At 69.8% G+C, this 115343-nt stretch carries 92 protein-coding genes and 10 pseudogenes (2 of these 102 running past the window's edge); 51 read left to right on the top strand and 51 right to left on the bottom strand.

Annotated features, from left to right (window positions below; all coding sequences use genetic code 11):
- Nucleotides 1–1644: the 3' portion of an ATP-binding protein gene (locus tag OG747_RS12665; RefSeq protein WP_405879419.1), read on the top strand. The gene continues 687 nt to the left of window position 1, outside the view; only the last 1644 of its 2331 coding nucleotides appear in the window; the start codon falls outside the window, past its left edge; its stop codon occupies nucleotides 1642–1644.
- 667 nt (nucleotides 1645–2311) lie between these two features.
- Here the strand turns inward: OG747_RS12665 and OG747_RS12660 are convergent.
- The 3 genes and pseudogenes from OG747_RS12660 to OG747_RS12650 form a co-directional block, all read right to left on the bottom strand.
- A pseudogene (locus OG747_RS12660) lies at nucleotides 2312–3556 on the bottom strand (N-acetylmuramoyl-L-alanine amidase); the annotation flags it as partial.
- A 209-nt stretch (nucleotides 3557–3765) separates the two neighbouring features.
- Nucleotides 3766–4233, bottom strand: a complete 468-nt coding sequence (locus tag OG747_RS12655) for a DUF4232 domain-containing protein (protein WP_405879418.1) — start codon at nucleotides 4231–4233, stop codon at nucleotides 3766–3768.
- The gene (locus OG747_RS12650; protein WP_405879417.1) at nucleotides 4161–4733 is read right to left on the bottom strand and encodes a winged helix-turn-helix domain-containing protein; all 573 of its coding nucleotides are present in this window, start codon (nucleotides 4731–4733) and stop codon (nucleotides 4161–4163) included. Before OG747_RS12650 ends, OG747_RS12655 begins: the two co-directional genes overlap by 73 nt.
- Before the next feature lie 239 nt (nucleotides 4734–4972).
- Here OG747_RS12650 and OG747_RS12645 point away from each other — a divergent pair, with 239 nt between their 5' ends.
- From OG747_RS12645 to OG747_RS12635, 3 genes are all read left to right on the top strand, one after another.
- Nucleotides 4973–5239, top strand: a complete 267-nt coding sequence (locus OG747_RS12645) for a hypothetical protein (RefSeq protein WP_405879416.1) — start codon at nucleotides 4973–4975, stop codon at nucleotides 5237–5239.
- Nucleotides 5240–5713: 474 nt separating this feature from the next.
- A complete protein-coding gene (locus OG747_RS12640; protein WP_405879415.1) occupies nucleotides 5714–5938 on the top strand; it encodes a hypothetical protein in 225 nt (74 codons plus the stop codon).
- A 22-nt stretch (nucleotides 5939–5960) separates the two neighbouring features.
- Complete coding sequence (locus tag OG747_RS12635) at nucleotides 5961–7499, top strand: long-chain-fatty-acid--CoA ligase (RefSeq protein WP_405879414.1); 1539 nt, start codon at nucleotides 5961–5963, stop codon at nucleotides 7497–7499.
- An 8-nt stretch (nucleotides 7500–7507) separates the two neighbouring features.
- Here OG747_RS12635 and OG747_RS12630 read toward each other — a convergent pair whose 3' ends face one another.
- Nucleotides 7508–8767, bottom strand: a complete 1260-nt coding sequence (locus tag OG747_RS12630; protein WP_405879413.1) for a PucR family transcriptional regulator — start codon at nucleotides 8765–8767, stop codon at nucleotides 7508–7510.
- A 307-nt stretch (nucleotides 8768–9074) separates the two neighbouring features.
- Between OG747_RS12630 and OG747_RS12625 the strand changes: the two genes are divergently transcribed.
- The 9 genes from OG747_RS12625 (at nucleotide 9075) to OG747_RS12585 (ending at nucleotide 22578) form a co-directional block, all read left to right on the top strand.
- Nucleotides 9075–10352 (top strand): acyl-CoA dehydrogenase family protein, encoded by a 1278-nt coding sequence (locus OG747_RS12625; RefSeq protein WP_405879412.1) that lies wholly within the window; start codon nucleotides 9075–9077, stop codon nucleotides 10350–10352.
- Between the two features lie 37 nt (nucleotides 10353–10389).
- Nucleotides 10390–11613 carry a CaiB/BaiF CoA transferase family protein gene (locus OG747_RS12620; protein ID WP_405879411.1) on the top strand — a complete coding sequence of 408 codons (1224 nt, stop codon included), beginning with the start codon at nucleotides 10390–10392 and terminating at the stop codon, nucleotides 11611–11613.
- Between the two features lie 90 nt (nucleotides 11614–11703).
- Complete coding sequence (locus tag OG747_RS12615) at nucleotides 11704–12489, top strand: crotonase/enoyl-CoA hydratase family protein (protein WP_405879410.1); 786 nt, start codon at nucleotides 11704–11706, stop codon at nucleotides 12487–12489.
- Nucleotides 12490–12742: 253 nt separating this feature from the next.
- Complete coding sequence (locus OG747_RS12610; protein ID WP_405879409.1) at nucleotides 12743–14350, top strand: TIGR02677 family protein; 1608 nt, start codon at nucleotides 12743–12745, stop codon at nucleotides 14348–14350.
- Complete coding sequence (locus OG747_RS12605; protein WP_405879408.1) at nucleotides 14350–15798, top strand: TIGR02678 family protein; 1449 nt, start codon at nucleotides 14350–14352, stop codon at nucleotides 15796–15798. The genes OG747_RS12610 and OG747_RS12605 overlap by 1 nt, the downstream gene beginning before the upstream one ends.
- Complete coding sequence (locus tag OG747_RS12600; protein WP_405879407.1) at nucleotides 15795–20015, top strand: TIGR02680 family protein; 4221 nt, start codon at nucleotides 15795–15797, stop codon at nucleotides 20013–20015. The genes OG747_RS12605 and OG747_RS12600 overlap by 4 nt, the downstream gene beginning before the upstream one ends.
- Nucleotides 20012–21322: a TIGR02679 family protein gene (locus tag OG747_RS12595; RefSeq protein WP_405879405.1), complete on the top strand. Its 1311-nt coding sequence runs from the start codon at nucleotides 20012–20014 to the stop codon at nucleotides 21320–21322. Before OG747_RS12600 ends, OG747_RS12595 begins: the two co-directional genes overlap by 4 nt.
- Before the next feature lie 189 nt (nucleotides 21323–21511).
- Nucleotides 21512–22387 carry a helix-turn-helix domain-containing protein gene (locus OG747_RS12590; protein WP_405879404.1) on the top strand — a complete coding sequence of 292 codons (876 nt, stop codon included), beginning with the start codon at nucleotides 21512–21514 and terminating at the stop codon, nucleotides 22385–22387.
- The gene (locus OG747_RS12585; RefSeq protein WP_405879403.1) at nucleotides 22384–22578 is read left to right on the top strand and encodes a DUF397 domain-containing protein; all 195 of its coding nucleotides are present in this window, start codon (nucleotides 22384–22386) and stop codon (nucleotides 22576–22578) included. The genes OG747_RS12590 and OG747_RS12585 overlap by 4 nt, the downstream gene beginning before the upstream one ends.
- Here the strand turns inward: OG747_RS12585 and OG747_RS12580 are convergent.
- Entirely contained in the window at nucleotides 22569–23045 is a 477-nt protein-coding gene (locus tag OG747_RS12580; protein WP_405879402.1) for a hypothetical protein, read from the bottom strand. The genes OG747_RS12585 and OG747_RS12580 overlap by 10 nt on opposite strands.
- A gap of 376 nt (nucleotides 23046–23421) precedes the next feature.
- Between OG747_RS12580 and OG747_RS12575 the strand changes: the two genes are divergently transcribed.
- The 3 genes and pseudogenes from OG747_RS12575 to OG747_RS12565 form a co-directional block, all read left to right on the top strand.
- Entirely contained in the window at nucleotides 23422–23550 is a 129-nt protein-coding gene (locus OG747_RS12575; RefSeq protein WP_405885521.1) for a hypothetical protein, read from the top strand.
- Nucleotides 23551–23650: 100 nt separating this feature from the next.
- A pseudogene (locus OG747_RS12570) lies at nucleotides 23651–24838 on the top strand (DUF11 domain-containing protein); the annotation flags it as partial.
- Nucleotides 24839–24874: 36 nt separating this feature from the next.
- A pseudogene (locus OG747_RS12565) lies at nucleotides 24875–25012 on the top strand (chaplin); the annotation flags it as partial.
- A gap of 143 nt (nucleotides 25013–25155) precedes the next feature.
- Here the strand turns inward: OG747_RS12565 and OG747_RS12560 are convergent.
- Together OG747_RS12560 and OG747_RS12555 are read right to left on the bottom strand one after the other, a co-directional pair.
- On the bottom strand, nucleotides 25156–25422 hold the full coding sequence (locus OG747_RS12560; protein ID WP_405879401.1) for a Txe/YoeB family addiction module toxin: 267 nt from the start codon (nucleotides 25420–25422) through the stop codon (nucleotides 25156–25158).
- Nucleotides 25419–25691, bottom strand: a complete 273-nt coding sequence (locus OG747_RS12555) for a type II toxin-antitoxin system Phd/YefM family antitoxin (protein WP_405879400.1) — start codon at nucleotides 25689–25691, stop codon at nucleotides 25419–25421. Before OG747_RS12555 ends, OG747_RS12560 begins: the two co-directional genes overlap by 4 nt.
- Before the next feature lie 294 nt (nucleotides 25692–25985).
- Between OG747_RS12555 and OG747_RS12550 the strand changes: the two genes are divergently transcribed.
- Nucleotides 25986–26207, top strand: coding sequence for a hypothetical protein (locus OG747_RS12550; RefSeq protein ID WP_405879399.1), 222 nt, complete (start codon nucleotides 25986–25988; stop codon nucleotides 26205–26207).
- Nucleotides 26147–26443: pseudogene (locus OG747_RS12545) on the top strand (ATP-binding protein); the annotation flags it as partial. The gene OG747_RS12550 and the pseudogene OG747_RS12545, both read left to right, overlap by 61 nt.
- 87 nt (nucleotides 26444–26530) lie before the next feature.
- On the opposite strand, the gene OG747_RS12540 reads toward OG747_RS12545, so the two are convergent.
- The 3 genes from OG747_RS12540 to OG747_RS12530 are packed head-to-tail and all read right to left on the bottom strand — an operon-like array spanning nucleotide 26531 to nucleotide 28449.
- Entirely contained in the window at nucleotides 26531–26728 is a 198-nt protein-coding gene (locus tag OG747_RS12540) for a hypothetical protein (protein ID WP_405879398.1), read from the bottom strand.
- Nucleotides 26729–26767: 39 nt separating this feature from the next.
- Entirely contained in the window at nucleotides 26768–27559 is a 792-nt protein-coding gene (locus OG747_RS12535) for a hypothetical protein (RefSeq protein ID WP_405879397.1), read from the bottom strand.
- Nucleotides 27556–28449 (bottom strand): ABC transporter ATP-binding protein, encoded by an 894-nt coding sequence (locus tag OG747_RS12530; protein ID WP_405879396.1) that lies wholly within the window; start codon nucleotides 28447–28449, stop codon nucleotides 27556–27558. The genes OG747_RS12535 and OG747_RS12530 overlap by 4 nt, the downstream gene beginning before the upstream one ends.
- A gap of 217 nt (nucleotides 28450–28666) precedes the next feature.
- On the opposite strand from OG747_RS12530, the gene OG747_RS12525 reads away from it, so the two are divergent.
- Together OG747_RS12525 and OG747_RS12520 are read left to right on the top strand one after the other, a co-directional pair.
- Entirely contained in the window at nucleotides 28667–29059 is a 393-nt protein-coding gene (locus OG747_RS12525) for a GntR family transcriptional regulator (protein ID WP_405879395.1), read from the top strand.
- Nucleotides 29056–30168, top strand: a complete 1113-nt coding sequence (locus OG747_RS12520) for a DUF1648 domain-containing protein (RefSeq protein ID WP_405879394.1) — start codon at nucleotides 29056–29058, stop codon at nucleotides 30166–30168. The genes OG747_RS12525 and OG747_RS12520 overlap by 4 nt, the downstream gene beginning before the upstream one ends.
- Nucleotides 30169–30238: 70 nt before the next feature.
- Here OG747_RS12520 and OG747_RS12515 read toward each other — a convergent pair whose 3' ends face one another.
- Nucleotides 30239–31243, bottom strand: coding sequence for a Gfo/Idh/MocA family oxidoreductase (locus OG747_RS12515; RefSeq protein ID WP_405879393.1), 1005 nt, complete (start codon nucleotides 31241–31243; stop codon nucleotides 30239–30241).
- Nucleotides 31244–31299: 56 nt separating this feature from the next.
- A pseudogene (locus tag OG747_RS12510) lies at nucleotides 31300–32102 on the bottom strand (SDR family oxidoreductase).
- Between the two features lie 233 nt (nucleotides 32103–32335).
- Between OG747_RS12510 and OG747_RS12505 the strand changes: the two are divergent.
- Nucleotides 32336–33358 (top strand): LacI family DNA-binding transcriptional regulator, encoded by a 1023-nt coding sequence (locus OG747_RS12505; protein ID WP_405879392.1) that lies wholly within the window; start codon nucleotides 32336–32338, stop codon nucleotides 33356–33358.
- Between the two features lie 31 nt (nucleotides 33359–33389).
- On the opposite strand, the gene OG747_RS12500 is transcribed toward OG747_RS12505, so the two are convergent.
- The 4 genes and pseudogenes from OG747_RS12500 to OG747_RS12485 all read right to left on the bottom strand — a co-directional run bounded on the left by OG747_RS12500 (nucleotide 33390) and on the right by OG747_RS12485 (nucleotide 36530).
- Nucleotides 33390–34055, bottom strand: a complete 666-nt coding sequence (locus tag OG747_RS12500) for a histidine phosphatase family protein (protein WP_405879391.1) — start codon at nucleotides 34053–34055, stop codon at nucleotides 33390–33392.
- Between the two features lie 48 nt (nucleotides 34056–34103).
- Nucleotides 34104–35425 (bottom strand): annotated as a pseudogene (locus OG747_RS12495) (hypothetical protein).
- A gap of 175 nt (nucleotides 35426–35600) precedes the next feature.
- A complete protein-coding gene (locus OG747_RS12490) occupies nucleotides 35601–35933 on the bottom strand; it encodes a MazG-like family protein (protein WP_405879390.1) in 333 nt (110 codons plus the stop codon).
- 51 nt (nucleotides 35934–35984) lie between these two features.
- Entirely contained in the window at nucleotides 35985–36530 is a 546-nt protein-coding gene (locus OG747_RS12485) for a DoxX family protein (protein WP_405879389.1), read from the bottom strand.
- Between the two features lie 156 nt (nucleotides 36531–36686).
- On the opposite strand from OG747_RS12485, the gene OG747_RS12480 reads away from it, so the two are divergent.
- Complete coding sequence (locus tag OG747_RS12480; RefSeq protein ID WP_405879388.1) at nucleotides 36687–37013, top strand: nuclear transport factor 2 family protein; 327 nt, start codon at nucleotides 36687–36689, stop codon at nucleotides 37011–37013.
- Nucleotides 37014–37089: 76 nt separating this feature from the next.
- Here the strand turns inward: OG747_RS12480 and OG747_RS12475 are convergent, their stop codons facing one another.
- Nucleotides 37090–37809 (bottom strand): ABC transporter ATP-binding protein, encoded by a 720-nt coding sequence (locus OG747_RS12475; RefSeq protein WP_405879387.1) that lies wholly within the window; start codon nucleotides 37807–37809, stop codon nucleotides 37090–37092.
- 88 nt (nucleotides 37810–37897) lie between these two features.
- A pseudogene (locus OG747_RS12470) lies at nucleotides 37898–38617 on the bottom strand (FtsX-like permease family protein); the annotation flags it as partial.
- A gap of 171 nt (nucleotides 38618–38788) precedes the next feature.
- Here OG747_RS12470 and OG747_RS12465 point away from each other — a divergent pair.
- Nucleotides 38789–39589 carry a transposase family protein gene (locus OG747_RS12465; RefSeq protein ID WP_405885520.1) on the top strand — a complete coding sequence of 267 codons (801 nt, stop codon included), beginning with the start codon at nucleotides 38789–38791 and terminating at the stop codon, nucleotides 39587–39589.
- 40 nt (nucleotides 39590–39629) lie between these two features.
- Here OG747_RS12465 and OG747_RS12460 read toward each other — a convergent pair.
- Nucleotides 39630–40406 (bottom strand): annotated as a pseudogene (locus OG747_RS12460) (ABC transporter permease); the annotation flags it as partial.
- A 337-nt stretch (nucleotides 40407–40743) separates the two neighbouring features.
- Between OG747_RS12460 and OG747_RS12455 the strand changes: the two are divergent.
- Nucleotides 40744–41952, top strand: a complete 1209-nt coding sequence (locus OG747_RS12455) for a D-alanyl-D-alanine carboxypeptidase family protein (RefSeq protein ID WP_405879386.1) — start codon at nucleotides 40744–40746, stop codon at nucleotides 41950–41952.
- A gap of 314 nt (nucleotides 41953–42266) precedes the next feature.
- Here OG747_RS12455 and OG747_RS12450 read toward each other — a convergent pair whose 3' ends face one another.
- Together OG747_RS12450 and OG747_RS12445 are read right to left on the bottom strand one after the other, a co-directional pair.
- Nucleotides 42267–43052 (bottom strand): SDR family oxidoreductase, encoded by a 786-nt coding sequence (locus OG747_RS12450; protein ID WP_405879385.1) that lies wholly within the window; start codon nucleotides 43050–43052, stop codon nucleotides 42267–42269.
- Nucleotides 43053–43178: 126 nt separating this feature from the next.
- Nucleotides 43179–44186, bottom strand: a complete 1008-nt coding sequence (locus OG747_RS12445; RefSeq protein WP_405879384.1) for a Gfo/Idh/MocA family protein — start codon at nucleotides 44184–44186, stop codon at nucleotides 43179–43181.
- 88 nt (nucleotides 44187–44274) lie between these two features.
- On the opposite strand from OG747_RS12445, the gene OG747_RS12440 reads away from it, so the two are divergent.
- The 5 genes from OG747_RS12440 (at nucleotide 44275) to OG747_RS12420 (ending at nucleotide 49611) form a co-directional block, all read left to right on the top strand.
- A complete protein-coding gene (locus tag OG747_RS12440) occupies nucleotides 44275–45651 on the top strand; it encodes a multidrug effflux MFS transporter (RefSeq protein WP_405879383.1) in 1377 nt (458 codons plus the stop codon).
- Complete coding sequence (locus tag OG747_RS12435; protein ID WP_405885519.1) at nucleotides 45606–46778, top strand: serine hydrolase domain-containing protein; 1173 nt, start codon at nucleotides 45606–45608, stop codon at nucleotides 46776–46778. The genes OG747_RS12440 and OG747_RS12435 overlap by 46 nt, the downstream gene beginning before the upstream one ends.
- Before the next feature lie 107 nt (nucleotides 46779–46885).
- Nucleotides 46886–47875 carry a small ribosomal subunit Rsm22 family protein gene (locus OG747_RS12430; protein WP_405879382.1) on the top strand — a complete coding sequence of 330 codons (990 nt, stop codon included), beginning with the start codon at nucleotides 46886–46888 and terminating at the stop codon, nucleotides 47873–47875.
- Between the two features lie 126 nt (nucleotides 47876–48001).
- Nucleotides 48002–48658, top strand: a complete 657-nt coding sequence (locus OG747_RS12425) for a TetR/AcrR family transcriptional regulator (protein WP_405879381.1) — start codon at nucleotides 48002–48004, stop codon at nucleotides 48656–48658.
- A 218-nt stretch (nucleotides 48659–48876) separates the two neighbouring features.
- Nucleotides 48877–49611: a bifunctional DNA primase/polymerase gene (locus OG747_RS12420; protein ID WP_405879380.1), complete on the top strand. Its 735-nt coding sequence runs from the start codon at nucleotides 48877–48879 to the stop codon at nucleotides 49609–49611.
- Between the two features lie 25 nt (nucleotides 49612–49636).
- On the opposite strand, the gene OG747_RS12415 is transcribed toward OG747_RS12420, so the two are convergent.
- Nucleotides 49637–50698 (bottom strand): hypothetical protein, encoded by a 1062-nt coding sequence (locus OG747_RS12415; protein WP_405879379.1) that lies wholly within the window; start codon nucleotides 50696–50698, stop codon nucleotides 49637–49639.
- Nucleotides 50646–50834 (bottom strand): annotated as a pseudogene (locus OG747_RS12410) (iron transporter); the annotation flags it as partial. The pseudogene OG747_RS12410 and the gene OG747_RS12415, both read right to left, overlap by 53 nt.
- A gap of 135 nt (nucleotides 50835–50969) precedes the next feature.
- On the opposite strand from OG747_RS12410, the gene OG747_RS12405 reads away from it, so the two are divergent.
- Entirely contained in the window at nucleotides 50970–51617 is a 648-nt protein-coding gene (locus OG747_RS12405; RefSeq protein ID WP_405879378.1) for a PhzF family phenazine biosynthesis protein, read from the top strand.
- An 86-nt stretch (nucleotides 51618–51703) separates the two neighbouring features.
- On the opposite strand, the gene map is transcribed toward OG747_RS12405, so the two are convergent.
- Complete coding sequence (gene map, locus OG747_RS12400) at nucleotides 51704–52561, bottom strand: type I methionyl aminopeptidase (RefSeq protein ID WP_405879377.1); 858 nt, start codon at nucleotides 52559–52561, stop codon at nucleotides 51704–51706.
- Nucleotides 52562–52619: 58 nt separating this feature from the next.
- On the opposite strand from map, the gene OG747_RS12395 reads away from it, so the two are divergent.
- On the top strand, nucleotides 52620–52853 hold the full coding sequence (locus OG747_RS12395) for a hypothetical protein (protein WP_405879376.1): 234 nt from the start codon (nucleotides 52620–52622) through the stop codon (nucleotides 52851–52853).
- A gap of 108 nt (nucleotides 52854–52961) precedes the next feature.
- Here OG747_RS12395 and OG747_RS12390 read toward each other — a convergent pair whose 3' ends face one another.
- Nucleotides 52962–54323: an MFS transporter gene (locus OG747_RS12390; protein ID WP_405879375.1), complete on the bottom strand. Its 1362-nt coding sequence runs from the start codon at nucleotides 54321–54323 to the stop codon at nucleotides 52962–52964.
- A gap of 89 nt (nucleotides 54324–54412) precedes the next feature.
- Nucleotides 54413–55015, bottom strand: coding sequence for a hypothetical protein (locus tag OG747_RS12385; RefSeq protein ID WP_405879374.1), 603 nt, complete (start codon nucleotides 55013–55015; stop codon nucleotides 54413–54415).
- 257 nt (nucleotides 55016–55272) lie between these two features.
- Here OG747_RS12385 and npdG point away from each other — a divergent pair, with 257 nt between their 5' ends.
- Nucleotides 55273–55977 (top strand): NADPH-dependent F420 reductase, encoded by a 705-nt coding sequence (npdG, locus tag OG747_RS12380; RefSeq protein WP_405879373.1) that lies wholly within the window; start codon nucleotides 55273–55275, stop codon nucleotides 55975–55977.
- Nucleotides 55978–56056: 79 nt separating this feature from the next.
- A complete protein-coding gene (locus OG747_RS12375; protein ID WP_405879372.1) occupies nucleotides 56057–56224 on the top strand; it encodes a hypothetical protein in 168 nt (55 codons plus the stop codon).
- Here OG747_RS12375 and OG747_RS12370 read toward each other — a convergent pair.
- Complete coding sequence (locus OG747_RS12370) at nucleotides 56217–57014, bottom strand: site-2 protease family protein (RefSeq protein ID WP_405879370.1); 798 nt, start codon at nucleotides 57012–57014, stop codon at nucleotides 56217–56219. The genes OG747_RS12375 and OG747_RS12370 overlap by 8 nt on opposite strands.
- Before the next feature lie 176 nt (nucleotides 57015–57190).
- Here OG747_RS12370 and OG747_RS12365 point away from each other — a divergent pair, with 176 nt between their 5' ends.
- A complete protein-coding gene (locus OG747_RS12365; RefSeq protein ID WP_405879369.1) occupies nucleotides 57191–60544 on the top strand; it encodes an AfsR/SARP family transcriptional regulator in 3354 nt (1117 codons plus the stop codon).
- A gap of 37 nt (nucleotides 60545–60581) precedes the next feature.
- Here the strand turns inward: OG747_RS12365 and OG747_RS12360 are convergent, their stop codons facing one another.
- The 3 genes from OG747_RS12360 to panB form a co-directional block, all read right to left on the bottom strand.
- Complete coding sequence (locus OG747_RS12360) at nucleotides 60582–61460, bottom strand: ABC transporter permease (RefSeq protein ID WP_405879368.1); 879 nt, start codon at nucleotides 61458–61460, stop codon at nucleotides 60582–60584.
- A complete protein-coding gene (locus OG747_RS12355) occupies nucleotides 61457–62488 on the bottom strand; it encodes an ATP-binding cassette domain-containing protein (protein ID WP_405879367.1) in 1032 nt (343 codons plus the stop codon). The genes OG747_RS12360 and OG747_RS12355 overlap by 4 nt, the downstream gene beginning before the upstream one ends.
- A 236-nt stretch (nucleotides 62489–62724) precedes the next feature.
- Entirely contained in the window at nucleotides 62725–63612 is an 888-nt protein-coding gene (gene panB / locus OG747_RS12350) for a 3-methyl-2-oxobutanoate hydroxymethyltransferase (RefSeq protein WP_405879366.1), read from the bottom strand.
- A gap of 308 nt (nucleotides 63613–63920) precedes the next feature.
- Between panB and OG747_RS12345 the strand changes: the two genes are divergently transcribed.
- The 5 genes from OG747_RS12345 (at nucleotide 63921) to OG747_RS12325 (ending at nucleotide 71041) form a co-directional block, all read left to right on the top strand.
- On the top strand, nucleotides 63921–65516 hold the full coding sequence (locus OG747_RS12345) for an MFS transporter (RefSeq protein WP_405879365.1): 1596 nt from the start codon (nucleotides 63921–63923) through the stop codon (nucleotides 65514–65516).
- Nucleotides 65517–65634: 118 nt separating this feature from the next.
- Complete coding sequence (locus OG747_RS12340) at nucleotides 65635–66255, top strand: TetR/AcrR family transcriptional regulator (RefSeq protein ID WP_405879364.1); 621 nt, start codon at nucleotides 65635–65637, stop codon at nucleotides 66253–66255.
- A gap of 242 nt (nucleotides 66256–66497) precedes the next feature.
- The gene (locus tag OG747_RS12335; protein ID WP_405879363.1) at nucleotides 66498–67556 is read left to right on the top strand and encodes an endonuclease/exonuclease/phosphatase family protein; all 1059 of its coding nucleotides are present in this window, start codon (nucleotides 66498–66500) and stop codon (nucleotides 67554–67556) included.
- A 153-nt stretch (nucleotides 67557–67709) separates the two neighbouring features.
- Nucleotides 67710–68933 (top strand): MFS transporter, encoded by a 1224-nt coding sequence (locus tag OG747_RS12330; protein WP_405879362.1) that lies wholly within the window; start codon nucleotides 67710–67712, stop codon nucleotides 68931–68933.
- Nucleotides 68934–69286: 353 nt separating this feature from the next.
- Nucleotides 69287–71041 (top strand): NAD+ synthase, encoded by a 1755-nt coding sequence (locus tag OG747_RS12325; RefSeq protein WP_405879361.1) that lies wholly within the window; start codon nucleotides 69287–69289, stop codon nucleotides 71039–71041.
- A gap of 61 nt (nucleotides 71042–71102) precedes the next feature.
- Here the strand turns inward: OG747_RS12325 and OG747_RS12320 are convergent, their stop codons facing one another.
- The 3 genes from OG747_RS12320 to OG747_RS12310 all read right to left on the bottom strand — a co-directional run bounded on the left by OG747_RS12320 (nucleotide 71103) and on the right by OG747_RS12310 (nucleotide 74853).
- Nucleotides 71103–73013 (bottom strand): protease pro-enzyme activation domain-containing protein, encoded by a 1911-nt coding sequence (locus OG747_RS12320; RefSeq protein WP_405879360.1) that lies wholly within the window; start codon nucleotides 73011–73013, stop codon nucleotides 71103–71105.
- A gap of 533 nt (nucleotides 73014–73546) precedes the next feature.
- Nucleotides 73547–74179: a DUF305 domain-containing protein gene (locus OG747_RS12315; RefSeq protein WP_405885518.1), complete on the bottom strand. Its 633-nt coding sequence runs from the start codon at nucleotides 74177–74179 to the stop codon at nucleotides 73547–73549.
- A gap of 5 nt (nucleotides 74180–74184) precedes the next feature.
- Nucleotides 74185–74853 carry a DUF3105 domain-containing protein gene (locus OG747_RS12310; protein WP_405879359.1) on the bottom strand — a complete coding sequence of 223 codons (669 nt, stop codon included), beginning with the start codon at nucleotides 74851–74853 and terminating at the stop codon, nucleotides 74185–74187.
- A 170-nt stretch (nucleotides 74854–75023) separates the two neighbouring features.
- Here OG747_RS12310 and OG747_RS12305 point away from each other — a divergent pair, with 170 nt between their 5' ends.
- Nucleotides 75024–75485, top strand: a complete 462-nt coding sequence (locus OG747_RS12305) for an RrF2 family transcriptional regulator (protein ID WP_405879358.1) — start codon at nucleotides 75024–75026, stop codon at nucleotides 75483–75485.
- A gap of 109 nt (nucleotides 75486–75594) precedes the next feature.
- Here OG747_RS12305 and OG747_RS12300 read toward each other — a convergent pair whose 3' ends face one another.
- Nucleotides 75595–76779 carry a globin domain-containing protein gene (locus OG747_RS12300; RefSeq protein WP_405879357.1) on the bottom strand — a complete coding sequence of 395 codons (1185 nt, stop codon included), beginning with the start codon at nucleotides 76777–76779 and terminating at the stop codon, nucleotides 75595–75597.
- Between the two features lie 328 nt (nucleotides 76780–77107).
- Here OG747_RS12300 and glnA point away from each other — a divergent pair, with 328 nt between their 5' ends.
- Complete coding sequence (gene glnA / locus OG747_RS12295; RefSeq protein WP_405879356.1) at nucleotides 77108–78469, top strand: type I glutamate--ammonia ligase; 1362 nt, start codon at nucleotides 77108–77110, stop codon at nucleotides 78467–78469.
- Between the two features lie 385 nt (nucleotides 78470–78854).
- Entirely contained in the window at nucleotides 78855–80477 is a 1623-nt protein-coding gene (locus tag OG747_RS12290; RefSeq protein WP_405879355.1) for an MFS transporter, read from the top strand.
- Nucleotides 80478–80587: 110 nt separating this feature from the next.
- Here the strand turns inward: OG747_RS12290 and OG747_RS12285 are convergent, their stop codons facing one another.
- The 3 genes from OG747_RS12285 to OG747_RS12275 are packed head-to-tail and all read right to left on the bottom strand — an operon-like array spanning nucleotide 80588 to nucleotide 83920.
- On the bottom strand, nucleotides 80588–81613 hold the full coding sequence (locus OG747_RS12285) for a TolB family protein (RefSeq protein ID WP_405879354.1): 1026 nt from the start codon (nucleotides 81611–81613) through the stop codon (nucleotides 80588–80590).
- Nucleotides 81610–83028, bottom strand: coding sequence for an MFS transporter (locus OG747_RS12280; protein WP_405879353.1), 1419 nt, complete (start codon nucleotides 83026–83028; stop codon nucleotides 81610–81612). The genes OG747_RS12285 and OG747_RS12280 overlap by 4 nt, the downstream gene beginning before the upstream one ends.
- A gap of 1 nt (nucleotide 83029) precedes the next feature.
- Nucleotides 83030–83920, bottom strand: a complete 891-nt coding sequence (locus OG747_RS12275) for an alkaline phosphatase family protein (protein WP_405879352.1) — start codon at nucleotides 83918–83920, stop codon at nucleotides 83030–83032.
- Nucleotides 83921–84254: 334 nt separating this feature from the next.
- Here OG747_RS12275 and OG747_RS12270 point away from each other — a divergent pair, with 334 nt between their 5' ends.
- Complete coding sequence (locus tag OG747_RS12270) at nucleotides 84255–87251, top strand: bifunctional [glutamine synthetase] adenylyltransferase/[glutamine synthetase]-adenylyl-L-tyrosine phosphorylase (RefSeq protein ID WP_405879351.1); 2997 nt, start codon at nucleotides 84255–84257, stop codon at nucleotides 87249–87251.
- 285 nt (nucleotides 87252–87536) lie between these two features.
- Here OG747_RS12270 and OG747_RS12265 read toward each other — a convergent pair whose 3' ends face one another.
- Nucleotides 87537–88010 (bottom strand): MarR family winged helix-turn-helix transcriptional regulator, encoded by a 474-nt coding sequence (locus OG747_RS12265; RefSeq protein ID WP_405879350.1) that lies wholly within the window; start codon nucleotides 88008–88010, stop codon nucleotides 87537–87539.
- 255 nt (nucleotides 88011–88265) lie between these two features.
- Between OG747_RS12265 and OG747_RS12260 the strand changes: the two genes are divergently transcribed.
- Genes OG747_RS12260 through OG747_RS12250 form a run of 3 tightly spaced genes read left to right on the top strand, consistent with a single transcriptional unit; the run spans nucleotide 88266 to nucleotide 90481 of the window.
- Nucleotides 88266–88718, top strand: coding sequence for an LLM class flavin-dependent oxidoreductase (locus OG747_RS12260; protein WP_405879349.1), 453 nt, complete (start codon nucleotides 88266–88268; stop codon nucleotides 88716–88718).
- On the top strand, nucleotides 88711–89742 hold the full coding sequence (locus OG747_RS12255) for an LLM class flavin-dependent oxidoreductase (RefSeq protein ID WP_405879348.1): 1032 nt from the start codon (nucleotides 88711–88713) through the stop codon (nucleotides 89740–89742). Before OG747_RS12260 ends, OG747_RS12255 begins: the two co-directional genes overlap by 8 nt.
- Before the next feature lie 19 nt (nucleotides 89743–89761).
- On the top strand, nucleotides 89762–90481 hold the full coding sequence (locus OG747_RS12250; protein WP_405879347.1) for an NADPH-dependent F420 reductase: 720 nt from the start codon (nucleotides 89762–89764) through the stop codon (nucleotides 90479–90481).
- 177 nt (nucleotides 90482–90658) lie between these two features.
- On the opposite strand, the gene OG747_RS12245 is transcribed toward OG747_RS12250, so the two are convergent.
- The 7 genes from OG747_RS12245 to OG747_RS12215 all read right to left on the bottom strand — a co-directional run bounded on the left by OG747_RS12245 (nucleotide 90659) and on the right by OG747_RS12215 (nucleotide 99436).
- The gene (locus tag OG747_RS12245) at nucleotides 90659–91519 is read right to left on the bottom strand and encodes a phosphatase PAP2 family protein (protein WP_405879346.1); all 861 of its coding nucleotides are present in this window, start codon (nucleotides 91517–91519) and stop codon (nucleotides 90659–90661) included.
- A gap of 110 nt (nucleotides 91520–91629) precedes the next feature.
- Nucleotides 91630–92664, bottom strand: a complete 1035-nt coding sequence (locus OG747_RS12240; RefSeq protein ID WP_405879345.1) for a LacI family DNA-binding transcriptional regulator — start codon at nucleotides 92662–92664, stop codon at nucleotides 91630–91632.
- A 25-nt stretch (nucleotides 92665–92689) separates the two neighbouring features.
- Nucleotides 92690–94339: a glycoside hydrolase family 13 protein gene (locus tag OG747_RS12235; protein WP_405879344.1), complete on the bottom strand. Its 1650-nt coding sequence runs from the start codon at nucleotides 94337–94339 to the stop codon at nucleotides 92690–92692.
- A gap of 77 nt (nucleotides 94340–94416) precedes the next feature.
- A complete protein-coding gene (locus tag OG747_RS12230; protein WP_405879343.1) occupies nucleotides 94417–95322 on the bottom strand; it encodes a sugar ABC transporter permease in 906 nt (301 codons plus the stop codon).
- Between the two features lie 12 nt (nucleotides 95323–95334).
- The gene (locus OG747_RS12225) at nucleotides 95335–96339 is read right to left on the bottom strand and encodes a carbohydrate ABC transporter permease (RefSeq protein WP_405879342.1); all 1005 of its coding nucleotides are present in this window, start codon (nucleotides 96337–96339) and stop codon (nucleotides 95335–95337) included.
- Nucleotides 96340–96466: 127 nt separating this feature from the next.
- Nucleotides 96467–97756 (bottom strand): extracellular solute-binding protein, encoded by a 1290-nt coding sequence (locus OG747_RS12220; protein WP_405879341.1) that lies wholly within the window; start codon nucleotides 97754–97756, stop codon nucleotides 96467–96469.
- Nucleotides 97757–98053: 297 nt separating this feature from the next.
- Nucleotides 98054–99436 carry an alpha-amylase family protein gene (locus tag OG747_RS12215; protein WP_405885517.1) on the bottom strand — a complete coding sequence of 461 codons (1383 nt, stop codon included), beginning with the start codon at nucleotides 99434–99436 and terminating at the stop codon, nucleotides 98054–98056.
- A 269-nt stretch (nucleotides 99437–99705) separates the two neighbouring features.
- On the opposite strand from OG747_RS12215, the gene OG747_RS12210 reads away from it, so the two are divergent.
- The 4 genes from OG747_RS12210 (at nucleotide 99706) to OG747_RS12195 (ending at nucleotide 109416) form a co-directional block, all read left to right on the top strand.
- The gene (locus OG747_RS12210; RefSeq protein ID WP_405879340.1) at nucleotides 99706–101757 is read left to right on the top strand and encodes a carbohydrate-binding module family 20 domain-containing protein; all 2052 of its coding nucleotides are present in this window, start codon (nucleotides 99706–99708) and stop codon (nucleotides 101755–101757) included.
- Nucleotides 101758–101932: 175 nt separating this feature from the next.
- Nucleotides 101933–107338, top strand: a complete 5406-nt coding sequence (gene pulA / locus OG747_RS12205; protein WP_405885516.1) for a pullulanase-type alpha-1,6-glucosidase — start codon at nucleotides 101933–101935, stop codon at nucleotides 107336–107338.
- Between the two features lie 70 nt (nucleotides 107339–107408).
- Nucleotides 107409–109049 (top strand): SpoIIE family protein phosphatase, encoded by a 1641-nt coding sequence (locus OG747_RS12200; protein WP_405879339.1) that lies wholly within the window; start codon nucleotides 107409–107411, stop codon nucleotides 109047–109049.
- Nucleotides 109050–109062: 13 nt separating this feature from the next.
- Entirely contained in the window at nucleotides 109063–109416 is a 354-nt protein-coding gene (locus OG747_RS12195; protein ID WP_405879338.1) for a 5-carboxymethyl-2-hydroxymuconate Delta-isomerase, read from the top strand.
- A 3-nt stretch (nucleotides 109417–109419) separates the two neighbouring features.
- Here OG747_RS12195 and OG747_RS12190 read toward each other — a convergent pair whose 3' ends face one another.
- From OG747_RS12190 to OG747_RS12175, 4 genes and pseudogenes are all read right to left on the bottom strand, one after another.
- Nucleotides 109420–110124: a TetR/AcrR family transcriptional regulator gene (locus OG747_RS12190; RefSeq protein WP_405879337.1), complete on the bottom strand. Its 705-nt coding sequence runs from the start codon at nucleotides 110122–110124 to the stop codon at nucleotides 109420–109422.
- 56 nt (nucleotides 110125–110180) lie between these two features.
- Nucleotides 110181–110384 (bottom strand): annotated as a pseudogene (locus OG747_RS12185) (2Fe-2S iron-sulfur cluster-binding protein); the annotation flags it as partial.
- 21 nt (nucleotides 110385–110405) lie between these two features.
- Nucleotides 110406–112322: a hypothetical protein gene (locus OG747_RS12180; protein WP_405879336.1), complete on the bottom strand. Its 1917-nt coding sequence runs from the start codon at nucleotides 112320–112322 to the stop codon at nucleotides 110406–110408.
- 30 nt (nucleotides 112323–112352) lie between these two features.
- Entirely contained in the window at nucleotides 112353–112487 is a 135-nt protein-coding gene (locus OG747_RS12175) for a hypothetical protein (RefSeq protein WP_405879335.1), read from the bottom strand.
- Nucleotides 112488–112657: 170 nt separating this feature from the next.
- On the opposite strand from OG747_RS12175, the gene OG747_RS12170 reads away from it, so the two are divergent.
- Entirely contained in the window at nucleotides 112658–113101 is a 444-nt protein-coding gene (locus OG747_RS12170; protein WP_405879334.1) for a hypothetical protein, read from the top strand.
- A gap of 85 nt (nucleotides 113102–113186) precedes the next feature.
- Here the strand turns inward: OG747_RS12170 and OG747_RS12165 are convergent, their stop codons facing one another.
- Both OG747_RS12165 and OG747_RS12160 read right to left on the bottom strand, forming a co-directional pair.
- Complete coding sequence (locus tag OG747_RS12165) at nucleotides 113187–114704, bottom strand: DUF1996 domain-containing protein (RefSeq protein ID WP_405879333.1); 1518 nt, start codon at nucleotides 114702–114704, stop codon at nucleotides 113187–113189.
- Nucleotides 114705–114950: 246 nt separating this feature from the next.
- A protein-coding gene (locus tag OG747_RS12160) for a LuxR C-terminal-related transcriptional regulator (protein WP_405879332.1) crosses the window boundary here: on the bottom strand, nucleotides 114951–115343 show its 3' portion. It continues 264 nt past the right edge of the window; only the last 393 of its 657 coding nucleotides appear in the window; its start codon lies beyond the right edge, outside the window — the gene reads right to left on this strand; the stop codon is at nucleotides 114951–114953.

Here is a 115343-nt window from a genome sequence, read left to right as displayed (position 1 = left end):
GCCCGCGAGGCGGAGCAGGTGCGCCCGCTACTGCCGGGCTCGGACCGCTGCCTGGTGCTCGTCACCAGCAGAAACCGGCTCTCCGGCCTGATCGCCCTGGACGGCGCCGTTCCGCTCCCCCTCGACGTGCTTTCCCGTGAGGAGGCGCGCGAGTTGCTCTGCCGTCGGCTTGGCCCCGAGCCCGTCCTGGGCCATCCGGACGCGGCCGACGAGCTGATCGAGCTGTGCGCCCGGCTGCCGCTGGCCCTGAACATCGCTGCCGCACGCGCCTGCGACCACCCCGGCATCCCGTTGAGCGTCTGGGCGGACGAACTGCGCGACACCCGCGCCCGTCTGGACCTGCTCGCGGCCGGCGACGGCTACGCCGATGTCCGGGCCGTGCTCTCCTGGTCCTACGGCGCCCTGGCCCCGGAGGCCGCCCGGCTGTTCCGGCTCCTCGGTCTGCACCCCGGGCCGGATATCAGTGCCGCCGCGGCGGCTAGCCTCGCGGGTCTGCCGCTGCCCCGGACCCGGGCCCTCCTGGACGACCTCCACCGCGCCCATCTGGTCACCAGGCAGGGCCGTGAGCGGTACAGCTTCCACGACCTGCTGCGCGCGTACGCCATCGAGCAGGTCGACGCGCACGACTCCACCGGCGTGCAGGCGGAGTCGACGCTGCGGATGCTCGACCACTATCTCCACACCGCGTACCGGGCGGGTTCCCTCGCCTACGCGGACGAAGCCTCCTGGCCGCCTTTGGACCTCGCGGAACGGTCCGTCGGGGTGACGCCCGAGGTCCTGACCGATCGTCAGCAGGCCCTGACGTGGTACCGGGACGAGCAGACGGTGCTCGACCAGACCGTCGCCCGGGCCCGGCAGGAGGGGTTCGACGATCACGCCTGGCAGCTCGCCGGAACGCAGGTCTCCTACCTGCTCAAGTCGGGACTGTGGCAGCAGTGGCAGCAGGTCAGCGAAATCGCGCTGGCCGCCGCCGAGCGAACCGGGGAACTCGACCGGCAGGCCCATGCCCACCGCTGGCTCGGCCAGGTACACCGCTCCCAGGGCCGCCAGCCCGAAGCCCATGTCGAACTGCGGCGCGCCTTCGACCTCTTCGGCCAGGTCGGCGACCGCACGCGCCAGGGCAGGACCCAGATTGACATCGCCATCGCCTACGGCGAGGAACACGCCTACGCCGAGGCCATCGCCGAGGCACGCTTGGCGCTGGAGCTGTTCGAGGCTGTCGACGACCCCTCCGGACAAGCCACCGCCCTCAACAGCATCGGCTGGTACCTCACCCTCCGCGGTGAACCCCGGAAAGCGCTCCCGTACTGCCGCCGGGCGCTGGAACTGTCCCGCGCCTGCGGAAACCTGCCCGCCCAGTCGTCCACCCTGGACAGCATCGGCTTCATCCACCATCACCTGGGCGAGTACCACGAGGCGCTCCCCCCGTACCTCGAGTCCCTGCACCTGCGTCAGGCGATCGGCGACTACTTCCTCCAGGCCGAGATCCACACCCACATCGGCGACACCTATCTCGCGCTCGGCGACACCCTCGCAGCCCGCCGCTCCTGGAGGGCAAGCCTCGACATCCTGGACGACCTTCAGCACCGCGACGCCGACGCAGTCCGCGCCCGCCTGGACAGGCACCAGGACAAGAGCAGCTGACGGGTTGTACGGACTTCGGCGTAACATCCCTTTGCAGGAGGTGCATTTGAAGAACAATGTGATGGCCTCGGCGGACGCCGCGGGCCAGCCGATGGTGGCTGCCGATCCCTCCGCGGCGGTGCCGGACGAGGGCTTGATCGGTCAGTTGGTCGAACCGGCGGGTGCCCGTTTGTGCAGCTGGGGGCCCGGGCCAGGACCGGCTGCGTGCCACAACGACGCGACTCTCTCAAGGGTGCGGAAAGCACGATCATCGAGTGAAGCGTCCATTGTGTATCGCCGCAATGCTGCTGCTGTGCGGCACCGGGTCAGCATGTGCAAGCTCAGGCTCGTCCCCTGCCTCAACTGAAACATCCTGACGGCCGTTCAGAACGCGTCAGCCCTGCTGGCGGCCGTTGCCTCAGCCGACCCGCAGCATCCGTGCCCGGCACATCTCCTGACGTGCCGGGCACGGAATCGTTCGTCAGCCGCCCAAAGAGTCGGTGGAGGCCCTTCGGCTGCGGGCGGTGGCCGCGCGGAGAGCGGGTCGGACTCGCGAGGATGTCGCGGCGGTGTTTCAGGTCTCACTCTCTGCGGGAAGCCCAGCCCCGGATCGCGAAAGAGGTGGGCCCGGTCATCGCGTGTGGATGACCGGGCCCGTGGGAGGGGGTACGAGGGAGACCTGGGGCGGTTACTTCATGTAGACGAGCCCGTCGGTGGTGATGGTCGGGCGCCCGGAAGTGCCCACGACGACGATCTTGATGGTGTGGGCGGAACTGGTGGACCAGTTCTTGGTCCACGCCACGTCCCGGTACTTGGTAGCGGTGGACTCCAGGTCGACGGTGGCCGTCTTGATGCCGTCGACGTAGACGTATGCCTGTCCGGAACTGCTGGCACGCGAGACTACCCAGGCTGCTGAGCGGCCGGTGAACTTCCAGGTGAGCGAGGCGTTCTTGGAACCGGAGGCGTAGGACTTGCCGCCCAGGTAACTGCTGGAGGACTTGGTGGTCCAGGTGCCGGTCTGGCTGGCCGAGGTCTCTTGGAGGATGACCGGGGTGGCCGTGGTGGTCGCGGTGGTGGTGTTACCGGCCTGGTCGCGGGCCGTCATCGACCAGGTGGTGGCGGTGCCGGAGTTCGAGGTCAGTGCAGTCGTGTAGGTGGCCGGGCCGTAGGTGTGCGCGGACGGCACCGTCAGGCGCACCTCCTTCAGCGCTGCGGTGTCGGTTGCCTTCCAGCCCAGGGCGACGGGAACGGCGGCGGGGTTGACGGTGCCGGTGTTCAGGGACACCGAGGGCTTGGTGGTGAAAGTAGGTGCGGTGGTGTCGGCAATGACAGTGGCGTCGGGTGTCACCGCGGTGCGGCCCGAGACGTGTACCGCTCGCACGGCGACGGTGTGGGGGCCCGCCCCCAGGGTCACAGGGGCGGAGGTGGCGGTCGGGCCGGCGGTGGCTGCGACCTTGCCGTCGACGAGCACCTCGTAGCGCTTGACAAGTGATGCTGGTGAGGTGATGGCCCAGTTCACCGTGAGTGGGCCCTTGGTGTAGGCGGTGGTGCCGACGACGCCGGCTTGACCGAAGGGCTTGAGTGCGAGTCCGGTGACAGGGCCGCCGGCGAGGGTGCGGATGCCGGGCAGGGAGGCGTAGAGCTTGTCGCCGGGGCACTCGGTGGAGTAACCGTCACGGTGCCCGGAGATCCGGTAGAAGCTGGCCGTCTGCCCGAGCTTGAACTTGCCGTTGTCCAGACCGGCCGTCAGATCGACCTCAGAGGCGGGGTCGTAGCCGTACTGGCCGAGCTTCCAGGCGGCCAGGCGTGCCACGGAGGCTTTGGCTGCAGAGGATGCGTCGATCGAGGAGTACTCACCCAGGACCGCGATGCCGGCGGTGTTGGTGTTGAAGCCCGGGGTGTGGGCGCCGATCACCGGCCGGTCCACACCACCCCCATGCGTTCCCCCGTGCCGCCCGTGAGGCGGCATCCAGTCGACCGTGGTCAGCGGTCGCCGTTGCCATGATCGCACAATCCTCGAACATATGTACGTCTATATGTCCGGGCGTGGGATGACAGCCGTACGGCGGGCCCTCCCCACTGGCTCGGCACCGACCAACCGACGAACGCAATGCCGGGGTGGGGCGCTGTACCGTGCGCCGTCTACCGCAGTCGGGGTGCGCCGAGGTGAACGGTGTCGCAGAACACCGGGGTCACATTCCGGCCGTGTGGGTCGGTGATCTGCACGGTAGCGCCATAGTCGGTGGGCGCGGGGTGCGGCGGCACCACCTCGATGCGTGGGTCGTCGTCGACCGGTATGGAGCAGGAACCGTCAGGGGCAGGGGACGCAGGGTAGAAGAGCGGGAAGTCGACCACGTTGCCGGGGCCCAGCATCAGGCGGACCGGCGCCTTCGCTTTCGGCTCCGACCAGACGGCCGGCCCTTTGCCCGCGTAAGCGTGAAGCTCCGGATAGCCGTTGAAGGCGCAGGACGCGGTGCTGGTGTTGGTCGCGCTCAGCAGGGCCGTCGGCGCCTTGCTCGACTTGTCGGAGAGGCGGGTCAGTGTCCATCGCAGCTGCTTGGTGCCGCATGCGGCACCTGGTCGGACGTCTGCCGAGGTCGAGGGCGACACGGTCGTCTGTGACGGTTCGACGGTCGGCGCCGTCGTCCGTGACGGCCCGGTGGTCGGCTGCGCGGCAACACGGTGTTCTGGACCGCAGGCTGCAGCAGCCACAACCACCCCCAGGCTGATCGCGCAGACTGCCGCTGTTCGCCGTGCCATGAGTACATCCGCCTGGTGGAGGCACCCCTGCAAAGGCCGTGTGCCCCCGCTTCTGACTCCCGGACAGGGAGATGCGCACGCCTCCTGGAAGGTTCCCAAGGCTGATTCCCCACGCCCATGCCTGAGCCATCTTCCGACCACCACGGCCCCCATGACAGGGCAGTGCCCGCAAGAAGCGCTCCCGCATCGCACAATGACTTGGGGATTCGCGCAATAGCGGCCAGACCTCCCGGCCGAGTGAGCCCGGCCAGGGTGTACTCGACGCCGAACCGGCGGCGCACGATCTCGGCGATCCGGGCTGGCGTCCAGCACTGGTCACTCCAGCCGAAGGCGGCCGGACCGGCATCCAACGCCGTGTCCAGAACGCGCAGTTGTCCCGGATCGAGCTTGCAGCGGGCACCGCCAGGCCCCTTGGAGGCCAGAACCTGCCGACCACCGGACCAGACGTGTTCGCGTACTTCGGCCCGGGCGGTGCGGACCGCCGGCCAACCTACTGCGCCACCGCCGGCGGGCCCGCGCCGAGGACCGCATCCGCGCCGTCCAGAACGCGACCTTCAGGGACCTGCGCCACTTCGCCGACGCCGTACTGGTGGCGTCGGGTCTGGAGCCGCGCAAGGTACAGGCGCGGATGCGGCACGCGCGGCTCGCCGAGACCTTGGACACCTACGGGTACCTGGTCTGGGAGGTGGACTGGGAGAAGGCCCCAGCCTCCTTTGGGGAGTTGTATGGCATCGCGGCACCGCCCGGTCTGCCGGAAGCTGCCCACACACCACGAGCCGATCGGGTGCCCCTGGGCCCAATCGCGCCCGGGCACGCGGGACGGCCGCAGCCCGGCATCCGCACCGACACCCGGTGACGGTGACGGTGACGGTGACGGATGATGCCGGTCCCAGCCGCAGCCGACTCCACGTTCCAGGCGCGCGCAACAACGATGTAGCCGACCGCGCGCGGCCGTGCACGCGTTGTGCACCGCGGTCCTCCCGGCTCGGCATATGCGCAGGTGAGCGGAGTCATCGACAGAGCGCTCGATAGTGCCCGGCGTACAGCCCGACTGGTCTGCCGCCGTCTGCGACTTTGCCTCGGAAGGGCCTTTGACCTGCGTCGGAGGCCCTTTCCGATCTTTCGGAGGCTTGCCCCGTCAGGCGGCGAAAAGTTCCTCGGAAGTCCCTCGGAGGTCCCTCGGAAGTCCCTCAGGCCATGACTGCCGCAAGTCGGCCCGTGCCCAAGGGCGGTGCGCCCCGAGATGCACCAGGTGAACAAGCGCCGCACCCTGGAAGGAAGGCAAAAGAGGGCATAGGAGCCAGTCGAACGGCCGCCGGAGGGGGCCCCGGTGGCCTGCCCCACTTCCTTCAGCATCTGGGCCCCGGCCTGGAAACCCTCTGGCAGCAACTGGGCAAGCCCCTCCCTCGACGCCGCCACCGTCGAACTGCTCATCCACCAGGCTCAGGAGGCCTTCGGGGACCGCCCGGTCGACACCCTCGCCGCCGAGCGCGACCGCGCCCAGATCGCTGTGCTGAAGGCCCTTGGCGAATCCCCGACGGCAGACGGCGCCTGATGTGTTCAAGAGTGGATCTGCCATGAATCTCGCATCGAACTTCGTACGCAGCGCCCGCGCTCACGCTGATCGCGCCGCGCTGCGTCTCGGGGACGACACCGTCTCGTATCGCACGCTCGACCAGGACAGCGCCCGCATGGCGGCACTGCTCCACGACCGCGGCGTGAAACCCGGCGACCGAGTCGCGATCATGCTGCCCAACACCCCGGAGTTCGCCATCGCCTACTTCGGCGCGCTCCGGGTCGGCGGCATCGTCGTTCCGATGAACCCCCTGCTCAAGTCCCGGGAGGTCGCCTACTACCTCGGCGACTCGGGTGCCCGGCTGTTGTTCGCCTGGCACGCCTTCGCCGACGAGGCGCGGACCGGTGCGCGGCAGGCCGGGGCCGACGCGGTCGTCGTCGATCCCAGCGGATTCGACGAGCTGCTCGCGTCCGGCCCATCGGCCGAGGACGTGATCGACCGGCACGAGGACGACACCGCGGTGATCCTCTACACCTCGGGGACGACCGGACAGCCGAAGGGTGCCGAACTGACCCACGCCAACCTCACCCGCAACAGCGACATCGTGGCCACCGAGCTGCTCCGGCTCACCGCCGACGACGTGATGTTCGGTGGGCTGCCCCTGTTCCACGCGTTCGGGCAGAGTTGCACGCTCAACGCCGCCGTAGCCTCCGGCGCGTGTCTGACGCTGATGCCGCGCTTCGACGCCGGGCAGGCGTTGCGGATCCTCGCCGCGCACCGGGTGACCGTCTTCGCCGGGGTGCCGACGGTATTCAGCAGGCTGTTGCAGCCGCCGGACCGGGACGCCTACGACGTCTCCCGGCTGCGGGTGTCCGTCTCCGGCGGCGCGGCGATGCCGGTCCAGGTTCTGCGTGACTTCGAGGCCGCGTTCGACTGCGTCGTGCTCGAAGGGTACGGGCTGTCGGAGACCTCACCGGTCGCCTCGTTCAGCCGCCTGGACGCCGAACGCAGGCCCGGCTCGATCGGCACCCCGATCCCGGGCGTTCGGATGCGGGTGGTCGACAGCAAGGGCCATGAGGTACCGCACGGCGAGACCGGCGAGATCGTGATCCGCGGGCACAACGTGATGAAGCGGTACTGGCAGCGCCCCGAGGCCACCGCCGAGGCGATCCGGGACGGTTGGCTCCACACCGGCGACCTCGGCCGGGTCGACCAGGACGGATACTTCTGGATCGTCGGCCGGGAGAAGGACGTGATCATTCGTGGCGGGTACAACGTGTACCCGCGGGAGATCGAAGACGTGCTGGACGAGCATCCCGCGGTGGCCGAGGCCGCGGTCGTCGGCCTGCCCCATCCTGATCTCGGTGAGGAGGTCGGCGCGGCGGTCGTTCTCAAGCGGGGTGCCTCCACCACGGCGGAGGAACTGCGTGCCTACGTCAAGCGCCAGGTTGCCGCGTACAAGTATCCGCGGAAGGTATGGATCGTGGACACGCTGCCGAAAGGGGCCACCGGCAAGATCCTCAAGCGGGAGATCGTCCCGCCTGCCGAGCCTGCCGAGCCTGCCGAGCGATCAGGCGACCGCGCCGGTCGGGATCGCTGAGGCGGCGGTCAAAGGGGGGTTCGCAGGAGAGGTGAGCCGAGGTACTGAACGGCCAGCAGCGCCACCTCCAGGTCGGGGCGCCGTTCGTGCAGTGGCCGCCCCAGGCTTTCCTCGGCCTTTCGGATGCGGTACTGCACGGTGTTCTTGTGCAGGATCTGACGGCTGGCGGTGGCGGTGTAGCTGCAGCCGGTGGAAAGGAAGGTCTGCAAGGTCTCCCGGAGTCGTGCGCAGTGCTCGTCGTCGACCGCCAGGGCGCCGAGCACGCTCCATACCCAGGCACGTATGTCGTCGATGTTCGTGCACATCAAGGCGATAGGAGCGACCTGGGCGTACGCGGTGACCCGGGCGCCCGGACTCGCGGCCATGGCCAGCTCCTGTGCGCGCAGAGCCTGGCGATGCGTGCGACGGAAACCTTCGACGCCGCCTTCCACGTCCCCCGCGGCCACCCGCGCGGTGGGGTCGCCGTCCTCGACCGCGCTCGACAGCGCGTCCCAGGAGACCTCGCGGTGCGAGCCGAAGGGTAGCCAGGCCCAGGACAGGGTCTCGTCCCGGGCGGCGAACAGCGGCCTGGCACCACAGTCGAGTTCTTCGGCGATCGCGCCGGCGAGCCGGTCGAGCCGGGCGAGTCCTTCGCCGCCAAGAGGCCGCTCGGGCAGCCAGAGAACCATCCCTACGTGGTGTTGACGCAGCCGGTAGCCGAGGGCTGATTCCGCCAGGTCGGGGTCCACCTGCTTCTCGGTGAGGATCTCTCGCACGCGTCCGGCGCGTACGGCGGTCCGGCTCAGCAACCAACGGTCCCGTTCGAGCTGGTAGATCTCGATGACTCGTTCGCTGACACGGTCGATGTATCCGAAGCTCACCTCCAGCATGCGCTGCGCGGTCGCCGTGGAGATGTCCTCGGTGGTGCCTTGACGGCGGAGCTCGTCAAGGCACCACCGCAGGAAACGGCAGTGACCGATCCGGTACGCCCTGATGAGCGCGCTGATGGGAACATTGCGCTGAGCCAGCCGTCGTGCATAATCCAATGCCGAGGCAGGCCCCTCAACATTCTCCAGCGGCGTGTCATTCTCAAAAACATGCAGCATTGTGGCGATGTTTTCCTCGACACTCGCTTTCAGAATGTTGAGGATTATTTCATCGCCCCTCAGTTGTGGGATTTCGGCAATCAGAAGCTCCCACACATCTCGGCTGACTTCCGAGGAGTGCATCGCCACGTTCGACGCCACGACCGACAGGTTCCTCGTGACAATGAGGCTGCTCGTGGCCATGGAATCACCTTACAGCGGTGGCGCCGACCGCTGCCATCCGGCACTTCCGGGCAAGATTTTCAGTCGGCGCCCAGTGCGCCGGCAGCGGCATGTCGCACATCGTCAGGGGGGAGTGGCCCTCCACTCTCGTTGCCCCACGCTTTTCTGTGCCCGACTGGTCACCGCGCGTGTATTGGGCCGTGGGCACCAGTTCCTTCGGAAAGTTCGTGTTCTGCGTCCGATGGCTGCTTCTCAGCTTTCTCCTAGCCTTATGCCGAGGGGGCTCCAGAGGGGTACGGAGGGGAATCCGGAAAGGAGCATCGGACGGATGAACGCGATACGCCAGGACACGATAACGCCCGTCGACCTCACCACGGTCGGCCCAGGGAACGGGCATCCGGTCGTCCAGCCCCCCGTGCTGGGCGGGTCGGAGCACACGGACTACTACCTGTTGAACGACCTGCTGGACGAGGAGCAGCAGGCTCTCCGCCAGAAGGTACGCGACTTCATGGACCAGGAGGTCATCCCGATCATCAACCCCTACTGGGAGCGCGCGGAATTCCCGCACGGGCTGGTCCCCAAGCTGGCGCAGCTTGGCATCGCCGGTTTGCAGATCCCGGGCTACGGGTGTCCGGGGATGAGCAATGTGACCGCCGGGGTGGTGATCCTCGAGCTCGCCCGTGGCGACCTGAGCATCTCCACCTTCACCGGTGTGCACTCGGCGCTGGCCATGATGTCGATCGCGCTGCTGGGGTCGGAGGAGCAGAAGCAACGCTTCCTGCCGCCCATGGCGCGCCTGGAGAAGATCGGCGCCTTCGGTCTGACCGAGCCCGCCCACGGCACGGACGTGGTCAAGCTGGAGACGATCGCGCGCAGGGACGGCGACGCGTACGTCCTCAACGGCCACAAGCGGTGGATCGGCAACGCGACCTTCGCCGACTACGTGATCATCTGGGCCCGCGGCGACGACGGCCACGTCGGCGGTTACGTCGTCGAGAAGGGCACCCCGGGGTTCGAGGCCGAGGTCATCACCGGCAAGACGGCGCTGCGCTGCGTGCAGAACGCGCAGATCTCCCTCACCGACGTCCGCGTGCCCGCCGAGAACCGGCTGGCGAACGTCCACACCTTCCGGGACACCGAGAAGGTCCTGCTGGCCTCGCGCTTCTGCGTGGCCTGGGAGTCGATCGGTGCCGCCGTCGCCGGTTACGAGACCGCGCTGGCCTACGCCAAGGAGCGCAAGCAGTTCGGGGTACCGCTGGCGTCCTTCCAGCTTGTCCAGTACCGGCTGGCGCGGATGCTGGCGGACGTCACCGACATGGTGTGCATGCAGTACCGGCTCAGCCAGCTCATGGACGAGGGCAAGTATTCGATGCCGCGGGTCGCGCTGGCCAAGATGCACTACACGGAACGCGCAAGCGCCATTCTCTCCGACGCCCGCGACATGCTCGGCGGCAACGGCATCCTGCTCGACTACAACGTGGCCCGGCATCTGTGCGACATCGAGGCCATCGACACCTACGAGGGCACCGACACGGTGCAGGCGCTGATCGTCGGCCGCGACATCACCGGATACAACGCCTTCGTGCCCATGTCCCCCGACCACTAGTGCCCAGGCCGGACACGCGGCGGAAGAGGAACCAGCTATGGAGAACACGCCCTTGCTGGAGGGACTGCACGTCGTCGATCTCGCCAGCTTCATCGCCGGGCCGGCCGCGGCCACGGTGCTCGGTGACTTCGGGGCCGATGTCGTCAAGGTGGAACCGCCGCACATCGGCGACACCTACCGTGCCCTCAGCCGAGTACCCCCCAACCCCCACGTCGAAGGGGTCAACTACCCCTGGCAACTGGACAACCGCAACAAGCGCAGCATCGAGCTCAACCTGAAATCGCCCGACGCCCAGTCCGTACTCGAGCGACTGGTGCGCTGGGCCGACGTCCTGATCACCAACTTCCCGCCCCACACCCGCGCCAAGCTCGGCCTGGAATACGACGCTCTGGCCCCCCTCAATCCCCGGCTGATCTACGCCGACGTCACCGGCTTCGGCGAGCAAGGCCCCGACGCGCACCTGCCCGGCTTCGACGTCACGGCATTCTGGGCGCGCAGCGGCCTGATGGACTTCACACACCAACGCGACGCGGCCCCAGCCATCAACGCGTTCGGCTCCGGTGACCACCCCACCGCGATCACCTTGTTCGCCGGGATCATGACCGCCCTGTACCGGCGCGAGAAGACCGGCCAGGGCGCACGTGTCAGCGCGTCCCTGCTCGCTGAAGGCGCTTGGGCGGCCGGGATGTGGCTGCAGGCCGTCCTGCTCGGTGGGAAAGCCCCCCGCCCCATCGATCGATCCGACCCACCCAACGCCCTGGCCAACGTGTACCGCACCGCGGACAACCGCTGGATCCTGCTCGCCTTCGCCAACGAGGACAAGCAAGTCCCCCTCTTCCTCGAGGCCATCGGCCACCCCGAGGCCGCCGAAGACCCTCGCTTCCGGGACACCCCCAGCCGCCGCGCCCACGCCTCCGACATCGTCGCCCTGCTGGACAAGCGGTTCGCCACCCGCCCCCTGGCCGAATGGCGCGACGTACTCGACGCCGCCGGCCTCACCTACGGAGTCGTCCAGACACTCCAAGAATGCGCCCACGACCCCCAACTCCTCGCCAACCAGATCCTCGTGCCGATCGACGACGGCAGCAGCGAGCCACATCTGACCCTCAACAGCCCCGTGCACCTGGACCAGGAGCAGAAGGTGCCCCCGCGTCCGGCCCCCGACCTCGGCGAACACACCGAAGCCGTCCTCGCCGAACTCGGCTTCGACGCCGACGGCATCGAGTCCCTGCGGGCCGCCGGAGCGATCCCGGGCCAGTGATCCGAACCGGCCAGTGACCCGAACCGTCCAGTGATCCGAACCGTCCAGTGATCCGAACCGTCCAGTGATCCGAACCAAGGAAGCGCCACCATGACCCCCACACCCAGCACCGACGCCCCCACCGTGCGTACCGAAGAACGCGACGGCGTCTTCGTGATCACCATTGACCGGCCTCAGGCACGCAACGCCGTCGACGGCGCCACCGCGCGGGCGCTGACCGACGCCTTCGACCAACTCGACGCCCGCGACGACCTGGTGGTCGGTGTGCTCACCGGTGCCGGCGGCACCTTCAGCGCGGGGATGGACCTCAAGGCGTACGCGAGGGGAGACACCCCGGTCATACCCGGACGGGGCTTCGCGGGCCTCACCCGCTCCCACCTCCACACCCCGCTCATCGCGGCCGTCGAGGGCTGGGCACTGGGCGGCGGCACCGAGATGGCACTCGCCTGCGACCTGATCGTGGCCGCCCAGGACGCCACCTTCGGCCTCACCGAGGTCACCTTCGGACTGGTTCCCCCCGAAGGGGGCATCGTGCGTCTGCCCGAGCGCATCCCCCGGAACATCGCTCTGGAAATCCTTCTCACCGGTGACCCCCTGCCCGCCGAACGGGCTCAGCAGCTCGGCCTCGTCAACCACCTCACCCCACCCGGCGAGACGCTCGACAAGGCCCTGGAACTGGCCCACCGCATCGCGCGCAACGCCCCGCTGTCCATCGCGGCCGTCAAACGCGCGGTCACCGAGCGGACCGCATACGGCGACCAGGACGCCTTCCGCCAGCAGGACCAGCTCGTCGCACCGGTCCTCGCGTCCCACGACGCGCAGGAAGGAGCCCACGCGTTCGCCGAAAAGCGCTCACCCCACTGGGAAGGCCGCTGACCGCGACGAGAGGAGAACTGCGCTCCGATCTTGGCCCCCGTGGCCGACCCGCCCGTCCCGCCTGTCCCGCCTGTCCTGGAAAATCCCCTCTGCCCGCCACGTCCTCACCGACCTGACCCTCGCACCCGCCGAAGTCGTTCACGACTGCCTCAGCCGCTGAACACCGCCCCAGGGGCCTGTCCTCTCCTCGGTGTTCGGCCGGTTTTCCGCGACTTCCTCCGCAGTGTCAGTGGCGGTCCGTACGCTCGGCGGTATGGAGGGGGACAAAGTGCACGAAGAACGGCCCGCTGAGGGGAGCGGCACCGAGGCCTGGCAGCGGCTGAGCGCGTACGCCTATCTCAGCGCACCTGAGCGCCTGGAGTACGTCGCGGTGATGAGGGTGTTCTGCGGCACCCTGCTCGCGGACCTGGCCGTGCCCGACGTGCTCGCCAAGCTGGCACAGGCGAGCGGCCCGGGGGCGGCGTTCGACGCGGAGACACTCACGGCCCGGCTCGAACAGCTGGTGCGCTGGGGCAATCTGCTGCGCAGCACGCACACCGTCAGAGCGACCAGCATCGCCGAGTACCAGCGCTCCCGGTCCCGCTACCAGCTGTCCAAGCTGGGAGAGCGCGTGCAGCGCGGCGCGGACGAGGTGCTCGCCGGAGCGGACGCCGCGCGCGAGGTCAGCAGCGAGCTGTTGACGCTTGTCGACCGGGGCCTGCGCGAGCTCGCCGCCACGGTCGCCGCGCCGGGCGGCGCGGACCCGCGGCAGGCGCTGGAGCGGATCAGCACGCTGTTCGTGCAGTTCGCCGAATTCGCCGAGTCCGTACGGGACTTCTACGCCTATCTCGGCCAGGTACTCGCCCGCTACGACCTCGACGGAGCCGAGTACCAGGGCTTCAAGGAGCTGCTGCTCGACTACGTGCAGGCGATCACCGAGGACGTGTCCTTCCGCGCCCCGCGCATCGCCGCACACCTGCGGACGATCTGGCCCCACCTGCCCACGCTGCTGAGCAGCATCGACGCCCACACGGCGGGCCTCGGAGCGCTCTCCGACGCGCTGCCCGAGACACGGGTCCAGCGCAGCCGGGGACGGGACCTGGCGGACTGGGAGGGGCTGCGCGACTGGTTCGCCGACAGTGAGGGGCACGGCAGCCAGGTGGACCAGCTCCGGGACGCGACCCTGCGCGCCCTGCAGTCGCTGCTCGCCAACGCCAAACGGATGCTGCGCTCGGCGTCCGGGGAGATGTCCCGCCGCAAGGACCTGCTCAGGCTCGCGGCCTGGTTCGACGCCGCGGAGCCCGAGGAAGCCCACGACATCGCGGTCGCCGCCTTCGGGCTGTACGGAGCACGGCATCTGGGGGTGGCACCGGATCCCGACCTGTCCGTACCGGCGTACGTGAGCTGGTGGACCGGACCCGTGGTCGATGTACCGGTGGCGTTGCGCGAACGTGGCAGCCGGGCCCCGCGCGGGCGGACCGCGGCGGTGGAGGACCACGGCGAGCAGAAGCGCCGCCTCATGGAACAGGCACGCGAGCAGGCCGCCGCCCGCGAAGCCGCGGCCGCCGAACTGCGCAGCGCCTCCGGCCGGTTCGACCAGGTCAGGATCGGCTCCGCGGCCATGCGACTGCTGCTGGAACTCCTCACCGCCGCCCTCGGCAACGCCCAGCTGCACAAGGACGCGGGTGACGAGGATCCAGGTGACTTCCTGCTCGACGGCGCACAGGCGAGCGACGCGGACCTGGGTATCAGGCTGACGGTGTGGCGCACTCCGGGCCGGCACACACTCCTGCGCTCCGTGGACGGCGACCTGACGACGGACGACCTCACCCTGGCCGTCGAGAGCGCCGCGGCGCCCGCCGCCGAGGAGGCGAGCGCCTGATGGCTCTGCCCTCCGCGTACGACGTGGCACTCGCCGCCGAACGCCGCACCGCCGCCCGCCTGCTGCTGGCCCACCCCCTGGTCACCCACAACGGCCCGTACAACGACACCTTTCCGCTGATCCGGCGCCACGCCGACTGGCTCGCCCAGCGCTTCCAGCAGGTGTTCGGCTACCGACTCCTCGTCGAGGCCTCGTACGCCCGCCTGTTCAAGGCGGGCCTCGGCCCCGGCTCCGGTCACCGCCTGGAACGACCGTCCACCGGCACACCGTTCACTCCACGGACGTACGCCTGCCTGGCCCTCGCTCTCTCCGTCCTCGTCACCGCCCCGGAGCAGCTCCTGCTCTCCCAGCTCGTCGCCGACCTGAGGGCCGCGGCCGTGGACGCCGGCATCGAGATCAGCGACACCGGGCGGCAGGCGGAGCGGCGCACACTCGCCGCCGCGCTGCGGCAACTCGTCGACTGGGGCGTCCTGGCGGAGACCGAGGGCCATGTCTCGGCCGTCGCCGAGGACCGGGGCGGCGAGGCGCTGCTGACCGTGGACCGCGAGATCGCCCGCGCGGTCGTCGCCGGCCCGCTGGCCCAGAGCCGCGACGGGGCCGATCTCGTACGCCGCGCCGCCGACCCCGGCTTCGGCGGCCCGCGCACATACGTCCGCAGGCGCCTCGTCGAGACGCCCGTCGTCCACCTCGACGACCTCACCGGCGCCGAGCGCGAATGGCTGCGGACCCGGCAGCGGCGCGAGTCCCAGGCCTTCTCCGAACTGCTCGGCCTGGAGGCGGAGATCCGCGCCGAGGGAATCGCCCTCGTCGACCCGGACGACGAACTCACCGACCTGCACCTGCCCGGCACCGGGACGGTGGCTCAGGCCGCGCTGCTCCTTGTGGAGCGGCTGGTCGACCGGCTGCGCCCGGAGGATCCGGGCCACCCCGCGGTCGGCGGGCGGCTGGTCATCGGCGTACCCGTCCCGGACGGGCTGCTGCCGGAACTGCTCGACGGGCTGATCGAGGAGTACGGCCGGCGCGGCAACTGGCAGCGCGGCCTCCTGGAGGACCGGGACGGGATGCTCGCCGCCGTCCTCGATCTCCTGGTCCGCATGCGCCTGGTGGCGCCCGCCGGCCCGGTACGCGCGGACGGCCGGGGCCTGCCCGAGGGGTACGAGGACGCCGCGCCGGACCGTCGGTCCGTCACGGACGTCTCCGGCGCCCGCGGGCAGGACCGTACGGGCGGTTGGGTGCTGCTCGCCGCGGCCGCCCGGTTCGCCACCACGGTGGCCGTCAAGTCCCGTACCGAACAGTCCACGTCACAGTCCACGTCCCGTACCGAACCGTCCACAGTGGACAACGCCGATAACGTCAATAACACCTATAACACCTATAACACCTATAGCACCTATAGCACCGACAATGCCGATAATGCTGACAACGTCACTGAGGAGCCGCCCCGGTGAACCGCCTCCCGTCCTCGCACCGTTACCGCCTGCACCGCGCCGGTATCCGGAACGTCTGGCAGTACGACGAGCAGGAGTTCTCCTTCGGCGACGGCCGCCTGCTGCTGCGCGGCAAGAACGGCGCGGGCAAGTCCAAGGCCCTGGAGATGTTGCTGCCGTACCTCCTCGACGGGGATGCCCGCGCCCTGGACGCCACCGGAACGGGCAGGACCACGCTCCAGTGGCTGATGCTCGACGGCTTCGCGCAGACCAATCGGCTGGGCTACCTGTGGGTGGAGTTCGTGCGGACGGACGAGGAGGGGAACGACCACCACCTCACCCTCGGCGCCGCCATCCGCGCCTCCCAGTCGACCAAGACAGCCAAGCCGTTCTTCTTCGTCACCCCGCTGCGGGTGGGCGAGGACCTGCAGCTGGCGCCCGCTGCCCAGCCGCTCCCCGTCGACCAGCTCAAGTCGCTCGTCGGCGCGGAGAACGTCACCGACCGCGCCGTGGAGCACCGGGTCCGGGTCGCCCGCCAACTGTTCGGCCTCACCGACCCGGCGCGCTACCGCAACCTGCTCCACCTGCTGCACCGCCTGCGCCGCCCCACCATCGGTGACCGCATCGACTCCGGCGGCCTGATCTCCGTCCTCGCGGAGACACTGCCCGCGCTCGACGACGAGATCGTGGAGAAGGTGGCCCGCAACCTCGACGATCTGGACGCGGTACGGACCGACCTCGGTCGTCTGGAGCGGACCGACGAGGCGCTGCGGACCTTCCTCACCGGTTACCGCGGCTACTTGCACGGGGCGCTGCGCCGCCGGACCGATCAATTGAGCGGCGAGCTGGAACGGCTGGCGGAGCACCGACGGACAGCGGGCGGAGCGGCGAAGAGGGCGGCGGAGCTCCGCACGCGCGAGGACGAACTCGCCGCTCGCCTCGATGTCCTCAGGGCGGAGTCGGAGGCAGCAGAGACGGACCTCGCCGCCCTGCACGACAGTGCCGCCTACCGCAGCCTCCAGGAACTGGCGGAGAAGCGCGCCACCGTGACCGCCCTGCACAGTGCCGCGGCGACCGCCTTCAAAGCCCTCCGCCAGGCCCACAGCAGCCAGGAAGAGGCAGGACGGCGTCTCACCGACGAAGCCGGAAGGCTCGGCGGAGAATTGGTCGAACTCGGCACTGTGCACGGCGAGTTGCTGCGGGAGGCCGAGCGGTCCGGGCTCGACCCCGCGCACCTGGGAGAGCCCGCGGCGGTCCCCGTCACCCCGGTCGCGGCCGCGGCGGCGGCCGAACTGACGGCCCCGGACGGCACCTTCCACCTCGTCCGCCACAGCGAGGTGCTGGCCGTCGACACGGAGGCCTGCGAGGGTGCCCTGCAGGTCTGGGACACCCAACTGGACGCCGCGGGGCCGGTGATCAGGAACCGCGCCCGGGCCGTGACCGAACTGCTCGCGCTCATGGAGAAGTCGCGCCAGGCCCAACGAGACGCGCACGAGGCCGATGCCGCCCGGGAACGCCTGGAGGAGCAGGCGGAAGAGGCACGTTCGCGGGCCGGACGCCGCCGGGAGGAGACAGCACGCGAGTCAGCGGCGTACTCCGACGCCGTCCGGACCTGGACCGAGCGACTGCAGAGCCTCACCGGTATCTCCCTCGACGCCGTACGCACGTTGACCGATCACGATCCGGCGGAGAGCCCGCTGCCCGCACACGCCCCCGACGAGGTGGCCGACAGCGCCCGGTCGGCCGTTGACCCGTGGCTGGCGGAACTGGGCGAACAGCGCGACGTGCGCGCCGTGGCGATCCGCGAACTGGCCGCCGAACAGGACCGTCTGCGGCGTCAGCGGGACGACTGGGAACGCCGCACCGACCCCGCGCCCGCGCCCCCGCCACACCGCGCGGCGCTCCGCACGCCCGGCACCGGCGCACCCCTGTACCGGCTCGTGGATTTCACCGAGGACCTGGCACCGGCGGCCCGGACAGGCCTGGAAGCCGCACTCGAAGCGAGCGGCCTGCTCGACGCCTGGGTGTGTGCCGACGGCACGGTCCTGGACCCGGCCACGCGGGACATCGTCCTCGTCCCCGGCACCTCGCCCGCCGGACCCACGCTCGCCGAGGTGCTGCGCCCGGTCGCGGCGCCGGACAGCGGGGTGACGGACGGGCAGGTCGAGAGCGTGCTGCGGGCGGTGGCCCTGGTCGCGGAGGGGACCGTGGGCATGGAGGGGGCCGTGGGCGCGGAGGCGGACTCCGCGATCGGCACCGACGGCTCCTGGAGGCTGGGCGTCGCCCGCGGTCGTCACACCAAGCAGACCGCCGAGTACGTCGGGGCGGAGGTGCGCGCCGAGACCCGCCGCCGGGCCCTGGCCGAACTGGACCGACAACTTACGGCCCTGCATGAGAAGTCGACCGAGCAGGAGAGAAGCCTGCGGGCCCTGACGGAGCACCGCAAACAGGTGGCCGACACCCTGAGCCGCCCGCCCGCGGCACGTGGGCTGACCGACGCATGGGCCCGTGCCGCCGAGGCCGAGCGCACCGCACAGGCGCTGGCCGGCAAGGCGTCCGCCGCCGCCCGGGAGGCGGAGCAGACGCGCGCTCGCGCGGTCGCCGCCCGGCGTGAGACCGAGGCGACCGCGAGCGCGAGCGACCTCCCGGTCGACCCGAGCGCACTCGACTCCGTACGCCTCGCCCTGGACCGCCTCGGCACGGGCACGGAACGACTGCGCCGACGGCTGCGCGCGGTTGCCGCCTCCGCCGACGGTCATCGCCAGGGCCGCGAGGGCCATGAGCGCTCTCTGACGTCCTGCCGGGAAGCGCAGTCGGACTACGCCGAGTCGCTCGCCCGCCTGGAGGGCGCCCGCCGCACGATCCGGGGCCTGGAGGAGGCCCTGGGGGCGTCGGAGCAGGAGATCCTCGCCCGCGAGGACGAGGCGAAGCGCCGCCTGGAGGCGGTAGGGCGCCAACTGCCCGGCGTTCACCGGGACATGAGCGCCGCACACGACGAACGCGTGCGCGCGGAGGAGGACGAGAGGGTACGACGCGAGGGGCTTGCCACACAGGAGGGCGAGGTGATCGCGAGCGGCAGACGACTGCGTACGGCGCTGTCCTTGCCGGGCGTGAGCAGGGGTGCGGCCCTCGATGTTCCGTCGGAGCGCGAGGGGGACCACACGGACTCCACGGACTCCACGGACTCCAAGGACTCCACGGCGGACGACGCACGCGACCGCACAAAGGCCCTGCGCCGCCTGCTGGAGACCGTACGGAGCCGCCTGGACGCGGAGCGACGCGACATCTCCGACACCACCCTCCTCAACCGTCACACGGAGCTGCGCGACCAGCTCTCCGGAGGCTACGACGCCACGATCGAGGAACACCACGGCATCAAGGTCTGCAGCCTCATCGACGACCACGGCCCGCACGACATCGCCGTCGTGGGCGCCCGCATCGCCGCCCAGGCGGCCGAGGCCCGCGAGCGGCTGACGGAACGCGAGCGCGAGGTGTTCCAGCGATTCCTGACGGGAGAGCTGGGCGACCACCTGTCCTCCCAGGTCCTGGCCGCGGGCGCCCTGGTGGCCGCCTTGAACGCCACCCTGTCCACGGTCCGCACCTCACACGGCCTGGGCGTGGCGCTCGACTGGAAGCTCACCGACGGTGTGGAGGCCGACGTCAAGGCGGCCGTGGACCTCCTGCGCAGCCCCTCGGGGCTGCGCACCCGCGAACAGTCCGAGCAGCTCCGAGACGTACTCCAGCGCCGCATCGAGGACGCCCGCCGCGCCGACCCGGGCGCGGGCTACGCGGCCCACCTGCGCGCCGCCCTCGACTACCGCGACTGGTTCACCTTCACCCCCTGGGTGGTGAACGACGCCGCCCCCGGCAGCCGCCGCAAACTCTCCGGCCGCACGGGCCTCAGCCAGGGCGAGCAACGAGTCCTCTCCTACCTGGTCCTCTTCGCCGCCGCGGCCGCCCACTTCACGAGTCTCGCGGAAACGGCCCCGCACGCGCCTCGGTTGATCCTGCTGGACGACGCCTTCGCCAAGGTCGACGAGCCCACCCACGCCCGCCTCGGCCGCATCCTGGTCGACCTGGACCTGGACTTCGTCCTCACCAGCGAACGCCTGATCGGCAACTGGCCCGACGTGCCGTCGCTGCACATCTACGAGTGCCTGCGCGACCCACACGTACGAGGCGTGGCGACCCTCCACTACCTGTGGAACGGACGGCAGAGGCGCCTGATGCCGGTATGACGGACTTCCGTACGACGGACTCTCGTACGACGCAGCAGCCACCCGCCGCCGACGCCCTGGCGTTCCTCACCCGCCCGGGTCTCACTCGCCTCTGGACGGCCGTACGCGCACGCCTGGAACGCAACGGCCTGGAGCCGACCGGCACGGTCAGACTCCAGAACCTGGACGCGCAGGAGCGCGAGGCCCTGTCCCTCCTCCTGGCGAAACCGCTCACCGCCCCTACCGCCTCGGTCCGCCTGACGGACCTGGACACTCGTCTGCGCTCCAGCGCGGTCGGCCGAGGGCTGACGGAGACACTTCAGCTTCTGGGCCCGCCCCTCACCGACCGTCGTGCGGCCCGGGACGCGACGGCTGCGGAGCGGGCTCGGCTGTGGTCCACGGCGGAGGCGTCCCTGGCTGGTACACGGCTGTCGGCTCAGCCGTGGGCGGCCCAGTGGCTGGAGGAGATACGCCGTGGCGGCGCGATCGCCCGCCAGGAACCGGGCCTGGCGGCGACGATCGTCACCCAGGCCGTTCAGACGCTGGCCACGCTCTTTCCCGGAGTGAGTACGGAGCCCGCCCCTGCCTCCTGGGGCCGCGGTGAACTGGCCACCCGCACCACCGGCTCGGCCCACGGCCTGGACGACGGCACCCTGCTCTCCCGCCTGGTCCTGCGCGGCATCGCACTCGCGCGAGGCGTGGACTTCCCCGCCGATGCGCCGGGCCGCAGGTCACTGTGGCGCATGGCCGCGGTCACGCCCGACGAGGTCTCCAGCACGGTGCTCACGTACGGCCTCCGGCCGGTCGGCGACACCTGGGGCGAGAGGGCCCTGCACGAGCGCGCCGACCACCACCTGGAGACGCACCTGACGCTGCGCGAACTACGGGGCCTGTACCTCGACCTGCCCCCGCGTACGCGCATCCACGTCTGCGAGAACCCCCGCGTGGTGGAGGCCGCGGCGGACGCCGGCTGTACGGCGCCGCTGATCTGCACGTCGGGGAGTGCGACGACGGTGGTGCTGACGCTCCTGGACACGTTGGCGGCGGCCGACTGCACTTTCGCCTACCACGGGGACTTCGACTGGCCGGGCATCGCCCTGGCGAACCGGGTCATGCATCGTTACGGGGCGGAGCCGTGGCGTATGGGGGTGACTGACTACGAGTACCTGGCGACCGGGGCGCGACTGCGTGGGACACCGCTGCTGGCTCTCGCGGGTACCTCGGTCGACGCCGTTTGGGATGCCGAACTCTCTTCGGCCATGGAGGTGTTGGGGATCGCTTTGCATGAAGAGTCGGCGATTGATCTCCTGTTGGAGGACCTCACGTGACTTCTCTTACCGCCGTACGAAACGTACAACAGGGAGTTGTCCACGCCGTGTGCCCGTCTGCGGACGCACTGTTTCGCATGTTCCACCCCCGGGTGGAGATTTCTGACTTTGCGTCACGGAGCGTGTTCGAGCGGTTCTACTCTGAATTCGGCGTGGGGATCCTTCGGACGGGAGAGTGAGGGGTCGCGGGTGACCGTGTCGGAGCAGACGGAGGGCGTGGAGGCCGAGGAGGCCTACGACGAAGTCGAGCAGCTGAACGACCTGAACAGCGCGGTCGGCAAACAGATGAGATTGCTCAGGGAGCGGGCGGGACTCATGCAACGGGATGTGGGTGACCGGCTCGGATACGGCCCGGATCTCATCTCCGCGCTGGAGAGGGGCGTACGGACGCCTCAGCGGGAGTTCCTGGAGGCGGCGGACGAACTGTTCGGTGCGGGTGGGTTGTTGAAGGCGCTGATCGAGGATGTGGAGAGGGCCAAGTCGAAGGCTCGGGTTCGGCATCCGGCTTGGTTCAAGGATTATGCGCGGCTGGAGAAGAGTGCGGTCGAGATCAACGACTACAGCTGCCATGACATCCCAGGGCTGTTCCAGACGGAGCGCCGGATCCGGGCGCTCTACGAGATGCGGAAGCCCCTGTTGGACGAGGAGACCATCGAGCAACGGGTGGCTTCGCGACTGGCACGACAGGAGATCCTGACACGCTGGCCGATGACCCTGATCAGCGCAGTCATCGACGAGTCCGTGCTCCGGCGCCCGCTTGGGGGACTGGAAGTCCACAAGGAGCAGTTGGGTCAGCTGATCCGCCTGTCCGCGCTGCGCAACGTGGAACTTCAAGTGATGCCGATGGACCGCACCGAGCACGCGGGTATGGGTGGTGCCTTCATTCTGCTGACTCCCAAGGGGAAACAGCAGGTGGGATACACCGAGATGCAGGATTCCGCACGCCTGTCCACGGACCCCGAGGCGGTACGTATCCTGGCCGCAAGGTACGGAAGCATCAGGGCGCAGGCGCTCACCATGCAAGAGTCCCTCGACCTGATCAAGAGCATGCTGGGAGAACGATGAGCACTCCGGAACCCGCGCGCCTCGCCTGGTTCAAGAGCAGCTACAGCGGCAACGAGGGCGGCGCATGCTTGGAGGTGGCCGAGGCGCCCGGCACGATCCACGTCCGCGACTCCAAGGCTCCCACCCGCGCCCAACTGGCCTTCCGCTCCTCGGAGTGGGCCGTGTTCGTTCGGTACGCGGCTCAGGTCTGACGGTATGCGTCGTACGCCCGTGCCGGCTCCCGCTTGCGGAGCGGCTCGACCATCGTGGGGGACATCCCGCGTGACCAGCCGAGGCCCGCGAGGACTTCGCCAAAGTGGTGGCACGGGCCGTCGCTCTTGTTCTTGACCATGGAGGCGAGGACAGGTTTGCCCTGGGCTCTGGGGGCGTCGATGGTCACCAGGAGGCATACCCGGGTCTCCAAGGGGAATGGCAGCCCGGTTCGCCGCCACCTCCTGGCGATGGTCTTCCAGTTCGGACGTTTTCCATTGCGTGCCGCGTCCATCAGGGACTTGCGCAAGGATTCCACGAACTCCGCCTCGGTCAGGGGCTCGGTGACGTCGGCCGTGACAACGGTGTGCTCGACGACGGGGGGCGCCTCTGTCGGCCGGAGGGCGGCCAAGTCCTTCCACTTGTCCCCGGTCTCGTCGGCGAGTTCGAGGACGCCCGCAGCGACCACGAGCCACTCCGCCCCATACTCTTCGGGCTCGGCGACCGGTCGAGCCGTACTTCACCCCGATCTACGCCTCCTGGGCCAACCCGATCGAGGCCCACTTCGCCCCGCTGCGGCAGTTCACCCCCGGGCTGCTGCCCCGCGATCGCAACAAGACGCTGACGAACTGATCAACACCCTCGGCAGCGGCAGACCTCTTGATCTCTACTGCCTGGTCTAACAAACCACCGCTAGTGCCTGTATCGAAAGTGGATCGTGGCAGTGAGATTGTCTCGGTTCGTGGCGCGCGGAGATCTGACAGACGAGCAATGGGCCGTGCTGGAGCCGCTGCTGCCGAAGGGCAAGAAGCCCGGCCGGCCACCAACATGGACCCCGGCGGCAGCTGATCGACGGCATACGTTTCCGGGTCCGCACCGACATCTCGTGGCGGGACATGCCCGAGCAGTACGGGCCGTGGGCCGGGCGTACGACCTGTTCCGCCGCTGGCAGCGCAACGGCGCCTGGTCGTTGACAAGTCATCTCGCAGCTGTAACCGCTGACCCTCTGCATCGTTAACCGGCCCGTATGGGGAGCGGAATGTTCCGCCCTGTCCCTTGGTTTAAGGAGCTGGTATGTCCGTACACGGACGTTGGGCCGGTGCCGCAGTACTCGCCGTCACCCCGACCACGAAGCATCATCTCTCGCGTCGTTCACCCGCAACCATGCTCATGGTCGGTGGCGCGGCAGCCGCCGCGCTCGGGGTGTTCGGCGCCCCTCAAAGCGCAGTGGCAGCCGCTCCGGACAGCTTCTCGTGCAATGGCCAGATCTTCTACGTGGCCACGAGCACCGCTACAAACCAACTCCAGCTCGGTGTCGCCGGACCGGGCACCGTCTCCTTCTCTCCCCTCGGCCCGGCCGTGCCGGCATACAACGCGATGGGCGTGGATCCGGCCACCCACTACGTTTTCGCCCTGCGCGTCCGCGACGCTCACCTCCTGCGGATTGACAAGGCGGGCCATACCACCGATGTCGGGGCGATTGCCGGCCTACCGGGCGCGGGATACTTCATCGGAGGATTCGACGCCGCGGGAAACTATTACGTTTCCGGCCCTGACCCTTCCGCCCTGTACAAGATCAACGTGCGCATGCGGAGGGTGACCGGCGTTGTCCACCTGAAGTCTCGCCTGCAGGGAGCCGACATTACGTACTCGGCGGGGTACTTCTGGGCGGCGACGAACGACGGAGGTATCCAGCGTATCAACCTTGGGACGGGAGCCGTCGTCAAGTTCGCCTCGCCCCTGCCGGCCGTCAAGCCCGGCTACGGCGGTGCCTTCACCTACGGCAACGGTGACCTGGGCTTCTTCAACAACAGTGGATTTCTGGCCCGCGTTCACGTCGCGGACCCGGACAGCGCCAGGCCCGTCTTCCATCTCCTGTCCAGGCAGAGCACGCGGCCCGGCGGCAACGTCGACGCGACCTCGTGCTTCGTGGCGCGCGCGGACCTGTCGGTGACTAAGACCGGGCCCGCCTCGGTCAAGGCCGGCGACCGGGTCACTTACCAGATCACGGTGACCAACCACGGCCCCTCCGACTCCTCGGGCTGGACCGTCAACGACGTCCTCCCCGCGGGCCTGCTCAACCCCAGCAGCCCCACCCCGGGCTGCACCATCAGCGTTGACAAGCTCTCCTGCACCGGCGGAAGGCTGGCCGTCGGCGCCAGCCACACCATCACCGTCACCGCCGGCTCCGGCGGCACCACGTTGACCAACACCGCCACCGTCTTCGGCAACGACCCCGATCCCAACCCAGGCAACAACACCTCCTCGGTCCACACCGCCGTCGGCGTCCCGCGCGGCGCGATCGGCTCCCCGGGCATCCTCTCAGGCAACGCCGTCCAGATCCCGATCCACGTCCCCGTCAACCTGTGTGGGAACACGATCGACATCATCGGCGTGCTCAATCCTGCGTTCGGCAACACCTGCGCCAACACCTGACGCAGGCGGTCGGCCCCGCTCCCCTCCCCTCCCCTTCGCTCCGATGCTGTTGGTTAATTCGGGGCCTTGCGTGACGTCGGCCTTCACGACCCGGTTGTGGTCTTGAAGGCCGACGTTGTCGTATGGAGCAACCTAACGGAGTACTACTGGTCGGTGTAGTGGTAACGAGCCTTGAGGATCTTGACCTCTTTGTCGTCGGCTCGGTAGACGAGGCGGTGTTCGTCGTCGATGCGTCGCGACCAGTAGCCGGACAGGTCTCCCTTGAGCGGTTCGGGCTTGCCGATGCCGTTGAACGGATCGCGCTGGATCTCGCCGATGAGGCGAACGATGCGGCGCACCATCTTGCGATCGGTGCCCAGCCAGTGCTGGAAATCCTCCCAGGCGCCTGGGTCGAAGTTGACGTCCCTCACTCGTCACCGGCCAGTTCTTGGAGCTCCTCCAGGGGCTTGGTGACCCCCGTCTGGCCCGCACGGTCTCGGGCGACGGCTTCCATGAGACGGCGGGCGTTGGCCGGCGAGCGCAGGAGGTAGATGGTCTCCTGCCAGGCGTCGTAGTCCTCTGCGGACATGAGGATGGCGTCGCCGTTCTTGGAGTGGATGCGTACCGGCGCGTGGTCGTCGTTAACCTTCTTGATCAAGGGGAAAAGATCCTTGCGCGCCTCGCTGGCAGTGAGGGCCATGGCAGCACACATCCTCTCGAGGGCTGGTACTTAATATCGTACCGGACTGGTACGGAAATACGTACTACTTTGGTGGGTGGTCTGCGGATGGCGGGCGCTCCTGGGGGCGCTGGACCACTCTGTAGCTCCACGGCCTCGTCCGGGATCATTCGGGCTCGTTCCGAACGGGTTTGCCGCAGTCACGGGAGGCGTCCAACGGAAGGACGGATTGGAGGGCCCGGATGAGATGCCTCAGTGCGAAGCCGGGTTCCCGGTGGCCCCGGAACTGTTGCGCGGCGTACCTACGCTCGCCGTATGGATAACTGGTCCGAAATCTGCGCTGTCCGCGAGGTTCCGGTGCTCGGGCCCGAGGACCTGTCCTTCGAGGACATGGCGCGGATCATGTTCGAGGCGATGGTGCAGGGCATGGCCGACATGATGACGGCCATGGACCGGGGTCTCGACAACGCTGAGCCGCGAACGCCGTACGGCACGGCCATGTCCCGGGCCGGGACTTCCATCTGCACCTTGAGGTGATCCCGGAGGCGGGGATCGCCAGGGTCGAGGTCACCGACACCCGCGGCGAACGGGTGCCCCGCCCGGCCGCCCTGCGCACCCCGGGCGCGGAGGACACCGGTGGCCGGGGCCTGCTTCTCGTCGCCGGGCTCGCCGCGCGCCGGGACTGGCATCTGCGGGCCGACGGTCCGGGTAAGACGGTGTGGGCCGAGTGCGAGGTCCCGGGGTGTGCCTCTCGGGCGAGGGGGGCGCGGTAATCCCGTGTGCCACATGAAGATGAGCGCGTGTGAGTTCATCCGGGATGCCTCGAAAAGAGAGGGGGCGGTGTCCGTCGCCGGGCGCCCTCAGCTGCCGTACAGCTCCGCGTGCTGCTCGGGCGTCAGGTTCTTCGTGTCCGCCCTGCGCAGCATCGCCACGTGCCGGCCTGCCGGGCACCAGCCGATGCGGCGGGGGCCGACGCGGATCGTGGTGACGGAGACACCGGCCGTCCAATTACCCCAGAAAACATGGCCTTTGGCGCACATCACCGGCGTATCGGGCATCTCTGCTCCTGTCGTAAGGCGAAGGGGGACGGTCATGAGTCAGTCGAGGAGGCGTTCGCCCGCGAACAGGGCGACGAGCACGGCGAGCAGGGCCAGGGACGCGCCGGCGCACCCGGCCACGTACGACCAGGAGAAGAGCCGGTACGAGCCGGGCCGCGCGGTGAGCGTGATCACCGCGGCGAGCGCCGGGGCCAGGGCCGCGAGGCGTACCGGGCCGCCGTTCAGGCCCGCTGTGACCCTCAACCACGCCGGATGGAGGAACGCCACGAAGGTCAGCAGCGAGGTGGCCCACAGCATCGAGGCGAGCGGGATGAGCAGCACCGTCGCACCGTACTCACCCGTCATGGCGACCGAACTGCCGCCGAGCGCCACGGCCGCGGTGGCGAGGCCCAGGAACGCCCCGGCGAGCACCGCCCAGGCGAGCAGCGACAGCGCGTATGTCGCCGTGACGTAGCCGAGGAAGATCGTGCGGGGGCGCAGTGACGTGGCGAGCAGCCCCTCCGCCATGCCGCCCGAGACGTCCGGGCCGAGGATCGAGCGGCTCACCGTCAGGCTCATCAACGAGGCGGCCACGGCCAGGAGTTCGGGCGCCGTGAGTAGCGCCGTCGCCATCGCCGCGTCGGTGAGGCTCGGATGCGCCGAGGTGATGCGTACGGGGCCGGAGGCGGGCGGCATCAGGTCGCCGTGCAGGGCGCCGGGGATCAGCCGGGGCGCGACGAGCAGGAGCACCACGATCGCGGCGGCGACCGCCGCGGGTAGGGCGAGCGCCTGGCGACCCTGCTGCACCCAGGCCCGCCGCAGCAGGGCGCGGGCCAGCCGTCGGTACGTCATCGCGCGTCCTCCAGGAACTCCCGCAGCACCGCGTCCGCGTCGACGGGCACGCGGTCCACACCGAGTACCGGCACACCGAGCGCGACGGCCCGCGCGATCAGGTCGCCGATGGTCTCTGCGGGTGGTACGTCGATGCGTACGCGTCCGTCGTCCAGCGCCGTCGCCGGGGCGACGGCCTCCAGGGCGGCGGGCCAACTCCCCTTGCAGCGAAGGACATAAGTGTCGCGCTCGGTGTCGCCCACCAGGTCGTTGCGGACGGTGAGCGTGCCGTCCTTGAGGACGAGCACGTCCGTGGCGACGCTCAGCGCCTCGGGCAGGTTGTGCGTCGAGTACAGGACCGTGCGGGTGCGCGCCCAGGAGCGGATCAGGTCGCGCACGAGGGCGGACGTCACCGGGTCGAGCCCGGTCAACGGCTCGTCCAGGAGCAGCACTTGGGGCGCACCGAGCAGGGCGCGGGCGAGGTCGACGCGCTGCAGCTGCCCCCGGCTGAGCCGTTCCGTGCGACGCTCCCACAGCGGGCCCAGCGTGAACGTCTCGCGTACCTCGTGAAGCCGGTCCGCCCGTAGGGCGGGATCGGCATGGCGTAACGCCGCCCAGAACTCCAGGTTGTGACGTACCGTCAAGTCCGGTGAGAGTGCCGCTCGGTGGCCGAGGTAGGCGACCGCGTCCTTCTGTCCGGGGTGGTTCGCGACATCCGCGCCGCCGACCAGGACGCGGCCCGCGAGCGGCGAGAGGATGCCCGCCATGACCCGCATCAGGGTCGTCTTGCCTGCGCCGTTGCGGCCCAGGAGGGCGTGCACGCCGGTCGTCAGCGTGGCGTCGACGGGGCCGAGCGTCTCGGTGCCCCGGTATCCGGCGCGAACGCCCTCGAGGACGAGCGGAGCGGGCATCTGGCCTGCCTCCCTGTACTAGCTGTTATATGAAACATAGAACAGCTGCCTCGGTCGGTCCACCGGATTCGCGTAAAGGTCCCCTTTGCCGAGGGGGCGGGCCGCCTCCTGGGTGATTGGCCCTGTCTCACCCCGTGTTCTATGTTTCCTAGAACACTTGGCAGTTGACACAGCGGCCCGGATCCGGCCGCGGGGCACGGGGGAACAGGAGGCAGCCATGCTCATCGCGCTCGCGCTCAGCAGCGACGTACCGATCTACCAGCAGATTCGCGACCGCGTCGTCGAGGGCATCGCCTCCGGAGCGCTGCCCGTCGGCACCTCGCTGCCCTCCACCCGGGGCCTTGCCGCCGACTGCGGCATCAACTTCCACACGGTCAACAAGGCCTACGACCTGCTGCGCCAGGAAGGCCTCATCCAGCTCACCCGCAAGCACGGGGCCGTCGTCGTCCGCGACCACGACACCGGGCCCCCGCCACCGGGATTCGTCGACGACTGGAAGGCGCGCGCCCGTACCCTCCTCGCCGAAGCCGTCACACAAGGTCTCGACGCCGACGCCATCCAGGAGCTGTGCGCCGAACTCCTCACCAGAGGAAGGGAATCCGCCACATGACCGCGCTCCTCCTCCAGGCGGCGGCCCTGCTGCTGTTCACCGCCATGACATGGGCGATGCCGTCGCTCGCGCAGGCCACCCTGCCCTTCGGCGTCCGCGTCCCACGAGAGCGCACCGGCGAACCTGCCGTCACCGCAGCCGTACGCCCCTACCGCCGCCGGGTCATGACCGCAGGAGCCGCCGTCACCGCCTCCGCCACCGCCGTCCTTCTGCTCGCCGGGCGCACCACCGTCGCGTACGCGATCACGCCCCCGTGCGCGGCGGTGCTCCTCGCCGGGCTCGACTGGGCCGCGTACTACCGCGCCCACCGTGCGGTCGCCGCCGCGAAGGCCGAGGGCGGCTGGTACGACGACGTGCGGCAGGGCGTCGCCGTCGACACCTCTATCCGTACCGACCCCGAGCGCTTTCCCTGGCTGTGGGCGCTGCCCTCACTCCTGGTCACCGCCACGACCGCGATCGCCGGAGCGCTGCGCTATCCGTCGCTGCCCGCGACGCTCACCACCCACTGGAACGCGGCGGGCCACGCCGACGGGCACGCCCGCACCACCGTCGCTGTCGCCTTCACACCCGTGTTCCTGCAGATCGCGTCGAGCGCGCTGATCGTCGGCACGGCCGTGTTCGCACTGCGCAGCCGGCAGTCGCTCGACGCCGAACGGCCGCGCACCTCCGCCGCACAGCACCGGGCGTTCGTACGCTGGACGACGCGCGGCCTGCTCGCGCTGGCCGCCTGCGTGGACCTGTCGCTCCTCGGCACGGCCCTGATGACGTGGGAGATGTCCGGGAACAGGGCGGTGGGAGCGGTGGTGATCGGCCTCCCGCTCCTGGCGGGTGTCGCGTTCGTCTTCGCCGTGGCCGTCCGTACGGGCGCGCAGGGCAGCCGCCTGCCCGTCGGCGTCGGCGAGGCGGGCGGGGCCCGGGTCGTCAACCGCGACGACGACCGCTACTGGAAGGGCGGCCTCATCTACGTGAACCGGGACGACAGCTCGGTGTTCGTGCCCAAGCGGTTCGGCATCGGCTGGACCGTCAACTTCGGCCGTCCCGCAGGCATTCTCGCCCTTCTGGCCCTCACCGCCGTGCCGGTGGCTCTGGCGGTGGGGCTCACCCACTGAGAGCAGAGCAGGGGGCCGGACGGCGCGCCCGAACCTTCGGGCGCGCCGTCCGGCCCCGTGCACCCCGGGGTCAGCCCCGGCGTACCTCCTCCAGTCGTACGGGCCGGTGCTCGTGCAGGGAGAGGGTGCAGGCCTCGGCGATCCAGCCGGCCTCGAGGGCGTCGGAGACCGTGCACGGGGAGGTGGCGCGGCCCGCGACGACCTCCGTGAAGGCGGTGAGTTCGGCGCGGTAGGCGGGGGCGAAGCGGTCCATGAAGAACTCGTGCGGCGTGCCCGCCGGGAAGGTCGCGCCCGGCTCGACGGAACGCAGCGGCAGCTTGTCCTCCAGGCCCACGGCGATGCTGTCCCGCATGCCGTGCAGCTCCAGGCGGACGTCGTAACCGCGGGCGTTGTGGCGGGAGTTGGAGACCAGGGCGATGGTGCCGTCGTCGAGGGTGAGGATCGCCGACGCGGTGTCGACGTCACCCGCCTCGGCGATGTACTCGGCACCCCGGTTGCCACCGACCGCGTACACCTCGACCACCTCACGGCCCGTCACCCAGCGCACGATGTCGAAGTCGTGCACGCTGCAGTCGCGGAAGATGCCGCCGGAGACCGCCACGTACGCGGCGGGCGGCGGCGCCGGGTCCAGCGTGGTGGACCGTACGGTGTGCAGCTTGCCGAGTTCGCCGCTCACCACGGCCTTACGGGCGGCCACACAGCCCGCGTCGAAGCGCCGGTTGTAGCCGATCTGCACCTCGATGCCGCTGTCCTGGACCGCGCGCAGCACGTCGAGGCTCTCCTCGACGGTGCGTGCCACCGGCTTCTCGCAGAACACCGGGATGCCCGCCTTGACGGCGGCGAGGATGAGCGCGGGGTGCGCGTCGGTGGCGGCCGCGACGACGATGCCGTCGACCCCGGCGGCGAGCACCGCCTCGGGGGAGTCCACCGCCGTCGCCCCGAAACCCTCCACCGCCGCCGCGGTGGCCGCCGCCACCGGGTCGCTGACCACCAGGGTGTCCACCGCGTCGAGCCCGGCGAGGGTCGCCGCGTGGAAGGCGCCGATCCGGCCCAGCCCCAAGATGCCGATACGCATGAGAGTTGCTCCTTAAAGCCCAGTCGGGGGAGTCGTGGGAAAACCAGCCGGGTGCGTCAGTCGAGTCCGCCGAAGACGATCTGGTCCCAGTCGACGACCGAGCCCGTGACCACCCCACTGCGGTCGGAGAGCAGGAAGACGACGAAGTCGGCGATCTCGTCGACCTGGCCCAGCTTGCCCATCGGCCGGGTCTTCGCCGCCTTCTCGCGCCAGTCGTCGCCCGCCCCGTGGAACGTGCGCTGAATCTCCTCCTCGCCCTCGGTGTCCGTCCAGCCGATGTTGAGGCCGTTGATCCGGACCCGGTCCCAGCGGTGCGCGTGGGCGGCGATGGGGGTCCCCCCCGCGCGAGCGAAGCCGAGCGTGGGGGAGGGGTCAGGCCCATGAGTCCGGCCTTGGCGGCGACGTACGGGGCGAGGAAGGGCTGCCCGCCGTGCGCGGAGGAGGTGATGATGTTGACGACGGTGCCCGGCGCCCCGCGGTCCACCAGGTGCTGGACGGCGGCCTGCATCGCGAAGAACGGCGCCCGCAGGTTGATCGCGATGTGCGCGTCGAACAGTTCCGGCGTGGTGTCGAGCAGTGTGCCGCGTGTCGTCAGCCCGGCCGCGTTGACCAGGCAGTCGATCCGCCCGAGAGCGGCCACGGCCTGCTCGACGCTGCCGCGTGCCTGCGCCGGATCAGCCAGATCGGCCCGTACGAAGGTGGCGCCGGTCTCCGCGGCGAACTTCTCACCGACCTCGGCACGGCGCCCGGTGAAGGCGACCGTCGCGCCCTCGCGCAGCGTCGCCCGTACGATGCCCGCGCCGACGCCCTGACTGCCGCCGTTGACGAGGACGACTTTGTCCTTGAGTAGTTGGTTCATGAGTGTGATGCCCGTCCTTTTCAGCTCCGGCGGCGCCGCGCAGCCGCTGGCTGTCGTACACGAGGACGTTCTGTACGACCCCGTCGGCCGTCGGGTAGTCACCTGCGTTGCGTCGGTCCGGCGCGGTTACATTTCTGCCAGTCTCATGACACCGGGACCATCATTCAATCCGCAGAGAACCATCAAAAACCCCTCATTCATCCGCTCGATCACGGGACGCGGCAAGGGACCACATGGGACATCCGTATACGATCCGCGAGATCGCCCGGCAGGCCGGCCTGAGCGAGGCCACGGTCGACCGGGTCCTCAACCACCGCGGTGGCGTGCGCGAGAGCACCGCGCGGGAAGTGCAGCAGGCCATCAAGGACCTGGACCGGCAGCGCGCCCAGGTCCGGATCGGCGGCCGTACCTTCATGATCGACATCGTGATGCAGACACCGGAGCGGTTCTCCTCCGCGGTGCGGGACGCTCTGGAGGCCGAACTGCCGTCCCTGCACCCGGCGGTGGTGCGCTCACGGTTCCACTTCCGCGAGACGGACCCCGCGGCGGAACTGGTGAAGGACCTGGACAAGATCGCCGCGCGCGGTTCGCAGGGAGTGATCCTCAAGGCCCCGGAGGTACCCGAGGTCACCGCCGCGGTCGGCCGGCTGGTGGCGGCCGGCATCCCGGTGGTCACGCTGGTGACGGACCTGCCCAGCAGCCCGCGCCTGGCGTACGTCGGCATCGACAACCGGGCCGCCGGAGCCACCGCCGCCTACCTGATACGGCAGTGGCTCGGTGACCGCCCCGGCCATGTGCTCATCACCATCAGCCGGGGCTCCTTCCGCAACGAGGAGGAGCGCGAGATGGGTTTCCGCAGCGAGATGCGTGCCGGTGGGCCCGCGCGCAGGCTGGTCGAGGTGACCGACAGCGACGGACTCGACTCCACCCAGCGGGCCCTGGTCCTGGCGGCCCTGGAGCGGAATCCGGAGATCAACGCCGTCTACTCCATCGGCGGCGGCAACACCGCGACCATCGACGCCTTCACGGCGCTCGGCCGGGAGGTGCAGGCCTTCGTCGCGCACGACCTGGACCACGACAACACCCGGCTGCTGGCGGAGGGGCGGCTGTCCGCGGTGCTCCACCACGACCTGCGCCAGGACATGCGGCGCGCCTGCCAGACCATCATGCGGGCCCACCAGGCCCTGCCGGACGAGGGCCCGTCCCTCCCGTCGGCGATCCAGGTGGTGACGCCGTACAACATGCCACCGGGGTGAGGGCAGGGGCCCGCCGTCGGCGGGGACGTGGCTACCGGGCCGGGCCCAACGGCTGTCCCGCGGGTCCGCTCTCCCGCCCGGGCGCCGCGACCCCGACGTCCGCGCCCGCCCAGGACAGCGCCGCCCAGCCCTCCTCGGGGGACCCCTCCAGGATCACCGTGGTCGTGTTGTCCAGCGGGTGGGCGGTGGCGAAGGGCACGTCGACGTTGCGCGCCCGGGCGGCCGTCCACACCCGGATCGCGGCGCCGTGGCTGACCATGGCGACGGTGCCGGCACCGGTCGCCGCGGCCTCCGCGACCACCGTGTCGAACCGGCCCAGCGCCTCCGCGCCGCTCTCCCCGCCCGGCATCCGCAGCGCGGTCTCCCCGGCCGCCCAGGCGAACGCCGTGGTGAGGTACACCTCGGCCGCTTCGGTGTCGCCGCGCTGCATCTCCAGGTCCCCGGCCTCCAGTTCGCGGATGCCCTCCCTTACGACCACCTCCAGCCCGCGGGCGGCCGCCAGCGGGGCGGCGGTGAGCTGGGTGCGGATCAGCGTGGAGGCGTACAGCACGTCTATTTCCTCGTCCGCGAGCGTCTGGGGCAGCGCGGCGGCCTGCTTCTCGCCGAGGGCGGTGAGACCCGGTCCGGGGACGGCGGTGTCCAGGAGGAACGCCACGTTGGACGGGGTCTGGCCATGGCGGACGAGGATCAGGCGCATACGGTCACCTTCTCAGACGGCGGTACGCCCACGGGGACCCAGGTCGCTTCAGCCGCCGACCGTGAACCAGGTCGCCCGGGACTTCTTCCACTCCGGGTGGGTGAGGTCCTTGGCCTCCGTGCCGTCGCCGTACAGGTCGGCCGAGCCGTCGTCGGTGATCAGCTGGGCGCGGGCGCCGGGGGTGGTGAGGTCCGGGACGTCGACGACGGCTTCCCAGCCGCCCGGGTCCGAGGTGGGCAGGTCGAGCCGCTTGACCGGGGCGTGGGCCGGGTCGCCGTCCCAGGAGTAGAGGGCGTACGGGTCGCTGTTTTCGTCGGCGGCCCAGGAACCCGCGACGATCAGGTACTGGTTCGCGGCGTTCTTGCGGAGGTCGCGGACGGAGAGGCCGCCGAGGTCCAGCTCGATGGGGGTGCCGAAGGCGGCGGAGGCGCCGCTGCCGACGACCTTGTCGATGTTCGTGACGGGCACGAGGAGTGCCTTGCCGCCCGCCACCGCCGGAGCGAGGGGCGCGCGGAAGCCGACGTACGCGGTCGTCGTCGACCCCGGAGCGAACTCCAGACCCTCCACATTGAAGCCGTCGATCTGCTTGGGGACCTGGCCGTCCGCGGTGCCCGCCGCGAAACCGTAGCGGTCGCCGTGCGCCTCGTCCCAGGCGACGAGGTCGTCACGGAGCTTCCCGTACGAGCCGCCGTACGACAGGGCGGTCGCCGCGCCGGAACCGGTGACCTTGGTGGTGAAGACCGTGTTGCGGGCGGACTTGTACGCGCCGTCCTTGTTGTTGCCCAGCGAGCCCGTCCAGTAGATCGTGTCGCCGACGCGGGCGCCGCCCTCGATGTCGATCTCCTTCGAGACGCCGATGTTCGAGCTGAAGTCCCAGGTCTTCACGGGCGCGCCGGAGGCCGAACGGTCGTACAGGCGCAGGGTGTTGGACTCGTCGTCCGCCACCACCACGTACCCGCCGCCGACGTCGACGGCGGCGGAGGCGTCGCTGGAACCCGTGAAGTACCTGCTGTCCGTGGCCTGTTGGACGGCGGCGGACGCGGCGTAGTGCAGCGTCTTGGTGGCACTCTGCCCGTCCACGCCGGTGACCTTCACCGTCAGGTCGGTGTAGCCCCGGCCGCGCGCGGCGACGGCGACCTGGCGGGTGGCGCCGGTTCCGGAGACCGTGACGTCGGAGGCGGTGGCCACGGAGGTCTTGCTGCTCTTGGTCACCGTGACGGCGAGCGCCCCGGCGTCGGCACCGCTCTGCCCGACCGTCACCTTCACGACCGGATCCCCGCTCGCCCCACCGCGCCGGACAGATAGGCCGCCGACAGCGACAGCGTCGGCGTCCCGTAACTCGCCGCCCGCGCCTGGCTTCCCAGCCCCATGACGGCGAGCGCGAGCACTCCGCCGGTGACGGCAACTGCCTTGCGGGCGTTCAAGGAAACGTAGTCCTGCACGGGGACCCTCTCGTCGGCGTGATGTCGACGAGAAGGCTCGGCCGAGCCCACCAACTGCGGACGGCCCGCACGCGTCCACGGGGTGAACAAGTGCGGGCGCTGTTCACGGAGTTGGGTTCGTCCCGAGCGACCGCTCCGTGACGCCTGCCAAGTGGGTCATGAAGACCTCGCGTGCGTCCGGTGTCAGTGTGCGCAGGGCGACCAGGGCCGTGATGACGACGTCGCAGAGCTCGGACCGGACGTCGTCCCACGTGTGGCTCGTGCCCTTGCGCGGGTTCTGGCCGGTCGCGCCGATGACCGCCTGGGCGACCTCGCCGACCTCCTCCGACAGCTTGAGGATGCGCAGGAGGAGGCCCTCCTGGCCGTCGTGCGCCCGGTTGGCGTCCAGCCAGGTGTGCAGGCGGTCGATGGATTCCCAGACGTCGTCATCAGCCATGGGACCAGCTTCCCCGCGGGCCGCGTGCCCGACGCCTCCCGGTCGAACCGGCTACTCGTCGAACAGCGTCTCCTGCTCGCCCTCGGCCGCCCGCCGCACCCTCTTGTTCCGTGCCCCCACCACGGCCAGCGTGACCGCCGCCGTGACGCCGAGCGCCGCGGGGACCATCCAGCCGCGGTTGACGGCGTGGCCGAGCGCGTGGTCCAGCGAGAGGCGGCCGGGCCCCGCCACCGCGAGGCCCGCCGCCGTCAGGGCCAGCGACGCCGCGTACTCGTAGCCGCCGTTCATCGCGAAGAACCCGTTGGGCAGATGCACCGCGGCCGCGCCCACCATCGCCCCGGCCGCCGCCGCGCCCGCCGCCGGGGTCGCGAGGCCCAGCGCCAGCAGGGTGCCGCCGCCGGCCTCGGCCAGCCCCGCCGCCGTCGCGCTCGCCTTCCCGGGCGTGTAGCCCATGGCCTCCATGGCCGCGCCGGTCCCTTCCAGCCCGCCCCCGCCGAACCAGCCGAACAGTTTCTGCGTTCCGTGCGCGGCCAGCACTCCGCCCGTGCCCAGACGGAGCAGCAGCAGTCCCAGATCGCTTCGGTGGTAACAGGTCACGGTGGCTCCCAGCGCAGACGGACAGCGGCAACGGTCAATGGTCGATGGTCAACGGCCCCTCCCGTGTGTCCACCGTCGCACCGATCACGCGTGCCCAACGTGTTCGGGGTGCCGTTCGGGTGGCAGGTGCCCGGGACCGGTGTGAGTCTGGCTCCCATGACGATTCAGGTAGCGAAACTCAGCGACCCGGCGGTCCGGGCCTTCGTCACCGCGGTGAACGCCCATGACCGGGACGCCTTTCAGGCCGTCCTCGCGCCCGGTGCGACCATGTCCGACGACGGTTCCGACCGCGACCTCGCCGACTGGACCGAGCGGGAGATCTTCTCCTCCCGCGGCCACATGGACGTCGACAACGAGTCGAAGGGCGGCCGCTCCCTCATCGCCCGCTACAGCAACGACACCTGGGGCGAGATGAAGACGAAGTGGAGCTTCACCGTCGACGGCGGCGGCAAGATCTCCCGCTTCGAGACCGGCCAGGCGTAACCGCCGGACAACCGCCGCACGAACGGCCGACGGCGGCCGGGGGATTCCCCGGCCGCCGTACGAACCGCCGTCGCCGCTACCGCTGGACGAAGTGCTGAGCCGAGGCGCTGCGCAGACCACCGCCCTGCTCGGTCAGCGTGATCTGTCCGGCCTTGATGGTCGCGAGGCGCGGTGCCCGGCGGGCGATCGACGAGTCGTGGGTGACCATGACGAAGGTCAGCCCGTACTCGTGCCAGAGCCCTTCGAGCAGGCCCATGATGTCGTCGCGGGTTCCCTCGTCGAGGTTGCCGGTCGGCTCGTCGGCGAGCAGTACCTTCGGCTTCTTGACCAGGGCGCGGGCGATGGCGACCCGCTGCTGCTGACCGCCCGACAGCTCGGACGGCGCATGGGTCAGCCGCTCGCCGAGACCGACCGAGCGCAGCGCCTCGGCGGCCCGCTCGCGCCGCTCCGCGGGCTTCACCCCGAGCGGTACGAGCGCGGTCTCGACGTTCTCCTGCGCGGTCAGCGTCGGGATGAGGTTGAACGACTGGAAGATGATGCCGATCTTCTCGGCGCGCAGCCGGGTCAGCTTGGCCTCGCTGATGGAGGCGAGGTCGACGCCGTCCAGCTCGACGCTGCCGTCGGAGGGGCGGTCCAGGCCGCCGATCATCTGGAGCAGGGTGGACTTGCCGCCGCCCGTGGGGCCCTGGATGACGAGCTGGTCGCCGTCCTCGATGGTGAGGTCGATGCCACGCAGCGCCTCCACCGTCTCCTTGCCCCGCGTGTAGCGCTTGGTGACGCCGGTGAGCTTGTACATGAGGTTCTCCGAGGATGAAGAAGATGCAGAAGATGCAGAGGATGCAGAAGAGGAAGGGGGCGGGGCGCGAAGGGATCGCCCGAAGGGACTAGGAGACGCTGCGCAGCGCGTCCGCCGGGCGCATCCGGGAGGCGCGCCAGCCGCCCATCGCACCGGCGATCAGGCCGCCCGCGATGGCCAGGCCCGCGGCGAGCGCGATGGTGGTCACCGAGACCGGCGCGGAGAGCGCGATCTCCATGGTGTTCTTGACCGCCTGCTGGCCGGGGCCGCCACCGCCGGGGCCGCCGCCCATGCCGCCACCGCCACCGGTGCTGCCGAGCTCCGCGGTCAGCTTCGGGCTGATCGCCGTCACCGCGTACGCCGCGCCGAGGCCGATGGCGATGCCGAGCGCGCCGCCGATCAGACCGTTCACGATGGACTCGCCGACGACCTGCCGGGTGACCTTGCGGGAGGGCCATCCGAGCGCCTTGAGGGTGCCGAACTCACGCACCCGGCGGGACACCGCGGAGGAGGTCAGCAGCGCCGCCACCAGGAACGCGGCCACGAGCACCGCGATGGACAGCCACTTGCCGACGCTGGTCGCCAGGTTCGAGGCGGTCGACAGCGAGCCGGAGACGGTGGAGGCGAGGTCGGCGGAGGTGGTGACCGTCGTACCCGAGATGTTCTTCTGGATGGTCGTCTTGACCGTGTTGATCTGCTTGGAGTCGGTCGCCTTGACGTAGATCGTGGTGACCTTGTTCTTCGAGTCGCCCAGCGTCTGTGCCTGCTTCAGCGGCAGGTAGACGTCGACCGTCGACTCACTGAGGTCTTCTCGGCAACGTGACGGTTGCGGTACGTGACTGTGCGCGGGGCGGTTCGATGTCGCACGGGGTGACCTGGCGTCAGACATGAGCGAAGCCCCTGGTAGGAACGGGTCTGCGAAGATCAAGTTCCGTACAGCCAGAGGCTTCACACGTTGACCAGTATCACCTACACCGCTGTGCTCGATGTCGGCAGGGAGACCGCCGAGACCCTGGCCCGGCTCCTGCGCGAGCACCGCGAACGGCTCGGCACCCGCAAGGGCACCCGCGCCCTGGGCGTCTTCAAGCAGGGGGTTCTCGTCCTGCGGTGGTTCGTCGACGGGGCCCGGCTGGCCCAACTCGCCCGCGACAACGGGGTATCCGTCCCCACCGCCTACCGTTATCTCCACGAGGGACTGACCGTGCTCGCCGACCACGCCCCGGACCTGTCCACCGCGCTGGAGCAGGCGGCCGCCGCCGGCTACACCCACCTCAACCTGGACGGCACCGTCATTCGCACCGACCGCGTCGCCGCACCCGGCCCCAACAAGGCCGACTTGTGGTGGTCGGGAAAACACAAGCACCACGGCGGGAACGTGCAGGTCATATCCGCCCCCGACGGCTGGCCGCTCTGGGTCTCCCCGGTCCGGCCCGGCCGCGAGCACGACACGACCTGCGCCCGCACGCACGGCCTGATCGCCGCACTGGACCGGCTCGCCGCCGCCCTCGACATCCCCACCCTGACCGACCTCGGCTACGAGAACGCCGGAGACGGCTTCCGCCACCCGGTCAAGAAGCCCCAAGGCCGCGAACTCACTCTCGACCAGAAGACGTTCAACAAGGCGATCCGCGGCATCCACGGCGTGGCCGAACGTGCGAATGCCCTGCTCAAGGTCACCTTCAAGGCCCTGCGCCGGGTCAGCCTCGACCCCGGCAGCATCACCCGGATCGCCCGCGCGGCCCTCGTCCTGCTCCAGATGGAACACGGCCGCACCACGTGAACGAAGATCACAAACGGTCACGAGACGTTACCGAGAAGAGTTCACTGCTGTCCGGCGTCGCGATACCGATGATCGTGTACTTGGTGCCGGAGATCTTGAGGGTCTTGCCGACCGTGTACTTGTTCTCCTTGGCGTACGACTTGCTGAGCACCGCGACCTTCGCATCGGTCTGCGCCGAGGTGAAGGTCTTGCCCGTGGTGATCTTCGAGGTGGCCAGCGGGCCGAGGTCCTGGTTGGTGACGTCGACGCCCGAGACGGAGTACGAGTTCACGTCGAAGGAGGCGCCGCCGCCCTGCACCTGGGGCGCGGCCGTGCTGCCGCCGCCCTGGCCGCCGCCGGGGCCGCCCTGCTGGGAGGAACTGCCGGACCCCGAGGACCCCGAGGAGGTCGAGGACTTCGCCGTGCCCTGCGTGAAGGAGCCGTCGACCTTGGTGACGTTCAGGCTCAGCGCGCCCACCGCGCTCGCCACGCCCTTCTGCGCGGCGACCTTGGTGACGAGCGAGGACGCCAGGGACTGCCCGCCCTGCGTCATCACGCGGTCCGAGCTCTGCTTGGTGGAGCTGTTCGACTTGGCGTTGAAGTCGAACTTCGGTCTGCCGGAGGAGTTGCTCGAAGGTGCCGCCTGGGCCTTCGTCACCGTCATGTCGGTGCCGAGGCCGTACAGCGACTTCAGGACCTTGTCCTGAGCCTGCTGCATGCCGGCCGACACCGAGTTGACGGTGATGACCAGCGCGATACCGAGCGCCAGACCCATGGCGATCACCAGGGCCGCCTTCTTGCGCCGGCTCAGCTCACGCTTGAGATAGATGCCAAACATCCTGTTCCCCAAAGGTTCTTGGCGCCCGCTGTGGGCGCGGCCACAAGCTATGGAGAAACCTTTGAGCGGAGCTGAGTAAGAGATGTGTGAGACCTGAGAAAGTGGGGTCCGGAATCAATATTCCGTAAGACAGCTGATTCCTAAGGTCCGGAGGGGCTATTGCCAGGAAACCCCTGTTGGGTGGGGTGCTGAGGGCAGGGTACGGTCGGGCGCACGGGCGATGCCGTACCTTTGCCGCGCCTTTGGGAGCGCGGTGTCCTTTCTTTGGGACCCCGCCGTACGGCTTCTTCGAGACCCCGCCGTACGGCGTCGCGAACTCCTTTTGTACGGTCCCGGGATGCGCGATTCTTCTCCCGTCCCCCCGCGTTCCGCTCGGTTGTCCCGTCGTGCCGCCCTCGGCCTCGCCGCGGCCGTCCCGCTGGCCGCCGCCTCCCCGGCGTCCGCCGCCACCGCCAGAGCCACCGCCACTACTACCGTGATCGGCGGTGAGCGGCTCGCCGGCACCGGCGTCCAGGTGCGCGGCGCCTTGGGGCTGCCCAAGCGGCTCACCGCCCGCTCCTGGCTCGTCGCCGACAACGAGAGCGGCGAGGTGCTCGCCTCGTACCACGCGCACACGCACCTGGCGCCCGCCTCCACGCTGAAGATGCTCTTCGCGGACACCGTGCTGAAGAACTTCGGGCGGACCGAGCGGCACAAGGTGACCGACGCCGACCTCGCCGACATACCCGCGGGCTCCAGCCTGGTCGGCGTCAAGCCCGGGATCACCTATACCGTCGAGCAGCTGTGGCTCGGCGTCTTCCTGCGCTCCGGCAACGACGCGGTGCATGTGCTCAGCCACATGAACGGCGGCCTCGCCAAGACGGTCGCGCAGATGCAGGCCAAGGCCGAGGACCTGCAGGCCCTGGACACGCACGTGGTCAGCCCCGACGGCTTCGACCACAAGGGGCAGATCTCGTCCGCGTACGACCTGACGCTCTTCGCCCGGCACGGCCTCGCCGACGCCGACTTCCGCGCCTACTGCGCCACCAGGACCGCGAACTTCCCGGCCGGCGGCAAGAAGACCTTCCAGATCCAGAACACCGACCGCCTGCTGACGGGTGCGTGGGGCGTGCCGGCGTACGACGGACTCATCGGCGTCAAGAACGGCTACACCAGCAACGCGGGCAACACCTTCACCGGCGCCGCGACCCGCGGCGGCCGGACCCTCCTCGTCACCGTGATGCACCCCAAGAGCGGTGGCGGCAGCGTCTACGAGGAGACGGCCGCGCTGCTCGACTGGGGATTCAAGGAAGGCGGGCGGGCGCAGTCCGTGGGCACCCTGGTCGATCCGCTCAGCGAGGGCGGTGCCACCGCGACACCCAGCCGGAAGGCGGCGAAGGCCGCCGCCGGGGCGCCCGCGGCGGCCGCGAGCGGCGGTTCGTCGTCGTGGGGGCTGGTCGGCGGGGCCGGGGGAGCGGTCGCGCTGCTCGCGGGCGGGGCGTACGCGTGGCGCAGGCGGCGGCGCGTGGAGAGGGACGAGTCCCCGGAGGCCGACCACCGGGGCTGACCAGGACCGCCCGGAGTGGCCGTTGGGGCCCGTTGGGTGCTGTTATCGGGGCAGCCGTTCCGTGGCCCTGGGCTCACCTCGCGGTCCCGCGCGAGGTCCGCCCCCACCCGGGCCGCGGAACGGCTGCCACCTTCCCCCCTCGGTGTGGACCGTGGTCGTACCGAAGTCCCCCACTCCAAGTGTGAAGCTATGGTGGAGGAGCAACGAGCATAAGCCCGCCACCGGCCCGAACGGTACGGAGGTTCAGCTTCCGTTTGTGTAGGTTGAGCCGTTGATGAGTCGTTGACGAGCTGTCCTCAGCCGCCTCAGCCGCCTCAGCCGCGTCCCACGTACGGCATCGTCGTCGCCAGTACCGTCGCGAACTGCACATTCGCCTCCAACGGCAGCTCCGCCATGTGCCGTACCGTGCGCGCCACGTCCGCCACATCCATCACCGGCTCGACCGCCAACTCCCCGTTCGCCTGCGCCGTTCCCGTCCGCATGCGCTCGGTCATGTCGGTCGCCGCATTGCCGATGTCGATCTGACCGCAGGCGATCCGGTACGGGCGCCCGTCCAGGGACAGCGACTTGGTCAGCCCCGTCAGTGCGTGCTTGGTCGCCGTGTACGCGACCGACTGCGGGCGGGGCGTGTGCGCCGAGACCGAGCCGTTGTTGATGATCCGGCCGCCATGGGGGTCCTGCTCCTTCATCTGCCGGTACGCGGCCTGGGCGCACAGGAACGCGCCGTTGAGGTTGGTGTTCACGACGTGCAGCCACGCCTCGTACGGCAGCTCCTCCAGCGGGACGCCGCGCGGTCCGGACGTACCCGCGTTGTTGAAGAGCAGGTCCAGCCGCCCGAACCGCTCTCGCACGGCGGCGAACAGGGCGGCCACGCCGTCGGGACGGGAGACATCGGTGCGTACGACGACCGAGGGTCCCTCGGGCACGAGCGCCGCCGTCTCCTCCAGCGCCTCGGTCCTGCGTCCGGCCAGCGCCACCGACCAGCCGGTGCGCAGCAGTTCGACGGCGGCGGCGCGGCCGATGCCGGAGCCCGCTCCGGTCACCACCGCGATCTTCGTCTGCGCGGCAGTCATGGCGTCCGAGTCGTTGATGGCATTCATGGGACCGCAGCGTACGGACGCTGTTGGCGCATCCGCCGCGGCCGGGGGGTCGGCCGCGGGAATGTGACACTCGCCGCGCAAGTGTCACATTCGTCCGTACGGGAGGGGCCGCCGTACCAAGCCGGATCAGTTGGTCTCTCCGGGGTAGCGGACGCCGATCTGGTCCCGGATCGCGTCGAGCGTCCGCATCACGGCGAGGCTGCCGTCGAGGGGGACGAGCCGCGACTCCTTCTCACCGGCCCGCAGCGCGCGCATCACCTCGGCGGCCTCGTGCCTGAAGCTGGTGCGGGGGCCGTGCGCCGGGTCGGCCGTGAACTCCTCGGGGTCGCGGCCGTCGCGGTGCAGTACGAGCCGGTCCGGGAAGAAGAAGCCGCCCGGGATGTCGATCCGGCCCTCGGAGCCGGTGACGGAGGCGGAGACGGGGGTGCCGCCATTGACGGAGCAGTGCACCGAAGCGAGAGCACCGCTCTCCCAGGTGAGCAGTGCTCCCGTCTGGAGATCGACGCCCTCGTCCGAGAGCACCGCTCTCGCCGTGATGCCCGAGGGCTCCCCGAGCAGCAACTGCGCGAACGACACCGGGTAGACACCGAGGTCGAGAAGGGCGCCGCCGCCCTGCGCGGGGTCGCGCAGCCGGTGCGACGGCGGGAAGGGGCCATTGATCCCGAAGTCGGCCTGAATCGTGCGGACTTCACCGATCACACCGTCGTCGACGAGCCCCTTGAGCCGACGGACCAGTGGATTGCAGTACATCCACATGGCCTCCATCAGGAACCGGTCGTGCTCCTTCGCCAGCGCGACGAGCTCCTCCGCCTCGCGCACGTTCAGCGTGAACGCCTTCTCGCACAGCACATGGCGCCCTGCCTCCAGACACATCCCGGCAGCGGCCCGGTGCGCCGAGTGCGGAGTGGCGACGTACACGACGTCGACGTCCTCGTCCGCCGCGAGCGACGCCCAGTTCCCGTACGCCCGGGGTATCCCGAACCGCTCCGCGAACGCCTTCGCCGAGGCGTCCGTCCGCGAGGCCACGGCCACCACCTCGGCGTCCGGCATGTCCACCAGATCCGCCGTGAAGGCCGCGGCGATCCCGCCGGTCGCCAGAATCCCCCACCGCACCCGCTCGCCCGCGCCCGTCATCCCCGGCCCCGCCCCTCGCTCTGTGACCCCGAACACCCCGTTCGAACTGAGAGCATAGGTGGCGGATCACTCGGAGAGGGAGGGGCTCATGCCTGAGCGCGGGCGCACCAGGCGGGATCAGGAAGGCCCGGACGGGCACATACCGAACGCGGCGGTCGCCGACGTTTCGGCGGCGGTCGCCGAACCGGAGTCCGCTGCCCTGTCGAAAGCGGCTACCGCGGCGCCAGCCCCCGGCGCCCTCCGCCGTACCGGACTCCTCGTCACCCTGATCCTCGGCGGGCTCACCGCCACGCCCCCGCTGTCCATGGACATGTACCTCCCGGCGCTGCCGGAGGTCACGCGCTCCCTGCACGCGCCCGCCGCGACCGTCCAGCTCACGCTGACCGCGTGCCTCGCGGGCATGGCGTTCGGCCAGCTCGTCGTCGGACCGATGAGCGACAAGTGGGGCCGCAGGCGTCCGCTCCTGGTCGGCCTCGTCGTCTACGTCCTCGCCACCGTCCTGTGCGCCGTCGCCCCCGACGTCGAGCTCCTCGTCGTCTTCCGCCTCGCGCAGGGCCTCGCGGGCGCGGCGGGCATCGTGATCGCCCGGGCCGTGGTCCGGGACCTGTACGACGGCATGGCGATGGCCCGTTTCTTCTCCACCCTCATGCTGATCTCCGGCGTCGCCCCGGTCGTCGCGCCCCTCATCGGGGGCCAGATCCTGCGCGCCACCGACTGGCGGGGCGTGTTCGTCCTCCTCACCGTGGTCGGCATCGCGCTCACCGTGCTCGTCCGGACGAAGCTCCCCGAGACCCTCAAGCCCGCGCAGCGCCACGGCGGCGGGGTCGGCGCGGCGCTGCGCGCCATGCGCGAACTGCTCGCGGACCGGGCCTTCCTCGGCTACACCCTGGCGGGCGGGTTCGCCTTCGCGGCGCTGTTCGCGTACATCTCCGCCTCTCCGTACGTCGTCCAGGAGATCTACGGCGCCTCCCCGCAGACCTTCAGCCTGCTCTTCGGCGTCAACTCCGTCGGCCTGGTGCTCGTCGGCCAGATCAACGGCAAGATCCTGGTCGGCCGGGTCAGCCTCGACAAGGTCCTCGCCGTCGGCCTCGCGCTCATCGCCCTCGCCGCGACCGCGCTGCTCCTCCTCTCCACCGGCGTCTTCGGCAAGGCAGGGCTCGTCCCGGTGGCCGCCGCCCTCTTCGTCCTCATGTCCGCCATGGGCCTCGCCCTGCCCAACACCCAGGCGCTCGCCCTGATGCGGGTGCGGCACGCGGCGGGCTCCGCGTCCGCGCTGCTCGGCACCTCCTCCTTCCTCATCGGCGCGATCGCCTCACCGCTCGTCGGCATCGCCGGGGAGCACACCGCCGTCCCGATGGCCATCGTCCAACTGGCCGCGGTACTGGTGGCCATCGCCTGCTTCGTGGGACTGTGCCGTCCCTGGCAGTCGGGCCACACAGTGGACGGAAGGGCGGCGGACAGCTGAGCGCACCGAGACTGCGTGTCGACACACCGGAACGGGCCGGACTCGACCCGACGGAACTGCGCCACCTCGTACGGGACGTCCGCACGCTCACCCGTGGGCAGCGCCCCTGGACGGCGGGCGTCGTCCTGGTCGCCGGACGGGGCCCGGTCATCGCCGTCGAGGAGGCGGCGGGCTGGGCGGTGCGCTACGCCTCGTACGACGAGAAGACCGACACCGGGGTCGAACTGCCGTCCGGGGCGCGGCTGCCGATGACCGTGCGCACCCCCTTCGACCTGGCCTCCCTCACCAAGCTGTTCACAGCGGTCGCCGCGGTGCAGCAGCTGGAGCGGGGCACGTTGGGCATGGACGCGCGGGTGGGGGCGTATCTGCCGGAGTTCCGCGCGGCCTCGGCCCACGACATCACCGTACGACAGCTGCTCACGCACACCTCGGGGCTGCGGCCCGAACTCCCGCTGTACGACTGTCCGGACGACGCGGCCCGCCGCGCGCTCCTCCGCGCCGAGCCCCCCTCGTCCGAACCGGGCGAGTACCTGTACTCGGACCTGAACCCACTCCTCCTCCAGTACGTCCTGGAACGCGTCACCGGCCGCACGCTGGACGTCCTCATCCGCGACGGGATCACCCGGCCGCTCGGGATGACGGCCACCTGCTTCGGGCCGTGCCCGGAGGCGGCGGCGACCGAGGACCAGCGGCGGCCGTGGGCCAAGGCGGACCGGGGGATGCTGCGGGGGGTCGTCCACGACGAGAACGCGTGGGCGCTCGGCGGGGTGGCCGGGCACGCGGGCCTCTTCTCCACGGCCCACGACCTCGCCGTCTTCTGCCGCACCCTCCTCGCGGGCGGCTCCTATGGCACCGCCCGCATCCTCGGCCCCGACTTCGTCGAGCTGATGCTCACCCCGCCGGGCCTTGGCTTCGCCGTCGACCAGCCCTGGTTCATGGGCGCCCTCGCCGGGCACGGGGCCGCGGGGCATACGGGCTTCACGGGTACGTCGCTGGTACTGGACCGCGCGACGGACACGTTCCTGGTACTGCTGGCGAACACGGTCCATCCGCGACGGAGGGTGGGTGACAGCGGGCCGAGAGCGGAGGCGGGCACAAGGCTGGCACGGGCGGTACGGGGCGCTTGAGCTCGGGGGTTCGTCGGCTGGGGGGCGGCAGGGCGGAGGCAGGGCGGAGGCAGGGCGGAGGGGCGGCGGGGGCGAGAACCCCGCGTCGCCAACCGTAGAATCACCGAGTGAACGTCTCCGTTTCCCCCGCCGAGACCCTGCGGACCGCCCTCGCCGGGCTCCTCGACGGCCTCCCGCCGAAGGCAGCCACTCAGGCCGTCGACCGGCTGATCGCGAACTACCGGGGAACCACCCCGACCCACGCTCCCATCCTCCGCGACCGCTCCGACGTGGTCGCGTACGCCGCGTACCGGATGCCGGCGACGTTCGAGGCGGTGCGCGCGGCGCTGGAGGCGTTCGCGGATGCCGTGCCCGGATGGGGGCCGGGGAGTCATGTGGATGTCGGCGGTGGCACCGGCGCGGCGACCTGGGCGGTGAACGCGACCTGGGAGGGCGCCCGCCCCGTCACCGTGCTCGACTGGGCCGAGCCCGCGCTCGCACTGGGCCGGGAGATCGCCGCGGCCAACCCGGAGCTGAAGTCCGCGCAGTGGCACCGCTCTCGTATCGGAGCGGCGCTCACCATCGAGAGCACTGATCTCGTCACGATCTCCTACGTCCTCGGCGAGCTCACCGACGCCGACCGCGCCTCCGTCGTGACCGCCGCGGCGGCCGCCGCCCAGGCCGTCGTGATCATCGAGCCCGGCACGCCCGACGGCTACGCGCGCGTCATCGAGGCGCGGGATCGCCTGATCGGCGCCGGCTTCCACGTCGCCGCCCCCTGCCCGCACAGCGCGGCCTGCCCGATCGTCCCCGGCGAGGACTGGTGCCACTTCTCCGCCCGGGTCGCGCGTTCCTCCCTGCACCGGCAGGTCAAGGGCGGCTCCCTGCCCTACGAGGACGAGAAGTTCAGCTACGTCGCCGCCACCCGCTTCCCCGCGACCCCGGCTCCCTCCCGCGTCGTACGCAAGCCGCAGATCCGCAAGGGCCAGGTGCTCCTGGACCTGTGCGGACCCGACGAGTCCCTGCACCGCGAGACGGTGACCAAACGTCACGGCCCGCTGTACAAGGCGGCCCGCGACGCGGACTGGGGCGACGAGTGGCCGCCCCGGTCCGGCTGAGCCGTTCCGCGACCTCCGGCACACGCGGACAGGGCGGCGGGGGCGAAACCACCGGACCCGCGCCCTCTCCACTGCCGTAGGCGCGCGGCGAGAAGTACCGTCTTGCTGCCCTGTTGAATTCACCCCATGGTCCCGAACCCCAACCAGTCCTCCGAATCCGCCAGGCCCCCCGCCAAACCCACCCCCGACTCCACCCGCCGCAGCGAGAAGTCCCGTCGCGCGATCTTCGACGCCGCCCTCGCCCTCGTCGGTGAGGTCGGCTACCCCAAGACCACGATCGAGGGCATCGCCGCCCGCGCGGGAGTCGGCAAGCAGACGATCTACCGGTGGTGGTCCTCGAAGGCCGCGGTGCTCCTGGACGCCTTCATGGACCTCGGTGAGCAGGCCGCCCGGCAGGCGGGCCGGGCGCCGTATGAGATTCCGGACACCGGCGACCTCGCGACCGACCTCAAGCAGGTTCTGCGTGTCACCGTCGACGAACTCCTGAACCCCAGGTTCGAGATCCCCTCGCGCGCCCTGGCCGCCGAGGGCGTCGTCAACGAACCGCTCGGCGCCGAGTTCGTGGCGGGGCTCCTCGAACCCCAGCTCCAGCTGTATGTGACGCGGCTGCGGTCCGCCCAGGACAAGGGCGACCTGCGGCCCGACATCGACCCCCGTATCGCCCTGGAACTCTTCGTCTCCCCGCTCGCCCAGCGCTGGCTCCAGCGCACCGGCCCGATCTCGTACGCCTACACGGACACACTGGTCGACTACGCGCTGTACGGGCTTGCCCCACGGGGATGAAACACATCAAAACACTCACCCCAGCCACTCCGGACGGGGGCTCTGTCCACCCGGGGCGCGGGATGGTGGGACCATAGGGGTTGTTGAACACGGTTGAAGGCGGTTGAAGGCAGTTGCAGGCGACGGACACAACCGCCTGACACAACTGTCTGACGCAACCGCCTGACACGACCACCTCACACAACCGCTGTCGGCACAACTGCTAGGCGAGGGGATAGATGAGCACAGAGTTCGGCCGCCGCTCCGGCGCGCAGGGCAAGATCTCCCAGTGGCTGCGCGGTCGCCGGCAGAAGGGGACCGTGGAAACCGCCGACGGCGGGCGTGAGGCCCTGCTGCTCGCCGCTGCCGCCGCGGGGCTGCCGCTCGCGCAGGCCGCGTACCCCTACGGCTACCGCTGTTCCTGTGACCGTATCGGCTGTCCCACCCCCGCGCGCCACCCCGTCTCCTTCGCCTGGCAGACCCAGTCCACGACCGACCGCGCCCAGATCGAGCGGTGGGTCCGGCACCAGCCGCAGGCCAACTTCATCACCGCGACCGGCATGGTGCACGACGTCCTCGACGTGCCGATCGACGCGGGCCGCGAGGCGCTGGAGCGGCTGCTCGCCTCCGGGGTCGAGGTCGGGCCCGTCGCCGAGAGCGGCGACGGACGCATGTTCTTCTTCACGCTCACGCGCGGCACGCCCGAGGACGAGGACGAGTGGTGGCCCTGCGAGCTGGACTCGCACCCCGAGACGACGGACGAGCACCCCGGTCTGCGCTGGCACTGCCGCGGTTCGTACGTCCTCGTGCCGCCGGCCCAGCTCCCCGGTGACCTGACGGTCGACTGGGTGCGGGGCCCGGAACACCCGCTCCCCGACCCCCTGAGCCTCCTGGAGGCCCTGACGGACGCCTGCGCCCGTTACGCGGGCGAGGACGAGTCCGGCCAACTGGCGTCCTGGCCCCACCGGGGCTAGCGCCTGCCGTTCGGATCACGCCCGGTTACTCGCCCTTCGCTCCCGTCAGTCCCTCGATCCGGCCCAGTACCGCCACCCGCTGGTCCGCCGTACCCTTCCCGGGGTCCAGGGCCGCCTGGTTGGAGACGAACTCCAGGGTCAGGGACTGCTTGATGTCACCGGTGGTCAGGGCCTTGACGTCCGCGCTGGGGGCCGGGATCACGGTGCCCGGCGCGGCGGTCTGCTTCTCGTAGCGCCGCGTGGTGAAGAACACCAACGCACCGCCGTTCGTGGTGCGCAGGCCCACCGGGGCGTAGTCGCCCGAGGTCAGCGGCTCGTCGATGTACTGCCGGGCGAGCCCCGGCTTGCTCGCGCTCTGCGTGCGCTGGGTCCGCCACTGCGAGGTGTGCAGGCCCGGGGCGAAGGTTTCGCCGCCGCTCTGCAGATACGTCGTGTACGACAGGCTCAGCTTGCGCGGCTCGACCGCGAGGGCCGCGTCGTCCGCCGTGACGGGCTGCGCCCAGCCGTCCTTGTCCTGCTGGAACTTCGGTACGTCGGCCGCGGCGAGGACGGTCAGATACGAGGCCTGCCAGACGTCGTTCGCGCTGCCCCGGGTGAAGACGAGCAGCCAACGGTAGCCCGCCACGCCCTTGTTGGCCGCGGTGTCGGCGACGAACCAGCGCGGCCAGCCCGCCTTCTCGGGTATGGCGAACTTGGCGTCGGTCAGCGTCAGCGGCGAATACGCCGGATTGCCGCCCGGGTTGTTCTTCTGCCCGGCCGTCAGCTTCGCGCCGTCGATGTCACCGAGGGCACCGGCGACCCGGTCCGCGTCCAGCGAGCGGTCGTTGGCCTTGTCCGCCTTGTTGTACGCGGTGGTGAAGTCCTTGAGGGCGCGGGCGGCCTCGGTCCGTGTCGCCGTCGGTACGACCTCCCGCTCCCCGTGCACCACCACACAGCCGCTCGCCGTCAAGGACAGAACGGTCACCGCACCCGTTGCCAGGGCGAATCGGTTCAGACCGTTGAGTCCGCGGCCGTAAAGTCCACGACTGCGAGGCCTACGAAGCCTCCGAAGCCTCCGAGGGCTGTGATCCGTGCGATCCCTGCTCATCAGGTGCCTTCACCTTCCCCTTCCCGGAGGCGAACCCTACCGGGGCGAGGAAGATCGCGAGTGTCGGGACCAAGTACAGCGCCCACACCGTGACCTGAAGGACGGTCGGATCGGGCTGGAAGTTGAGCACGCCCTTTCTGGCGGATGCCGTGGCCCTTCATACCGGGGAGGCAGGGTCTCCGACGGTGCGGCGATTGGCTTGGTCAACGAGAAGGCCTGGCGGCGCACGGTGGACGCGACCTCGCGGCGCGGGTGATGTTTGAATGCGCGAGTGACTGATTTCGACGTACTGCGTGTCTTCTGCGGGCCCGGTGGCGGACACGGCAACGAGCTCGGTGTGGTGCGCGAGGGTTCGGTGATGCCCGATCCCGAGGAGCGGCAGGCGTTCGCCGCGAAGCTCGGGTTCAGCGAGACCGTGTTCGTCGACGACCCCGAGCGCGGGGTCGTCGACATCTACACGCCGACGCTGCGGCTGCCGTTCGCCGGGCATCCGTGTGTCGGAGTGGGGTGGCTGCTCGACGTACCCGAACTCGTCACGCCCGCCGGGGTGGTGGGGGTGCGGCTGGACGGGGAGTTCAGCTGGATCGAGGCGCGGGCGGAGTGGGCGCCGGCACGTACCCTGCGGCAGTACGGGTCCGCCGCCGAGGTCGACGCGCTGGCCGTGCCGGCGCCGGGGGAGTGGGTGTACGCCTGGGCCTGGGAGGACGAGCCGGCCGGGCGCGTGCGGGCCCGCGGCTTCCCCGGGCGGGACGACGGCATCGCGGAGGACGAGGCCACGGGGGCGGCGGCGCTGCTGCTCACCGACCGGCTGGGGCGCGCCCTGAACATCGTCCAGGGCGCCGGCTCCCAGATCCTCACGGCACCACAGCCGGGCGGGTGGGTCGAGGTGGGGGGCCGGGTGCGGCTGCTACGGGCCTGAACACCGGGACTTCGCCCCGCCGGACCACGAAATGGCCCGCCCTGCGGAAAGGGCGGGCTTCGAACGCGAGTACGGCTACGGGAGGGCTAAGGGAGGGTGAGGATCTCCGCGCCGATCTCCGTGACGACCAGCGTGTGTTCGAACTGTGCCGTCCGCTTGCGGTCCTTCGTCACGACGGTCCACCCGTCGTCCCACATGTCGTAGTCGTGCGTACCGAGCGTGAGCATCGGCTCGATCGTGAAGGTCATGCCGGGCTGGATGACGGTCGTCGCGTGCGGGCTGTCGTAGTGCGGAACGATCAGCCCGGAGTGGAACGAGGAGTTGATCCCGTGCCCCGTGAAGTCCCGTACGACCCCGTACCCGAACCGCTTGGCGTACGACTCGATCACGCGGCCGATGATGTTGATCTGCCGGCCCGGCTTGACCGCCTTGATCGCGCGGTTGAGGGACTCGCGGGTCCGCTCGACGAGAAGCCTGGACTCGTCGTCGACGTCCCCGACGAGGTACGTGGCGTTGTTGTCGCCGTGGACGCCGCCGATGTACGCCGTCACATCGAGGTTGATGATGTCGCCGTCCCGCAGCACCGTGGAGTCGGGGATGCCGTGGCAGATGACCTCGTTGACGGAGGTGCACAGGGACTTGGGGAAACCGCGGTAACCGAGGGTGGACGGGTAGGCGCCGTGGTCGCACATGTAGGTGTGCGCGACCCGGTCCAGCTCGTCCGTCGTCACGCCCGGCGCGATCAGCTTGGCCGCCTCGGCCATCGCCTGCGCGGCGATCCGCCCGGCGATCCGCATCGCCTCGATCGTCTCGGGGGTCTGCACCTCCGGACCGGTGTACGGCGTGGGGGCGGGCTTGCCCACGTACTCGGGGCGCCTGATGTTTCCCGGGACGGGACGGGTGGGAGAGAGCTCTCCTGGTACGAGCAGCGACTGGCCAGACATGTCAGCGAGTCTAACCAGCGGGCATGGGGGACCATGTCCGTGGCGAAAGGAGCCGGTCATGGCCCTCTTCAAGAAGCGGACCGTCGGGAAGCCCGGCGAGTGGTACTACTGCCTCGTCCACCAGAAGGTCGAGGAAGGCCCCGAGTGCCCCGCGAAGGACCGCTTCGGCCCGTACGCCACCCGTGAGGAGGCCGAACACGCGATGGAGACCGCCCAGGAGCGCAACCTCGAGTGGGAAACGGACCCCAAGTGGCACGACGCGACGGGCCCGGGCCCGGAGGACGACGACTGAGGCGCAGGGGCGCAGGGGCGCAGGGGCACTGGGGCACTGGGACGTGACGACCCGCAGGCGCCGACGGTGGCCACCCCCCTCAGGAGACCCGCACCACCCAAGTAACCGTTACGGGTGGTGCGGGTGGGAAATCAAACCCTGACCCCGAGCGGAGCGCATCCGTACCGCGTGCTCATTCGTCCGTACGTCGTACGTCATCAGCCCCGGCAGACACAGCGCCAACACCCCCACCGCCCCCACGCACATCACACCCCCCGCCCAGATCGACGCCCGCACCCCGGTCCACGCCGCCATCCCGCCCACCCGCACCTGCCCCAGCTGCGGCCCCACCGAGTACGAGAGCAGCTCGATCCCGGCCAGCCGCCCCCGCAGCTCGTCCGGAATCGTCTGGTCCCACATCGCACCCCGGAAGATCCCGCTGATCATGTCGAAGCAGCCGCCGAGGACGAGGAACAGCAGCACCAGCCATACGTTGTCCACGGCCCCCGCGGCCACCATGGCGAGCCCCCAGCACGCCGCCGCGAGGACCACCATCCGCCCGTGCCGGTGAATGCGCGAGGTCCACCCGCTGGTCAGCGTCACGAGCATCGACCCGGCCGGAATCGCCGCGTACATCAACCCGAGCGACCACTCGGCGTCGAGCTCGTCCGCGAGGAACGGCAGCAAGGCGAGCGGCATCGCGAAGAACATCGCGGCGAGGTCGATGGCGTACGTACCGAGGAGCTCCTTGCGGCTCCACGCGTACCGCGCGCCCTCCGCGATGGACCGCAGCGACGGCTTCGCGGCCTCGTGCGCGGCCGGCGACGCGGCGAGCCCGGCGATCAGCACCACCGAGACCACGAAGGTCACCAGGTCCACGGCGTACGCCCAGCCGAGCCCGGCGTACGCCACGACGACCCCCGCGAGGGCCGGGCCCGCGACGCCGCCGACCGTCCAGCGCAGGGAGTTGAGCGAGGCCGCGGCCGGCAGGTGCTCGTGCGCCACGATCCGCGGCGTGAGCGAGTCCAGCGCGGGCCGCTGGATCGCCCCGAGCGCGGAGGAGAGCGCGGCGACCACGTACAGCGGCCACACCGCCGGATGCGGCAGCAGCGCGTTGAGCAGCAGCCCGCAGCACAGCAGCCCCTGCCCGGCCTCCGTGTAGAGGATCAGCTTCCGCTTGTCCAGGGCGTCGGCCAGCGCCCCGCCGTACAGCCCGAAGACGATCAGCGGTACGAGTTCGACGGCGCCGATCGCTCCGACGGCCACCACGGACCCGGTCAGCACCTTCAACTGCACCGGTAGCGCGACGAAGGTCAGAAAGCTGCCGAAGTTGGTGATCAGCCCGGCCAGCCACAGCCGCCGGAAGTCGGCCGAGGCCCGCCAGGGCGCGAGATCGGGGAGCAGCGACCGCGGCCGCGCACGGGCGGCGGGTTCAGCGGGTTCAGCGGGCGCGGGCAGCGCGGCCGTGGGTACGGGGGAGTCGTCGGTCACGACGGGTCATGCTGAGCGGCTGCCTTCCTCGGCGGCAACTGCTTTTCCGCCGACCGATCCACCTCATCCACCTCGTCCCTCGCCGTGGCCTACCACCTCGCCGCCGGCGGGGCCGTCAGCTGGTCCGCGAGCCGGGAGAGCCGGTCGCGGAACCGGCGACGCCCCCGCGGCGAGGGCAGGGAGTTCTCCCCGGCCGCCGCGCTGACGAGGTGCTGCACGGTGTCGAGGTCGAGTTCCTGATCCGGCGGCACGGTCAGGGACTCGTGCGCCATCGCCCCCAGCTCGCGGTCCCCGGCGTCGAGCGCCAGCACGGTCGCCCCGGCCCGCCGGGCGTCGTGGATCCGCTCCAGGAGCGGCGCCCCGGGCGCGGAGGGCGACACCACGAGCAGCGTCTCCCCGCGCCGCGCCGCCTCGATCCGGCCGAGGCCCACGGCGAGGTGGGTCGGGTCCGAGGCGCGCGCCCCGTGCCGTACCAGCGTCGGCGACAGTTCCGGCGTGCCCGACCAGGCCGCCTCGTCCACCAGGTGCGCGGCCAGATGCCACGGCTCGTACTCCGCCGTACCCACGAGCAGCAGCCCGCCCCCGTACGACACCACGGACCCGCGCAGGCCCCCCGCGAACCGTCGCGTGGCCCCCAGCCACTCGGTCCCGGCGAGGACTTCGCGCAACAACGCGACCCGTACGGCATCCATGCGCACGCATACTGCCGCAACTGGCAACTGATCAGGCGGAGTTCGCCATGAATTCGCCCAAGTGGGGCAGACCCCGGCGCATGACGGAAACAACCGGAACAACCACAGCAACAAGCGTGGTCACCAGCACCCCCTTCCACGCGGGCCGCGAAGTCTGGGCGATCTTCGCGCGTACGAGACGATCGCCTTCCGCCGTATCCCCGTGACCGCCCTCACCTGAGCCACCGACGCACGGGCCACGCACGTAAAGTCGGCCCATGACCTCTACTGACAGTGCACAGAAGGCCCCCGCGAAGGACCCCTGGGACCTTCCCGACGTGTCCGGGCTCGTCGTCGGCGTGCTCGGCGGCACCGGCCCCCAGGGCAAGGGCCTGGCCTACCGGCTCGCCAAGGCCGGCCAGAAGGTGATCATCGGTTCGCGTGCGGCGGAACGCGCGCAGGCCGCCGCCGAGGAGCTGGGCCACGGTGTCGAGGGCGCCGACAACGCCGAGTGCGCGCGCCGCAGCGACCTCGTGATCGTCGCCGTACCGTGGGACGGGCACGGCAAGACCCTGGAGTCCCTGCGCGAGGAACTGGCCGGCAAGCTCGTCGTCGACTGCGTCAACCCGCTCGGCTTCGACAAGAAGGGCGCGTACGCCCTGAAGCCGGAGGAGGGCAGCGCCGCCGAGCAGGCCGCCCTCCTGCTGCCGGACTCGCGCGTCACGGCCGCCTTCCACCACCTGTCCGCCGTCCTCCTCGAGGACCCGGAGATCGACGAGATCGACACCGATGTGATGGTCCTCGGCGAGGAGCGTGCGGATGTCGAGATCGTGCAGGCGCTCGCCGGACGCATCCCCGGCATGCGCGGCGTCTTCGCGGGCCGGCTGCGCAACGCCCACCAGGTCGAGTCGCTGGTCGCGAACCTGATCTCCGTGAACCGGCGCTACAAGGCCCACGCGGGCCTGCGGGTGACCGACGTATAAGTCGTGGACTTACCAGTCGCACGGGAGACATGGGGGACACTGGTGACAAGCAGTGTCCCCCCGACAGGAGCCGAACCCCATGCCCCGCCTCGCCCTCTACGCCCTCGCCGTGTGCCTTCTCTCCGTCGCCGCGGCCGTCGTCTCCTTCGTCGAGGGCAACTGGCTGGGGATCGTGTGGGTGCTGCTGGCCGGTCTTTCGTCCAACATGACCTGGTACTACGCGCGACGCGGCAAGTCCGTCAGCTGACCGCGCAGAACTCGTTGGTGCCCTGCCAGAAGCGGTAGAACTCCTGACCGCAGTACGTCTGGATCTCGTCGATCCCCAGGCTGCTCAGGATCGAGTGGATCACGTCGAAGAACGCCGAGTTCACCGACGGGATCCACAGCACCGCGAACACGAACAGCAGGCCGAACGGCGCGAACGGCTCCACCTGGCGCTTGACGTTGTACGACAGCCAGGGCTCGATCACGCCGTAGCCGTCAAGGCCCGGCACCGGCAGGAAGTTCAGTATCGCGGCCGTGACCTGCAGCAGCGCGAGGAACGCCAGCGCGAACTGGAAGTCCCGCGGCACGCCGTCCAGGGCGTGCAGCCAGAACGGCGCGGTGCACACGGCGGCGAACAGCACGTTCGTCAGCGGCCCCGCCGCCGAGATCAGGCTGTGCTTCCAGCGGCCCTGGATACGGCCCCGCTCGATGAAGACCGCTCCGCCGGGCAGACCGATACCGCCCATGATCACGAAGAGCACGGGGAGCACGATGCTGAGCAGGGCGTGCGTATAGGCGAGAGGATTGAGGCTCAGGTACCCCTTCGCTCCGACGGTGATGTCGCCGCTGTGCAGGGCGGTGCGCGCGTGCGCGTACTCGTGCAGACACAGCGAGACGATCCACGCGGCGGTGACGAAGAGGAACACGGCCACGCCGGGCTCCTCGGCGAACCCGGTCCAGGTCGCCCAGCCCGTCACCGCCATCACGGCCACGATCCCGACGAAGACGGGGCTGATTCTTCGGTCGCTGCGAGGGGACGCGGCGGTGGTCATGGGGCTCCCTGAACTGGTACGCATGGTGCTGGGCCTGCCCGACCGTACCGGGCGCACAGGGAAAACGTCTCGCGATCGGCCATTGGTTCCGGAGAAGGTGGGGCTCCTCCGGTCGAACTCCCCGTACCCGAGCCCCGTACCCGAGCCCCGTACCCGACGCCACGCCACCGGAGACAATGAACCCCGTGCGCTACCGCATCCTCGGAACCACCCAGGCTCTCCGCCCCGACGGCACGCCCGTCGCGGTCGGCGGGGCGCGGCTGCGTGCCCTGCTGACCGTGCTCGCGCTGCGGCCGGGCCGGACCCTGCCCGCGGCCGTGCTGGTGGAGGAGGTGTGGGACGGCGATCCGCCCGCCGACGCGAGCGGTGCGCTGCAGGCGCTGGTCGGGCGGCTGCGCCGGGCACTCGGTCCGGACGCGGTGGACTCGGTGGAGGGGGGCTATCGGCTCACCGCGACCGCTGACGACATCGACCTGCACCGTTTCGAGCGGCTCGCGGACGAGGGCACCCGCGCGCTCGCCGACGGCGACCCCGCGAAGGCGGCCGTGGCCCTCGACGACGCCCTCGCCCTGTGGCGCGGCCCGGCCCTCGCCGACCTCCCGGACCGTACCGCCGAGTCGGCCCGCTGGGAGACCCGCCGCCTCGACGTACGCCGCGCCCGCCTCGGCGCCGCCCTCGCCCTGGGCCACGCCGAGCCGTCCCTGCCCGAGCTCACCGCCCTGTGCGACCTCCACCCCCTGGACGAGCCGCTCCACGTGCTGCGCCTGCGCGCTCTGCGCGACGCCGGCCGCCCCGCCGAGGCCCTCGCCGCGTACGAGTCCGTACGGGAGCTGCTGGCCGACCGCCTGGGCTCCGACCCCGGTCCCGAACTGCGGGCCCTGCACGCGGAGTTGCTCCACCCGGCCGAAGACGGCGATGGGGCGCACGCCCGGGGCCCGGGAACCCGTCCCGCGGGGACCGCGAGCCACCCCGTACCGGCCGGGCGCGCCCTGACCGCACCGGCCGGACATGCCCGGACCGCACCCCCACCCCCCGGCAACCTCCGCGCCCGGCTCACCTCCTTCGTCGGGCGGCAGGCCGACATCGACACCATCCGGGGGGACCTCGCGGCGGCGCGGCTGGTGACGTTGCTCGGGCCCGGCGGGGCGGGCAAGACGCGGCTGTCGCAGGAGGCGGCGGAGGCCGTCGCGGAGACGGCGCCGGACGGGGTGTGGCTCGCCGAACTCGCGCCCGTCGACGACCCGAAGGCCGTGCCCGAGGCCGTACTCACCGCCGTCGGAGCCCGCGAGACCGTGCTGCGCGGCGCCGGCGCCGAGGAGATGCGGGCCGTCGCCGACCGGCACGACGACCCCCTCCAGCGGCTCGCCGAGCACTGTGCCAAGCGCCGCATGCTGATCGTCCTCGACAACTGCGAGCACGTCGTGGACGCCGCCGCGCAGGTCGTCGAGGAGCTGTTGGCGCGCTGCCCGGGGCTGACCGTACTGGCCACCAGCCGCGAACCCCTCGGCGTACCGGGGGAGTTGCTGCGCCCCGTGGAACCGCTGCCGGAGCCGTTCGCGCTGCGGCTGCTCGCCGACCGGGGAACCTCCGCGCGGCCCGGTTTCAGGATCGAGGACGACCCGGCGGCCGCCGCCGAGATCTGCCGACGGCTCGACGGGCTGCCGCTGGCCATCGAACTCGCCGCCGCCCGGCTGCGGATGCTCACCCCGCGCCAGATCGCCGACCGGCTCGACGACCGCTTCCGGCTGCTGACCTCCGGCAGCCGTACGGTCCTGCCGCGCCAGCAGACCCTGCGGGCCGTCGTCGACTGGTCCTGGGACCTCCTCGACGAGGACGAGCGGGACGTCCTGCGCCGGCTCTCCGTCTTCGCGGGCGGCTGCGACCTCGCCGCCGCCGAGGCCGTCTGCGGCCCGGCGGCCCTGGAGACGCTCGGCTCGCTCGTCGACAAGTCCCTCGTCGTGGCCGCCCCTTCGGGGGACGGCGAGATGCGCTACCGGCTGCTTGAGACCGTCGGCGAGTACGCGGGCGAGCGGCTCGACGAGTCCGGGCAGCGGCCCGCCGCCGAGCGCGCCCACCTCACGTACTACCGCGAACTCGCCCGCACCACCGACCTCGAACTGCGCGGCCCCGGCCAGCGCGCCGCCATCGAACGGCTGGAGACCGAGTCGGAGAACATCCGCGCCGCCCTCCAGCACGCCGTCGCCGCCCGCGACGAGCAGGAGGCGCTCTGCCTGGTCCTCTCCCTGGCCTGGTACTGGCAGATGCGCGACCTGCGGCTGATGGCCCGCCACTGGTCCCGCGAGGTCATGGCCCTCGGTCCGGACCCCTTCACCGAGCCCGTACGGCCGGCCGCCCCGCTCCTGGAGAGCTGCACGGACGCCCCGCCGCCGATGCGCCCCGAGGTCTTCGAAGAGGCCCGCCGCGGCGTCCACCTCGTCCATCTCGCGTGCATGGACATGGACATGGAAGCCTGGGAGACCCCGCAGGCCCAGCGGAAACTGCGCGTCATCAGCCAGACCTACCGCCCGGGCCTGCCACAGACCTGCCGCAACCCCGGCAACGTCTGGTTCTACGCCGTGATCCTGACCGGCGACCTGGAGCGGATGCGCGAGGTCGTCGACGCGACCGTCCACACCTGCCGCGAACTCGGCTACGAGTGGGAACTCGCCGTCTCCCTCCAGCTGCGCGCCAACATCCTGGCCAACCGCGCCACGTGGGCGGGCGACGCGACCCGGGACGCCGACGAGGCGCTGGAGCTCTTCACCCGACTGGAGGACGCCTGGGGCGCCGCCGAGGCGCTCTCGGCACGCGGCGAGGCCCACGAGCGCCGGGGCGAGTTCACGCTCGCCGCCGCGGACTACACGCACGCGATGACGTACGCCGAAGGGCTCGGCGCGCACGCCCAGACGGCGGTGCTCCGCACCCGGCTGGGCAGCGTGCTCATCGACTCCGGCGACACCGAGCGCGGCGAACGGCTGCTGCGCGAGGTCCTGGCGCAGGGCGAGGGCGCCTTCAACGAGGCCATGCCCGCCTCCCGGCTCTTCCTGGCGATGTGGCTGGGCCGCAGCGGCCGGGTCGCCGAGGCACGCGAGCAGGTGAGGCTGCTGCGCGCGAACTTCGAAGCCATCTCGTTCGTGGTCTTCGACGGCTTCGCGCTGGGCATCGAGGCCTGGCTGGACGCGCTCGAAGGGCACGGCACGACCGCCCTGGAGAAGGTGCGGCAGGCGCTGGCGCGGTCGGGCGAGACGCTGGCGCAGGTCATCGCGCCGCACCTGTCCTCCGCGCATCTGACCATTGCCGCCATCGCCCTCACCGGCCTGGACGGCGGCCGCCGCGTCCGCGACGCGGCCGTGCTGCTCGGCGCCGCCGACCATCTGCTGCCGCCCGGCCACTTCGTGGGCCCGATGGAGGACGAGGTGCGCGCCCAGGCCGAGGCCGACGTACGGGCCCTGCTGGACGACGCGACGTACGAGGCCGCGTACGCCGAGGGCGGCGGGCTCTCCCTGGAGGAGGCCGCCGCCCTCGTGTGACGCGGACCGGGGGTTGTTGTGTCCCGGGGGACGAACGTCAGTTCTTGGTACGGAACTTGTGGATGGCGATCGGCGCCATCACCACCGTGAGCCCCGCCGTCCAGGCGAGCGTCACCCACAGGTTGTGCGCGACCGGGCCGCCCACCATCAGGCCGCGTGCGGTGTCCGCGAGCGCGGACAGCGGGTTGTAGTCGGTGAAGTTCCGCAGCCAGCCGGGCATGGTCCGGGTCGGCGAGAAGATCGACGAACCGAACTGCAGGGGCATCAGGACCAGGAAGCCCATCGCCTGCACGGACTGCGCGTTCTTCATCGTCACCCCGAGGACCAGGAAGATCCACATCAGGGCCGAGCCGAAGAGCATGGCGAGCCCCACGGAGGCGAACAGGCCGGGCCAGTTCGTGATGTCGAAGCCGACCAGCACCCCGACGACCAGCAGGATCGTCGTCGCGACCAGCATCCGCATCAGCTCCACCACGATCTTGGCGAAGAGTACGGAGCCCTGGCCGATCGGCAGGGTGCGGAAGCGGTCCATCACACCGGTCTGGAAGTCCTGGTTGAAGCCGGTGCCGACGGCTGTGGCGATGTTCATCGCCGTCATGGCCATCAGACCGGGCACCACGTACTGCACGTACCTGTCCTGCCCGCCGCCGAGCGACTGCCCGATGGAGCCGCCGAAGACGTACACGAACAGCAGGGTGAAGACGATCGGCATCAGGACGGCGTCGAACATCGACTCCGGGTCCTGGCGGATCCACAGCAGATTGCGGCGGACCAGCGCGCCGATGTGGCGTGCGTGCGCGCGGGGCGAGATACGGGGGTCGCCCTGGGCGGCGAGGGGGGCTTCGGCGACAGAAGGGAGGTCTGCGGCGGAGCCGCTCCTTGGAAGGGTGGCGGCGGGCGACGGGCGGGCACTCATGCGGAGACCTCCTCGTAGGCGCGGGCGGGGGTTTCGTCCTGCGGGGCACTGGCCTTGTGGCCGGTGAGGGACAGGAACACCTCGTCCAGGCTGGGCAGTTCGGTGGAGATGGAGCCGATCGTGATGCCGCGCGCGGCGACCGCGCCGACCATGGCGGTCAGTTGCTCGTCGCTGAGGATCGGGACCAGGACGGTGCCGGTCTCGGGGTCCACGGTCGTCGTGGCGAGGCCGGTGAGGCCCAGCTCGTCGAAGAACGCGGCCAGCGGTCGCAGCTCCAGCGGGTCCAGCGGGCGGACGCGCAGCGTACGGCCGCCGACCTTCGCCTTCAGCTCGTCGATCCGGCCGCTCGCGATGACCTTGCCGCGGTCGACGACCGTCAGCTCTGAGGCCAACTGCTCGGCCTCCTCCATGTACTGGGTGGTGAGCAGCACGGTGGCGCCGTCCGCGACCATCCGCTTGACCTCGTGCCACACCTCGTTGCGGGTGCGCGGGTCGAGCCCGGTGGTCGGCTCGTCCAGGTACAGCACGGACGGGTTGCCGATCATGGAGGCGGCGAGGTCGAGGCGGCGGCGCATCCCGCCGGAGTACGTCGATGCCGGGCGCTTGGCCGCTTCGGTGAGGGAGAAGCGCTCCAGGAGCTCGTCGGCGCGGCGGCGGGCGTCCTTGCGGGGCAGGTCGAGCAGCCGCCCGATCATGTACAGGTTCTCCCAGCCCGGGAGCTTCTCGTCGACCGAGGCGTACTGGCCGGTCAGGCCGATCACGCGGCGCAGCTGGCGGGGCTGCTTGAGCACGTCGTAGCCGGCGACGGTGGCCTGGCCGGCGTCGGGGGTGATGAGGGTGGACAGGATGCGCACGAGGGTGGTCTTGCCGGCGCCGTTGGGACCCAGCACACCGAGGACGGTGCCTTCGCGGACGTTCAGGTCCACGCCGTCCAGTGCCTTGGTCTCGCCGTAGTGCTTGACCAGCCCCCGCACGGTGACGGCGCTGCGGGCGCCGCTGCTGCCGGGGTTCTTGTCGATTCGCGTCATGCCCATCAAGGTGCCGGCGCCCACCGACAAACCACCGACAGCTCGCCTACAGCGCCGTACGCTCACCGATATATCGCCGACAGGCGTTCGTAGGTATCGCCGCGAGGCGTTCGCTCGCGAACGGCGACAACCCGCCGACGGGGGAAGATCGGCGGGTTGTCTTGGTGCCGCAGTGGCTCACTTGTTCCTGATGGGGCCCGATGGCGCCTGATGGCGCCCGGTAGGGCCTGGTGGGGTTAGTGGACGGAGTGCTCGTCCAGCGGGAACGTTCCGCCGACGACGTCGTCCGCGAACGCGCGCGCCGCGTTGCCCATGACCTCGCGCAGATCGGCGTACTGCTTCACGAACTTCGGCACCTTGCCGCCGGTGAGGCCGAGCATGTCGGTCCACACCAGGACCTGTGCGTCGGTCTGAGGACCCGCGCCGATGCCGACCGTCGGGATGTGCAGGGTGCGGGTGACCTCGGCAGCGAGCTCCGCCGGGACCAGCTCCAGGACGACCGCGAAGGCGCCCGCGTCCTGGACCGCCTTGGCGTCGCGCAGCAGCTGCTGGGCGGCCTCCTCGCCGCGGCCCTGGACGCGGTAGCCCATGGTGTTCACCGACTGCGGGGTCAGGCCGACGTGCGCCATGACGGGGATACCGGACTCCACGAGCAGCTCGATCTGGCGGTGCGAGCGCTCGCCGCCCTCCAGCTTCACCGCGCCGACCCCGGCCTCCTTGACCAGGCGGGTGGCCGAGCGCAGGGCCTGGACGGGGCCTTCCTGGTACGACCCGAAGGGCAGGTCGCCGACGATCAGGGCGCGGCTGGTGCCCCGGACGACCGCGGCGGACAGCATCGTCATCTCGTCGAGGGTGACGGGGACGGTCGTCTCGTACCCCAGGTGGCAGTTGCCCGCCGAGTCGCCGACCAGCATGACCGGGATGCCGGCCTCGTCGAAGACGGACGCGGTCATCGCGTCGTACGCGGTGAGCATCGGCCACTTCTCGCCGCGCTCCTTGGCCGCGGTGATGTCGCGGACCGTGATGCGGCGGGTGCTCTTGCCCCCGTACAACGCCTTGCTGCTGTCGGTGGTCGCCCGCACACCCTCGACAGGCTGCTTCGGGGCAGCCGAAAGCTGCGTCATCGCAACGGCTCCTTCTGTCATCTCGAGGCGCCCTGACGGCGTCCCCGGACCTCCTCCATGGTGGCACCTCGTGCCACCGGGGGCCAGACCGGGGCGGGCGGCGTACGTCTCCCGTCCGCTACTTCTAGGTATGGCCCTACTTACCAGACATGGCGCTACTCGTAGGTGCGGTCCCACATCACTCTTCCACGTGCGGCCCCCAGCCGCTCTTCCAGGTGTGATCCCAGGTCGCAGTCGTTTCGTAAGGTCTCCGTAAAAGATTAACGATACGATACGGTCCCGTTTCGAATATCGATAGGCTCGGTCGCATGACAATTCCCGCTGCCCACGCCGAACGGCGCGTGCCCGAAGCGGTGCATCGGCGCCGCTGGGCCATTCTCGGCGTGCTCATGCTCAGCCTGTTGATCGTGGTCCTCGACAACTCGATCCTCAATGTCGCGATCAAGACGATCTCGACCCCGGCGCCCATCGGTCTCGGCGCCACGCAGAGCGAGCTGGAGTGGGCCATAAACGCCTACACCCTCGTCTTCGCCGGACTGCTCTTCACCGCGGGCCTCCTCGGCGACCGGCTCGGCCGCAAGAAGATCCTGCTCGTCGGTCTCGCCGTCTTCGGCACGGGGTCGGCGCTGGCGGCGGAAGCCGGTTCGCCCGTCCAGCTCATCGTCTTCCGCGCCGTGATGGGCTTCGGCGCCGCCTTCGTCATGCCCGCCACCCTCGCCGTCCTCATGAACGTCTTCGAGCGTGACGAGCAGCCCAAGGCGATCGGCATCTGGGCCGGCGGCGTCGGCATCGCCATCGCCATCGGCCCGATCACCGGCGGCGTGCTCCTCGCCCACTTCTGGTGGGGCTCGGTCTTCCTGATCAACGTGCCGATCGTGATCCTCGCCCTCGGTCTGATGTTCTGGCTCGTCCCGGACTCCCGCGACCCGAACCCCGGCCGCGTCGACGCCGTCGGTGTCGTCCTCTCCGTCATAGGGCTCGTCCTGCTCGTCTACGGCATCATCAAGGGCGGCCAGCTGGCCTCCTTCACCGACGCGACGGTCCTCGCGACCATCGGGTCCGGACTCGCCGTCCTCGTCTTCTTCGTCGTCTACGAGAAGCGCAGCGACCACCCGTCCATCGACATCGACTACTTCAAGAACAAGGTCTTCTCGGCCGCCATCGCCGCCATCGCCCTCGTCTTCTTCGCGCTGATGGGCGTGACCTTCTTCTCCGTCTTCTACACCCAGAGCGTGCGCGGCTACTCGCCGCTGAAGACCGGCCTGCTGATGCTGCCGCTCGCCGCCGCCCAGCTCTTCTTCGCACCGCGCGCCCGCCTCGTCGTCGACCGCTTCGGCAACAGGGCCACCTGCACGGGAGGCCTGCTGCTGCTCGCCGCGATGCTCGGTGCGTTCGCCACCCTGAAGTCGGATACGCCGATCTGGCTCCTGGAAGTCATCTTCTTCCTCATGGGCACCGGTATGGCGCACATCATGACCCCGACGAGTGTCGTCATCATGCAGGCCCTGCCGCGCGAGAAGGCGGGCTCCGCCTCCGCCCTCAGCAACGTCTTCCGCCAGGTCGGCGGCGCCCTCGGCATCGCGGTGCTCGGCTCGGTCCTCTCCTCGGCCTACCGCACCGGCATCGAGGACAAGCTCACCCTCGTCCCGGCCGCCCTGCGGCACACGGCGGGCGAGTCCATCGAGGCCACCCTCGGCGTCGCCGCCAAGCTCGGCCCCCGGGGCAACGCCCTCATCGCCCCGGCCAACGACGCCTTCCTGCACGCCATGCACGTCACCGCCCTGTGCGGCGCGGGCATCGCGCTCTTCGGCGCCGTGATCGTGGCCGTCTTCCTGCCGGGCCGCCCGCCGGCCCCGCAATCGGACAGGGAACAGCCGGAGTTGGTGTCGACGGCGGAACACTGACCGGGCGTGAGCGGCGGTGGGCACCCGTGGCACCGGGTGCCCCGCAAGCCGTACCGGGCCGCGGAGCAGGAAGAATCACGTAGCACGACAAGGAACGGGACAAGGAACGGAGCGACACGTGAGCCTCGCGGACAGCCGAGCCAGGCAAGAGGGTTCCCCCCGGGGGCGCCCCCGCAGTGAGGCCGTGGAACGCTCCATCATCGAGGGCGTGATGAAACTCCTGGAGGACGGCGTCCCCCTCGCGGAGATCTCCATCGAACGCGTGGCCCGCACCGCGGGTGTCGGCAAGGCGACCATCTACCGCCGCTGGAGCGGCAAGGAGGAACTCTTCGTCGACGTCCTGCGCGCCGCCGAGCCCCCGGACCCGGAACTCCCCGGCACCTCGATGCGCGCCGATCTGATCGCCCTTCTGGAACCGCTGCGCCGACGGGGCCTGGCCAGCCGCTCCTCGGCGATCCTGCACAGCGTCTACGCCCAGATGAAGAGCAGCCCCAAGGTCTGGACCGCGTACCACGCGACCGTCATCGAACCGCGGCGCCTGACCACCTTCGAAGTCCTGCGCCGCGGACAGCGGAACGGTGAAATCCGCGACGACGTCGACATCGAACTCCTCAACGACCTCTTCGTCGGCCCCATGCTGGTACGCGCCATCCTGCGCCCGGACGCCGAACTTCCCGAGGATCTCGCGGAGCAGATAGTCGACACGGTGCTCGAGGGACTGCGTCCGGCCGGGCGGTAGCTCACCGAGGTGCGGCGTAGTTCACTTGTTCGGGCTCCAGTTCACTTGGTCGACCGGCGGGTCGAATGTGCGCGTTTCGTCACAGCGGGCGCGCTCCACCCCGTATTCGGAACTCCGAACGCCGAGTTGTTCGTCCTCGTGCCTGTACGGCCGTCATGGGACGGCAGGAACGACGCCGATCATCCCCTAGGGTCGTAACCGCAGGGGCTGACGGTGTGCACGGCAGGTTGTGAGGCGACGGTATGGCGCAGGCGTACAAGACGGAGACGGGCAGCGGCGGCTCGGGGCCCGAGCACCGAGGTTTCCGGCTTCAGCGCCTGCTGGACAAGCTCCGTCGCCTGAGAGACACCTGGCGCGGCGACCGCGGCATCTGGCGCCGCGGTCTGATCCTCGCCGTGCTCGCGCTGATCCTCGCCCTGGTGATGCTGCTGCACGCGCAGATCCCGAACAGGATCGGCAACCTCGGCAGCCTCACCGAGACGTTCCTGCCCTGGCTGGGCCTGCTCGTCCCGGTGCTGCTGGTCCTCGGCCTCGTGCGCAGGTCCGCGACCGCCCTGATCGCCGTGCTGCTGCCCGCGATCGTCTGGCTGAACCTCTTCGGTGGACTGCTCACCGACAAGACCGGCAGCGGTGGCGACCTGACCGTCGCCACGCACAACGTCAACGCGGAGAACCCGGACCCGTCCGGCACCGCCCGCGACGTGGCCGTGTCCGGTGCGGACGTGGTGGCCCTGGAGGAGATGAAGGCCGCGCAGGTCCCGACGTACGAGAAGGCGCTCGCCACGACGTACAAGTACCACTCGGTGCAGGGCACCGTCGGGCTGTGGAGCAAGTACCCGCTGACCGCGGCCAAGCCCGTGGACATCAAGTTGGGCTGGACGCGCGCGATGCGCGCCACGGTGACGACGCCGGACGGCCAGGTCGCGGTGTACGTCGCCCACCTGCCCTCGGTGCGGGTGAAGCTGGAGGCCGGGTTCACCGCCCGTCAGCGCGACCGGAGCGCCGACGCGCTGGGCGAGGCCATCGCCGACGAGACACTGAAGAAGGTCATCCTGCTCGGCGACCTCAACGGCACCATGAACGACCGCGCGCTGAACGCCGTCACCTCCCAGATGCGCTCCACGCAGGGCGCGGCGGGCAGCGGCTACGGGTTCAGCTGGCCGGCGTCGTTCCCGATGGCCCGGATCGACCAGATCATGGTCAAGGGCGTCGAGCCGGTGACCTCGTGGACCCTGCCCAGGACCGGCAGCGACCACCTCCCGATCGCCGCCCGCGTCAAGGTCACGGCAACCGGATCTTAACCCCCTGGAATACTGACCCTGAGAGACTTTGTTCCATAGCTGAACTTACGGAGCCCGTGCACACCGGAGTGCACGGGCGCATCCGTGCGTGCGCCTGCCCCTCTTCGTCTTCGTCGTCATCCTCTTGCCCTCCGCTCCACTGAAAGGCCCCTCATGCCCCTGGCCCTGCTCGCCCTCGCCGTGGGCGCCTTCGGCATCGGCACCACCGAGTTCGTGATGATGGGCCTGCTGCCCGACGTCGCGGACGACCTGCACATATCCATCCCCAGCGCGGGACACCTGGTCTCCGCGTACGCGCTCGGCGTGGTGATCGGCGCCCCGCTGCTCGCCGCGGCCACCGCCCGGATGTCCCGCCGCAAGGTCCTGATCGCCCTGATGGGGCTCTTCGTGGCGGGCAACGCGCTCTCCGCCTTCGCCCCCGACTACCACTGGCTGCTCGCCGCCCGCTTCCTCAGCGGCCTGCCGCACGGCGCCTTCTTCGGCGTCGGCGCCGTCGTCGCCACCAACCTGGTCGCCCCCGAGCGCAAGGCGCGCTCCGTCTCGCTGATGTTCCTCGGCCTGACGGTCGCTAACATCGCGGGTGTGCCGGTCGCCACGTTCATCGGCCAGCACTTCGGCTGGCGGGCGACCTTCCTGGGTGTCAGCGTGATCGGCCTGGCGGCGATAGCCTCGCTCGCGCTCCTCATCCCGCACGACCACGCGCACGCCCCGACGGGCGGCCTGCGCGGCGAACTGGCCGCGCTGCGCTCCCTCCCCGTCTGGCTGGCCCTCGGTACGACCGTGGCGGGCTTCGGTGCCCTGTTCTCCGCGTACAGCTACATCACGCCGATGCTCACGGACTCCGCCGGGTACGCCGACTCCAGCGTGACCCTGCTGCTGGCGCTGTTCGGCGTCGGTGCGACCGTGGGCAACCTGGTCGGCGGGCGCCTCGCGGACCACTCCCTGCGCGGCACCCTCTTCGGCGGCCTCGTGTCCCTCGTCGCCGTCCTGGCGCTCTTCCCCGTCCTCATGAGCGCCCAGTGGAGCGCGGCCGTCGCGGTCACCCTCCTCGGCACGGCCGCCTTCATCACCGGCTCACCCCTCCAGCTGATGGTCATGGAGAAGGCCTCCGCGGCCCCGTCCCTGGCCTCCTCCGCCAACCAGGCCGCCTTCAACCTCGCGAACGCGGGGGGTGCCTGGATCGGGGGCCTCGCGCTGGCCGCGGGCTTCGGTGCGACGTCGCCCGCGCTGGCCGGTTCGTTGCTCGCCGTCCTCGGCCTCGCGGTCGCCGCGACGGCGTACGCCGTGGACCGCCGCCGCGCCGTGGTCCCCGCGGGAACCCCGGGCCGCTTGATCGCCACCCATGTACCGCCGCACCCGGAGCATGCACACAGCTGACTCCGCCGGGGGCGGTGCGGGGTTGTTCCGCCCCAGCCACGACGCTGTCGGCGCATCCGCTCCGGCAGGGGGGGGCGGCCGCGGGAATGTGACACTCGACGCGCAAGTGTCACATTCTCCAGGCCATACACCGTGGCCCTCGGGGCACCGGCCGGACTGGGTCTTCAGGGGCGCGGGGCTGTGACATACGCGGCTCCGCCGCGTGGGCGCGACCAGCCCCACCGCCCCGCGGTCGAAGGAACGGGGGTCCGGGCGGAGCCCCCGGCGTTCGCCGATTTCACGAGCGTGGGGCACCCCGTCCACGTGGGGCGCCCCACACCCCATTGTGTCGCTCTGACGATTACACTGGGCCCGTGCCTCAACTACGCCTCGCCCTGAATCAGATCGACTCGACCGTCGGCGATCTCGCCTCCAACGCCGAGGCGATCGTCCGTTGGACCCGGCACTCCGCCGAGCAGGGAGCGCATCTGGTGGCGTTCCCCGAGATGGTGCTGACCGGGTATCCCGTCGAGGACCTGGCCCTGCGCTCGTCCTTCGTCGAGGCCTCGCGCACGGCGCTGCGGGCGCTGGCCGCGCGGCTGGCCGACGAGGGCTTCGGGGAACTGCCGGTGATCGTCGGCTACCTCGACCGGTCCGAGACCGCCCAGCCGAAGTACGGCCAGCCGGCCGGCGCGCCGCAGAACGCCGCCGCCGTGCTGCACGGGGGCCGGGTGGCGCTGACCTTCGCCAAGCACCACCTCCCGAACTACGGAGTGTTCGACGAGTTCCGCTACTTCGTGCCCGGTGACACCATGCCGGTCGTGCGGGTGCACGGCATCGATGTGGCCCTCGCCATCTGCGAGGACCTCTGGCAGGACGGCGGGCGCGTGCCGGCCGCCCGGTCCGCCGGGGCCGGGCTGCTGCTTTCCATCAACGCCTCCCCGTACGAGCGCGACAAGGACGACACCCGCCTCGAACTGGTCCGCAAGCGGGCCCAGGAGGCCGGCTGCACCACCGCCTACCTCGCCATGATCGGCGGGCAGGACGAGCTCGTCTTCGACGGCGACTCCATCGTGGTCGACCAGGACGGGGAGGTCGTCGCGCGGGCGCCGCAGTTCGCGGAGGGGTGCGTCGTACTGGACCTGGAGCTGCCGGCGGGCGCCGCCGAGCCGGTGACCGGTGTGGTCGACGACGGGCTGCGGATCGAGCGGCTGGTGCTGTCGGAGGAACCGCTGCCCGTGTACGAGGCGGAGCTCGCCGGAGGGTACGCGGAGCGGCTCGACGACGACGAGGAGGTCTACTCGGCGCTGGTCGTGGGCCTGCGGGCGTACGTCGCGAAGAACGGGTTCCGGTCCGTGCTGATCGGACTCTCCGGCGGTATCGACTCGGCGCTGGTCGCCGCGATCGCGTGCGACGCGCTGGGCGCGCAGAACGTGTACGGGGTCTCGATGCCTTCGAAGTACTCCTCCGACCACTCCAAGGGCGACGCGGCGGAGCTGGCGCGGCGTACGGGGCTGAACTTCCGGACCGTGCCGATCGAGCCGATGTTCGACGCCTATATGTCGTCGCTGGGCCTGACCGGGCTCGCCGAGGAGAACCTCCAGTCGCGCCTGCGGGGCACGATGCTGATGGCCGTCTCCAACCAGGAGGGCCACATCGTGCTCGCGCCGGGGAACAAGTCCGAGCTGGCGGTGGGGTATTCGACGCTGTACGGGGACTCGGTGGGCGCGTACGGGCCCATCAAGGACGTGTACAAGACGTCGATCTTCCGGCTGGCGGAGTGGCGGAACCGGGCGGCGGCGGAGCGGGGGCAGACCCCGCCGATCCCCGAGAACTCGATCACGAAGCCGCCGAGTGCGGAGCTCCGTCCCGACCAGGTCGACACGGACTCCCTCCCCGACTATCCCGTGCTGGACGCGATCCTCGAACGGTATGTGGACCGGGACGAGGGGGCGGACGGGATTGTCGCGGCAGGGTTCGAGCGGGAGCTGGTGGTGAAGACGCTGCGCATGGTCGACACGGCGGAGTACAAGCGGCGGCAGTACCCGCCGGGCACCAAGATCTCCGCCAAGGGCTTCGGCAAGGACCGGCGGCTTCCGATCACGAACCGGTGGCGCGAACACGCCTGACGCCAAAAACACCGACGCCCGCCCCTCGACGAGGGGCGGGCGCAGTGGTGACGGGAGACCGTCAGTGACCGTGGAACGAGCGGTACGACTCGACGTAGCCGGCGGCGGGCGTGCCCACTCCGGTGACGTCGTCGTAGCCGCGTACGGCCGTCAGCGAGCTGTCCTTGCCGAGGCTGCGGACGGAGGTGACCAGACCGCCCGACGCGTCGAAGGCGTTGGCGAAGTCCACGCGCGCCACGGCGAGTTCGGAGCCCGTGGGGGTGTCCGTCACGTCGTGGTACGCCTTGGAGCCGTACTTCGCGTAGATCGACGGGTTGGCGAAACCGATCGCCTTGCCGCCGCGCGCCTCCTGGGCCAGGGCCTGGACCGCCGCGATCACCGGCGCGGCGAGCGAGGTGCCGCCGATCCGGTACTCGCTGTACTGCTGGGACCCGTCCGGGAAGGTCTGCGTCTGGCCGACCTTGAAACCGGTGTTGGGGTCGGCGACCGCCGCGATGTCCGGCACGGTGCGCATGGCCGTCGTGCCATTGGCCTTGGCGAGCGCGTCGGGCACGACACCCTTCTGGTAGAAGGGCTGCGCCACGGTCTTGCTGGTGCCGCCGCCCGCGCCCGAGGTGAACGCGCCCGGGAAGCCGGTCCAGCTCTTGCCGTCGGCCGCCAGAGCGGCCTTCTCCGTGCCCCAGCCGGTCTCGAACTGGTAGGTGTCACCCTTGCCGACCGCCAGCGACGTACCGCCGACCGCCGTCACCCATGCCGAGTTGGCCGGGGTGTCGACCTGCTTCGTCTTGGTGTTGGCGACCTCGTCACCGTTGTCGCCGGAGGAGAAGTAGAAGCCGATGCCCTCGACCGCGCCGAACTGGAACACCTGGTCGTAGGCGGCCGCGAGGTCCGGCGTCTGGTTGGCCTCGATGTCGCCCCAGGAGTTGGAGACGATGTCGGCCAGATGGTTGTCGACGACCTTGTTCAGCGAGTCGAGCAGATCGTTGTCGAGGCAGGACGCGGCACCCACGTACGTGATGCTCGCATCCGGCGCGACGGCGTGCACGGCCTCGACGTCGAGGGTCTCCTCGCCGTACCAGCCGGCCGCCTTGCACGCATCGGTCTGCGTGAAGGTGCCGGGCAGCACCTGACGCAGCTGGCTGCTGTTGTACGCCGCGTCACCGTGGTTCTTGGCGTAGGTGGCCGCGTCGAACGCGATGGTCGGCGAGGCGTACGCGTCGGTGATGGCGACCCGCACCCCCTTGCCGGTGCGCTTGCCCGCTCCGTAGGCGGCGCGCAGCTGCTTGCCCGTGTAGCCCTGGATCGCGTACGGGATCTTCGAGCCGTACGCGTCCGGCAGGGTGCTCGCGATGTTCGAGCCGAAGTACGAGGAGAACGGCCCGGAGTTCTTGAACACCGCGTCCGGGGGCGGCAGCGTGTCGTCGTGCGTCGCCTTGTGCGGGGCGTTGTCCAGGCCGGTGACGGTCAGGACGGCGCCGTTCAGGGCGGCCGGCGCGGAGGCCGTCTTCGACGGCGCGCGGTAGGTCTTGTTGCCCTTGGCGTAGTTGCGCAGCTGAGTGCCGAACGCCTTCTCGGCGGCGGCCACGTCACCGGTGACGGAGACGTAGTGCTGCGTGGTGCCGGTGACCTTCAGGCCCGCCGACTTCAGCCACGAGGTCACCGCGGCGACCTGGGCCTTGGTGGCGCCGAAGTGCGCCTGCGTCTGCTTGGCGCTGAGGTACTTGCCGTACGAGGCCGAGGTCGGGTCGGACACGGCCTTGGCGTACGCGGCCAGACCGGCGGCGTTCCGGCCGGCCAGGTAGACCCGGGCGGAGACCTGGGAGCTGTCGGACGCGGCCCCCTTGTCCGCCTTCGCCGTGGCCCACGCGGGCTTGGTGCCCGTGAGGGTGTCCCGGCTGGGACCGTCCGCGGCGTTGGCCGTGGGTATACCGAGCGCCAGCGCACCGGCGAGCAGCGGCAGTGTCGCTGCCATGCTCACCCCGGCGCGCACTACGGCGCGATTGGATCTCATAAAACCCCCTGCGATGCGGTTCGTCGCATGTGTGGTCGTCCGTGATGCACGAGACCGTGTGCCGGAATTGAGGGCACAGGGAATGGATCACGCTGGGGTCACTCTGGCGATGAACTGTTCATGCCAGGGGAATGAGAAGGTCAAGGAAACATCAAGTGGCCGTGATTGACGGGCATTTGGGGCGGTATGGAGGACCCTCGCCTCAGGTCATAGGGATATCCCTCGGCCCCTTGTAAAGGGGTCCCGACTTCCGTGAGCGCATCGCGACATCGACGAGTCCGTCGCGGGCCGTCGTATGGGCGCGGGCATGCCGAAGTGCGGCTCGGACTGGCGTAGTTGACCATCCGGCGGCGGAGGAGCAGGAGGGGGAGGGGAAGGCGGAGGGGAAGGCGGAGGCGGAACAGGATGGGGACGGGAAGGACGAAGAGGGGACGGGAGGCGGACGGGGCCGGGGCTCGGCGCCCCGGTCCCGTTCCTACGCGTCCACACCCGTCCTAGTCGCGCGCCTTCGCGCCCCGCTCCTTCATCATGTCCGCCATCAGCTTGATCTCCGACTGCTGCGCGTCGACCATGCCCTGCGCGAGTTTCTTCTCCACGCCGACCGTGCACTTGGCGACGCAGCCCTCGGCCATGTGGATGCCGCCCTTGTGATGGTCGGTCATCAACTGCAGGTAGAAGATCTCCGCCTGCTTGCCGCTCAGCGTGTTCAGCTTCTTCAGCTCGGTGTTGGTCGCCATGCCGGGCATCAGCGCGCCGTCCTTGCCGGAGGTCATGTCACCCATGCCCATCCAGGTCATGGGCGCGTCCGAGGACACCTTCGGCAGCTCCCACAGGTCGAGCCAGCCCAGCAGCATGCCGCGCTGATTGGCCTGCGTCTGCGCGATGTCGTACGCGAGCCGCCGTACCTCTACGTTGTCCGTGCGATCGCGCACGATGTACGACATCTCGACGGCCTGCTGATGATGGACCGCCATGTCCCGCGCGAACCCCGCGTCCGCGGAGTCGGCGGACGGCACCTTCGTCCCCGAGGCCCCCGAGCCGTCGCTCTCGGCGACCGCGTACGTGATCGCCCCGGCGGCGACGAGCACCGCCGCCGTGGTCCCCGCGATCCAGCCCACCTGTCGCATCTGGCTCACTGCGACAGACCGTTGGTGCACGCGGCGCCCGGCTCGGGCGTCTGCTTGCCCTGCACGAACTCCGAGAAGAACTTGTCGACGTTCGGGTCGCTCGCGCTCGTCACCGTGCGCTGCTTGCCCCACGCGCTCAGCATGATCGGGTCCTTCTGGTCCTCGACCGGGCTCATCAGGGTGTACGGGGTCTTCTTGACCTTGTCCGCGAGCGCCTTCACATCGGCGTCCGAGGCCTTGCTGTTGTACGTCACCCACACCGCGCCGTGCTCCAGCGAGTGCACGGCGTTCATGTTGTTGACCGCTTTGGTGTAGACGTCGCCGTTGCAGTTCATCCACACCGGGTTGTGGTTGCCGCCGACCGGGGGCTCCATCGGGTACTTCACGGTCTTGGTGACATGGTTGCGGGACAGGGTCCCCGACCACGTCTTCACGCCGTCCTTGCCCGTGACGAAGTGCCCCAAGCCGCCCTTCGAGTCGCTCGCCGAGGTACCGCTGTCGTCGGACTGCGACTTGATCAGGACGACGCCGCCGACGACGAGACCGACGACCACGACCGTGCTGGCCGTGATCGTGAGGATCCGGCTGCGACGCTCACGGGAACGCTCGGCCTTGCGCATCTCTTCTATGCGCGCCTTGCGCTGCGCGGAGCTGGTGTTCTTGGCGGAACCCATGGCGAGTCCTTATGGGGGAATGGGGGATGGGGCGGTCGGGTCTACTGATCGTAATGGGAAAGGGGTGGCCAGTACGCGGCGAGGTCACGGAATGTCCAAAGCAGACGCCCCGTGACGCAACCTCGTATAGATAATTTGAGCCGCAGATGCGTATTAACTACCCTGTCGCTATGAGGCTGCTGCGCTCCACCGACCTGGCCCTGCGCGTCCTGATGCGGCTCGCCGTCGCGGGCGAGTCGTCCCCCACGACCCGCGAGGTCGCGGCGGACATGGGGGTCCCCTACACGCATGCCGCGAAGGTCGTCGCCGAGCTCCAACACCTCGGACTGCTCGCGGCCCGCCGCGGCCGGGGCGGCGGCCTCGCCCTCACCGAGGAGGGGCGTACGGCCTCGGTCGGTGCGATCGTCCGGACCTTCGAGGGCGACGGTGATGTGGTCGACTGCGAGGGGACGGTGCCCTGCCCGCTCCTCAGCGCGTGCCGACTGCGGGGGGCGTTGCGGCGGGCCCAGGAGGCGTTCTTCGCCTCGCTGGACCCGCTGACCGTGGCGGATGTCGTCGCCGCGCCGACGGGGCCGCTGCTGCTGGGTATCTCCGGCAGGCCGGCCGCGGCTCTGACATCCGATGAAGGCTGACACCTGACGAAATCTGCCGTCGGAAGTCCGGCGCCTGTCATCCGGCGCCTGTCGTCAGGCGACTGTTATCAGTCGTCCGTCATCTGTCGTCCGTCATGTGGCATTCGCCTCAGCTCTGCGCGAGCCAGAGGTCGGGCCCGAACACCTCGTAGTGGATGTCGGCGGGCGCCACCCCCTTGTCGATGAGCTGGCCGCGCACCGCGCGCATGAAGGGCAGCGGACCGCACAGGTACGCGCGCGTGCCCGACGCGACGGCCACCGAGGAGAGGTCCGCGCGTCCGGCGTGACCGGCGCCCTCGGAGTCCCGCTCGTACCAGAAGTGGACCTCCGCGTCCGCGAGCTTCGCCGCGTACCCCTCGTGCTCGGCGCGCAGTGCGTGGTCGGCGGGGGAGCGGTCGGCGTGGACGACCGTGACAGGGGCGCCGTGTCCGGTGAGGGTGAGCTGCTCCAGCATGGAGATCATCGGGGTGACGCCGATGCCGGCGGAGGCGAGGAGCACCGGGGTGTCCGTGTCGTCGAGCACCAGATCGCCGTACGGCGCGGAGACCTCGAGCGTGCTGCCGGCGTGCGCGTGCGCGTGGAGGTGGTTCGAGACCTCGCCGTCGGGGTTCGCGGCGTCGTACACCCGCTTGACGCTGATCTGTCGTACGGGGGAGCCGGGGGCGCTGGAGAGGCTGTACTGGCGTATCTGGCGGGCGCCGTCCGGCAGCTCGACGCGGACCGACACGTACTGGCCCGCCCTGAAGTCCGGCAGCGGGTCGCCGTCGGCCGGGCGCAGCCGGAAGGTGGCGACGTCGGCGGTCTCCTCGACGCGCTCCACGACCTCCCAGGCCCGCCACCCACCGCTGCCGCTGTGCTGCGCGTACAGCCGCCGCTCGATGGCGATGAGGGCGTTCGCCATCAGCCAGTAGACCTCGTCCCAGGCCGCCGCGACCTCGGGAGTGACCGCGTCGCCGAGGACCTCGACGATGGCCGCGAAGAGGTGCTTGTGGACGATCTCGTACTGCTCGGGTGCGATCCCCAGGGAGGCGTGCTTGTGCGCGATGCGGTTGAGCAGCACGTCGGGGCGCTCGTCCGGCCGCTCGACGAGCTGGGTGGCGAAGGCGGCGATTGATCCGGCGAGGGCCTGGCGCTGGGTGCCCGAGGCCTGGTTGGCGCGGTTGAAGAGGCCGCGCAGTAGTTCCGGGTGGGCGGCGAAGAGCCTCGCGTAGAAGCGCTCGGCGATCTCGCCGATGGCCGCGCCGATCGTGGGGAGGGTGGCCCGCACGGTGGCGGTGGACTGCTCGGACAGCATCAGGACTCCTTAAATGCCGAGGCGGGAACGGAGGTCGCGGCTCCCGTGTCTGCCCCGCACGGTAATAAAACTTGCATCTAAGATGCAAATTAAAGATCGCAGGGAGAGAGTGTGGGGGTCGGCCATTACAGGGAGGCGGATGAGCAGGCAGTATGGGCACCAGAGCAGGACACCTGCCGTACGCGAGGCGTTCAGCCCGTGGTCGCACGGGCGATCATGGTGCGCAACGCGCATGAAATGGTGTTGTGGTGGGATGCTCAGGTGCCCCGACCGTCCCCGAGGCGTGGGAGCAGGCGGCCTGACCAGCAAGGATGGGTGGAAGCGGAAGATGGACAAGCAGCAGGAGTTCGTGCTCCGGACACTGGAGGAGCGGGACATCCGGTTCGTACGCCTGTGGTTCACGGACGTACTCGGCTTCCTCAAGTCGGTGGCCGTGGCCCCGGCCGAGCTGGAACAGGCCTTCGACGAGGGCATCGGCTTCGACGGCTCGGCCATCGAGGGCTTCGCCCGTGTGTACGAGTCCGACATGATCGCCAAACCGGACCCGTCGACGTTCCAGGTGCTGCCGTGGCGTGCGGAGGCCCCCGGCACGGCCCGCATGTTCTGCGACATCCTGATGCCGGACGGCTCCCCGTCCTTCGCGGACCCGCGCTATGTCCTCAAGCGCGCCCTCGCGAAGACCTCCGACCTGGGCTTCACCTTCTACACCCACCCGGAGATCGAGTTCTTCCTGCTGAAGGACCGCCCGCTGGACGGCTCGCGCCCGACCCCGGCCGACAACTCCGGCTACTTCGACCACACGCCGCAGAACGTCGGCATGGACTTCCGCCGCCAGGCGATCACCATGCTGGAATCGATGGGCATCTCGGTCGAGTTCTCCCACCACGAGGGCGCCCCCGGCCAGCAGGAGATCGACCTGCGCTACGCCGACGCGCTCTCCACGGCCGACAACATCATGACGTTCCGCCTGGTCATGAAGCAGGTCGCGCTGGAACAGGGTGTCCAGGCGACGTTCATGCCCAAGCCCTTCTCCGAGCACCCCGGCTCCGGCATGCACACGCACCTCTCCCTCTTCGAGGGCGACCGCAACGCCTTCTACGAGTCCGGCTCGGAGTACCAGCTCTCCAAGGTCGGCCGCTCCTTCATCGCGGGCCTGCTGAAGCACGCGGCGGAGATCTCCGCCGTCACCAACCAGTGGGTCAACTCCTACAAGCGCATCTGGGGCGGCTCGGAGCGCACCGCGGGCGCCGGCGGCGAGGCCCCCTCGTACATCTGCTGGGGCCACAACAACCGCTCCGCCCTCGTCCGCGTCCCGATGTACAAGCCCGGCAAGACCGGCTCCGCGCGCGTCGAGGTCCGCTCGATCGACTCGGGCGCGAACCCGTACCTGGCGTACGCCCTGCTCCTCGCCTCCGGCCTGAAGGGCATCGAGGAGGGTTACGAGCTCCCGCCGGGCGCCGACGACGACGTCTGGGCCCTCTCCGACGCCGAGCGCCGTGCCATGGGCATCGAGCCCCTGCCCCAGAACCTCGGCGAGGCCCTCACCCTCATGCAGCGCAGCGAACTGGTCGCCGAGACCCTCGGCGAACACGTCTTCGACTTCTTCCTGCGCAACAAGAAGCAGGAGTGGGAGGAGTACCGCAGCGAGGTCACGGCCTTCGAGCTGCGGAAGAACCTGCCGGTGCTGTAGGCGCTGGTCAGAGCGGGGTTCCCGCTGGAACGACACGCAGGGCCGACGGTCGCGAACCGTCGGCCCTGCGGCGTCTCGGTGGCCCGGTCCGTCGAGTCCCGCCCGGGTGGACGGGTTGTCGGGCGCCGACGGTTCGGCCCCGGTTCAAAGGGCGAAAATCAGGCTCTGACCAGCGCGAATGCCGAGATGAGAGAGCGGGAGTCAGTCTCACTGGCTCCCGCTCTTTCGCGTTGTGTCTCAGCGTTCGCGACACACCTCCGACGCGCTCGTCAGCCCTACCAGGCCGTCCTCACCGGCGCATGGCGATGTCATCCCAATGGGGTGATGTGCGGCGAAGCGGATCAAGCAAGACTTTCGCGAAGCGCAATGCTGTCCGGAGGTCTCCATGTCGAGAAGTGACGCGCCCCACATCGACGTGCCCCGCGAGGCCCCGGCGCGCGCGCCGCTCGTCCTGGCGTCCCTGATCATCGTCGCCGCGGTGGCCAACCTGAACCTGTCGGTGGCCAACGTCGCCCTGCCCGCGATCGGGAAGGCCTTCGACTCGTCCCAGACCACACTGAACCTGATCGCCGTGGGCTACTCCCTCGGCCTGGCCGCATCGGTGCTCTACCTGGGGGCGATCGGCGACCGTCACGGGCGCAAGCTGCTGCTGCTCCTCGGCGTCGTCCTCTCCATCCCCGCCTGCCTGCTCGCCGCGTACGCGCCGAATGACACCGTCCTCGTGGTGGCCCGGATCATCGGGGGACTCTCGGCCGGCATGGCCTACCCGACCACCCTGGCGCTGATCACCGCCCTGTGGGCGGGGCCGGGGCGGACGAAGTCGATCGCGTTGTGGTCGGCCCTGGGCGGCGGCATCTCCATGCTCGGGCCGGTGATCGCGGGGGCGCTGCTCGAGCAGTTCTACTGGGGGTCGGTGTTCCTGGTCACCCTGCCCCTCGCCGTGGTCGCGCTGATCATGGCGCTGATGTTCGTCCCCGCGCACGCCAACGAGTCGACCGAACCGGTGGACAACCTCGGCGGCATCCTGTCCGTCCTCCTGATCGCGGGACTGGTGCTGGCGATCAACTTCGCCGCCGTCCCCGACCAGGGGGCCCTGGTCGTCGGCCTGGTTCTGATCGCCCTCGCTGCCGGAGCGGCGTTCTTCTGGCGTCAGCGCCGGGCTCCCAACCCGTTGTACGACCTCCACGTCGCCGGCCGGCGTACGTTCTGGGTCGCCGCATGCGCGGGCATCATCGTGTTCGGCTCCCTGACGGGGTCGGCGTTCGTCAGTCAGCAGTACCTGCAGAACGTGCTCCAGTACGACTCCGTCGAAGCCGGCGCCGCCATCCTTCCCCTCGTCGTGATGATGGCGCTCGTGGCACCGTGGTCCGCGAAGCTGGTCGAGGCGCGTGGCGCCCGCACGACCCTGCTGATCGGTTATGTGTTCCTCCTCCTCGCCTTCGGCTGGATGCTGGTGTTCTGGGGCGAGGGCAGCAGTTACTGGCAGATCGGCCTGGCCTACGTGTTCGTCGGCATCGGGGTCGGCTTCGCCGGGACGCCCGCCTCGCACTCGCTGACCGGGTCGGTGCCCGTGCGACGCGCAGGTATGGCCTCGGGTACCGCGGACCTGCAACGGGACCTCGGTGGAGCCATCATGCAGTCCATCATGGGCGCGCTGCTCACCGCCGGCTACGCCTCGGCGTTCAGCTCGGCGATCGCCGCGTCTTCCGAGAGCAAGGACGTGTCGGACCAGGTCCAGGGCGAGCTGACGAAGTCGTTCGCCTCCGCCGAGCAGGTCGCCCAGCAGTACCCCAAGTACGCCGACCAGATCGTCGCGGCCGCCCGCCGGTCGTTCCTCGGCGGCGACGACCGGGCATACACCGCCGGCCTGGCCGCGATCGTGCTGGGTGCGCTGCTGGTCTTCTTCATGTTCCCGCGCCGGGACGCCGAGCAGGAGCTCCTTCGGCGCTACCACGCCGAGGACTCCGAGTCCGCCGCCACGGAGGAGTCGGCCGGACCCGAAGACTGACGCTTCGGCCAGACGGTCGTAGGTCACAGCGAGGCAGCCACTTCTCGACGGCGGCTCGCGCCCGGTGAACCGCCCCGGGCACACGGCCCGGTCCGTAGCCCCCCGGCCCGCTAGTTCACGTACGCCGGAGACACCGCCGCCGTGCTGATGCGGCGCGGCTTTCCCGTGCCGTCGGACGGGATCGTGTAGAGGTCGGCTCCGTAGTCGCCGGGGAGGGCGTAGACGATGGTGTGGTTGTCGCGCCAGACCGCCTGGTCGTCGACGCTGCGGGGCTCGGCCAGCGGGGTTTCGCGCATCGTGCGCAGGTCGAGGACGTACAGGTGCCAGGGGGCGTCCTTCGACAGGCCCGGCACGCGTTTCTTGTAGGCGACGCGGGTGCCGTCGGGGGAGAGGGACGGGCATTCGACGTTGGTGTGGAGGGTCGTGAGGGTGCGGGCGCTGAGGTCGCCTCGGACCAAGTAGGTCTTGCCCTTTGTCGCCAGCGTTGCGTAGAACGTGCGGTCGTCGGCCGCGAAGGTGATGCCCCAGAAGTTGTCGTCCGCCGCTTGGTACGTCCTGCCGTCCTTGATGATGCGGAAGGCCTCCAGGGACGGGGTGAGTTTCCCTGTCCTCGTGTCCACGATGGCCGCTCGCGTCGAGAAGTTCGTGCCCGCGTACGAGTCGCCGCCCACGAAGGCCGTCCACGCGGCGTAACGGCCGCTGGGGGAGACGCGGGCGCGGGACGGGATGCCGGGGACGTCGTAGCGGGCCTTCACGTGGAGGTTGGGGTCGAGGATGACGGCGCGGTAGGTGTCCTGGACCGGGCCGTGTACTGATTGGAGGCAGACTCCGGTGCCTGCGGAGGCGTAGAAGCGCAGGCACTTCACCTTGGAGGCCGTCCTTGGGCCGGACGGGTTCGATGCCGGGACCGTTGTCAGCTCGTCGCGGTGGGGGCCCCAGGCCATGTTCCGGAAGATCATGCGGCCCCCGGCACCGGTGGTGAGCGCGACCGGGCCCGCGGTGATCTTCGGGCCGCCCGGCTGGGTCTCGTTCTTGCGGTCCGCGCGGGCCGAGGCGTGCAGTACGGACGCCGTGGCCACGCCCGCCAGGACGACCAGCGCCGAGATCAGGACCAGGATGCGGGTGCGGAGGGTCATGCGAGGCCTTCTGAAGGGGCTGTGGGGGCGGTGGGGGGTGTGGGGGCTGTGGGGGTGGGGCGGAGGCGGAGGGCGAACAGGGCGCAGAGTGTCAGTGCCAGCGTCGACGCCGTGAGCGCCGTGCGGTCGCCCCATGCCGTCCACGCCGCGCCGAAGCCGAGCGAGCAGACGAAACGGGCCAGGGCCTGGCCGGTCTGGACGAGGGCCAGTCCGGACGAGCGCAGTTCCTCGGGCACGCTTTCCGAGGCCACGGCCATCAGTACGCCGTCCGTCGCCGCGTAGAAGCCGCCGTGCAGGAGGAGGACGGCGTACGGCAGTGCCGTTCCGTGCCAGGAGGTGAGGAGCAGGGCGTACGCGAGGAGCAGAGCGCCGTGGCCGGCCAGGAACACCCGCCAACGGCCGATACGGTCCGCGAGGCGGCCGAGGGGGACGGCCAGGAGGAGGAACGCGGCCGCCGTGCCGAGGGGCAGCAGCGCGAACCAGCGGTCCGGCACGCCCAGGCGCCGCTGGAGGAGGAGGTAGACGAAGGAGTCGCTGACCGTCGCGAGGCCCAGGAGGAGGGCGCAGACGGTGATGCGGCGCAGGTCGGGGCGGGCGAGGAGGGCGAGGGCGGCGCGGAGGGTGGGGCGCGGTGCGGTCTTTCCGGAATTTTCCTTTGGTGGGGGGCCTGGGGTGCCTGTTGCTTCCGTTCGAGGGCCGTCCGAGGTGTCTTCCGCTTTCGTACGAGCGCCGTTCGGTACGAACAGCGCCAGGACGAGTACGCCCACCACGGCCACGCAGAAGCTCACCGTGAACACCGCGTCGTAGCCGTCGACCGTGGCCCTGAGGATCAGGAAGGCGACCAAGGGGCCGAACAGCGCGCCCGCCGTGTCCATCGCCCGGTGTACGCCGAACGCGCGGCCTCGTGTCTCCGGTGTGCTCGACAACGAGATGAGCGCGTCGCGCGGGGCCGTGCGCAGGCCCTTGCCCGTGCGGTCGGCCGCCAGGATCAGGCCGATGGGGGTGAGGGTGTGGGCCAGGAGCAGCAGGGGCTTGCAGGCCGCCGAGAGGGCGTAGCCGAAGCCAGCCACCCACTTGTGGCGGCCGCCGCCGCGGTCGGCCAGGTGGCCCCCGATCAGCCGTACCAGTGCCGAGAAGCCGTTGTAGATGCCGTCCAGGAGGCCGAAGCCCAGGGGGGACAGGCCCAGGCCCGTCACCAAGTACAGGGGCAGCACCGCCGTGACCATCTCCGACGACACGTCGGTGATCAGACTGACCGTGCCGAGCGCCAGCACCGTGGGCGCGACCGTGACCGCGGCACGGCGCCGCCCGGCACGGGGCCGGGCGGCGCCTTCCGCGGACGCCGTCACCGGCGGGGTCGAATCCCGTGTGTCCCGGGTATCCGGTGTACTGGCGCGGCTGTCCGCCACGTACATCTCAGGACGTCCAGATGCCGGTGATGTCCTGGGCGGAGTCGGCGTTGCCCGCGTGCGTCGACAGGCCCTGCATGTCCTCCAGGGTGCGCAGCAGGTCGTAGTGGTTGTAGGTGGTCGAGCTGGTCGATCCCGCCGTCACCTGCTGGCCGTACAGCACCGTCGGGATCTTGTTGCCGCTGAGCCGGTTGTCCTCGTCGAAGGTGACGACCAGGAGGCTGTTGTGGGCCTTGGCCCAGGTGGCGTACGCGCTCAGGTTGTTCTTGAGCCAGGTGTCACCCGTCGACACCGAACAGTCGTGCATGTCGCTGCACAGGTTGGGGACCACGAAGGAGACCTGCGGGAGCGTCGTGTAGTCCGTCGGGAACTGGGCGAAGGTCTTTGCCGTTGAGGTCGGTACGTTGCTGAAGCCGAACCATGGGTTGTGCTTCTGCGCGTAGTTGCCGCTGCTGCACGTCGTGGAGCCCTGGCTGGGCAGCGTCTCGTTGTAGCTCCCCCACGTCTTGCCCGCGTCGATCAGCTCGGAGGCGAGGTTCGTGGCGGAGGAGAAGCCGGGCGTGTAGCAGCTGTCGTCCGTGATCCCCTGGGTGGAGCCGGAGAACAGGGCGAAGTAGTTGGGCTGGCTCGGGTGCGTCTCGGCGTACGACTGGGTGAGGTTGGCGCCGCCCGTCTTGAGCGAGTTGATGTACGGGGCGCTGGACGAGCCGATCACCTGGCTGTACGCGTGGTTCTCGAAGACCACGACGACCACGTGGTCCGGGGTCGGGACCCCGGTCGCGGCGTGCGCGGTCGACGAGCCGCCGAGGCCGGTCCACAGGCCCACCGCGGCTGCGGTGAAGGCGAGCGCGGACGCGACGACGGCACGACTGCGGCGGTACACGGTTCTGCCGGACACTTCGGACCTCCGGTGGGGGGGAGAGACTTACGGTGGCGGTGCGGACAGATCATGCACACGCCAACATTCCCCTGTCTCACGCCACCCAACCGGCTGGGTGAAGACCTGATGAACTGCTTACCTTTCTGGCCGTCCTGCCGGCCCTGCTCACCTGCCCTGCTTGCCTTGCCTGCTCACCTTCCCTGCTTACCTTCCCTCCCTACCTTCCCCGCTTCCTTTCCCTTCTTGCTTTCCGGGCACTTCCTACGGAAGCCGAATCCGGCGCGGGGCGCCACCGTAGGGACCAGGGTTAGGCTCAGGGCCGTAGGACCTTGATCCGACGGGAGGGCCGAGCATGATGGCGCCGGGGCGCAGGAGCAGTACCTTCACGCGGCTGCTGCGGCACGGCTTCACCGATCCGTCGGCCGCCGAGCGGCTCCTGGACAGCGCGGAGCTCGCGCCGGTGCGGTCCGATCCGGTGCTGCTGGACGCGCTGGGCGCGACCGCCGATCCGGATCTGGCGCTGCACGGCCTCGTCCGGCTCGTCGAGGCGCAGAGCGGTCACGCGGCCGAGCGGGAACTCCTCGACACGCTGATCGCGGCCAAGCCGCTGCGCGACCGGCTGCTCGGCGTGCTCGGCGCCTCCGCCGCGCTCGCCGACCACCTCGCCCGGCACCCGAGCGACTGGCAGGCGCTCGTGATGTACGAGCCGCATGATCTGCATCCCGGGGTGCAGGAGTTCGAGCGGGGGCTCGCGGAGGCGACCGATCCCGTCTTGCTGCGCGTCGCCTACCGGCGGTGCCTGCTGTCCATAGCCGCGCGCGACGTGTGCGGCACCACCGACCTCGCCCAGACCGCCGCCGAGCTCGCCGACCTCGCCATCGCCACCCTGCGTGCCGCGCTCGCCATCGCGCGCGGCGCCGCGCCCGACGACGCCGCGCTGTGCCGGCTCGGGGTGATCGCGATGGGCAAGTGCGGGGGACACGAGCTGAATTACGTGTCCGACGTCGATGTCATTTTCGTGGGCGAGGCGGTGGACGGAGCTGATGAGCGCAAGGCTCTGCAGGCCGCTACTCGGCTTGCCTCTCATATGATGCGGATCTGTTCCGAGACGACTGTCGAGGGCAGTATTTGGCCTGTCGATGCCAATTTGCGGCCCGAGGGGCGTAATGGGCCGCTGGTTCGGACTTTGAGCAGTCACCTTGCCTATTACCAGCGATGGGCCAAGACCTGGGAATTCCAGGCGCTGCTGAAAGCGCGGCCCGTGGCGGGGGATCTTGAGCTCGGTGAGCAGTACGTGGCCACGTTGGCGCCGTTGGTGTGGCATGCCGCCGAACGGGAGAACTTTGTCGCCGATGTGCAGAAGATGCGGCGGCGTGTCGTCGAGAACATTCCCGCCTCCGAGATCGAGCGTGAGCTGAAACTCGGGCCCGGTGGATTGAGGGACGTCGAATTCGCCGTCCAACTGCTTCAGTTGGTGCACGGGCGGGCCGATACGTCGCTGCGGAGTGGGACCACGCTGGACGCGTTGAAAGCGCTGGCAGTGGGTGGGTACGTGGGACGCGCTGACGCTGTTCAGCTTGATGATGCCTATCGGTTCTTGCGGTCCATGGAACATCGGATACAGCTCTATCGGCTGCGGCGGACTCATCTGGTGCCCAAGGACGAGGCTGATTTGCGGCGGATCGGGCGGTCACTCGGGCTTCGGGCCGATCCCGTTGCCGAGCTGAATCGTGAGTGGAAGCGGCATGCCGGCGTCGTACGGCGATTGCACGAGAAATTGTTCTATCGCCCGCTGCTGGATGCTGTGGCCCAACTCGCGCCCGGCGAGAGCCGGTTGAGCCCGGAGGCGGCGCGGGAGCGGCTCGTCGCGCTCGGGTACGCCGATCCGGCGGCGGCGTTGCGGCATCTGGAGGCGCTGGCCTCCGGGGTCTCGCGGAAGGCGGCCATTCAACGGACCCTGCTGCCCGTCTTGTTGGGGTGGTTCGCCGATTCCGCCGATCCCGATGCCGGGTTGCTGAATTTCCGTAAGGTGTCCGACGCCCTGGGCAAGACACCCTGGTATCTGCGGCTGTTGAGGGATGAAGGAGCCGCGGCCGAGAATCTGGCACGCGTGCTGTCGGCCGGGCGGCTTGCTCCTGACCTGTTGATGCGTGCTCCGGAGGCTGTGGCGCTGCTCGGGGATGGGGACGGGGGCGGACTCGAACCGCGCGGCCGTGCCCCTCTGGAGCAGGAGATCCTCTCGGCGGTGGGGCGGGCCGAGGGCGGGGAGCAGGCGGTGACCGCCGCGCGTGGGGTGCGGCGGCGGGAGCTGTTCCGTACGGCCGCGGCGGACATCGTCGCCTCGTACGGCACCGAGGAGACACCGGCCGTCGCCGATCAGGGGGCGCTGGTGGATCAGGTGGGCGGTGCGGTGTCCGATCTGACGGCGGCGACGCTCGCGGGGACCCTGCGGGCCGTGGTAAGGGCCGGGTGGGGGGACATGTTGCCCACACGGTTCGCCGTGATCGGGATGGGGCGGTTCGGGGGGCACGAGCTCGGTTACGGGTCCGATGCCGATGTGCTGTTCGTGCATGAGCCCCGGGACGGCGTCGACGAGCAGGAGGCGTCTCGGGTCGCCAACGCGGTCGTTTCCGAGATGCGGCGGTTGCTTCAAGTGCCGAGTGCCGATCCGCCGTTGTTGATCGATGCCGATTTGCGGCCCGAGGGGAAGTCCGGGCCGCTGGTGCGGACGCTGAACTCTTACGAGGCGTATTACCGGCGGTGGTCGCTGGTCTGGGAGTCGCAGGCCTTGTTGCGGGCCGAGGTCGTCGCGGGGGACGAGGAGTTGGGGCGGAGGTTCCTTGAGCTGGTCGATCCCCTGCGGTATCCCGCTGAAGGGCTCGGGGACGACGCCGTGCGGGAGATCCGGCGGCTGAAGGCCCGGATGGAGTCGGAGCGGTTGCCTCGCGGGGCCGATCCGACGCTGCACACCAAGCTGGGGCGGGGTGGGCTGTCCGACGTGGAGTGGACCGTACAGCTGTTCCAGCTGCAGCACGGGTGGGCGGAGCCGGGGCTGCGGACGACTCGGACGCGGGAGGGGCTGGCCGCGGTGTGTGCGGCGGGGCTGGTGTCCGGGGAGGACGCGGCCATCCTGGACGAGGCGTGGGTGCTGGCCACGCGGGTGCGCAACGCGGTGATGCTCGTGCGGGGGCGGGCCGGGGACACGTTTCCCTCCGATGGGCGCGAAGTGGCGGCGGTGGGGCGGTACCTGGGGTACGGGCCCGGTCATGTCGGCGACATGCTCGAGGACTACCGGCGTACCACGCGGCGGGCTCGGGCCGTGGTGGAGGAGCTGTTCTACGGGGCGTGAGCCCCGGGCGCCCGGGGCTCGGTGGGTGGGGCGGGGCCGTGCCGGTACGTCAGCCCGTCGCCGCCGGATCAGACGTTGCCCTGTGGGGAGCCGCTTCCAGACCCGGACGTGAGCGACGGGCTTTGACGTACCGGCACGGCCCCTTCCGTGCGTCGTCGGCGGCTGCGGGATGCCGCCACTCCGGCCAGGACCACCGCCATGTCCGCCAGCCTTGATCGTTTCGGCTCTCGCTCGTGCGTCTCGCCGTGTTCGGCCTTGGGTGAAGGGGGTCGACGGTGCGAACCTTCAGGTGTCGCGCGGCACCTTCAGGCCGGCCCGAAGTGCTGTCGCGATCTCTTCGGCCGCGGCAAGCTGGTCCGGCGTGAGGGGACTCACGAACAGTTCATGTACGGCACGCAGATGAGGCAGGGATGCGTTTCGGAACGCCTCCGCACCCTCGGACGTGAGCACCACCTCGGCGCCTCGGCTGTCGGTGACGCACTCCTCGCGCCGGATCAGCCCTCGCCGCTCCATGCGCCCGATCTGGTGCGAGAGGCGGCTGCGCTCCCAGCCGACGCGGGCCGCCAGTTCGGAGGAGCGCAGTCGCCGCCCTTCCGCCTCTCGCAGCACGAGGAGCACGGCATAGTCGCCCGGCGACAAGGAGGACTCGCTCTGCAGGCGTGACGAGAGCTCGGAACGGAGCGCTTCCGTCGTCTCGATGAAGTCCCGCCAGATCCGCAATTCCTCAGCGGTGGGCAGTGCCTTCCGTCGCTCTGTCATGGTGCCACCGTCCTCTGTGATTGACACGTCAATCATATGGCGTAATGATTGATGCGTCAACGAAACCACGGCCGTGCCGCACGGCCAGGGAGCGCAGCAGGAGGAGTCCATGACGGCCCAAGGCTTCGAACTGGGGCTCAACTCGTTCGGGGAGGTCGCGACCGATGCCGACGGCACGCTGAGCGACGCCGAGACCGTTCGCCTGATCGTCGAGGAGGCCAAGCTCGCCGAAAGGCCCGCTACGACCTGCCGCTCATGCCGGCCGTCATCGGCGGGCGCCCCCAGCGTTTCGCCGGCCACGTCGAGCTCTACCACCGCACGCTCGAACAGCTCGGGCACGCCAGGCGACCGGTCGCCCAGCATTCACTGGGGATCGTCGCGGACACCGACGAGGAGGCGGTCGAGACCTGGTGGAAGTACTGGCAGTCGATGGTGGCCCAACTCGCGAAGGAACGCGGGTTCTACCGGCCGATCCGTGAGCGCTACATGCGGGAAGTCGAGACGGGCGCGCTCTTCGTCGGCTCACCCGAGACCGTCGCCCGCAAGATCGCCACGATGGCCCGCGACCTGCGCCTGAGCCGTTTCGACCTCAAGTACGACGTCATGAACCTGCCCCGCGAAGCCCGAGCCCGCACCATCGAGCTGCTGGGCCGCGAAGTCGCCCCGCGGGTGAAGCAACTGCTCACGAAGGAGCCCACCCATGTCTGATCTCGTCTTCGGTCTGGACACGTTCGGCGATGTGCCGACGGATGACTCCGGCAACCCGGTGTCCGACGCGCGAGCCATCCGGCAGGTCGTCGACGAGGCCGTTCTCGCGGAAGAGACCGGCGTCGACGTCCTCGCCCTCGGTGAACACCACCGCCCGGAGTTCGCGATCTCGACTCCGGAGACCGTCCTTGCCGGCATCGCCACGTGTACCGACCGCATCCGTCTGTCTTCCGGCGTGACCGTGCTGAGCTCCGACGATCCGGTCCGCGTCTTCCAGCGCTTCTCCACCGTGGACGCGCTCTCGAACGGCCGGGCCGAGATCATCCTCGGGCGCGGCTCCTTCACCGAGTCGTTCCCCCTCTTCGGATACGACCTGAGCGACTACGACGTGCTGTTCGAAGAGAAGATCGAGCTCTTCGCCAAGCTGCTGGAGGAGAAGCCCGTCACCTGGAGCGGCACCAAGCGGGCGCCGCTCGACAACGCCGACGTCTTCCCCAAGACCGAGTCCGGGCACCTGACCACCTGGGTCGGAGTCGGCGGTTCACCCCAGTCGGTCATCCGCACCGCGCAGTACGGGTTCCCGCTCATGATCGCCATCATCGGCGGCACCCCGGAACGGTTCGCGCCCTACATCGACCTCTACCAGCGCGCCACCGACAAGTTCGGCACGACCGCTCATCCGGTCGGGATGCACTCACCGGGCTTCATCGCCGACACGGACGAGGAGGCCCGGGAGCTGCACTGGCCGCACTACCGGGTCATCCGTGACCGCATCGGCGCGCTGCGCGGCTGGCCGCCGGTCCGCAAGGAGGAGTACGACGCCGAGATCGAGCACGGCTCCCTCTACATCGGCTCACCCGAGACGGTCGCCCGCAAGATGGCCCGCGCCATCAAGGCACTCGGCGTCGGCCGGTTCGACCTCATCTACACCAGCGGGGCACAACCGATCAGCGCCCGCCTGCGCGCCGTCGAGCTGTACGGCACCAAGGTGATCCCGATGGTCCGCGACATCCTCGGGGGCTGACGCCATGAACGGAGCAGACTTGGACACCACCACCACCGTGCGCACGGTCGGCATCCTGGGCGCGGGGAAGGTCGGGACCGTACTGGCTCGACTCGTCCTGGGAGCCGGCTATCGCGTGCTCATCGCCGGATCCGGCGACCCCGCCAAGATCGCCCTCACCATCGAAGTCCTCACCCCCGGCGCCGTCCCGGTCACCGCCGCGCAGGCCGTGGCGGAGGCGGACGTCGTCATCCTGGCGCTCCCGCTCGGCAAGTACCGCGGCATTCCCGCCGAAGCGCTGCGGGGCAAGCTCGTCATCGACGCGATGAACTACTGGTGGGAGGTCGACGGCATCCGTGGGGACCTCACCGACCCGCTCACCTCCTCGAGCGAGATCGTGCAGGCGTACCTGTCCGGAGCGCGTGTGATCAAGGCGTTCAACCACATGGGATACCACGATCTCGAGGACGGGGCCCAGCCCCCGGGGACGCCGGGACGCAAGGCGATCGCGGTCGCCGGTGACGATCCGGACGGCCTCGCCACCGTCGCGCGCCTCGTCGACGCTGTCGGCTTCGACCCCGTCATGGCAGGCCCCCTCGCCGAAGGGGTACGGCTCGAACCGGGCACCGAGCCTTTCGGCGCCAATGTCGGCGCCGGGGAACTACGCGCGATGCTCGACCGCTTCCCGGAATCGGACCGTGGACGGACCGTGATCAGCGCGCGGACCGCTGTCGCGGCGTCGGCCGAACACGCCGCCTGACCCTCGCCCCGCGAGGGCCACCTGATCGCCGACGACCCGTCCCCACGCTGTTGCGTCATCTGAATTGCGCCAATTCAGATGACGCAACAATTAATGCTGTGGGACCCCATCAGGCGTGTCCGTCGGCAGCGTCAGCCCCGCCGTGGCGGCGCGGGGTGTGGGGTGTGCGGCTGCTCGTCAGGCCTTGACCGGGAGCAGCGGTGCGCCGCGCGTCCCGGGTACCCAGCGCTGGAGTGCGTACGGCAGGGCGCCGTACCAGAGGCGGGCCACCGTGAAGCCGAAGGTCAGACAGAGCATGCCGCCCACCGCGTCCAGCCAGAAGTGGTTGGCGGTGGAGACGATGACCAGCAGCGTGGCCGTCGGGTAGAGGAGGCCCAGGACGCGGACCCACGGCACCGAAGCCAGGGTGAAGATGGTCAGACCGCACCACAGGGACCAGCCGATGTGCATGGACGGCATCGCGGCGTACTGGTTCGACATGTGTTTGAGGTCGCCGGAGGCCATGGAGCCCCAGGTGTGGTGGACGACCACCGTGTCGACGAAGTCGCCGCCGTTCATCAGGCGGGGCGGGGCGAGTGGGAAGTAGTAGTAGCCGAGCAGGGCCACCGCCGTGGTGGCGAAGAGGGCGAGACGTGCTGCCGCGTAGCGGCCGGGGTGGCTGCGGTAGAGCCAGACCAGGACGCTCAGCGTCACGATGAAGTGCAGCGTCGCGTAGTAGTAGTTCATGCCGATGATCAGCCATGTCACCGAGTTCACGGCGTGGTTGACCGACTCCTCGACGGCGATCCCGAGATGGTGCTCCATACGCCAGATCCAGTCGGCGTTGCGCAGCGCCTCGTGCTTCTGCTCGGGTACGGCGTTGCGGATCAGTGAGTACGTCCAGTAACTCACCGCGATGAGCAGGACCTCGAACCAGAGGCGGGGGCGACGGGGCGTCCGCAACCGGCGCACGAAGGCCTTCCCGGGGTTCTCCTCCGCGACGGGGCGTGGAGCGGTCCGGTCCTGGCCTTCCAGTGTCGTCACGGTTGTCTCACCCATAGGCACAAAGTCTGCCAGAAAAGCCGTTCGCGACCGATCATCCCTTGGTTGGGTCCTGGACGCACGTTCTACGACGGGAGGAGTCGTACGAGCAACGTACGCACTCCTCCTTAGGGACGATTTCGCTCCCCAGGGGCCGAAGCGGTCGAACCGCGCACCACCAGCTCCGGCATGAACACGAACTCACTGTGCGGCGCCGGAGTTCCCCCGATCTCCTCCAGCAACGTCCGTACCGCTGCCTGTCCCATGGCCGGGACCGGCTTGCGGATCGTCGTCAGGGGTGGGTCGGTGAAGGCGATCAGGGGGGAGTCGTCGAAACCCACGACCGATATGTCCTTGGGAACGTCCAGGCCGCGCTGGCGCGCCGCCCTGATCGCGCCGAGCGCCATCATGTCGCTCGCGCAGACCACCGCCGTGCAGGCACGGTCGATGAGGGCGGTGGCCGCGGCCTGACCGCCCTCCAGGGTGTACAGCGAGTGCTGGACCAGTCGCTCTTCGATGTCGGCGGGGCTCAGCCCCAACTGCTCCTGCACCGTGCGCACAAAGCCCTCGATCTTGCGCTGCACGGGCACGAACCGCTTCGGACCCAGGGCGAGTCCGATGTTGGTGTGCCCGAGCGAGACGAGGTGCGTGACGGCCAGGGCCATCGCCGCGCGGTCGTCGGGGGAGATGAACGGCGCCTGGACCTTGGGAGAGAAGCCGTCGACCAGGACGAACGGGACGCCCTGGGCGCGCAGCTGCTCGTAGCGCTGCATGTCCGCCGAGGTGTCGGCGTGCAGGCCGGAGACGAAGATGATCCCGGCGACGCCCCGGTCCACCAGCATTTCCGTCAGCTCGTCCTCGGTGGAGCCGCCCGGCGTCTGGGTGGCGAGGACCGGGGTGTAGCCCTGGCGGGTCAGGGCCTGGCCGATGACCTGCGCCAGGGCCGGGAATATGGGGTTCTCCAGCTCCGGGGTGATCAGGCCCACCAGGCCCTCGCTGCGCTGTCGCAGCCGGACCGGGCGCTCGTAGCCCAGGACGTCGAGCGCGGCCAGGACGGACTGGCGGGTGGTCGCGGCGACGCCCGGCTTCCCGTTCAGGACGCGGCTGACAGTCGCTTCACTGACCCCCGCCTGGGCTGCGATGTCGGCAAGCCGTGTGGTCACAGGATTGGACTGTACCGGTCGCATCTCAGACTGCCCACCAGACCGTTGAATCCGCGGGTACTTCGGTGATTTCGGCGCCCGGCTCGACGTCCGCACTGGCGAGCAGCAGCGTGCCGGGGGTGGGCAGGGGGACAGGGGTCGCGGTGAGGTTCACCGTGCAGACGAAGGAGCCCTCGGGGGTGTCCCGGCGGAAGGCCAGGACGCCTTCCGGGGACGGCAGCCAGGTCACCTGGCGGCCCGCGCCGAGTGCCGGGTGGTCGCGGCGCACGGCGAGCGCGCTGCGGTAGAACTCCAGCGTCGAGGTGGGGTCGCCCTCCTGCGCCTCGACCGTCAGGTTCTTCCAGGAGGCCGGCTGCGGCAGCCAGCTCGGGCCGCCTTCGACCGGGCCGAAGCCGAACGGCGCGACCTCGCCGGACCACGGCAGCGGCACCCGGCAGCCGTCACGGGTGCCGTCCTGGCCCGCGCTGCGGAAGAACGCCGGGTCCTGGCGGACCTCGTCGGGCAGGTCGACGACCTCGGGCAGGCCGAGCTCCTCGCCCTGGTAGAGGTACGCAGAGCCGGGCAGCGCCAGCATGAGCAGGGTCGCGGCCCGGGCCCGGCGCAGACCACGCGCCTCGTCCCCTTCCGCGAGACGCGTGGAGTGCCGTACCACGTCATGGTTGGAGAGCACCCAGGTCGCGGGCGCGTGTACGGCGTTCATGGCGCCGAGTGAGCGGTCGATGACCTCGCGCAGGTCGGCCGCGTTCCAACCGGTGGTCAGATAGGAGAAGTTGAAGGCCTGGTGCAGCTCGTCCGGGCGCAGGTAGAGGGCGCTGCGCTCGACGGTCGGCGTCCACGCCTCGGCGACGGCGATGCGCTCGCCCGTGTACTCGTCGAGGATCCGCCGCCAGCTGCGGTAGATCTCGTGCACGCCGTCCTGGTCGAAGTACGGCACCGCCTCGGTGCCAAGGAGCTTGACCTGCTCGTCGTGGCCGATGTCGGGCAGGCCCGCCGCCTTGACGAGGCCGTGGGCGACGTCGATACGGAAGCCGTCGATGCCGAGGTCCAGCCAGAAGCGCAGGATGGAGCGGAACTCGTCGTGGACGGCCGGGTGGTCCCAGTTGAAGTCGGGCTGCTCGGGCGCGAACAGGTGCAGGTACCACTCACCGTCCTCGACGCGGGTCCAGGCCGGGCCGCCGAAGATGGACTCCCAGTCGTTCGGGGGCAGTTCGCCGCTCGCGCCCTTGCCGGGGCGGAAGTGGAAGCGCTCCCGGATCGGCGAGCCGGGACCCTCCCGCAGTGCCTGCTTGAACCACTCGTGCTGGTCCGAGCAGTGGTTGGGCACCAGGTCGACGATCACCCGCAGCCCGAGCCCGTGCGCGTCCCGTACCAGGTCGTCGGCGTCCGTGAGGTTGCCGAACATCGGGTCCACCGCGCGGTAGTCGGCCACGTCGTAGCCCGCGTCCGCCTGTGGGGAGGCGTAGAAGGGGGACAGCCACACCGCGTCGACGCCGAGTTCCTTCAGGTAGGGAAGCCGGGCCCGGACGCCGGGCAGGTCACCCATGCCGTCGCCGTTGCCGTCCGCGAAGCTGCGCGGATAGACCTGGTAGATGACCGCGTCGCGCCACCACTCCCGGCGCCCGGAGGCGGCGGAGGAGGCGTCGGTGGGGAGTGCGTCGGTGACGTGCTGGGTCATGGATTCCCTTAGGGGTGCGGGGGGAACGACGGAAGCGCTTGCGAAGTACGGGGTGCCGACGGGGCTTAAGGCGGCGGTCATCCCTTGGTGCCGCCGGTCGTCAGACCGGAGACCAGGCTGCGCTGCACCAGCATGAAGACGAGGGCCGCCGGGATGGTGATGATGATCGCCGTGGCCGAGGTCCACGCCCAGTCGGGCCGCTGGTCCTGCGCGAAGGTGCGGATGCCGACGGCGAGCGTGTAGTGGTCGGACTGCATGAACTGCGTGGCGTACGCGACCTCGCCCCAGGCGGTGAGGAAGCTGTAGAACGCGGTCACGGCGAGCCCCGGCTTGGCCAGCGGCACGATCAGCCGCCAGAACGTGCCGAACGGGGTGAGCCCGTCCACCCGGCCCGCCTCGTCTATCTCCTTGGGGATGGTGTCGAAGTACCCCTTCATCATCCAGGCGCAGAACGGCACCGCCGTCGTCGCGTACGCCAGGATCAGACCCAGGTAGTTGTCCAGCAGGTTCAGATCGGACATAAGGAGATACAGCGGCACGATCAGTACGATACTGGGGAACATCTGCGTGACCAGGAAGGTCCACATCAGCTGCTTGCTGCCCGGGAACCTCATCCGGGACACCGCGTATCCGGCGGTCGCCGCGAGGAAGACACCGAGCACGGTGGTGCCGCCCGCCACGACGACGGTGTTCAGGAACCACTTCGGCAGATCCGTCTGCGACAGCACATCGCTGTAGTTGTGCAGGCTGAGGTGCGAGAGCACCTCGCCCGGCTGCTGCCAGGCGTTCTTCGGGCCCAGTGAGATGAAGAGGATCCACACCACCGGGAAGGCCGCGATCACCGTGGCGACGATCAGCGTGCCGTGCAGGGCGATCGAGGAACCGAGGCCGCGCTCCTCGCGGCCGCGCACCTTGCGGGGGGAGACTGCGGCGGACCGGCCGACGGGAGCGGTCGCGGAGGACTCGTGGGTTGCTGTGGTCATGGCGAGGGCTCCTTACGCCTGCTCGGACTTCAGGGTGCTGCGGCGGTAGAAGGTCGAGAAGGCCATCAGGAGGGCGAGGATGATGATCCCGTACGTCGCCGCGCCCGCGTAGTCCGAGATGCCGGTGAACGCCTTGCGGAAGGCGAAGGTGACGAGGATGTCGGCGTCGCCGCTCGTGTTGTCGCCCAGCAGCAGATAGATGACGTTGAACATGTTGAACGTCCAGATGCAGCCGAGCAGGATCACCGTGTTCGACACCGGGCGCAGACCGGGCAGCGTCACGTTGACGAAGCGCTGCCAGGGGGAGGCACCGTCCATCTCGGCGGCCTCGTACAGCTCCCTGGGGATGGACTGGAGTCCGCCGAGCACCGCGACCATGTTGAAGGGGATGCCGATCCAGACGTTCACCATGATGACGGCGATCTTCTGGGCGAGCGGGGTGCCGAGCCAGTCCTGGGCCGGCAGGCCGAACGCGGTGATGATCTCGTTGAAGACGCCGTACTGGGAGTTGAGCATCAGCCGCCAGGCGAAGACGCCGATGAACGACGGGACGGCCCAGGGCAGGATCAGCATGGCGCGGTAGAAGCCGCGGAAGCGGACCTTGCGGTTGAGCAGCACCGCGAGGCCCATGCCGAGGCCGACCTGGAGGGTCACGCAGGACACCGTCCAGATGACCGTCCACAGCAGGCGCGGGTAGAAGTCGCTGTCCGCGCCCGACAGCACGTGCCAGTAGTTGTCGAGGCCGACGAACTTGTAGGTCGCCGGACGGTGGAAGGCGCCGATGGTGGACGCCACGTTCGCCTCGTTGGCGTCGGTCAGTGACTGGTAGATGCCGTACCCGAGCGGATAAAGGACGAGGACGGTGAGGACGATGGCGACCGGGGCCACCATGGCCCAGGCGTACCAGTACTTGTCCCAGGACCGCCGGAGCGCCGAAACGCGTGGGGGGCGCGCGGCGTTCCTGCCGGGCGCTGGCTGGTCGGTCTTCTCGATGCTCGCTGCGGTCGTCATCCTCATCGGCTCTTTCGCGGCGGAAGTCTTGAATGATCCGCAGCCCCGGGGAGCCCCGTTCGGGGCGGCAGCGGGGAAAGTGTTCCCCGGGGCTGCGCGTTCTTCGGTTACCTGTTGGTCAGCGGGTGCCCGGTCAGCCGATGGAGTAGCCGGGCAGGAGCTTCTGGAACTCCTTGGCGGTGGCGTCGAGACCGGTCTTGACGTCCTCGCCGCCCTGCAGGATCTTCACGTAGTTCTGCGCGAGCGGCGTGAAGAGCGAGCCGACCTGCGGCAGTGCGACGCGCGGGCGGGCGGTCTGCTCCAGGATCGGCTTGAAGCCGGCGATCTTGGCGTCCGCGGTGACCTCGGCCGTGTAAGCGGACTTGCGGGTCGGCAGCGTGCCGGTGCCCTTGGCGATCTCGACCTGGCTGTCGGTCGAGGTCATGAACTGGGTGAAGAGGTACCCGGCGTCCAGGTTCTTGGAGCCCTGGTAGACCGCGAGGTTGTGACCGCCGGTCGGGGCCTGCGCCTTGCCGCCGGTGCCGGCCGGGACGGGCGCGTAGCCGAGGTTGGCCTCCTTGCCCTTGAAGGCGCTGCCGCTCAGGTCGTCGCTGACCGACCAGGGGCCCTGGACCAGCATGGCGACCTTGCCGGTCTTGAACGCCGTCTGCATGTTCTGGTAGGCGTTCGCGTAGTCGACCTTCATCGACGCCTCGTCCTGGATCTTCTTCGCCGTGGTGATCGCGGTGACGGCGTTGGCGTCGGAGATGGTGATCTTCTTGGCGGAGGTGTCGGCCATGTCCGCGTTGTTGCTGTAGAGCAGCGGGAGCAGGAAGTAGGAGTCGGGGTTGAGGTAGGTGCCGTACGCCCCGGTCTTCTTCTTGATGGTCTTCGAGTCGGTGATGAACTCGTCCCAGGTGGTCGGCGGCTGTGCGATGCCGGCCTTCTTCAGGAGGTCCTTGTTGTAGAGGAGACCCAGGGTGTCGGTGACCGAGGGGACGCCGTACGTCTTGCCGTTGTACTTGGTGGTGTTCATCGGGCCCGAGTTGAAGTCCGAGGTGTCCTTCAGCGCGCTCGTGCCGTCGAGGGGAGCGATGTAACCGAGCGAGGCGTACTCGGCCATCAGGCCGACGTCGGTGCGGACGACGTCCGGGGCGCCCTTGCCGCTCTTCGCCGCCGACTTGAACTTCTGCTCGACGTCGCTGAACGGGATGCTCTGGTAGTTCACCTTGATCTTCGGGTACGCGGCCTCGAACTTCTTGATGAGCGCCTTGTACGTCGGAGCTTCGGTCGCCGCGTCCGATGTGTCCCAGTATGTGATGGTTCCGGAAATGTCCCCGGCGGCCTTCGGCTTGCTCGACGAGTTGCCGTCGGAACCACCACAGGCGGTCGCGGTCAGCGCGATGACGGTCACCGCGGCGGCGATCGATATGCCACGTCGCATATGAACTCCTAGAAGAGGGTTGGCCCGGATCTTCCCTTGGGAGGACCGCGGGTGCCGTCTGTCCCATCGACGGCCGCCGGGCTGGGGAGGAAACTAACAGCGCTGCAAGTCCTTGCGAAAGACGTTGCAAGGAAATTTCCGCAAGATCCTGCAAGCGTGACGTTCTCGTTACCGCCAGGTGTCGCAAAGGGGTCGCAAAGGGGAAAGCGCCGTATCGGGTATGTCCGATACGGCGCTTTCGGTACGGCCTTCCGTGCGGGCTTCCGTACGGCCTTCCGCGCGGCTCGCGGAGGCCGCTCAGCAGCTGGTCTTGCCCGCGTAGATCGCCAGCGCCGTGTTCGCGCCGAGGGTCGCCGTGAACTGGCCGGAGCTGTCCACCGTCACGCTGGTGCTGTTCTGGACGTTGCAGTACGTCCCCGCCGTGAGGGATGTCTGATAGGTCCGGGTCAGTGAGCTCGACTCGTGGTTGATGGCCACGTACCCCTTGGCGCCCCGGCCGAAGGCGATCGCGTCGTTGCCGTCGTCCCACCAGTCGGTGACCGACTGGCCCTGGGTGGCGTTGCGGAAGGCGACCATCGACTTGATCTCCGGCCAGGCGTGCTGGCACTTCCAGCCGTCCTGCCAACAGGCGTTGACGGTGCCGCCGTTGGGCGGGCCGGCGTCCACGTCCGACCACTCGTAGCCGGAGTTGATGTCCGGGGCGCCGTACGGGTAGGCGAGCATGAAGACGTTGGCGAGGGTGTAGTTCGCCCCGTCCTTGTAGTTGAGCGTCGAGCCGTTGCGCTCGGTGTCGTGGTTGTCGACGAAGACACCCGCGACGGAGCTGCTCATATAGCCCCAGCCCTCACCGTAGTTCTTCAGATAGGCGAGGTTCTCGCTGTTGAAGACCCGCTTGAGGTCGTAGGCGTACCGGAACTCCTGCACGTCGCCGTTGCCGGTGTACTCGGTCGGCTGGACCGCTTCACCGGCGCCGTAGATGACCTCCTGCTTCCAGTACACGGACGGATTGGTCAGCCGGGACTTGATGTTGGCGAGGTCGGCCGCCGGGATGTGCTTGGCCGCGTCGATGCGGAAGCCGTCCACGCCGTACCCGAGCAGGCTGTTCATGTAACCGGCGATGGTCTTGCGGACGTACTCCTCGCCGGTGTCCAGGTCGGCGAGCCCGACGAGCTCGCAGTTCTGGACGTTGGCGCGGTTGGTGTAGTCGCTGACCGTCGTCGTGCAGTCGTCCATGTCGTACGAGGAGTACAGGCCCGGGTAGTTGTACTTCGTGTACGAGGAGCCGCCGGTGCCGGTGCCGGAGCCCGCCGACATGTGGTTGATGACCGTGTCGACGACGACCTTCACCCCTGCGTCGTGGCAGGTGTTGATCATGTTCTGGAAGGCGGTCGCGTCACCGAGCCGCCCGGCGATCTTGTAGCTCACGGGCTGGTACGAGGTCCACCACTGTGAGCCCTGTATGTGCTCGGCGGGTGGCGAGACCTGGACATAGCCGTAACCGGCCGGGCCCAGCGTGTTGGTGCATTCCTTGGCGACCGAGTCGAACTTCCACTCGAACAGGACGGCGGTGACGTCCTTCGTGCCCGGCGGAGAAGCCGCCGCGACACCCGGGGGGAGGGCCACCGAGACCGCCAGGCCCGCCGCGAGGGCGAACGAGGCGGCAAGCGTTTTCTTTGACATGGTGCTTGCCATGTGGGTGCTCCTGCACTTCGTCGTGCGGGTGGGGGATGGAACGCGTGGGGGGCTGAAGTTGCCCGATGGACCAATCGGGCGTGAGCGGGAACGTATCCCTTGCGTTCAAGTTTCAGCAAGATGTCGAAAGAACTTCCAACACATGTATTGACGCGGCCACTTGGCCACGCCCACCCTCACACCGCGGTCAACTTGCTTTCCCCGCACCTCAGTTGGCCGCGTTCCCGCACCTCCGTCCCCCGCAAGGAGTTGCCGTCATGCGCTGGATCAGATCCCGAGCGTTACCCCTGGCCACAGTCGGATTGCTGGCCCTCGGCGGGGCCGCCGCGCTGCCTGCCCCGGCCGCCCACGCCGCCGTCTCCGACACCGGCATTCCCAACGGCGATGTGATCGCCAACCTGTGGGAGTGGAACTGGAAGTCGGTCGCCGCCGAGTGCACGGACGTCCTCGACCCGGCCGGCTACGGGGCGGTCCAGGTCGCCCCGCCCGCGGAGTCGCTCAAGCAGACCAACTACTACTGGTGGGACGTCTACCAGCCCTACGCCTACAACCTGAACAGCCGCTTCGGCACCGCGGCCGAGTTCAAGACCATGGTCGACACGTGTCACGCGGCCGGCATCAAGGTCTACACCGACGCGGTGATCAACCACACCGCCGCCCAGACCGGCACCGGCTACAACGGCACCGTCATCACCAACAAGTACGACACCCCCGACTACGACCCGGCCGACAGCGACGACTGCACGAAGACCATCTCCAACTGGTCCGACCGATACGAGGTCCAGCACTGCGAACTGCTCGGCCTGCCCGACCTGGACACCGCCGAGAGCGGCGTCCGCACGAAGATCATCGGCTTTCTCGACCAGCAGATCGACCTGGGTGTCGACGGCTTCCGTGTCGACGCGGCCAAACACATCGACGCCGCCGACCTGAGCGCCATCGTCGCCGGACTGCACACCACGACCTCGGGCTCGGCGCCGTACATCACCCAGGAGATCTACCCCGGCACCCCGCCCGCGCAGGACGAGTACTACGGCACCGGTGACGTCCTCGACTTCACCTTCGCCGCGCAGATGAAGTCCCAGTTCCAGGGCGACATCGCCAACCTCTCCAGCTTCGGCAGCAGTTGGGGCCTGGCGGCCGAGGCGAACTCCAACACCTTCGTCACCAACCACGACACCGAGCGCAACGGGTACTCGCTCAGCTACAAGGACGGCGACACCGCGGTCCTCGCCAACGTCTTCCAGCTGGCCCGGGGCTACGGCCGCCCGTCCGTCTACTCCGGCTGGACCTTCAGCCAGAGCGACGAGGCCCCGCCGAACTCCGCCGGTTTCGTCACCGACACCAACTGCGCGAGCGGCTGGTACTGCCTCGACCGCAACACCGCGGTCTCCGGCATGATCGGCTGGCACAACGCGGCGAGCGGCTACGCGGTCGCCAACTGGCAGTCCCCGGCGTCGAACGTCATCGGCTTCGGCAGGGGCGGCGCGGGCTTCGTGGCCCTCAACAACAGCTCGGCCGCGAACACGTACACATACACGACCGGTCTCGCCGACGGCACCTATCCGAACGTGATCGACGGTGGCGCGACGACTGTCACGGTCACGGGCGGCAAGGCGTCCCTGACCGTGCCCGCGAAGTCGGGGGTCGCCTTCTACGACCCGAACTACGTCTGCACGGTGAACTGCGGCGGGGGTAGCGGTGGTGGCGGTTCCAGCAATGTGACCGCGACCTTCAACGAGTACGCCTCGACCACCACCGGCACCGATGTGTACGTGGTCGGTTCGGCCGCCGCGCTGGGCAGCTGGAACACGGCGAACGCGGTGAAGCTGTCGTCGTCGGGCTACCCGATCTGGAAGGCCGACGTCTCGGTTCCGGCGAGTACGAGCATCGAATACAAGTATATAAAGAAGGACTCGTCCGGAAACGTCACCTGGGAGTCCAACGCCAACAGGACGCTCACCGCAGGCACTTCGGCGGTCGAGGCCAACAACTCCTGGAACGTGGCGAACGCCGACGCCACGGACGTGACCTTCGGAGTGAACGCCACTACCGACTACGGCACCAAAGTGTACGTCGTCGGCTCCATCCCCTCCCTCGGCTCCTGGAACACCGCCGACGCGATCCCGCTGTCCTCGGCGTCATACCCGTACTGGGGCAGGCTCGTGATCGTGCCCAAGTCGACGTCGTTCGAGTACAAGTACGTTCGGAAAGACTCCTCCGGGAACGTGACGTGGGAGTCCGGCAGTAACCGGTCCTACAGCACCGGCTCGGGAACGGGTTACAGCGTCAGCGACACCTGGCGCTGACATCACCTGCGACGAGGGTAGGGGTGAAGGTTCTTCTGAAATATCTTGCCGTCGATTGCAAGACTCTTGCTGTAAACCTTGCGGCGGCGATACGGTCGCGCCGGCGCCCGGCACCGTGGCCGTGCCCGGCGTCGGGGCGATCCAAAAGAGCCGTAGTCGCAAGGAGTTCATGCCTGTGATACCGAGATGGCCGGCGCCCTGGGCGCGCCGTACCGCACCGCGCAGACGGGTCGCGGCCGTCGCCGTGGCCGCCCTCGCCGCAGCGTTTCTGCAACCGATCGCGGCGCGGGCGCAGACCCCGCCCGCGCCGCCCTCGGACGCGAAGCTCGCCGCCGAACCGGCCCGGCACGACGACACGCGCGAGCAGTTCTACTTCGTGATGCCGGATCGCTTCGCCAACGGGGACACGTCCAACGACAAGGGCGGTCTGACCGGTTCGCGGCTCGCCACCGGGTACGACCCCACCGACAAAGGGTTCTACCAGGGCGGCGACCTCAAGGGTCTGACCAAGAAGCTCGACTACATCAAGGGGCTCGGCACCACCGCCATCTGGATGGCGCCGATCTTCAAGAATCAGCCCGTGCAGGGCACCGGTGCCAATGCCTCGGCCGGGTACCACGGTTACTGGATCACCGACTTCACCCAGGTCGACCCGCACTTCGGCACCAACAAGGACCTCGAAACCCTCATCTCCAAGGCGCACGCCAAGGGCATGAAGGTCTTCTTCGACGTCATCACCAACCACACCGCCGACGTCGTCGACTATGAGCAGAAGTCCTACGACTACCTCTCCAAGGGTGCCTTCCCGTATCTGACCAAGGACGGGAAGCCCTTCGACGACGCCGACTACGCGGCGGGCGGCAAGAGCTTCCCCTCGGTCGGCACCGGCTCCTTCCCCCGTACGCCCGTCGTGTCTGCGGCCAAGAAGACCACCAAGGTCCCGTCCTGGCTCAACGACCCGACGATGTACCACAACCGCGGCGACTCCACCTACGAGGGCGAGTCCACCACCTACGGCGACTTCTCCGGCCTCGACGACCTGTGGACCGAGCGTCCCGAGGTCGTCAGCGGCATGGAGAAGATCTACGAGAAGTGGGTCAGGGACTTCGGTGTCGACGGCTTCCGGATCGACACCGTGAAGCACGTGAACATGGAGTTCTGGACACAGTGGGCCACCGCCCTCGACAAGTACGCGGCCGAACGCGGCCGGAAGAACTTCTTCATGTTCGGCGAGGTCTACTCCGCCGACACGTCGATCACTTCGCCGTACGTCACCCAGGGCCGCCTCGACGCCACGCTCGACTTCCCCTTCCAGGACGCGGCCCGCTCGTACGCCTCCCAGGGCGGCAGCGCCAAGAAGCTGGCCTCGGTCTTCGGTGACGACTACAAGTACACGACCGACAAGGCCAACGCGTACGAGCAGGTCACCTTCCTCGGCAACCACGACATGGGCCGCATCGGGTACTTCCTGAACCAGGACAACCCGAAGGCCACCGACGCGGAGTTGGTGAAGAAGGACGAGCTCGCCAATGAGCTGATGTTCCTCAGCCGTGGCAACCCCGTCGTCTACTACGGCGACGAACAGGGCTTCACCGGCGCGGGCGGCGACAAGGACGCCCGCCAGACGATGTTCGCCTCCAAGGTCGCCGACTACCTCGACGACGACGAGCTCGGCACGGACCGTACGCACGCGAGCGACGCCTACGACACGAAAGCACCGCTCTACAAGGAGATCGCCGCTCTCTCCAAGCTCCGCAAGGACAACCCCGCCCTCGCCGATGGAGCGCAGACCGAGCGATACGCGGCGGACGGCTCCGGGATCTACGCCTTCTCCCGCACGGGCGACGACAAGACCGAGTACCTGGTCGCCCTCAACAACGCGGGCGACGCGAAGACGGCGACCTTCGCGACCGGCTCCGCGGACATGACCTTCCAGGGGATCTACGGGACCTCTTCCCGGCTGACGAGCGACGCCGACAAGAACGTCACCGTCACCGTCCCGGCCGGTTCCGCCGTCGTCCTCAAGGCGGCCCGCCCGCTCGGCGCGCCCGCCGCGAAGCCCTCGCTGACCCTGAAGGCGCCCGACGCCGGCGCCACCGGCACCGTCGAGCTCGGCGCCGACGTCACCGGCGGTCAGCTCAACCGCGTCGTCTTCGCCGCCCAGGTCGGAGACGGCAGGTGGCAGACGCTCGGCTCCGCCGACCACGCCCCGTACAAGGTCACCCAGACCCTCGGCAAGGACGTACCGGCCGGAACCGCCCTGCGCTACAAGGCGGTGGTCGTCGACTCGGCCGGGCGCACGGCGAGCGCGACGGCCACGAGTACGAGCGGCACCCCGCCCACCGCCGAAGTCCCCACCGCCTCCTCGCGCGACTACGCGATCGTCCACTACAAGCGCACCGACGGCGACTACACCGACTGGCGGCTCTACGCCTGGGGCGACCTCGCCGACGGCGAGTCGACGACCTGGCCCGCGGGCCACGACTTCATCGGCCGGGACGCCTACGGGGCCTTCGCCTACGTGAAGTTGAAGCCGGGCGCGTCCAGTGTCGGCTTCCTCGTCATCGACAAGAACGGCAACAAGGACGTCGCCACCGACCGCACCATCGACGTCACCAAGACGGGCGAGGTCTGGGTCGAGCAGGGCAAGGAGGCCGTACAGACCCAGCGGCCCGACTACCCGGCGCAGGACACGACCAAAGCCGTCCTGCACTACCACCGCGCCGACGGCGACTACACCGGCTGGGGACTACACGTCTGGACCGGGGCCGCGACGCCCACGGACTGGTCCAAGCCCCTGGAGCCGGTGAAGACCGACGCCTATGGCGCTGTCTTCGAGGTGCCGCTCGCCGAGGGCGCCACCAGCCTCAGTTACATCCTCCACAAGGGCGACGAGAAGGACCTCCCGACCGACCAGTCGCTCGACCTCACCGCGAACGGCCACGAGGTGTGGCTGTTGAACGGCCAGGACAAGTACCTGCTCCCGCAGCCGGCCGGCAGCGCGGCCGCGCTCGACCTGACCACCTCCAAGGCGGTCTGGATCGACCGGAACACGGTCGCCTGGAACGGCTCCGACGCGGCCGTGTCCACCCAGCTGCTGTACTCCCACGACGGCTCGATCGCGGTCAAGGACGGGACGCTGACCAGCGACGACGAGCGGTGGCTGCGCCTCACCAAGACCACCCTCACGGACGCGCAGAAGGCCAGGTTCCCGCACCTCAAGGACTACACCGCCTGGTCTGTCGACCCGCGCGACCAGGGCCGGGTGAAGAAGGCCCTGAACGGTCAGATCGTCGCCTCGCAAAGGGCCGCGAACGGCGCTGTTCTGGCGGCCACGGGCGTCCAGATCGCCGGCGTACTCGACGATCTGTACGACGCGACCAAGGCACAGCTGGGTCCGACGTTCCGCGACGGCCGTCCCACGCTGGCCGTCTGGGCGCCCACCGCGCAGAGCGTCTCGCTGGAACTCGACGGCGCCACGGTCGCGATGCGCCGCAACGACACCACCGGCGTCTGGTCCGTCACCGGCGCGAAGTCCTGGAAGAACAAGCCCTACCGGTACATCGTGAAGGTGTGGGCGCCCACCGTCCGCAAGGTCGTCACCAACAAGGTCACCGACCCGTACTCGCTCGCCCTCACCGCCGACTCCGAGCGCAGTCTCGTCGTCGACCTGAAGGACAAGTCCCTCGCCCCGAGTGGCTGGTCGTCGCTGAAGAAGCCCCGAGCCGTGCCGCTGAAGGACGCGCAGATCCAGGAGCTGCACATCCGGGACTTCTCGGTGGCGGACAAGACCGTCCCCGCGAAGGACCAGGGCACCTACCTCGCCTTCACCGACAAGAACAGCGACGGGTCCAGGCACCTGCGGGCCCTCGCCAGGTCGGGCACCTCGTACGTCCACCTCCTGCCCGCCTTCGACATCGCCACCATCCCCGAGAAGAAGTCCGAACAGGCCACCACCGGCTGCGACCTCGCCTCCTACCCGGCCGACTCCCAGAAGCAGCAGGAGTGCGTCGCCGCGATCGCCGCGAAGGACGCCTACAACTGGGGCTACGACCCGTACCACTACACGGTCCCGGAGGGCTCGTACGCGACCGACCCGGACGGCACCGGCCGCACGGTCGAGTTCCGCAAGATGGTCAAGTCGCTGAACGAGGACGGCCTGCGGGTCGTCATGGACGTGGTCTACAACCACACCGCGGCCAGCGGGCAGGCGGACACGAGCGTGCTCGACAAGATCGTGCCCGGCTACTACCAGCGGCTGCTCGCCGACGGGTCCGTCGCCACCTCCACCTGCTGCGCCAACACAGCGACCGAGAACGCCATGATGGGCAAGCTGGTGGTGGACTCGATCGTCACCTGGGCCAAGGAGTACAAGGTCGACGGCTTCCGCTTCGACCTCATGGGGCACCACCCCAAGGCCAACATCCTCGCGGTCCGCAAGGCCCTCGACGCGCTGACCTTGGCGAAGGACGGGGTCGACGGGAAGAAGATCATCCTGTACGGCGAGGGCTGGAACTTCGGCGAGGTCGCCAACGACGCCCGTTTCGTGCAGGCCACCCAGAAGAACATGGCCGGGACGGGCATCGCGACCTTCTCCGACCGGGCACGCGACGCCGTACGCGGCGGCAGTCCCTTCGACGCGGACCCCGGCGTCCAGGGATTCGCCTCGGGGCTGTACACCGACCCCAACTCCTCCACCGCGAACGGCACTTCGGCCGAGCAGAAGGCCCGCCTGCTGCACTACCAGGACCTCATCAAGATCGGGCTCAGCGGCAATCTCGCCGCCTACCGGTTCACCGACACCGACGGCAAGGAGGTCAAGGGCGCCGAGGTCGACTACAACGGCCAGCCGGCCGGCTACGCGGACGCGCCCGGCGACGCCCTCGCGTACACCGACGCGCACGACAACGAGTCCCTGTACGACGCCCTCACCTACAAGCTGCCCGCCACGACCAGCGCGAGCGACCGGGCGCGGATGCAGGTCCTCGCCATGGCGACCGCCACCCTCTCACAGGGCCCGTCGCTCTCCCAGGCAGGCTCCGACCTGCTGCGTTCCAAGTCCCTCGACCGCAACTCGTTCGACAGCGGCGACTGGTTCAACGCCATCCACTGGGACTGCCGGGACGGCAACGGCTTCGGACGCGGGCTGCCGCCGGCGGCCGACAACGCGTCCAAGTGGCCCTACGCCACGCCCCTGTTGAGCACGGTCCAGGTGGGGTGCGCCCAGATCGAGGGCAGCTCGGCCGCGTACCAGGACCTGCAGCGGATCCGTACGACCGAGAGCGTCTTCTCGCTGTCCACCGCCGCGCAGGTGCAGTCGAAACTCTCCTTCCCGCTGTCCGGGAAGGACGAGACCCCCGGAGTGATCACGATGGAGCTCGGCGACCTCGTCGTCGTCTTCAACGCGACCCCCAAGGAGCAGGAGCAGACGGTCGGCGCCCTGGCCGGGACGGCGTACGCGCTGCACCCGGTGCAGGCGGCGGGCGCCGACCCTATCGTCAAATCCTCCTCCTACGAGGCGAAATCGGGCACGTTCGCCGTTCCGGGTCGCACTGTGGCGGTATTCACCCGGACCTCCTGAAAGGGCATTACCTTGGTGGGGCAGACCTCGAACCCCGGTCTGCCCCACCGGTGTGTCCAAGGGCTGACAGATGGACGTCAACGGCAAGCGGACAGACACGACCGTGCTGGTCGTGGACGATGTGGCGGCCAGCCGGTACGCCATGAGCGCCGTGCTGCGCCGCGCCGGTCACCAGGTCGTCCCGGTCGCCACCGGCTCCGAGGCGCTCGTCGAACTCGACGTACGACTGCGCAAGGGCACCCTGCCCGACGTGGCGCTCGTCGATGTGGAACTGCCGGACATGACCGGCTTCGAACTGTGCCGTCGGCTCAAGGCCCGGCCGCACATGGCCGGCCTGCCCGTCGTGCACTTCTCGGCCGCCGCCGTGGCTCCGGGCGACCGGTGCCGAGGCCTTGACGTGGGCGGCGAGGCGTATCTGACGGTGCCCGCCGAGCCCGAGGAGATCGACGCGGTGGTCCGGGCCGCGGTGCGCGCCGCGCGCCTCAGGGCCGACGACCAGGCGCTGGCACGGCGGCTGACGCGGCTGGCGGAGACGATCGTCACCATCCAGATGGCGCGCTCCCCGCAGGAACTCGCCGATGCCGCCGCCGACGGCGCCGCGCGGCTCACCGGCTCTCCCGCCGCCGTCTTCGTCCTCGGCCCGGACGACGAGCTGTACCGCGGCACCTCACGGGACCGCACCTCGCTCGCGATGCCCGACGAGGGCGCCCACCGGGCCGTGGCCGGTCTGCTCCGACGGCTCACCCGTGGGCAGGCCGGGGTGCAGATCACCACGGTGCCCGCGCCGCTGTGGCCCGCCGGGTTCTTCCGGCCGGGCGTGCAGCACGACGCCCGTCTGGCGCTGATCCCCATCCAGGAAGGCAAGGCCTCGGTGTGCCTCGCCACGCCCACCCGCGGTGTGCGCCGGGTGAACCCCGAGGACGAGGCCCTGGTGGCCCGGCTCGCCGAGGCCACCGCGCTCGCCGCCGAGCCGCTGCTCATGTACCAGGTCGAACGGCATGTCGCCCTCACCCTCCAGCACAGCTTCCTGCCCCAGCCGCACCGGCTGCCCGAGCTGCCGGGCGTCGACGTCGTGGTCCGGTACGTGCCCGCGTCCCAGGAGACCGAGATCGGCGGCGACTTCTACGCGGCCCTGCGCACCGGCGAGGGCGTGCTCACCGCGGTCGGCGACGTCGTCGGGCACTCGCTGGAGGCGGCCACCGTCATGGTCGAGATCAGGCACGCACTGCGCGCCTACAGCGTCGACGAGAGCGACCCGGCCGTACTCGCCGAGCGCCTCGACCGGATGCTCCAGCGCTACCACGCCGAGGTCACCGCCACCGTCTGCCTGGTTCTGATCGACCCCGCCACCGGACGCACCCGCATCGCCAACGCGGGCCACATCCCGCCGCTGATCATCAGGGACACCGGCAGCGCCGACTACGCCAAGGCCGCCGGCCCGCTGCTCGGTGTGGGTCTGCCCCACCCGTCGCCCACGGAGCTGTTCCTCGAACCCACCGACCGGCTCCTCATGGTCACCGACGGCCTGATCGAGACCCGGGGCACGGACCTGGCGGTGTCGATGGAGCATCTCCGCGCGGCCGCCACCGGCGCCCTGCCCGGCCTGGACGCCCTGTGCGACACGCTCCTCGCCTGCTTCGGTCACGACCGGGAGGACGACATCGCGCTGCTGGCGCTGCGGCTGGCTAGGGTGACCGGCACAGACACCTAGAACAGGAGTGCCCATGCCGAACATCACCGTCGAGCATTCCCCGGCTCTCGACCACGTCGACTGGCGCGCCTTCGCCCTCGCGCTGCACCCCGTGATCGTCGAGACCGCCGCCGCGCGGATCGAGGCGTGCAAGACGCGGACGCTGCGCACCGAGGACGAGGTGGTGGGAGCGGAGGCGGACGGGCACGCCATCGTGCACGTCACGTTCGCCCTGCTGGCCGGCCGCAGCGACGAGACCAAGGCGAAGCTCACCGAGGCCACCCTTGAGCTGCTGCGCAAGTACATCGAGCCCACCGACGGACTCGCGCTGCACCTGTCCGCCGAGGTGCGCGACCTCGACCCGTCGTACCGGAAGTACGTGGGGTAGTCGCTATGAGGCAGCGGGCGGCGAGGCCAGTGCGATCAACCGGACGGCGAGGTCGGTGAACGGCCCGTCGCCCGGGTCGCCCTTGAGCGCCTCGCGCAGCAGCGCGCCGAGCTCCTCGTCGTACGCGGCGCTCACCGCCGCCAGCGCCGCGAAGTCGTGCACGAGCTGCACCTCCAGCTCGCCGCGCGGAATCCGCCGCCCGTCCAGCCAGATCAGCGCCGTCGACTCGACGAGCGAGATCCACGAGCGGATCACCAGCTCCAGGCGGGCGGGCGGGTTCTCGATCCTCAGGTGCGCGAGGACCTGGACGTACGCGGCCTGCCGCACCCCGTCGACGAGCGCGTTGGTCTTGGACGAGCCGACCGCCGGACCACCGCGCATCAGCGCCGAGAAACCGGGCCCGTGGTCGTCCACGAAGTCGAAGAACCGGCGCATGACCCGCAGCAGCCGCGACCCGAGCGGCCCCTCCTGAGGCTCCACGAACCGGCTCGCGAGATCGTCCGAGGCGCGCTGCAACGCCGCCTCGTACAGGCTGAGTTTGCCGGGAAAGTAGTGGTAGACCAACGGCCGCGAGATGCCCGCGGCCGAGGCTATCTCGTCGATGGAGACCTCGTCCGGCGAGCGTCGGCTGAAGAGGTCGAGGGCGACGCCGATCAACTGCTGCCGCCGCTCCTCGACACCCATCCTGCGGCGTACCCCGGTTGTCATACGAACACCTTACCGATCGGATCAGCCCCGGAACGGGCCAGTTCGACCATGGTCGTTCACATGTCCAACACGATGCGATCACCGCGCGCCCGCGAAACACAGATCAGTATCGAGCCACCACGCTCCGCATCGATGAGCAGTTCGTCGCGGTGCTCGATCTCCCCTTCCAGCACCCGCTGTTGGCAGGTCCCGCAGAAGCCCTGCTCGCAGGAGTACACGGTGTCGGGCAGTTCGGCGCGTACGGCGGCGAGGACGGTGGCGCCGGTCGCCCCGGGCTCTGGCTAGCGCAGCCCGTTGACCTGCCGCCCGTCCGTCAGGGTCCCCTTCAACCCGGCCTCGGCCCCCTGCTTCGTCCGTACGGCGAGCAGCGCGCCTTGCGCCGACCCGCTCACCCCGCCCGTCGCGCTGATCGAGACGGTGTCCTTGCTGCCCGCGGCGAGCAGGTACCAGTCCCCGGTGCCGGACTTCCACAGCACGCCCGCCAGCACATGAGGGTCACGGACACCGCACGCGGGCGAGTTCTCGGCCTTCGCCGCGACCGCGCCGTACGTCCCGCCCGGCGTGTGGAACTGGGCCAGGACGCGGGTGCCGTCGCCCCGCCAGGTGTCGGCCCGCGTGCACACCCAGGCCGCCGTCCCGCTCGCGTCGGGCAGCGGCTGCCGCGCGTACTGCCAGGCGTTCACGGACCGCACGCCCTCGGAGCGCACCGCGGCCAGTGAGCAGGCGAACGGCGCCCAGTTCTGCAGGCCCGCAGGGCCGGCCGCCTCGTGGGGTGCCGAGGGCGACCCCGAGGTGAGGTGGGCCGGGATCAGCTCACCGAGGTCGGTCAGCAGGTGCGGGCCGGAGGCGTCGGTCAGCTGCATGACGTTCCACGAGGTGCAGGCGCCGGTCGGGGACGGGCCGGCCAGCGGGGTGGTGACGCCGTCGGCCGCGAGGGTGAGCGCCGTCGGGGCGGCGGCCGGCTTCATCAGGTCGCGCTCGACGGCCCTGGTCACCCAGGGGGCGGTCAGATAGCGGACGTTGCTGTCGGCCCGGTCCAGGACCAGGGCGTCCGCCTCGGCCCCGCCCGCGCCGTCGACCCGGGCGAAGTCGAGGGCCGCGCCGCCCGTGCCGTCGCGCGGCTCGGCGTACCGGGCGATGCGCAGCCCGTCGTAGAACAGCACCACGCGCGCCTGGTCCACATCACCGGCGTACAGCAGCTGCGGCGGTCCGGCCGGGGCGCCCGACGGGGTGCCGGGCGTCGCCGAGACCTGCACGGACGCGCCGGGCCGGGCCCAGACGGCGAGCGCCCGGCGCAGCAGCGCGGTGTCCCCGGCGAGATTGCCGCGCGCGGGCCACACGGAGAAGTCGGTGCGCGCCGATGACCGCCACACCGCCGGGGCGACTCGTGTCACCTTCCCCGGGTCGAGGGCGGCCTCGGCGGCCGGGTTCTGCGCGTACGAGGGGGCCGCGGCGCCGTCGGGTCCCCAGCCGCCGCCGGGCAGGGCGAGCAGCGCACCGCAGACGGCCGCCGCGGCGGTGGCGGCGAGCGCGGCCTTCATGTGCTGTCTGCGCCGCATCAGGTCGGTGGGCCGGGCGTGCAGTGAACAGGGGTCGAACTCGGGGGAGAGGAGCAGGGCGTCCTGGGCCTCGACGCCGCCCGCCTCCTTGAGCGCCGCGCCCGGGTCGCCGACGCCCGCCGTCGTCAGCACCTTGCGTACATCGGTGTCGGGCAGCTTCTCGAGGCCGCGTAGTACGTAGGCGGCGCGGGCGGGGCCGGACAGGGCGGACAGCCGCTGGTCCAGGGCGAGTTCGTCGGCGCCGCCGGAGCGCGGGAAGAGCCTGAGGCCCCACACCTGGGGCAGCAGCGGGGGCAGTTGGGAGCGCTTGGGCCACGCGACGCGGCGCAGCGGCAGGCCCGCCTCCAGTGCCGTACGCACGACCTGGAGGCGTACGAGGGCGTAGCCGGGGTCGCCGTTGCGGCCGGTGGCCTGGGCCGGGATCACGGGTGTGGAGGTGCGTCCCCGGGGGAGCGCGCGCTGGGTGAGGGCGTGCGCGGTCAGCACCCGTCGGTTGCGGCCGAGGCTCGGCGGCAGCACCAGATAGGCGAGCCGGACGAGCCGCGGGTAGTGCTCGACGAGGGCGGCCTCGGCCTGCTCGACGTCGACGACCGGTCCTGAGGAGGCTGTGGGGAGCGGGGCTACATCCTGTGACTGCACGTTCAGCCAAACGAGCGTAGCGGTGGATGGTCACCGCGGGGCCGGAAGCCCGGAGGGGGCGTGTTCCGCCTCCGGGTCCAGCGCTGGTCGAGCGAGGTTCGCCATCGACCGCTCGTCGAACGTCGCCCAGGCCGCCGCCGTACGCTCTTCCCAGTCTTCGTTCACGGCGGCACCTTCGCACCCACGTGCCCGCGACGGCATCGGTATTCCCACACGGTGCCTTTCCGTCCGTAACGGGGGCGATTGAGCGCTGGAGGCGCCGGAGCCGTATCGAAGGCCAGGGCCCTCGCCGGGGCTCTCGACGGCGTGGGCGCCGACAGGCACCGGAGGAACGTATGAGGTTGACACGCGAAAAGCTGAGCGGGCACGGCCTTGCGGTCGTCGCGGCCGCGGCCCTGCTGGCGCTGACCGGCTGCGGCGGGTCGGGCGGGGGAGGTGCCAAGAGCGACTCGGCCGACCAGGTCCCGGCCACGGCGACCGGCAGTCTGGAGGATCTGGCGGCCGAGGTGAAATGCAAGCCGGACATACAGACGGACGCCGACGAGATCCGCCAGGCGATCTGCAAGAACACCGACGGCAAGTTCATCCTCGCCACCTTCGCCACCGATCGCGGCCAGCGCGAGTGGATCAACGATGCGAAGGACTACGGGGGGTTCTACCTCGTCGGCGCCAAGTGGGTCGCTGTCGCCGACCAGAAGGTGGTCACGGCGCTGCGCGGCACGCTCGGCGGTGACCTGGAGGTCGGGACCGACCACCATGCCCACACCCACAGCGGCTGAGCCGCACACACGGCACACAGAAGGCCGGTGGCGGGATCTCCCGCCACCGGCCTTCTTCAGTGGGTCACTTCACCGGTTCAGTGGATCACTGGCACCTCTGCCCGGTGTTGATGCAGTTGGCGATCTTGTTCGCCAGGCCACCGGTCGTGACGCTGATGAAGTCGTCGTGGTCGGTCGCCGACTTGTGGAGCTGCTCCGGGAAGCCGTCCACCGCGAACGCGTTCTTCACCACGCCGTTCTGGAGGACCGGCGGCGTGATCTTGTAGACGAGGCGCATCGTCAGCTGCGGGATCGCCTTGAAGCCGTTGCCGCAGACGCCGCTCGCGGGGTCGGGGAAGGCTACGTGCGTGCGGTGGTTGGCGCTGTCGATGTTCTGGCCGTCCCAGCAGCTCTGGAAGGCGAACGTGCGGACCACGTTGCTGCCCTGCGGGCAGATCGGGTACTGCGTCGTCAGCTGGACCTTGTTCTCGAAGCCGGTGCAGCTCCAGTGCGCGTTGGCGTTCGCCAGACCGTTGGTGGTGGTCTTGGCGTCACCGGTGATGATGCGCAGGAACTGCGGCATCGCGACGACCTTGCTGGCCGGGCTGCCGACGTACTTGATCTGCGCCTGTACGGGCGTCAGGATCTTGCCGACGTTGCCTTCCTTGCCACCGCCGAGCGCGTTCTGGTCGACCTCCTGCTGGCCGTCCTGGACACGGACCACCGGCCAGTAGTACGCCGACAGGTCGTTCTTGTTCTGGCAGCTGGTCCCGCCCTGCAGGAACGTGTTGTTGCTGGAGAACGCGTTGACCTTCTGGTTGCCGACGTAGTCGTGCACGTGGTGCGCGCCGTCGGTCACGCCGGGCGCCACGATCACGTTGTCGCTGTTGTGGTTCTTGTTCGCGTTCACACCGCACCGGGTGATGAACACACCGGTCGAGGCGTTGCCGCTCTTCTGCGGCTTCGCCAGGACGTTCGGTGCGACCTTCGTGATGTCGACGAAGTCCGCGGCGACGGGACCGTTTCCGGCCTGACCGCCGATGTTGGCCGGTGCCGCGGCCGACGCGCTCGCGCTCGGAGCCGCACTGGCCGCGGCGCCGCCGTTGTTCTGCTGGCCGCCGTTGTTCTGGCCACCGGCGGTGGTCTGGGCCTGGTTGGCCGCGGCGCCGGTGCAGGTGGCGAGACCGTCCAGCGAGCTCGGGGCGGCAGCGCCGACCCGCGAGAAGTCGATCTTGATTCGGCCGATGACCGCGGTCCGCTTGTCCTTGAGCGGCGACAGGATCGCGTTCTGGACGAAGCCCGGGTCGTTGGCCTGGGCCTGACGCGACGAGGCCAGCCGGGCGTACGCCTCGGTGATCTGCTTGTCGAGCGTGGCCAGCTCCGTGTCGACGTTCGACTTGGCGTTGGCGGGCACGCTGGTCAGCTGCTGCCCGATGTCGGGGCAGGAGATGGTGGCGACCTGGGCGGCGGCGGACTTCGTGGTGTTCGGGCTCGAGTTGGTCTCGTGCGCCGAGGCGTAGAAATTCGCCCAGATCAATCCGCCCCCACCGATCGCGAGGGCTGCAGATGCAGCAACCGCGCGAACAGCCAGCGGCGAACGTCGTTTTCTTGTATTGCGTCCCATGGAACTCCTCTGACTTCCTTGCGGGGCATCGAGGCGCCCGACAGGAGTGAAGCGGCGCCCATCAGTACGCGGGTGACTCCTGAGGTGTTCAGAAACCTCGGAAAATCTTAGAAGTTCGTGAGGCCATTTCCGGCGCAATGGGCTCAGAAGCGTACGTTTTTCGGGGAGTTGATCTACGAAATCGGGTTTGAATGATATTCAACAACGCCGCCGGCCACTTCTCCCTCGTCCTCCCCGGGCTCTCCCTCACTGGCTGCCGTGATCCAAATACGCCAGTACGGCGAGTACGCGCCGGTTGTCATCATCGGACACCTCTAGCCCCAACTTGGTGAAGATGTTGGAGGTGTGCTTGGCGATCGCCCGTTCTGTGACCACGAGTTGGGCGGCGATCGCCGCGTTCGACCGCCCCTGCGCCATCAGTTCGAGCACCTCCAGCTCGCGCGGGGTGAGCCGCCCGAGCGGATGGCCGGCGTGCGAGCGGCGGTCCAGCAGCTGCTGGATGACTTGCGGGTCCATGGCGGTCCCGCCCGCCGCGACCCGCCGCACGGCGTCGATGAACTGCTCCGCGTCGAACACCCGGTCCTTGAGGAGATAACCGACCCCGCCCGTGCCGTCGGCCAGCAACTCCCGTGCGTACAA

Source organism: Streptomyces sp. NBC_01384, from assembly GCF_045040035.1.
Lineage (GTDB): Bacteria > Actinomycetota > Actinomycetes > Streptomycetales > Streptomycetaceae > Streptomyces.
The sequence above is the reverse complement of the archived record's forward strand: the minus strand, read 5'-3'. Positions and strand labels throughout refer to the sequence as shown.

Excerpts from the sequence above, each read along its gene's own strand:
- OG747_RS12230 (WP_405879343.1), bottom strand. The coding sequence starts at position 95,322 with ATGACCACAGCAACCCACGAGTCCTCCGCGACCGCTCCCGTCGGCCGG.
- OG747_RS12355 (WP_405879367.1), bottom strand. The coding sequence starts at position 62,488 with ATGACGCGAATCGACAAGAACCCCGGCAGCAGCGGCGCCCGCAGCGCC.
- OG747_RS12420 (WP_405879380.1), top strand. The coding sequence starts at position 48,877 with ATGAGCACAGAGTTCGGCCGCCGCTCCGGCGCGCAGGGCAAGATCTCC.
- OG747_RS12370 (WP_405879370.1), bottom strand. The coding sequence starts at position 57,014 with ATGACCACCGCCGCGTCCCCTCGCAGCGACCGAAGAATCAGCCCCGTC.
- OG747_RS12265 (WP_405879350.1), bottom strand. The coding sequence starts at position 88,010 with ATGACAGAGCGACGGAAGGCACTGCCCACCGCTGAGGAATTGCGGATC.
- map (WP_405879377.1), bottom strand. The coding sequence starts at position 52,561 with ATGTCTGGCCAGTCGCTGCTCGTACCAGGAGAGCTCTCTCCCACCCGT.
- OG747_RS12605 (WP_405879408.1), top strand. The coding sequence starts at position 14,350 with ATGGCTCTGCCCTCCGCGTACGACGTGGCACTCGCCGCCGAACGCCGC.
- OG747_RS12395 (WP_405879376.1), top strand. The coding sequence starts at position 52,620 with ATGGCCCTCTTCAAGAAGCGGACCGTCGGGAAGCCCGGCGAGTGGTAC.
- OG747_RS12525 (WP_405879395.1), top strand. The coding sequence starts at position 28,667 with ATGCTCATCGCGCTCGCGCTCAGCAGCGACGTACCGATCTACCAGCAG.
- OG747_RS12310 (WP_405879359.1), bottom strand. The coding sequence starts at position 74,853 with ATGGGTTCCGCCAAGAACACCAGCTCCGCGCAGCGCAAGGCGCGCATA.
- OG747_RS12320 (WP_405879360.1), bottom strand. The coding sequence starts at position 73,013 with ATGGCAGCGACACTGCCGCTGCTCGCCGGTGCGCTGGCGCTCGGTATA.
- OG747_RS12165 (WP_405879333.1), bottom strand. The coding sequence starts at position 114,704 with ATGGGACGCAATACAAGAAAACGACGTTCGCCGCTGGCTGTTCGCGCG.
- OG747_RS12260 (WP_405879349.1), top strand. The coding sequence starts at position 88,266 with ATGCCGGCCGTCATCGGCGGGCGCCCCCAGCGTTTCGCCGGCCACGTC.
- OG747_RS12290 (WP_405879355.1), top strand. The coding sequence starts at position 78,855 with ATGTCGAGAAGTGACGCGCCCCACATCGACGTGCCCCGCGAGGCCCCG.
- OG747_RS12215 (WP_405885517.1), bottom strand. The coding sequence starts at position 99,436 with ATGTCAAAGAAAACGCTTGCCGCCTCGTTCGCCCTCGCGGCGGGCCTG.
- OG747_RS12365 (WP_405879369.1), top strand. The coding sequence starts at position 57,191 with ATGAACCCCGTGCGCTACCGCATCCTCGGAACCACCCAGGCTCTCCGC.
- OG747_RS12515 (WP_405879393.1), bottom strand. The coding sequence starts at position 31,243 with ATGCGTATCGGCATCTTGGGGCTGGGCCGGATCGGCGCCTTCCACGCG.
- OG747_RS12635 (WP_405879414.1), top strand. The coding sequence starts at position 5,961 with ATGAATCTCGCATCGAACTTCGTACGCAGCGCCCGCGCTCACGCTGAT.
- OG747_RS12535 (WP_405879397.1), bottom strand. The coding sequence starts at position 27,559 with ATGACGTACCGACGGCTGGCCCGCGCCCTGCTGCGGCGGGCCTGGGTG.
- OG747_RS12530 (WP_405879396.1), bottom strand. The coding sequence starts at position 28,449 with ATGCCCGCTCCGCTCGTCCTCGAGGGCGTTCGCGCCGGATACCGGGGC.
- OG747_RS12475 (WP_405879387.1), bottom strand. The coding sequence starts at position 37,809 with ATGTACAAGCTCACCGGCGTCACCAAGCGCTACACGCGGGGCAAGGAG.
- OG747_RS12375 (WP_405879372.1), top strand. The coding sequence starts at position 56,057 with ATGCCCCGCCTCGCCCTCTACGCCCTCGCCGTGTGCCTTCTCTCCGTC.
- OG747_RS12445 (WP_405879384.1), bottom strand. The coding sequence starts at position 44,186 with ATGACGGGCGCGGGCGAGCGGGTGCGGTGGGGGATTCTGGCGACCGGC.
- OG747_RS12200 (WP_405879339.1), top strand. The coding sequence starts at position 107,409 with ATGGACGTCAACGGCAAGCGGACAGACACGACCGTGCTGGTCGTGGAC.
- OG747_RS12480 (WP_405879388.1), top strand. The coding sequence starts at position 36,687 with ATGACGATTCAGGTAGCGAAACTCAGCGACCCGGCGGTCCGGGCCTTC.
- OG747_RS12270 (WP_405879351.1), top strand. The coding sequence starts at position 84,255 with ATGATGGCGCCGGGGCGCAGGAGCAGTACCTTCACGCGGCTGCTGCGG.
- OG747_RS12505 (WP_405879392.1), top strand. The coding sequence starts at position 32,336 with ATGGGACATCCGTATACGATCCGCGAGATCGCCCGGCAGGCCGGCCTG.
- OG747_RS12255 (WP_405879348.1), top strand. The coding sequence starts at position 88,711 with ATGTCTGATCTCGTCTTCGGTCTGGACACGTTCGGCGATGTGCCGACG.
- OG747_RS12425 (WP_405879381.1), top strand. The coding sequence starts at position 48,002 with ATGGTCCCGAACCCCAACCAGTCCTCCGAATCCGCCAGGCCCCCCGCC.
- OG747_RS12630 (WP_405879413.1), bottom strand. The coding sequence starts at position 8,767 with ATGGCCACGAGCAGCCTCATTGTCACGAGGAACCTGTCGGTCGTGGCG.
- OG747_RS12520 (WP_405879394.1), top strand. The coding sequence starts at position 29,056 with ATGACCGCGCTCCTCCTCCAGGCGGCGGCCCTGCTGCTGTTCACCGCC.
- OG747_RS12245 (WP_405879346.1), bottom strand. The coding sequence starts at position 91,519 with ATGGGTGAGACAACCGTGACGACACTGGAAGGCCAGGACCGGACCGCT.
- glnA (WP_405879356.1), top strand. The coding sequence starts at position 77,108 with ATGGACAAGCAGCAGGAGTTCGTGCTCCGGACACTGGAGGAGCGGGAC.
- OG747_RS12450 (WP_405879385.1), bottom strand. The coding sequence starts at position 43,052 with ATGAATGCCATCAACGACTCGGACGCCATGACTGCCGCGCAGACGAAG.
- OG747_RS12500 (WP_405879391.1), bottom strand. The coding sequence starts at position 34,055 with ATGCGCCTGATCCTCGTCCGCCATGGCCAGACCCCGTCCAACGTGGCG.
- OG747_RS12610 (WP_405879409.1), top strand. The coding sequence starts at position 12,743 with ATGGAGGGGGACAAAGTGCACGAAGAACGGCCCGCTGAGGGGAGCGGC.
- OG747_RS12170 (WP_405879334.1), top strand. The coding sequence starts at position 112,658 with ATGAGGTTGACACGCGAAAAGCTGAGCGGGCACGGCCTTGCGGTCGTC.
- OG747_RS12615 (WP_405879410.1), top strand. The coding sequence starts at position 11,704 with ATGACCCCCACACCCAGCACCGACGCCCCCACCGTGCGTACCGAAGAA.
- OG747_RS12540 (WP_405879398.1), bottom strand. The coding sequence starts at position 26,728 with ATGCCCGATACGCCGGTGATGTGCGCCAAAGGCCATGTTTTCTGGGGT.
- OG747_RS12335 (WP_405879363.1), top strand. The coding sequence starts at position 66,498 with ATGGCGCAGGCGTACAAGACGGAGACGGGCAGCGGCGGCTCGGGGCCC.
- OG747_RS12225 (WP_405879342.1), bottom strand. The coding sequence starts at position 96,339 with ATGAGGATGACGACCGCAGCGAGCATCGAGAAGACCGACCAGCCAGCG.
- OG747_RS12280 (WP_405879353.1), bottom strand. The coding sequence starts at position 83,028 with ATGTACGTGGCGGACAGCCGCGCCAGTACACCGGATACCCGGGACACA.
- OG747_RS12455 (WP_405879386.1), top strand. The coding sequence starts at position 40,744 with ATGCGCGATTCTTCTCCCGTCCCCCCGCGTTCCGCTCGGTTGTCCCGT.
- OG747_RS12345 (WP_405879365.1), top strand. The coding sequence starts at position 63,921 with ATGACAATTCCCGCTGCCCACGCCGAACGGCGCGTGCCCGAAGCGGTG.
- OG747_RS12620 (WP_405879411.1), top strand. The coding sequence starts at position 10,390 with ATGGAGAACACGCCCTTGCTGGAGGGACTGCACGTCGTCGATCTCGCC.
- OG747_RS12415 (WP_405879379.1), bottom strand. The coding sequence starts at position 50,698 with ATGAGCAGGGATCGCACGGATCACAGCCCTCGGAGGCTTCGGAGGCTT.
- OG747_RS12385 (WP_405879374.1), bottom strand. The coding sequence starts at position 55,015 with ATGGATGCCGTACGGGTCGCGTTGTTGCGCGAAGTCCTCGCCGGGACC.
- OG747_RS12490 (WP_405879390.1), bottom strand. The coding sequence starts at position 35,933 with ATGGCTGATGACGACGTCTGGGAATCCATCGACCGCCTGCACACCTGG.
- OG747_RS12210 (WP_405879340.1), top strand. The coding sequence starts at position 99,706 with ATGCGCTGGATCAGATCCCGAGCGTTACCCCTGGCCACAGTCGGATTG.
- OG747_RS12595 (WP_405879405.1), top strand. The coding sequence starts at position 20,012 with ATGACGGACTTCCGTACGACGGACTCTCGTACGACGCAGCAGCCACCC.
- OG747_RS12550 (WP_405879399.1), top strand. The coding sequence starts at position 25,986 with ATGGATAACTGGTCCGAAATCTGCGCTGTCCGCGAGGTTCCGGTGCTC.
- OG747_RS12315 (WP_405885518.1), bottom strand. The coding sequence starts at position 74,179 with ATGCGACAGGTGGGCTGGATCGCGGGGACCACGGCGGCGGTGCTCGTC.
- OG747_RS12300 (WP_405879357.1), bottom strand. The coding sequence starts at position 76,779 with ATGCTGTCCGAGCAGTCCACCGCCACCGTGCGGGCCACCCTCCCCACG.
- OG747_RS12585 (WP_405879403.1), top strand. The coding sequence starts at position 22,384 with ATGAGCACTCCGGAACCCGCGCGCCTCGCCTGGTTCAAGAGCAGCTAC.
- OG747_RS12190 (WP_405879337.1), bottom strand. The coding sequence starts at position 110,124 with ATGACAACCGGGGTACGCCGCAGGATGGGTGTCGAGGAGCGGCGGCAG.
- OG747_RS12330 (WP_405879362.1), top strand. The coding sequence starts at position 67,710 with ATGCCCCTGGCCCTGCTCGCCCTCGCCGTGGGCGCCTTCGGCATCGGC.
- OG747_RS12305 (WP_405879358.1), top strand. The coding sequence starts at position 75,024 with ATGAGGCTGCTGCGCTCCACCGACCTGGCCCTGCGCGTCCTGATGCGG.
- OG747_RS12440 (WP_405879383.1), top strand. The coding sequence starts at position 44,275 with ATGCCTGAGCGCGGGCGCACCAGGCGGGATCAGGAAGGCCCGGACGGG.
- OG747_RS12235 (WP_405879344.1), bottom strand. The coding sequence starts at position 94,339 with ATGACCCAGCACGTCACCGACGCACTCCCCACCGACGCCTCCTCCGCC.
- OG747_RS12555 (WP_405879400.1), bottom strand. The coding sequence starts at position 25,691 with ATGGCCCTCACTGCCAGCGAGGCGCGCAAGGATCTTTTCCCCTTGATC.
- panB (WP_405879366.1), bottom strand. The coding sequence starts at position 63,612 with ATGACGCAGCTTTCGGCTGCCCCGAAGCAGCCTGTCGAGGGTGTGCGG.
- npdG (WP_405879373.1), top strand. The coding sequence starts at position 55,273 with ATGACCTCTACTGACAGTGCACAGAAGGCCCCCGCGAAGGACCCCTGG.
- OG747_RS12195 (WP_405879338.1), top strand. The coding sequence starts at position 109,063 with ATGCCGAACATCACCGTCGAGCATTCCCCGGCTCTCGACCACGTCGAC.
- OG747_RS12360 (WP_405879368.1), bottom strand. The coding sequence starts at position 61,460 with ATGAGTGCCCGCCCGTCGCCCGCCGCCACCCTTCCAAGGAGCGGCTCC.
- OG747_RS12285 (WP_405879354.1), bottom strand. The coding sequence starts at position 81,613 with ATGACCCTCCGCACCCGCATCCTGGTCCTGATCTCGGCGCTGGTCGTC.
- OG747_RS12625 (WP_405879412.1), top strand. The coding sequence starts at position 9,075 with ATGAACGCGATACGCCAGGACACGATAACGCCCGTCGACCTCACCACG.
- OG747_RS12220 (WP_405879341.1), bottom strand. The coding sequence starts at position 97,756 with ATGCGACGTGGCATATCGATCGCCGCCGCGGTGACCGTCATCGCGCTG.